Raw genomic sequence first — 115,343 nt, 5'->3', positions numbered from 1 at the left:
TTCCTCGTAAATGTTTGTGTGGTAACTTACATTTTACAAGGAATCTCTCATTTTTTATTAGATTTTAAATTAAAAACTAATCAATCAACAGACGTGTTATTAAGTTAAAATGAGTATCAAAAATAATGACTTAGGAGTGATGAAATTGTTTAGTTTTTTTCGTAAAAAAAAATGTATTGAAATGGATGTTGACAGGTTAAATAAAATGTTGGTAGCAGTTTTAGAAAAACTGCCAAGTGAATATTCAATTTATTTGAAACAAATAAAGGAAGGGATTTTGCAAGATATTTTTCCTGTAACTGGATATTCTGATCATTATATTGGTGTTTCATATCAAAGGGAAGTTATAAAAAAATATGAAAAAAAAGGTGAGAAAGATTATTCTATCACGGGTGTTAACATATTTAATGAAAAAATGAGCAAAGATGTCCAACTTGAGATTTTTTTTAGCTACGGAGTAATCGCAGGTGTTTCCTCCGATGATGAATTAATCCTATCTGATTTAGATCTAAATAAAATTAACATTGAATTTATTAAAGTGAAAGAAAAGCCTTTGGATGGAACCGTGAAAAGGGAATTGTTATCTTTCGGAATTCAAAGCGTTAATGAGAGTGAAGTATTTGAAGTTAAAGTAGGAGACCGTAGAATGTTACACTTAAGAGATTTATCTGATGGTGATTTCTTGGCTATTGAAGATGGTGATTTCTATTTAATCAGTATTTCCCTTAAAGGGGTATTAAAGATTTCATCTGCACATTACGAAACTATTAAGATGAATTTATTTGATCTTACTGAGGACGATATTTATTCATTTATCCAAGAGTAAGAAATTCACAACATGAATTTCTCGTCTAAAGCAAATTGTAAATACAGAAGCCGAAGTGAAAGAATATTACCCAATGCAAATCGTCTTAGAACGAAAATGAAATATTTTCGGATTCAAGGTGACGACCTTCAAAAAGACTTTGATAATTTGGAGGTGCTTTCAACGTTGATGAGTAATCTTGTTTATTCTATTTCGGCAGCAGGAGAGCAAGGGATCGAAACGGCGGAACATTCGGGTTCACGCACCAATTAGATGGAAAGAGATTAAAGAAATGGAAACGTTCATCTATATTGATTAACTAGTTTTGGGGTCACTTCATAATAAGGAAAGCGTCTTTCTTCATGAAAAACGCCAGATTGTGAGGTTGTAAATTTAGCATAAATAGTAGGGAAGTAAATAAGGTGTTTAGTCAAATGCCTCTTCTTAAGGTTGGGGGAGCAGGTTAAACATACAATCTGATGAAATAGACGGAAGAATTCCGCTTATTTGGTAAAAAGTATTGAAAAAATCCATAATAGACGGAGAAATTACCCTTATTGACTCGAAAAACCGTGAAAATAGGGGGTTTTGCTTTGTATAAGCGGAAAAACTCCCCTTATTTATCCCGAAATGTGCTTCAATCAGCAAATAACCGGATATTTTCCGCTTATTTTACTTTCCCTGGTTACTTAATTAATGATAGGATTTATATTTAAATTGTGGAATAACACCTAGATATTTAGGTGAAAGTTTAGGCGAGTATTTGAAATTTTGTACTTAAAGTAACGGATCAGTTTAGTGCAATTAGAATAGAGGTCTTAATAACCTTACTATCGAAAAGAATACATATAACATAAAAATCAACTATTAAGCTCCCTTACCGTATCTGAACTAAATCTATCTGAAAAACAAGTTGTAACTTCACAGCTCATAAATGGAGGTGGGATATATGGACAAAAGGAACACAAAAACGGAAACATATTTTAATACAAAGGATATTGCCAAACGTAATGCCTTATTAAAGCAATTAGTATTTGACTTGCCAGAGGACGGAAAGGACTTTTTTCTAAAAGCATACAAAAAAGAGCGATATTTGGATATGCGGCTTACTGCCATTAGAGGATATGCAGCCTTTGCAAGCGAAGAAGAAGTTGCTATTTTAATGAATAAGATGCTGGAAATCTTAAAAAAGCGTCCCGAAAGAACACCATATAATTATCAGGAATATGAAATCTTGCGGTCAGCTTTTTTGATGCCCTACCTGCTGGGAAAATACCCCTATGACTGTTTCAAAAAATTTAATGAACAGTTAGAGAAACAGTACGATGCCATGCCCGAAGTTTTCAAAGGAATTTTCACCAGCAACGATAAAGGTGAACATATTCAACTAATTCCCCCAGCAGTAGTACGGAAACAGATTGAAGATTTCCTGCGTGGGTGAACTACATACTAATAAGTAATGCGCCGGATCGACAATCTCTGAATCAAGGAGTTGTGAAGGATTCCACATAAACTAAAGGGGGAGGTAAGTGGAAGAAGAATTGAAAGTTGATAGGAGTGATACCGTTGAGTAAGAAAGCATTTCATATATATAACCTAATTTTTTTGTTTTTGTTATTTTCATTTAATGTATTAGCCTTATTTGGGGCCGGTATGAGTGGAGGAGGAGTAGATTCCTCTATGTGGTTTGCAACTGGGCTTTCGTATATCATCTGGGGTATCTTTTATTTCCTTCAATTTGTACGCCCTTACAAAGTTTGGCGAATTTCTTGGCTCTTCATTATGGTCATTTTTTTATTTTTTTGGGAAACAGGTCTTGGTGTAAAAATTGGTCTGATGATTGCATAATAAACAAGCGAGCTAAAGCAATTTGTGCTTAGCCCGCTTGAACGCCACTTTATGGAATATCATAGTACCAATGAATGTTAAATCGGTGGATGAAACAGCTTAAAAAACAAAATTTATATGCTCTGTACTTATAATTCAAATGGTGTATCACTTGAATACATTTCATGGAAGAATCCCTTGTACGGAATGTCGTCCTCCAAACACTTTATAAGGTACATTAACTCCTCGTCACACACTGGATTGTTACCATTATTCTTCATTACCTCAAACGCGTCTATAATATTTTCCATAATAGTCGCGTTAATAAATACTGGTAACTTATCTAGCATATGATCAGCAATTTCGGTTTCAGACCTGTACCCATCAAGAATGATAGTAAAGTATTCTTTCATAAACTCTCTACGTTTTTTAGGATCTGGATCAAATTGGATCCACCCAACCCCTTGTGTCCAGAGATCAGCAAGGTCATACATATAATAGCCAAAACAAGAATTATCAAAATCATACACTGTAATTTGGCCATTATCAAAGTCTATCGAATAATTCCCGTCATTGAAATCAAAATGAATCATACCAAAATTTGCTCTACTTCTATTGAAGTTTTTCAGTGTCTTTATAAGTTCTTTCAGTCTTGTTTTAAGTAAAGACAGAGTATCGGGTATCAACTCATCGATGTAGTTTTCATTATATTTGTCGAAAAAATTATATCTGCTATGAACAGGAGTATATTCTTTTGATAATTGATGCAGTTTACCAAGGACTTTGCCGCAATTATAGTAATATTCAGTTATTTCAACGCCTTCTCGGTATTGATAATTGTTTTCCACAAGCCTTTTTCCTTTAGCTTTATCAAATAAGCAGACAAAAAACGTATGGTTGTTACAGGAAATTTTCTCCAGAATATTTCCGTTTAATGAACTGATGACATTTGAAACACTGCCACCATGATTGAATAGGTATTTTATATATTCTAATTCACCGAGATAATCTTCTAGGTGCCTGTCGTTTAAGTAAGAAATCCTAAGTATTTTTGATTTTGATCCTTCTTTTTCACAAATATAGACTATATTTCGCCCTCCCTCGTGTGGGGAAATCAGTCCAATTCGATATTCTTCCAATCCATATAATTTTGTAATGGCTGAAAGCAAAAATTCATCACAGATTTTAATAACTTCATTCCAATTCATATTTTCCTCCTTGTTTCCAGGAGGGTTAAAGTATAGTCACCCTCCTATTTGCTGTAAGATTAACCAATACTGTGTTTTTCATAAAATCACCCTTTTATCAAAATTAGTATTATATAAGTTTACCTTATATGAATCAATTATGTCACACTACCTGCTGTACTTCCACACTAATTCATTGCCTCCTCAATAGGTTTTCGTCATGTTAAGATACAAAGATATTTATTCAAATTCAAAATAGGTAATTTTCTGTATAAGAGGACATGTATCTAATGGAATGAGGAAACGAAGCATAGTTTGTTTAATGAATGAGCAAATTTGTTCAAGTGAAATTGTGAAGAAATGTACTTAAACAACCGCGCGCTTTTCTTTAATAAGGAATGGGTATTTTTCCAATTATATGGAAAATTATTTAGTGATGTACTTGCATTTGTTTTCAGAAACAATGACTTTTAGATTTCCTGCAACGTATTTGAGTGAAAAAGGATAATTGGTTTTTGATAGATTTTTCTTTTTTGCAGGAAATTGTATGTGTATTTTAGAATGTAATAATGATGAAAATAATGTAAATAAGTACTCAGAGAATAGGGGGGGCGCATAAATGTATGAACCGAAGATGAAAGAAACTGACAATAGTGTAATTGAATTTATTGAAAGTGTCGAAAATGAGAAGAAGAAGGCAGATGCCTATCAGTTAGTAGAAATTTTTGAAGAGGTAACTGGTTACAAAGCAAAAATGTGGGGTCCTAGTATTATAGGCTTTGGCAGCTATCACTATAAGTATGCATCAGGACATGAAGGGGATGCGCCTTTGGTGGGTTTTTCACCAAGAAAGGCGAAAATTAGTCTTTATTTGGCCTATGAAAGTGAAGAAAGAGAAAAATTATTAAATAGCTTTGGGAAACACACGAAGAGTAAGGCTTGTATTTATGTAAATAAATTAGCTGATATCGATACCAATGTTTTAAAGGATTTAATTATACATACAGTAGAAACATATCAGAATCTTTATCCGAACGACTAAAGATATAGCCATCGTGAGAAATGATTGTAATTATCAGAATTTTTACATGACTCAATATCTTGTTGGTTATAATAATTTTTGGAGTACATATCCAAATAAAATTAGAGGAGCTGAAAAAAATGCAATTTATTCCTTATTTACAGTTGAACGGAAATGCAAGAGAAGCAATTGGATTTTACGAAAAGGTATTTCATGCAGAAAATTTAGGAGTTATTACATTTGGTGAAATGCCCACTGCCCCAGATTTTCCTTTCCCAGAGGATGCAAAAGATCTTGTTTCACACGCTACGATAAGGGTTGGAGAGTCAGTAATTATGTTTTCAGATACATTTCCAGGTCAACCGGCTCAAGAAGGAAACCTGGTGACCATTTGTGTCACGTTTGACAATGCAGACAAAGCTCGCCAAATTTTTGAAGCATTACAGGATGGCGGTCAAGTTGAAATGCCACTAGCAGATACGGGTTTTAGTCCTGCTTACGGGGTGATTAAAGATAAATTCGGTGTAACCTTTCAAATTTACACTGAAGGATATCAAGGGTAGTGCATACGATAATAGTAGAAAAACGGCTTTGTATGAATAACAAAGTCGTTTCCTTTTTCTTGCAAAATGGACTGAAAACTATTTATTGCAGCTAAAATTAGTGAAATAAAAATGCTATTTGAAGAGGAACGTGAAATACTAGTAAATTACTTACAAAGTAGAAGGTAAGCTAACACATATACATTGTTTCTTCCAGAATAGGGCGCTCTTCTGAAAAATAAGGAAAGCGTCTTTCTTCATATAAAGGTGTTTCTAAATCGGTGCCTTCGATTTTATTTGATATGATTGGAGTGTTAATAATGAAATTTATAGTTTATGATAATGCCCATGATTTTGAGAGAAAGATAGAGTCGTTTTTATTGGAAAAGGAAGATGTGTTCAGTCTTTTTTACGGTGTGCTGCAAGCTATTAAAGCGGGTAATTATGAGAGTCCATTTATGGCGACAATTGAGGAAGATGGAAATGTGTTAGCCTTTTTCCAAATGACACCCCCGCATCCATTAAATCTTATTTTTGTCGATGAAAACCGTTTAGAAGAAATAATAGATTTCTTCATAAGGAAGATGGTCGAACTTGAAATTGACTTTCGTTCGATCATCAGTTTGAAAGAGTGGGCATATAAAGTCGCAAAAAAGTGGGAAATTAAAACAGATAAGACTCATCAACTGCTTATGGATCAGGGATTGTATCGTTTAAACAAGGTTAATGAAACGCTTGAACACAGTCCTGGTTCTTGGCGTTATGCAGAAGAAAGTGATTCTCCACTTATCGAGAAATGGTTCAACTTATTCGAAAAGGATGCCGGACTGCCGATTTCGCCAATCGAACAAGTGAAAAAACGTGTGGCAATGTTTCTAAAGGAACAAGAGGTTTTTATTTGGGAAGATAAAGGAAAGATCGTATCTATGATGAAGAAGTCACGTCCTACAATGAACGGTGTAACCGTTAGTTTTGTTTTTACCCCAAAGGAAGAAAGTAAAAAAGGATATGCTCGGACGCTTGTTACGGCGGTATCAAGAGAACTGCTTAAAGAATTCAAGTTTTGCGTACTGTACACAGATATGATGAATCCGACATCAAATAAGATCTATCGGGAAATTGGCTATGAAAGGATTGCAGACTCTGTTCATCTTGGTTTTGATAAAGATAATTGAACATGTTGAATCTTTCTGCTGTTGGAAGTGGATTGTCTTAGGAGAGGAGATAAAAAAATGATTGAATTACGAAAGATAACTGGGGATAACATAGATGAAGTAATAGCACTTGAAGTGGAAAAAAACCAGGAAGACTTTATAGAAACTACTAACCTCAGAAGCTTTGCAGACGCTCATATGATGAACGCAGACGGTATACCAGCGACTCCCTTAGCCATTTATGCCGATGAGTCTGCGGTTGGATTTTTGATGTATATTTATGATACGTTGGATCATGAATCATTTGAAAATGAAATTTTTTACGGGAAGAAGAGCTATTTTATTTGGCATATTATGATTGATAAGCGTTACCAGGGGAAGGGATATGGCAAACTTGCTTTTGAAAAAATGTTGATGGATATTGAAACGATGCCAGAGGGGGAGGCAGAATATGTAGTCCTCTTTTATCGGACAAGCAATGTCATAGCTAAATCATTATATGCTTCATTTGGTTTCGTAGATACAGGAATCATTCAGGATCATTCGATGTTGGCGATTAAGAAGCTAGATGGGAAAATAACAGAATCTTTAGAATCTCAAGGAAAGAAATGTAAGCTATCAATGTCATGACCCATAATAAACACAAATATGGGGAAGAAAAAACGATTTTGTTAACTTTGTCTTAGCGAAAATATATTATTTATACCGCAATCTGGCGCTTTTCTGAAATAAGGAAAGCGTCTTTCTTCATGAAAAGGACCATTTTCTGGAATGAGAGAAGGGATTATTTGTTAGTAAATCGAAGTTAATTCAGAAGATGTTTTTTAAATTTATCATCGGGGCAATTTACCACTACGCAAGATCATAAAAATATTTGAGGAGGATATATGGGGAAATTAATTGCAAACGTAAGTAGCACATTGGATGGTATCTTTACTGGACCGAAAGGCGAAGAAGACAACATGGTAAGCTGGGCGATGCCTGGCATCATGGATTCCACAGATGACGGGCTTTTGTTGTTTCAGAAGGCTGACGCAATCTTGATGGGGCGGGTCACATATGAAGGTTTTGCAAGCTTTTGGCCGTTCCAAGAGGGAGATTGGGCTGATGCTATGAATAAGACTCAAAAGTTTGTAGCAACAAATAATAGTGAGTTTAAAGAAGTCCATTGGGGAGACTACGATGATACCATTACTCTGCTTAACTCTGATGTCATGTCGAAAATAAGGGAGATAAAAAGAGAAATCAAGGGTGATATTATTGTTTCCGCAAGCGCAGGTCTTATTCATAGTCTGATAAATGCTGTTTTACTTGATGAACTGCGAATCATCGTTCATCCGGTCATATTGGGCAGCGGTAAACGTTACTTCGACAACATCGACACACGTCATGATATGAGATTAATAGAAACCAAGCTTTATGAAACAAGCGGTTCAATGCTGATGCGATATGAGATCATTAAATAATGGCCATTGTTTTTTGAGAATATATCTAAACGGAGGCAGTTATTCCACAAGTATTATAAAGAAGCTTATAAAACAATCTTGCCCAAAACAGGAACACGTCTATTCCTGTTCTGGGCAAGGTCACTGATTAAGTGTTCGAAACTTTTTGCACAATGAAACGTATAAAAATGGCGAAGGAATGTAATTGACCTATGTAGCAGGTTTAGAAGGCAATTCACAACAAAGGGGGATAAAAAGTGGATTTATTATCTTGGATAGCTGTTGGGTTTATCATAATCGGATTTGTTGTTCTTTTTTTTATAACAAGAAATATGGAAAATGAGGTCCATCAAAGTTCAGCTACCCAATCCATCATTTGGCGGATAGTGGGAACCGCAGTTTGGGGGATCGTGAGTATCTTCCTTATTGTGTATTGGCTATTTCCCAGATTTTTGTGAAGAACTGTCTCTAAACAATCGGGCCATTTTGTTGAACGAGGGGGAATACTTTTGAAACAAGGCAGAATCATTATCATTACTGGTTCGCCAGGAACTGGAAAAAGCACAACGGCGTCTATTGTTTCTAAAGAATCTAGCTTATCAAAAGCTGTACATATGCACACGGATGATTTTTATCACTATATTCAAAAGGGGGCAATCCCTCCATTTTTACCAGAATCACAAGAACAAAACCTAATTGTAATTGAAGCTTTTTTAGAAGCTGCAAAACGTTTTGCACGTGGTGGTTACGATGTGATTATTGATGGAATTGTTGGTCCTTGGTTCTTACATCCGTGGTTAAATGCTGTACAGGAAAATTTCGAAATACATTACATTATCTTAAGAGCGACTAAAGAAGAAACGATGAAGCGAGCAATCAACCGCACGAAATTAGACGAAAATGCCAACATTGAATTGGTTGAAAAAATGTGGGAGCAATTTAACGATTTAGGTGCCTATGAATCCAATATGATCGACACAACAAATCAATCTACAGAAGAAAGTGTGTCAGCAATAAAAGCTATAATAGAAAAGAAGTCGTCTTTACTCACGGCATGATGCGATCCAACAGGTAAGCAATCGGGCGCGATTGTGGTGCACCGTTGATCCGGCAAAGAGCCAATTTGTTAAATAAGGAAATAGAGAATAGGAAAGATTGATACGCAATCTTTGAAAAAGATTTAGGGATAATGGGGGTGAAAAATGGTAAAGTTATTTGGATTGATTTTTATATGGGGGATTCCAGCACTGTTATTATGGAGCGTTGTTTTAAGTATCATTCGTATAGTAAAAGAGCCTGTATCAGGGCAGTTCTTAGGGCGGACACTGACATTTATTGGCGCCATTTATTCTTATACTGTGAGTTCGTTTGCTGCCTGGTTTGGTCTTATTTGTATAATTTTTGGACTTGCTGGTTTTACTGAAGATGCGATTTTTGGTCCAATCATGTTCATATTATTCGGCGCATTTATGGTGTATAATTTTTTCCCTCGTTATCATATGCCAGAATGAATCGAATAAGCATCTTTCATTATTAGCAATAATGGCATAAAGGCAGCAATCAAAATATTATCCTGATCTTTAACAAAAGGGCGAAATTCTTCAGCAAGAATTACGCTCTTTCTTTATATAGGGGACCAGAATGTGAAAAAAAAGATGAAGTACTTAAAGGGGGGAATCGGTTATTTTTAACCATGAAGCATGACGAAAAGCAGTAACACAGTGGATACGATTCCAGAAAAGGTCGCCATTATTAAGTAATGGCGTTTATTTATGTTGATGGAATAAAAATATGGCATACCTTCACCAAATTTTAACTCTACATTTGATTAGGTGCGTAATTTGATTTATTAATAATATGTTAATGACTTTCCTTTGGGAGACATGAAATGTTTATTTTGAATCATTCCAAAGAGATAACATAAATTAGTAGATTTTTTAAAAATTTTTATTGCAACGATTCTACTCCCTCATTCGACTTTATTATGAAAAGGAGGGGATACTTACATGGATGTTGGGAAATTGGTACAAGAAGCGAAAAAGGGGAATGATGAGGCATTTGAACTTCTAATAAGTTCTGTGCGTAATAAATTGTATCGTACAGCCTATTCATATGTTAGAAATGAGCAAGATGCCCTTGATATTTATCAAGAAACCATTTATAAGGCTTATACTTCACTAAAAACATTAAAAAAACCAGCTAGCTTTCAAAGTTGGATAATAAAAATACTGATCTTCAAGTCTATTGATTTTATCCGAAAAGAGTCCAGGCATTTTACTACAGATGATGAGAAACTATTTGCAGAAATAATTTCTAAAGAAAGTGCAGACGGCATAGCTCATTCGATGGATTTATCTGAAGCCTTTAAGTCCTTGGATCCTAAATACAAAACCATTATTTTACTGCGGTATTATCATGATCTATCCATAAGGGAAATTGCTAACATCATGAATTGCCCTGAAGGAACGGTGAAATCGCATTTGAGTCGAGCGCAAAAAGAACTGAGGCCAATTTTAAAGGAGGGCTATTTTTATGAATAAGGAAAAGTTTAATCATTCTATTGATAACATTGATATACCTCTTGAAAAGCTAGTTGCCAGGGAAAAGGAAGCGATGCTCCAAGCAAAGAAAAATAGAAAAATCAGAAGAACAACAAGGCATTCCCTGTTGATTGCATGTGGATTATGTATGGCCCTTCTTGGATCTGGATTTGTTTCTCCAGGAATGGCAGCAGCTTTATCGAATATCCCGCTTATTGGACCAATTTATGCGCAATTTAGTGACATTGCCTCTGATAAAATTCAACAAGATCAGCTTACGACAGAAATTGAAAAACAAGATAGTCAAAATGGCTTAACAATGATCGTAAAGGAAGCGGTTTACGATGGGGGCCGATTAATCGTAACAGTAGAATATACAGGTCAGAAAAAGCTTTCTCTTTCAGAAGAAATGGCTGGCATAAATTACATTACAATTAACGGACAGCCGGTCAAGCCTGCCATTGCCTCCACAGGCCAGGATGAAATCGACTCAAAGACGATCATTGAACATCATCAATTTACTTTATCTAATCCTAATGAATACGGTGATAAAATTGAGGTTGCGGTTCATGGGGAAAATTTATTTGGACATAAAGGAAAATGGAATGTAGCTTTTCCTCTTGAAAAAGTAAATGGGGCTATTCATGAGTTCTATCCAAAGGCTAAAACGAAAACAACCGAAAAAGAATATGCAATAACTGCTGACAAAGTAACATTTTCACCTCTATCAACTCGAATAGACTTAACTATTGATTATCCTGCTGCAATGGATGAAAACGATACATGGCCATGGTTTGACTTCGCAGTAGTCGATGATAAAGACCGTGTATTTGATCGTTTAAAACTGCAAGCGGGTATGGCTGGGGACTACGGACACCATATGGTATTAGTGCTGCCTCCAATGGATGAGCTGCCACATTCATTAATCCTCAAGCCTGCTGAAATAAACAAGGAAGGCTATAGGGAAGAAATTAAGGAATTAGAACTGGTTGTTCCATTAAATAATAAATAGCAATTATTAAATTGATTCAGGGTTTGTTTAATAAGATTTCTTTTTAAATGGTAGACAGTTTATTTGTTGGATGAATGGGCGTAATTCTGCAGCAAGAATTACGCTCTTTCTTATGTATAGTGCCAAATTGTTGAAAACTAACGAACGAGTCAGTTGATGAGAAAATGATATACTTAAAGAAAACTTGTTTGTATAAGGAGACTCATAATTTTGGATGCAAAATGTATTATATTCTCTGAATTTGGCAGCCCTAAAGATGTGTTAAGAGTTGAGTCTAAAAGGATTGAACCGCCAAAAGATAATGAAGTCCTTGTTCGAATGTTAGCTCGTCCTATTAATCCATCTGACCTAATCCCGATTAGAGGGGCGTATTCTCACCGAATTTCTTTACCAACTATTCCGGGATATGAAGGCGTTGGCATTGTAGAAGATGTCGGTCCTTACGTTTCTCAGCATTTGATTGGTAAACGTGTTTTACCTTTGCGTGGGGAAGGCACATGGCAAGAGTATGTTAAAACTTCATCAGAATTGGCAGTTCCTATACCTGACTCAATTGATGATTTTACGGCAGCACAGATGTATATCAATCCCATTACAGCATGGGTGGTTTGTACAGAAATATTAAAACTAGGACAGAATGATACTCTATTGGTTAATGCGTGCGGATCTGCGATTGGGCATATTTTCGCTCAATTATCGAAGGTTTTAGGATTTCGGTTGATTGCAGTGACAAGAAGTAATACATATACAGAAGATTTGCTTCATCTCGGTGCTTCCTATGTGATAGATACTTCTGCATTTCCGCTCCGCGAAACAGTTATGGAATTAACGAATGGCAAAGGTGCAGATGCTGCTATTGATTCTGTTGGAGGTTCATCAGGAAATGACTTGGCTTTTTGTGTTCACCCTAATGGGAACTTTTTAACCATTGGTCTTTTATCAGGCGTACAAGTAAACTGGGCTGATATTGTAAATAAAGCCAAGGTGAATGCGAACATGTTTCATTTAAGGAATTGGAATAAAGATGTGACAGCAGATAAGTGGCAAGAAACTTTTCAAGGTTTGATAAAACTAATCCAAGATGAAAAACTGAGTCTGATGAGGAAAGATTCTCACTACGACTTATTAAACATAAAAAAGGCAGTTGATGCTGTTGAATCTTCAAAGACTGCCAAAGGAAAAGTGTTTCTAACAAGCTATTGAGCTGCTATTTCAAGTAGAGAGTACATCATTCGATGGGGCGCATTTCTGTATAAAGAAATGCGCTCTGTCTTTGTGTAAAGGGCTAGATTGTTGAGGAATGTCTTCTTCCTGTACTGAGAAGCCATTTATTCAGAAATGCTAATCTTTAATAATCAATCCCATTAGCGATGCAAACTGAATTGCCTGATAGGAAGATACCTTGCAGCCATTTAAGCTTTCGATGGAAACAGTAAGTGTTTCAAAAGCAGACGAGCTAATATCGATTCCTTTTAATGATGTTTGCTCAAAATTTGCTCCATCAAGATTGCATTTTTGGAATTCAACCTTTTTAAGTTTGCAGTCATAAAAATCTGTACTATTTAATGAAGCTTCTTTAAATATAACTTTTTCTAGCTTAGAGTTTCCGAATCCCGCCAAGTTTAATACCGAATCCTCAAACATAACATTTCCTATGCTAGATTCTGCAAAATTAACGCCGACTAATTTGCAATTTTTAAATTCGACTCTATGAACGGATGATTTGCTTAAATTTACATTTGATAAATCGCAATTTTCAAAGCAAACGTCTGTAATATCAATATTACTAAAGTCTGTATTTGTGAACTTACAATTCTTTATCACTGCATTGTAGAGCCGGACTCTATCTACTGCTTCATTTTCAAAGGCGGAATCAATGATCTGGCACATTTCGAGAATGGGGTCTTCTTCATAAAAAATATCATGGAAGTTTCTTGAAGATAACTCTGGCGAAATTTTTGGAAAGTCAATTTTCATAGGAGATCCTTCTTTCTATTTATTAGTTAGCTAACCAGCAATTAAAGAAAAACATATACATAGTTGGTTACCTGCTGATATATAAGCAGTGCTTTATACTTTTTAGCAAGTGACTGTATGAGCTTATTGTAATCATTGAGAATAAGCTGTTATGTCCTATCATCCTCTGTTTCTTCACTTTCTTCAACTATTTTGTTCTTTCCTTTTGGTTTTAAATATTTTTCCTAGCAACCTCCGCAGCAGCTCTTATTTTTAAGTCATTTAATAGAGGACGAATATGAATATTAATGCTAATAATGGTGCAGTATTGAGATATTAACTATAGGTGCAGGCAGAAACAATGTTATACGAAACTTACAAACATTTCCTATTCTTGAGAATTAGCATTGCTGGCTGATCTTTCTATTTTCTTGCATTCTATGCAAATGTATAAGCTTTTTCGACACACTGAGTATTTCTCCTTAATCTAGAATCGAGATTGACATGCTCATTAAAATGGATTGATCTACTAGGAAGGATTTTATTTAGTAAACCAAACGAAAGTTTCGTTGTTTCAGATAGAATTATCCCAACAATTAATATCAATGTTTGGAAATATAGAAGGATACAAATTACTGGTGAAATCAATACAGATTGAGATAATTAATGCTTAATGGAATAACTAAGCCCCTCTCGAACGAGAAGGGCTCTTTAATTTTGCCTGGTTTTTCGGTCCTGATTGTTGAGGATGTTAAATTTACCATTAATAGTGGGGAACTTTATCATAAATAGGTGCGGTTTTTTTATTGAATTTCCAGTATTAAGCTTGCTTTGAACATGTAGAAATGAAGGTTAAGTGTCTGTCCCAAAAGGGTAAATTCTTTCAAAATGTAAAAACAAAAATCATGATATATCTATGTTTTTAAGAAAAGGAGCAACTCTTAGTCAAAAATTCGACTTGTGAGAATGCTCTTTTTTGTTTTAAAACAATTTTAATTATCCCCTTGGTAATTCGTTATGGACTGTTACGGATATTTACGGTTTGACATTTTCAGAAAATGATTTATAATCAAATTATAAATTGTTATAATTTGTTACGGTTTGTAACGGATTGGGAGGAATAAAATGAACATCTTTCAAATGAAAACCCAGCCAAATGGAATTGAGCGAATTACTGAATTTATTTCACAGGGCTTTGCTTGTATTGGTTACCCAGGAATTGGAAATCTTGAGGGAGTTGAAAAAGACGAAATAAGAAAAAGGCTCCATGAAAAATACAAATGGACAGGAAGTAAATTGGGGAATCATTTGGGAATAGTAAATGCCTTTACCAACACAATGAATGATAAAGATATCGTTCTAATCACTGAAGGAGAATGGGTGCATATTGGAGAGATAGGACCATATTATTACGATGATAAATTTGAAGATGAGGGTATGTGCCATAGACGGGATGTAACATGGCTTAAAAAAGTACAAAGGCATCAATTGAATGAGTTCGTCAAGGAACTGCTTCGTAATAGGAGCATTGTTACTAAGTTTAAACATCCATTTGATATTGCTGAATTAGATAAAGTCCTAAGCACTGAAACAGACTTAAGTGATAAACAACAAACTTTTGCATTTGATGAGACATTAGTTAGTGAAGAACAGGCAAAGAAAGCACTACAAGTCTTATTATCTGCACTTGAATCTGAAAATGAGGAAGTAAGGGTAGATGCAGCCAAGAGCATTTTAAAGGTTTCAAAATTATTAGGATGAGGAGAGAGTGAGTTATGATAGTTTCTATTGATACGGGGAAGGAAAAGAAAACTATTCCCTTTAGCAAGGATTACAAAAACTGGAGGAAAAACCTTATAGACACTGATTATAATCAAATTAAAGATGAATTGAATCGAATGATTGATTGCGACGAAATTCATACAGCTGGGTGGATGCCTGGGTCTAATTGGAGGGGAACAGTTTTTGAACCTATTTATCATGCTTGTGGAAGAAATCAAACTCAGGCTGCACTATTCTTCGGACTAATAGTATATAAAGTTTTTATGGAAAGACCTGATGCTTGGGCTTGTGGAAGATTTCAACTAAACGGTAAGGACATAAAAAGTTTAACTTATTTTAGAGTGAATCCGTAAACTAAAAAATTGTAGGTGATAGATGAATGAATACAAAGTATTTATGTCCACGATGTGGCACTAAATTACGAGAGAAAGATTGGGAAATGGTACATGAAATGAGAGATGGCAGTATTATTATGGATGCACATCAAGTTTATGAGTGTCAGGATCATGAATGTGGATACATGAAGCGGTGGGAATCGGTACCAGAGATTATTGCTCAACAAGGAGATGAACGTTTATTGCTTTTGTATCCTAATGAACGGGGACGGATTCTTGATGTGGAAACAAATTTGATTTATCCAGAATTTCATTACCAATCCATTCTTGCAAGAGGCTATTGGGACGACTATATTGGTAATCATGATGTAGAATTACTCCTTGAAAATGTTCGAGATAGCGAGGCGGCTTATATGGAGACACCAAATATATTCGAATTTGCAACGAGTGAATTATCACAGGATGCTTTCTTATGCTGGCTAATGTCATGGAGTCAGGAAACACACCGCTCATTTGACAAGAGTTTGCATGACGCTTCAGTTGACTTTGTGTCGATGATGTTCAATGTTCATGGCATTCCAGTGCCGACAATTGAAAAAATGGAGATTACTAGGCAATTTCAAGGGTTGGATATTCTTGCAATTATCAATGATACATATGCCGTTTTAATTGAGGACAAAACCTTTACTAAAAACCACTCTAATCAGCTAGAACGGTATCGCGAAGCTGTAGAAATGGCTCATCCTGATAAGATTCAACTTCCGATTTATTATAAAATAGCAGACCAAAGCCATTATCGTTCTGTAGTCGAAGCGAAGTATTTTCCGTTTACACGTGATAGAATGCTAAAGATTTTACAGAGGGGTAGGAAAAATGGTGTCAACCATCCGATTTTTCTCGACTATCTTGCTTATTTGGAGAAACTAGAAAGTAAAATCAATAGTTATAAAATAAAACCTATCATAGACTGGGATGGTTTTGCTTGGCAGGGCTTTTACAAGGAGCTTCAAATGCATTTTGATGGCAACTGGGGTTACGTTTCTAATCCTAGGGGAGGATTTTGGGGTTTTTGGTGGAAGCCACAAAGCAAAAAAAATTATTACCTACAGCTTGAGCAGCAAGTACTGTGTGTAAAAATCGAAGCAGAAGATATCCAAGATTTAAGGAAGTTCCGAAATGAAGAGATGAAATCGGTTCTATCGGAATCGGAAAAACACGGACTTCTGTTACAAAAACCATCAAGATTAGGTACTGGGAAAACGATGACCGTAGCCCAGAAAACAAACTATATCCGTACTCAGGAAAATGGTTTGATAGATATGGATAAAACAATAGAAGAACTTAAAAAGTTTGAGTTGTGTTATTAATACAATGGGTGTAAATAGAAGGGACTGTTCAGTACTAAAATCTTAACTAGTTTCATTTCTACAAAAAACCTCATATGGATACACTGCGGTGAACCTTATCGTAGGTAAATGAGGTTTTTTAGTCAAATGACTATCCTTAAGGTTGGGGGATCAGGTTAAGCATACAATCTGATGAAATAGACGGAAAAATTCCGCTTATTTCGTAAAAAGTATTGAAAAAATCCATAATAGACGGAGAAATTACCCTTATTTACTCGAAAAACCGTGAAAATGGGGGATTTTGCTTTGAATAAGCGGAAAAACTCCCCTTATTTATCCCAAAACGTGCTTCATTTAGGAAACAACCGGATATTTTCCGCTTATTTTACTTTCCCTGTTTAGTTAATTAATGATAGGTTTTATATTTAATTGGAAGTGTACAGTTTTTAATATTTGTATTGTAAACAAAAAAGGGTGCATTCTTTATATTCAAGAAAATCCCATTTAGTTGCGTCTCGGTGAACCGTATTACAAATTAAATATAGTAATCCAACTATGGCAATACTTGATTTCAACAAACGGTGCTTTTCTGAAATAAGAGGTTTGGTAATACAAAAAAGACATTCCTGAAAAACAGAATGTCTTTTACTAATTCTTTACATTTAACGTTTAACATTTAGTTTCTCTTTTTCAAAAACATCCTTTACTACATCTTCAATCGTTACATTTTCGAGAACCTTCTCCAATGCACTTTGAGCACTGAAAAAGAGTGGTTCAATTGTATTTTGAATATTCCTTCCGACGGTACAATCAGGATTTGGATTTTCATGAATGCTAAACAGTTCGTTGTCCTTGACAACATTAACGGCTTTATAAACGTCAAGCAATGTAATATCCGATAAATCCTTTGCTAGTTCTGCTCCTGCAATACCTGGCTGTACTTTTATTAATCCTGCTTTTTTTAGCATCCCCATAATTTTTCTGATCACGGCTGGGTTCGTGTTAACACTTCCAGCTAAATATTCAGATGAACTTACTCCATCTTTATTTATTTCGATTAGAGTTAATATATGAATTCCAACGGAAAATCTGCTGCTGATGGACATCTTCAATCACCTTCCTACCTTACTTTTTTACGAGAAAATAAATTAATTTGTTCATCATGTAATTCATTCGATTGCAAGTATATTATAACTTAAAAGATTATTCATAATGAAAAATGTTTTTTTATTTTGTTGACATTCATCCAACATGTAACTACAATGATTACATGTAATTGAATTAATTACAACTGAATTTATCCATGCAGGAGGGCTATAAAATGAAAATTGGAATTATTGGTGCAAGCGGGAAAGTAGGTAGTCTTATTTTGAAGGAAGCGGTTAGTCGGGGACATCAAGTTACAGCTATCGTAAGGGATAAGTCAAAAATCAAAGAAACGAATGTTGCGGTGATCGAAAAAAATATATTAGATCTTACACAAGAGGACGTTAAGCAGTTTGAGGTAGTCGTAAATGCTTTCGGTGCTCCACTTGGTGAAGAGCAAGCACATGTCGATGCTGGACATGCTTTAATTGAGGCTTTAAAAGGAACTAATACAAGAGGAATCATTGTCGGTGGTGCTGGAAGCCTTTATGTAGATGAAAATAAAACTGTTCAGTTAATTGATACACCTGAATTTCCAGATTTCGTTAAACCAACTGCAAAAGGTCAAGGGCGGAATTTACAAGAATTACAGGCAACAGCTGATATTACTTGGACATTTATCAGTCCTTCTGCCGTATTTGATGTGAAAGGAAAAAGAACTGGAGCTTATAAGTCAGGAAAAGATCATCTTCTTGTAAATTCAAAAGGTGAAAGCTATATCAGTTATGCGGATTACGCCATTGCAGTTTTAGATGAAATTGAAAATCCACAGCACTTAAACGAACGTTTTACAGTTGTTGGCGAAGCAGAGTAAGTAGTGACACGACCTATCTTGAAGGAGATTTTTTGCTATGAATCAAAAAGAACTTTCTCTAATCTATGTGTGGGATGCATTCTGTGGCGGGTGTTACGGGTTCTCAGCTACCCTACATTGCTTCTGCAGAAAGGTGACGAATTTATCGTGCTTGGTGGAGGCATTATGACTTCTGAAAAGATTGAGGGCCGTCTTTCAAAAATAACATAATTGAATTTAACTTAAACCGACCGTATTCTATTAGAAAGGTCGGTTTTTTAATATAAGAATTATGCAATGCTAATTAGCCTTAACAAAGAAGTATTTCTATACTATTACCATTCCAAGTTGAATGTAAAGTATGTAGGAAGTGTCAACAGCAAGCCCTCTAACTCCTTTTTGGCGTTAATCAAATCTGTTTTGCTTGGATTTCCCACCGTGCAAGAAGTGTATCTACCCCAATCTGAGCAGCCTTTATTCGCTTCTCAAGCAACCTCGTCTGTGACGCACCGGTTTTTATTTTATCGGAATGCCCTATATCTCGATTAAGATATTCAGCAATCGGGCCATATTCTTGAACACTATTCAATAAGGAAATTGATAAAAATTGAGATTGTAAAGGTTTCTACTTATACTAGATGTAAGCAGTTTAGTTAAAATAGATTTAAAACGCACAATCATGTTTGGTTTGCTTTAACGTATGAAATAGGAAATTTTATCAAAGGTTGATGCAAAAAATAAAAAGGATGAGGAGGATTGAATATGATAAGCGATACAGATTTGAAGCACTTGCGACGCTGTGTTGAATTAGCAAAAATTGCTTTGGAGAAAGGTGACGAGCCATTCGGTTCAGTACTTGTTTCAGCCGATGGAAAGGTGCTTTTTGAAGATCATAACCACGTGGCAGGCGGGGACCATACTCAACATCCGGAATTTGCTATAGCGCGATGGGCAGCTAATAACATGGGACCTGAAGAAAGAAGCAAGTCGACAGTATATACCTCTGGGGAACATTGCCCTATGTGCGCTGCGGCTCACGGCTGGGTTGGTTTAGGCCGGATCGTTTATGCAAGTTCATCTGAACAGTTGGGACAATGGTTAGGTGAATTAGGCGCTGCTCCATCACGTGTTCGGAATCTGCCAATTCAAGATGTAATTATTGATAGCACCGTAGAGGGCCCTGTTCCTGAACTAGAGGAGGAAGTACATCAACTCCATCGTCAGTTTTACGCAAAGAGACCATAAGAATAACACGAGCTCGAGAGGTAGTTCTGTCATAAGGTTATACATATAAAAATAAAAATAAAAATAATAAAAGCCTACAGTTAGTAGGTTACATTAATGTAGCCAAAGAAGAGCTGGTACCACGTTAGGTTAAGCCTATTGTCTCTTTAGAGATGATAGGCTTTTTATAATTAAATATGTTTTGGAGGGGAACTTGAATGTTAATTAGAGAGATAAAAATGGCTGATGCTTATACCTTTGCTGAACTTATGAAGCAAGTTGAAAACGAAGCAGAATATATGCTTATGGAGCCTGGAGAAAGAAAGGGGACTCCTGAACAAACAAAGAAATGGGTAGAGCAAATAGGGAAAAAGAAAAACTCAGCCATATTTGTTGCTGAGAACGAAGACAGCCTATTAGTCGGTTATTTAGCTGTCATTGGCGGCGATACAATCAGAACAAAACACACAGCTTATGTCATTATTGGGATATTGGAAGAATACACTGGACGTGGAATAGGAACAAAGCTATTTCAAAGCTTAGATCGATGGGCTAGAACGAATAATATTTTACGTATAGAACTTACAGTAGTTATTGAAAATGTTGCAGGTATTGCACTATATAAGAAAATGGGTTTTGAAGTAGAAGGAGTAAAGAGAAATTCTATTATAGTAAAGGGGAAAATTTTAGATCAATATTATATGTCCAAGCTATATTAAATCGTTATTGAACTAAAGGGTGCGATTCTTCAATAACGAAGATCGCTTTTTTCTTCAAGTAACAACGCAGTTTAGTAAAAACACCGACTAAATGATTAGCCGGTGTTTCTTTTTCTATTTATTCAAGCCACCCTTGGGGGTTATCAGCAAGAGTCTGAATTTTATCCATAAAAAGAGCTGCATGGTACCCATCACAGACAGAATGATGAACCTGTAAGGATAAAGGCAAGTTAATGTCACTGTTTTGATAAATGAATCCACCTGCAGTCACTATTGGTAAAAAGTAGTTTGGGTTATTATTCAAGTTTAAGTTAAAACCAGTAAAGGGAGTCCATGGAATCATAGAAATGTTAACGACATTTTCAGGGATCGGTGTTTTAGGAAACATTTTTCCTGTACCATTGTATCGTTCAGCATCGGAAACGTAGTTGTCATAAAACTTTTTAAAATCTTCATCTGTATTAGTAGAAATAGCTGAAAACAACTCTGATGTCTTATCAAAGATCGTATACAAAGGAATTAGCTTATCCCAGTATCCAAACTCTCCATCTGAATTAAAGTTCATTCTAAAATTTTTATGTGAATTTACTACATGCGTAACTAAAAAGATGAATACAGGATAGAATTTATATCCTTTTTCTTTTGTCACTTTATATAGTTCAGTAATATCAATGTTTCTAGTGATGCTAAAGCTCGTTTGTTGGTTTAAGAAATGATTGAAAATTTCTTTTCGTTCCCAATTATTTATATCAATTTTATTAAATTCCATCTTTCATTCGCCTCCTAAAATTAAAAAACTAGATAATTTTAGAAGGCTAATTTGTCAGCTTTTTTCATCAGCAACATTCCTTTACTTAGAATAAATCAAGTATAACAAGAATTTCGAGAAAAATTAAATACTCATGTAATGATAGTATGGTGGTTTATAAAGATATGTACATAAACTATCGAAGCATTTAGTAAAATATTGTTTCAATGATTCTGCTGCTATTAGAAACCCCCAGTAATTGTGCTTCTAGATTTGATCGATCCACTCGTCTTTATCATCCAGTGACCGCAGCCGGCTTCATATTGCTCTCCAAACTTTATAAACACAATCTTTGTACATGTAATCGAATGAGCAGGAAATACTATGAAAAAAAGGAATGAAGGTTGTATCATGCAAAAGATTAAGCCTATAAAATTACATACAGATAAAACCAGCACGACTGAAAAACTAACATCGACAGAATTAGGGAAACTTTGGGCTACCTATATGGGAAACAGTATGGGGAAATGCATATTGAGTTATTATCTGCATCATGTTGAAGATGAGTATATTAAAGCTTTATTGGAAAATGCATTATTGCTAAGTGAGGAATTTTTGAAAATAATTACCGATATTTTCACGAAAGAGAACTTCCCTGTTCCTCATGGTTTTACGGAAGCTGATGTAAATATTCAAGCACCTCGTTTATTTCAGGATGAATTTTATGTGCATTATTTAAAATATACGGCAAAGGCAGGAATGAGCATTTACAACGTTGCTTTTCCACTAGTATATAGGAAAGATGTAGAAGAATTTTTCAGATACTGTATGGATTCAACTATGGATTTAATGGGTCAAATTAAAGAAATATTAATGTATAAAGGGCTGATCATTAAGCCTCCATTAATACCAATTCCGGAAAAAGTAACATATGTCCATAAGGATTTTTTAAATGGATTCTTTGGGGATGTACGACCAATGCATGCGTTAGAAATTACTCATTTTTACGATATTATTGAAAATAATACAACGAGCAGGGCATTAATCACAGCATTTGCTCAAGTAGTAAGGGACGAAGAGATTCGAAAGTTATTTGAAAGAGGAGAAGAGATTACCCAAAAAAATATTGAAAAAGATATGAAAATGTTAGAAAAAGAAAATTTGCCAGCCCCATCTCTTCTTAATGACTTAGTAACAACATCTACTTTCTCTCCGTTTTCAGATAAGTTAATGCTTTTTCATAAGATGGATATGTTTACAATTAAGTTAAGATCTTTTGGAAATGCGGCAGCTGTCAATGGAAGACATGATATAGCCCTAAAGCATAGTAATGCATTATTGAAAAATGCCAATTTTGTTCAAGATGCAGCAAAAATTATGATTGAGAAAGGCTGGTTTGAACAGCCGCCAAGTGCCGTATATAGTGATTATTAAATGAATAAGTAAAGCTAACGTAAAAAGCCGAAATCCTGAATTTAAGGAATCGGCTTTTTTGTCTCTGCCTTCTTGAACTGTTTTGTTTTAACTCTGGTACCAATATAAAGCGAAGTCATTCATTGTTGAAGCGTACCCAAGTTGTCTTAACATAGTCGCTATGTTCCCCCGATGATACGTACCATGATTGGCAACATGAAATAACATTTCTGAGTAAGCCGTTTCTCTAGCACCAGTCCAAGGATTATTCAAATGAATCCTTTGTTCTAAATCGTTTTGATTATCAATCCAATCTATATACTGTGAAGCTAATTCCTCATAAGATTTAATAAACTCATCTGTGGAATATAAATTAGACTTTTCTTGGAGAGCGATAGAAATTGCTAAGGCTTCTTGCATTTCCATTCCTTTAAGTACCTCTAACCACATAACATCTACCACATACATGTGACTAAACGTTAGAGCGATCGTTGGATATGAACTGCTAACCTCTTCATATAGGACATTACTTGGTAGTTCTTTTATTCTTTTAAGTAACACCTTATTAGCCCAAACATGGTAATTATACATATTTTTTGCATGGTTCATTTAACATCTACTCCTTAAATTCTGTTTTTGTAACAGTTGATATTTGTATTATAAAAAAAGATATATGACAGCAGTTTGTCATACATCTTTATAAATTTTCATTATTTTTTTTGCTTCATCTAATAAAATGGTTTGCAGTTCCACTGGCTTTAAAACTTTAACCCCGCTGCCAAAGCTTAAAAGAATAGATTTTAGCCATCCAGCATACAGCGGCTGGTAAACAGAAATTGTCAGTGTCATACTTCCATCACTGTTAAAGACCTTAGATGAATTTTGGAATTGGTCCAATACTTCTGCTAAGGAATTAGGATTCACCTGGATAACTACATCCTCAAATCCCTCTAGATCAAAATCTGAATAAGAAGAATCACCTTTCATTTCGTGAGTTTGCAGAAATTTTTCTTGTGTCAGAATGATATTCAGCATACGTGATACTCTAAATTCTCTATAATTCTGACGTTCTCTGCAATAACCATATATATACCAGCTGCGAAACTTATAATGAAGGTGAACAGGTTCTAATTCACGTGATGTAAATTCATTTTTTTTACTTACATAATCAAAGCGGATGACCCTTTTTTCCTGTATAGCTTTTCGCAGATCAATTAATGATGCCGGTTCTGTTTTATGGCTTTCTAAGTTAACTAATAAAGAACTATTGCTGCAGCTTGTATCCAGCGTTTTTAATCTTTCTATTGTTTGTTCAACTTCCTTATCTTCAAAAATACGCGATAAACTGCTTAATACAGTGATTAGATTTAATATGTCATAGGAACCTATTAAGCTTTTATCAAATTTGTATCCTTTTATGATACCGAAACCTCCGTTAGTCCCTTGATAAGAAACGACTGGAATTCCGGCAGCACAAATAGTGTCGATGTCTCTATAAATGGTCCGTGATGATACTTGGAATTCATCAGCTAAACTAGAAGCTGACAAAATTTCATTATTTAGGAGCTTGAATATGATGGATATCAAACGTTCTAATTTCAATTCTCATTTCCCTCCCTCAATCATTAATTAAGCTGCCTTTGTCATTCCACTGACCGTACCTTTTATTTTCTTTGGCATTTCTAATTAATTTATCCAGCTTTGTTTTAACCCTAATGAAATTCTTGCCTGCCAATTTTTTATGTATCCTTCCTATAATGAATATGTGTACATAGTGTAACTGCTAATTCATTTATTTGAAATAAAAAATCATTAAAGGTTTAAAGTAACGAGATACATATTATACATGACAATAGGATGAATCTTTTCTGAAATTCTATTAGAATTTAGTTTGGTGACAGATACTTTAATTATGGTGGAAGAAGGTATTAATTAAGAATCGAGCGAAATAAATATATAAAAATTGTAAATTATGGGGGGAATAAAGTGAAAACATATTTGGAACAAGTTGCTAAAAATATATATGCCTTTTTAGTGTGGGATCAATCTTGGAACTCTTATAATAACTGCTATCTATTGATTGAGCATAATAATATTATTCTTATTGATTCAGGGAAGGAAGAACATTCTCACTTCCTGTTTTCTGCACTAGAAAGGATAGGAATTTCCAAAAGTAATATAACTCATTTTATTGCCACACACGGCCACAAAGACCATATTGGTGCAATTCAGTATTTAAGTGATATTGAAGGCTATATTCATAATCAGGATTTAGAGTTAATTCCAGAAAACAGTAGAAACAAATTAAATAGGAAACTTCCAGATAACGGTCCAATTTTTAATGATTTAGAATGTGTTCTCATTGGACACCATACTAAAGGTTCTGTTTTACTATATCATCGTGGAAGCAAAGTGTTATTTTGCGGAGACCATATCTGTTTTTTTGGAGAACAATTGAGCGGGAATGTTGTTGATACAGGTGTTAAGGAAAGGGAAAAATATAAGCAGTTTGTTTTAGAATGGTCTCAAAACGTGGAAATGAGAGAACAGCACAATTTTAATTTATTTATCGAAGGGTTAAAAAAAATTGCCAAATACGATGTTGAGTATTTATGTACGGGACACGGCGTAGTTTTAAAAGGTAAAGTAAATGAATTTATTTCTGAGTTGCTTGAGTTTGAATAGTTAAACGAAACTCTTACTCACTTAACGGATGTTTTAATTAAATTAAGATTAACTTATTTATAGTTACTCCATTATAAAGTGCTTTTCTAAAATAAATGATCTATCTTTTTTATAAAAAATGTCGAGTACCTTCCATTGAATGATCCTGTTTTAATCAAACTTTATTTTAAAGCAGCACTTATAATATTAATAAAAGCAGAATAGTAATCTGATGAAGGGGGAATGATCATGAATGAACTAGTAAATGACAATCTGTATGAAACGAGAAATAATCTAGTAAAGGAAATTACTTTATTAAGTGATACTGAATTTAATAGGAAGCCTGATATGGATATGTGGAGTATCGCACAAGTTTGCCATCACTTAGTTTTAGTAGAAGAGGCATCTATAAAGGCTATTGCATGGGGATTAAAAGGCAATGATCGTACTAGCACAGAACGGAAAAATATTCACTTAACATTATTGGATAGAACGAAAAAGATTAAAGCTCCAAAAATCGTTGATCCAGATGCAGCACCATTCGAAGTTCCGCAACTAATTGATTTGTTAAATGATTCGAGGGAAAAATTGCTGGCGTTTCTAAGTACTATTGAAGATAAGGCCATATTGAAAGAAAAATCAGTGAAGCATCCTGCCTTAGGTGAATTACCTCTTGATCAATGGATCGAACAGATATATTTGCATGAACAGCGGCACATAGAACAAATAAAAGAGATAAAATTACTTTTAGATGTGAAGCACTAAATTCTAAAGCATAAAATGGATTCAAACTTTTTGATGAAAATTTCATACTTAGTTAAAAAATCCTGTGTTCATTCAGGATTTTTTCTTATTCCAGAAAAGGGCCAGATGGTTGAGGATGTAAATTTAGCATTAATAGTGGGGAACGTATCATAAATAAATAAGTTTTTAGTCAAATGCTTGTCTGTAAGGTTGGGGAATCAGGTTAAGCATACAATCTCATGAAATAGACGGAAGAATTCCGCTTATTTGGTAAAAAGTATTGAAAAAATCCATAATAGACGGAGAAATTACCCTTATTGACTCGAAAATCGTGAAAATGGAGGCTATTGCTTTATATAAGCGGAAAAACTCCCCTTATTTATCGAAAAACGTGCTTCATTCAGTAAATAACCGGATATTCTCCGCTTATTTTACTTTCCCTGGTTAATTAACGATAGGTTTTGTATTGTTAACTAACAGGACCATTTAATGAAGGAAGAAAATAAGAAATGTATACTTATAGGAATGATAGTATGGAATTTTGTGAAAGTTTAGTGGAAGAAGGAGTCTATCATTCTTTAGAGAATGAATTAAGAAAATATAGGTTTTGGGGGATACTTAGTGAGAAATAATGCTGCCTTTTTAAAAAGTGTAAATACTTTAGTACACATGCATAAAAGTGGACTTCTAGGCGGAGAAATAATGCCTGAAGATGTTTTGATTGGTGTTGTTACCGAAGAAGAAATGATGAATGTTTTAACTTTGGCAATGGCGTTAAATTATCAGAGAAATTCATACACGTTATGGGAATCTGTTGTAAAAGCATATCAAGATTCAAATACCAAATGGATTTTTGACCCGACACTTGCAGCTAATAGTAATATAGAGCAACTTCGAGAAGCATTACTTCTTCATCGTGTAGGATTGCAACCAAACCGTCATCCAGAAATTTGGCAACGTGTAGCCAAAGGCATTGTGGATTCTTCGGAAAAAGGAGATGTGCAAGGATTGGTTGAGTTTGTCCAATCTGACATAGCTCCTCTAAAGGCAATGATGCAAGGAACAAGAAAATCAGAGTTTCCTTATCTCTCAGGACCGAAAATTTTTAATTATTGGCTATATGTTTTGGAAAGTTATACAAACGTTTCTTGGAGATCTCGTGAATTGATTACGATTGCACCAGATACACACATTTTAAAAGCTACAGTTAAATTAGGTTTATGTACGGAGGAAGTTTTAAATGGCGGAGCAGATGATAGACAAGCGGTTGCTGCTGCTTGGGAATCAGCACTAGCTGGAAGTGGATTAGCGCCAATTGATGTACATACTCCATTATGGTTATGGAGCCGGGCTGGGTTTCCGCCACTTCTTGCATCATAACCTTTTCGGTCAATTAATGATTGCGATTCTTTAATATTGAGGAATCGCTGTTTCTTTTTCACTAAAGGGGCAGTTTAGTTGAAGATCGATGTTTAATATATGATCACACTTAGGCAATTGTATAGAACATGGGAATTAATCTTTAGAATAGTATGTTATATATAAATAGTCTGGTAGAATACAAATAATAACAAATGGAAGGAGGAGTTGTATTATGAACATGACGAAGAAGCGTTACGGGGTGCATTTATTTTAAGGGACGAACGTATAATTTCCCCTAAAAACTACGTGGTCCCTAAAATCAGGAGGAAAAAAGTGATTATTAGAGACTATAAGGTTAAGGATGAGCTGGGATGGGTGAGATGCCGAACACTTGCATTTTTACAGACTGCATATTTTGATCATGTATTAAATAAGAAAGAACATTATGAAAATCCAACAATTGAGCTTGTCGCGGAATTAGATGGTCAAATCGTTGGACTAATTGATGTTGAATACGAAAAAGAGGAACGAACGGTTTGTTCTAGGGGAGAAGGATTAGGTGGAATGATTTGGCATATTGCAGTACATCCTGATTTTTCTCGACAAGGAATCGGACAACAATTACTATATGCAGCTGAAAATAAAGCAAAGAAAATAGGATTAAATCGTCTGGAGGCTTGGACACGGGATGATCTTTGGGTTCAAAACTGGTATAAAAAAATGAATTTCAATATCGTTGATTCCTACTATCATATTTATTTTGAAGGAGATGAAATGAATCAACGAATTCAAAATAACATGCCAAACCTATACTTAGTAAATGCTTTCACCCACTACGTTGGGGAAGACATTGAACAATATAAAACAAATAATAAACGTATTCACCAGTGCGTTTGTTTTGAAAAATATTTATAGCCATAACGTAGGAATTTTTACTCCACAAAAGGGCGCAATTCTGCAGCAAGAATTCGCTCTTTCCTCATGAAAAGGGGCAGATTGTTGAAAGGGATAGGGGTGGGGCATAGCTAAAATAAACCAAAAACCAATTGTAAACACAAATTGATTTTTGGTTTTCTTTGGCCATGACTTTATAGATTTTAAGGATTAATCGAATATTACATTTTTTCCTTGTTCACTTAACTTTTTTAAAGATGTAAGCATATGATTTATTTCTTCATCGGAATGTCTTTCCCATGAACTTAATTCGGCAATTATTTTCAAAGGAGATTTAGACCTATAAGAACGTGTTGGGTTTCCAGGAAATCTTTTGTCCGTTAAGTTCGGATCATTTTCAAAATCACCTAATGGTTCTACAATATAAATTCTTTCCTTTGATTTGGATCTTGCTAATTCAGCACCCCATTTAGCAGCATCTAATGTCGCAGTAAAATATATATAGTTAGATTTTTTATCCTGGTAATTTGATAAATGTTGTGGTACTAATAAATCTCCAATTTTCAGTTCTGCTTTAGTTCCATGAAAAAAAGGACCATTATCTAAGACATCTTTTTTGGCGTTCATACGAATACACCTCAATATTTTTAGATTTGTATTTAAGAGTATAGTATCGAAATGACAAAAAGAACAGTCTATAAATAACTTGAAAATAATGGTATAATGAAAGTAGAGAGAATGGTATCGAACGGCCATTACTTATTTTTTACATTTTTCTTTGCAATCTACGCTTCTGATGGCTAACGATTTTACGGAATGTCATTCAGTGTTTTATCAAACAGAATAACATAATTGTTAAGGCACGTAATGAGCAGTAACGTAAAGCTTTAGCTAAAAATATAAATGTATTCCATTATCGGGCGTAATTCTACAGAAGAATTACGTTCTTTCTTTATGTAGAGGGTCAGATTGCAGAAGAAGAAAGGAAATTGATCGCTCATCTTGAATTTGTATGTTTATGCCAAAAAAGATAATTTATTTAAAACAATTTATTTTGCAAAGGGGGAACATAATGATTGATCAAAAATTTTTTCCTGAACTAGAAACTAGAAGATTAAAATTAAGAAATGTAAATAGTGAGGATATAGATTTTATTTTTAAACTTTTTAGCGATGAAAAAGTGTGTGAATTTCTTTACGATGAAGAAATATTTAAGAAAAAAGAAGAAGCAATTGAATTTATTGAGTGGAATTCAAAGCCAGAAAAAAGAGGACATAATAGATGGGTTTTAGTAAAGAAAGATAGCAATGAACAGATTGGTACTTGTGGCTATGACTTGTGGGATCGAACCAATAATATAGCTGAGATAGGTTATGATTTATTGTATGAATTTTGGGGACAGGGATATATGAAAGAAGCATTGATATCAGCAATAGAAAGTGGTTTTAGTAATATGAGGCTGAATAGGATCAATGCATATGTCGCTTTAAATAACAAAAATTCTATAAAATTATTAGAAGATCTTGGATTTAAAAATGAAGGCATTTATAGGGACAAGCATTTGTTAAGAGGGAAATATTATGATCACTATTCTTTTTCTCTATTAAAGAGAGAGTGGAAATAAAAAACTGTGGCTGTTTCCTAGGAGAGTGAAATTGTGAAAGACAAAGAGCTAATAGATATCTTTGAACGTTCAGAAATAAATTTACTTGTAGAGCTTCGAATGGGAAATGGTTTCCATGAAAAGGAGTACGAAAAGTTAGTTAAGACACTCACCGTCTGTGCCGATGAATGGGAGAGCCGTACAAGTTTACCGGGAGAAGTCGTCCATACTTTAGTTGGACTATACGATGAACTGTACAACTTTTCATTCATATATGGGGATGAAGAATCGGTCCGTATTAAGAAAGCAGCCGAAAATACGAAAAAGCTGATTCGAAGATGTACGAAAGAAAAGGGGGAAATAGAACCCGAAAAAGCCAGAGTGATTGCCGGGTTGATTGAGAAAATCAATGAAAACGGAAACTTTTTTAAAAAACTTCAAAGTGGCAAAGGAATGGATGAACAGCAATTTGAAAGAATCTATCATGAATTATCCGATATAATCGATGAGATTTATTCGTGGGGAGAAATTCCAAAAGTTATGGTAAATATTTTTATGGATCTTCGTGAATTAGATTTATTTGTTGGTCAATATCGAGAAGAGTTCAAACAACATGAAGAGGCAAATAAAATTTATGATGCGTACGAACGGATATTTAGTTTAATTTTTGGTTGAACCAGAAATATAACAGTTTGCTACACGAATAGCTGCATATAAGTTTCCTCAAATGTTAAGGGGATGTGTGTGAATGAAAGAATTTTATTACTCTAAAAAGAAGAAAATTCGAGGCTGGAAACGGCACAAGAGGAAAATTATAAGATGGAGACAAAATGTTTTTAACTTAGATATGGAAAACATGCGAGAGTATCAAAGAGATTATGCAAAGTTATGGATTCATCCCTTTTATTCTCTAGTACGCACAAACCCACCCAATTGGTATAATCGTTTATTATTAAGCGATATAATTGATATATATTTAAATTGGCATGAAAAAATGGATAATGAAACGGAGGATTTTTATCTAAAAATTTGGTTGTTTGAACCTGACTTTATAAGCTCCCAAATTGTTGTTTCGTACGGAGACTGTTTGAATACTTACAATGATACCTTTGACAAACATCCTATGATAAAAAGATTTCCATTTCATAAATTTGAATCATTAAAAGATCAATTAGCCTTATTTGATTGGGAAGCCCACATTCATGCTGAAAAGTATTCGGAAGAAGAACTGATAGAAGATTTAGAATCAGGGCTAAGGACTGAAGCTGAGGTAAATGAGATAAGAAATAAATCTTATGAAACCGAAAGAATCAAACTCAGCTATGCAAATGACGTTCATTATAAGGTTAATGTTGGTGATGTTTGGGTAGGAACACTAAAAAAGGGGAATCTCTCTAAATAGAGGGATTCCCTTTTGTTGTCTAAAAATCAACAGTGTCCTTATATAAACATGAAAAGCGAGGGTTACTCCCATAATTATGAAACTAAATATTGTCGCGATGGATATCATAGATTAGCTGCATGATTTCGAGTTGCCATTAATGCACACTTGGAACAAAGTATCTACTGTAATAAAGTTGATTTTGAAATATACTATTATTAGTAGGTTAACAATGTTAATCTATGTGAATATACGAGATTTTTAGCACAGCATATGAAACTATCATAGGAGAGCCCTAAAATGAAAAAGAAAATAAACTATTTAATCATACTTTTAACGACCATTTTAATAGTTGGTTGTACCAACGTAGAAGATGCATCCATTACAGATGAAAAAACAGATCCACAAGAAGTAACCGCAGTTAATACAAATAAAAATAGCGAAAAAGAAGAAACTAGCACTACGGTCGTTGATGAACCAGTAGGAGAGGAAACACCAGCTCAGTCAAATAGTGAACAGTTCTCAGGATATAAACTTATTGAAGTTGATGGCGGTGATTTGTCAGGATATCGTGAACCTAACGCCGTCGTTGACATTGGTTATGGGGACCGTGAATATTGGGCATTTACGAATGAATACGGGCAACTTGTCCGTGTCATTGCTGATGAAATCATTCTACAAGATGACCGTAACGAACCTGTAACATCGTCTGGCAGATACTACTCTGATGAAGCAAAAGTTCCTGGTGTGGAAAGAACAGATTTAGATGAAGGACATATCATTGCAGATTCTCTCGGAGGGGTATCCAATGCTTACAATATTACTCCACAAGAAAGTACGCTTAACCGACATGGGGATCAGGCTTATATGGAAGATGCGATCCGCAAAGCAGGTGGAGCCACTAATTTTGAGGCGATTATCACATATCCAAATACGGAAACGCAAATTCCTTCACATTATCAGTATACCTATACTCTAAGAGGCAACAAGGTTGTTGATTCATTCGACAATGTGAACCCTGATGAAGTCAACGCAACACTCGGTTTAACAGAGAACAAGCCTTCTAACTCAACTAGTTCAAGCAAAAGCGGTGATATTTCTAGTGTTGATACGAATGGGAATGGACAGGTGACAATTAAAGAAGCAAAAGATGCAGGTTTCAGTATGCCTATAACGAGTGACCATTGGTTATACCCTTATATGCGTGATAATGACAATGATGGGATGGTGGGGGAGTAAGCCCCTAAAACTATAAATGAATGGTCATATTATCAAAATTTAAATGGTGAAAATATAATTATTTTTCACTAACCATTTCAACTATCGAGCGTGATTCTGAAGCAAGAATTACGCTTTTTTTTATCTTAAGGACCAGATTGTGGAATCTTGTACTTAAAGTAACGTGGCAGGTTAGCTGAATTCCATTCCCTCACTTGGTTGGAATATGGAATTCGTCATTGAGTAGCTTGTGGCAGAAATTTAACCAATGGGGCAATCCTTGAATAAGCAAGGGATTGCTCTTTGCTTATTGAAGTAATGGGTAGGTAGTTTGCTCATTAAAATGATTTATTTTAGTCTTATTTGAGCAATAGAAACAGCTTGGTTTGTAGATGCGGATTGGTGGTTGTGGATTATATTAATTGAAAGTGCGAAAACTATCTGTAAAAAATTTTATGGGAGTGAGCATCTTGAAGAATATGATTGTTCTCTTTACTATTTTATTAATATTTGCCCCAGATAACTTGGTTAATGCTAAACCCCCAGAGCCAAAGGAAATTAAACCTTATGCAGAAGACTGGTATGTTACACCCGAAGATATTATTCGAGATATTATATTTCCAGCTATTGATAAAAGGGTAATAAAAGAGTATGGAGGAAAAGAAGCGTCTGGTTTTGGCTGGCAGCAGCGGAGGATTGTTAATATTGTTTATAACAACAATCATTCTTATGATATTTCCTTAAGAATTCAAGTTCCTAATAGTAACGATAATCCATTTCAATATAAAGATGACTTGGTTAAAGTAAGAGTATCTCCATCTTGTGATAGTCCTAAAATTGGATGTAGTCACGGCTTTAAGGTAGAAGTATTAGATTACCAACATAAGTAATTTTTTACTCTGTTTCTTATGAGCTGCTTGGGGAACAAATAACTGTGTTTACCCCTAAGTTGGATGTTATACATTTACCGAATGGAGCAATTACAATCGATTTTTCTTTTGCAGCAGATCCTAAGAAAGCGAAGTATATGGCAGCTGTTACGGATTAACGGAAAAATCCATCCCGTTTCAGCTTCTCTATCCCAATGGGATATTATAGAGATTTTAATAAGCCCTTATCCTAGTGATAAGTCATGTTGGTCCGATTTTGCATATACCTCTACAGCACAATTGGCAATTCGAAGAGAGTTAGGAAAAGAAACGGATGACTAAATTCAGCGAGGTTATTCAAGAAAAGGGCCATATAATTGAATAATAAATTAAAGGGGAATAGGAAATTTATGTTAAATTAAGGGTAACGTCAGGAAAATGCGGATTGACAACGCTAAGGAAGTTTCAATATGAAAAAACCTAATTTTTCAGCATTAAATGAGAAATTAGGTTTTTTCATTAATAGAAATAGACTTATAAGTATTTATCACTAATCACTTTCATATGGTGTAACTCGTGCCCGGCGATGCCATATGCAATGGTACTTAACGAAACTGGCCTGTTCATTACAGTTCCATTACGAACCCACGCTGCATCATCAATGGTTGAAATAAGGCTTAACGTGTTGGAGCGTACCGTGTCTAAACCAGCTATTAACTGCTCCCAGGATAATTTGTTGAAGTTTGCCGCAGAAACGTATTGATCCTGATCCATTGCTGGGAGTGGTGCACTTTCATTTCGTGCAATGGCAAGCATTCGATACGACATCACACGTTCCGAGTCGGTCATATGCCCAATCACTTCTTTTAGTGTCCATTTTCCTGGTGCGTACGCCTTTCTTGCTGACTCCTCTGATACGCTGCTTAAAAGGGTAATGGTCTTAGTTCGTTGCTTACTAAGTATTTCTACAATATCTCCATCTGGCACAAGACTAACATACCTATTATGCTCTGGATTTTCAATAAATAATGGTCGTGGACGCACAAGAATCCTCCTCATCGGAATAGTTCATTATGGTTCTAGGCTAATATTCGACTTTCAAGAAGACATTTCCTTTATTTGATATTTAATTTCCTTCCCGCATTTGGAAAACGTTATTCAACAAATGGGCGCTTTTCTGAAATAAGAAAGCGTCTTTCTCCATGAAAAGGACCATTTAATGGAATAAAGCTTATTGAGTTAACGGGACAAGTTGATTAATAAGAAAAGGAAATGAAACTGGTTTATAGAATTAATTAGGTAATTCATTTTCTTGGAGGGATGACTAAATGGCTGAATTGATTTATCATGTCGCAACTACGGCCGATGGATATATTGCAGATCCAAATTACATTGCAGATGATTCGATTTTTCTTTATGAAGGTGACCACGGACCTGACTTTTTATCCGATATTAGAGAATATGGAATTGCTTTAATGGGAGGAAAATCATACGAGCTCGGATTACAGGATGGAATGAAACCAGGTGAACCATGGCCACTCGCAAAGTTTGCAAATCCCGATCTTAAGCATTATGTTTTCTCGAGTAAATTGAATATTGAGTCAAATGAGGAAGTGGAGTTTGTAAAAGAAAACGCAATTGAGTTTGTCAATACTTTAAAACAGGCAGTAAATCAAAAAATTTGGCTGTGTGGTGGTGGTCAACTGGCTGGTTCACTCCTGGACCACGAATTGATCGACACTCTTATACTAAAGGTCAATCCTGTCATGATTGGAGAAGGTATTTCACTTTTTGGTTCGAGTAAAAAGCAGATTCAATTAGAACTAATGGACCTAAAAAAATATAACAATGGGGTTATTTTGCCAAAATACAGGATTATATACAAGTAAAGTAAACTATTATATTGAGAGAGGAATAATTCAGTCTTCCTTTTTAACGGTGAGATATGGATGTGCTCTAAAAATCGACGAATGCTATTTTTACCCCTTTAAAACAAACTAGCTAATACAAGTCATGTAGGTATTCAAGAATAGGGCGCTTTTCTGAAATAAGGAAAGCGTCTTTCTTCATGAAAAGGGCCATTTAATGGAATAAGACTTTGGATAAAAATGGATATTTATGTAAGAGTGTGAAGGGATGTACTTAAACTAACGAAGCAGAATAGTTGAATAAGCACTTTGATAAATATTTGTGGTAAGGTGAATAAGAACTATGGTGAGATTAAAAATTGGAGATGTATTTGAGATAGAAACTACAAAAGGGTTAGCATATTTTCAATATGTTCATAAGGATGATACCATTGGTTCGCTAATAAAAATTATCAATGGGTGATGACTAGTGATTTTAAAGCATTTTCTATTATATTCCGACGATAATGATGAAAGAATTGCAGAAGTAGATAAACTTTATTATCTTTTTATAAATAAACAACCCAACTCTATTTTTAGAACTAACCGATGTGATTTGTGGAGAATCATTGCACAATTTGCAAAACCGCGATAGCATGCACTGGCAATAGAAATGGAATTGGGTATGTTCTACAGATCCTTGGCGATGTTGTTAAGATTCCAAGGGGTGAGTGTTTCATAAAAGGTGATAACCGTTGTGTGTTTTGGATTAGACAAGATGAGACATCTATGTGAACTAGCACATTTATAAAAACTCTTTTTTAAGGATAGAAAAATAGTATTGGTCAACCCACTTATTTTGCCAAAAAAGTTCTTCTTTAAAAATAGCTTCTCTTCTCATACCAATATGCTCCATCAAAACGGCAGAGCTTATATTATTTGAATTACACATACCAACTACTTTATGTGCTTCTAATTTTTTAAAAGCAAATTGCAATAGTAGCTTAGCAGCTTCACTTCCGTAACCTTTTCCCCTGTATTCTGGAAGTATTGCAAAACCAATCTCCCAGCTCTTTCTATATTCACTATTGATCCATATTTGAGCTAAACCAATCGGAACTTTATTCTTATCCGAAGCTACAGTTACAATAAAATCGTAACTTGTTGGTTTTTCTTTTTCTTCAATCTTTTGTATGTACTCTTCACGTACAACATTTTTATCTGATTCTACATATTCTTCAAAGTACCATAAATTTCTATCGCATTCTATCCTGCAAACAAAATCTAAATCTTTGATTGATACCATTGATAGTAATAAATTCGCTCCAGCAAGCTCCATAATAATCCCCTCCATAAAACCGTAATGTACTGTTTTTATTTTACTGATTCATATGGTTCAATCCAAAGAATTGAACCATGAATCTTTTATAAATAGTATAAGTTTATTATAAACGGTACATCTTCTTAAAAACGATACAAATTCATTTTATACTCAATTCTCATCATTTGCCCATCGCAAGGCAATGGATGTACTCGGATTATTGTGAGTATTAACCAAAGAAATGTTAATTAATTAGGGCTCTTTTCTGAAATAAGGGTAGCGTCTTTCTTCATGAAAAGGTCCATTTAGTCGAGTAATAAGAACGAGTTAGTTAAATCAAAAAAATATATTTTTGCGAAGATTCTTTCTCCCTGTTAATATAAATATATTGGAGATATTGAAAGGGGATAAAGATTCGAGATGTGGAAGAGCTTGTAATGATTAGAATTTGAATAGGTTATTTTCACTCTCTTTAAGAGGGTTTATTTGACTATTTATAATCATTCAAGGACCGCATTTCCAGCTCAAAAAAACTCCTTAGGGGATAGATGCTTTTTACATGTCTTTTTTCTTAGAAGGGAATAATTATATCTTCTATTGACCTTATTTATGCGTCCTTTATTTGTAGGGACTAATTTGAAAAACAATCATTCACTATACAATTTAAAATAGCTAAATAGATGGGGTATTAATAAACGGACCTATCATGAAAATAAGCGCTGTTCTTTTATTACAGAAAAGCGCCGATTGTTGACCAATCTATCAATGCTTTGATGATATACATATATTTTTTAAAGAGAACAATATCCAGCCAAATATTCAATTCGAGAATATGAACGAAAATTCTATTTTTTCTATGGTTGAGAATAATTTAGGTATTAGTATTTTACCGGAAATGGTTATCCCAAAAGGATTGGATAAGATAAAGGTCATACCACTTGAATTAGAACAAACTAGAACCATTGGATTAGCCATTAGAACACCTATTTCACCTGCAGTTAAAAAATTCGCCGAGATTACAGAGAATTGGGTAAAAAATGCGGGGCTTTAATTGATTAAAATAAATAATTTTATAACTTTTGTTACACTAAAAGTAGCAAAACTTTTCTTGTGCGCCAAGCATAATATCAGTCTATAGGGAGAAAATCTAGAACTGTGAAGGTAGAAGTAGAAGTAGAAGTAGAAGTCAAGGCAGTATGTAGATCATATTTTTTTATTCCATTAAAGGACGCTTTTCTGAAATAAGAAAGCGTCTTTCTTCATGAAAAGGGCCAGATTGTTGAATAACGCGGTTGATGAGTTATACTAAAAATCGGAAATAGATTGTAAAGAATTATACTTAAACTAGCATAAGTTAAATTTTAATGATAAATACTGTAAAATTCACTTATTCCTATTTAAGGAAAAAGTAAACTTAAAAGATAGATAATAAATTCCATATAAAGGTGGATTCATATGCCTAAAATTGACAATATACTAGCAATTCTATGGATGCTTAGTTCAGGTGAAAAAATTACTGCAAAACAAATTTCAGAAAAGTTAGAGATGAATATAAGGACTGTGTATCGTTATATTGATACACTTTCAACAAGTGGTGTACCTATAATTTCAGACACAGGACATAACGGTGGATACACTTTATTGAACAATTTTATTGAAGTTCCTCTTTTTTTTGATTTTGAGGAGCAAACCTCACTATTTCACGCTGCTGTTTTTGCAGAAGAAGCCGGATATTATGGAGGTGAAGCACTAAATAGGGCTATTTCAAAGCTAAGAAAATATTCAAATCAAGAGCAGGAAACAAAGATAAGCCAACATTTAACCAGTCTTGAAGTAATAAGTCGATTAAGTTCCCTCTCTATGGAACCTTTCTTGAAGGAGCTGGAGCAGGCCGTAGCTAATGGATACTCAACAAAAATTCTATACCATAAAAGTGGCGAAGAGCAATCAAAGTATAGATTGGTTGATCCGTACAGAATTATTTATTGGAATAATAAGTGGTATGTGATTGGATTTTGTCATCTTAGGAATGATATTCGTAGTTTTAGAGTAGATCGAATTGAAAGTCTAATGCTAACCGAAATTAAGTTTAACCGGCCAGAAAATTTTTCAGCACGTGACTTTTTTATGAAAAACATCCTTCCAACTATAGAAGATAAGGAAGGGATTATTCCTTTGGTTATTAATGGAAACGCAAGGACGTTGGATGATATTTGCCAACATTGGTTTTTAGGACATTATTTACAAGAACGGACATCAAATCAAGCAGTATTTCTTCTTGAAAAAAATATGATACATACATATGTACCGTATTTACTTTTACCGTACGGTAAATCTATTCAAGTTATTGAGCCAATAAGTCTTAAGAAAAGACTTATTGAAGTTCTGTCGGAATTAATAAAATTTTATCAAGTATGATAACTTCCCTGACGTTAGCTGTCAGGGAAGTTATATTATAATAGGCTATATCAATTGTAATTGGAGTGTTCATGGATGCAAAGAAAAAAAGTTTATCTTTATGTATTTAATACAATGTCAGACTGGGAATATGGATATTTAATTGCTGAACTAAACTCAGGAAGATTTTTCAAAAAAGATTTAGCACCTTTAAAAGTAGTTACAGTCGGAGTTAATAAAGAAATTATTACTACGATGGGAGGTCTGAGCATAAAACCAGATATTTCCCTTGATGAATGTACCCTTGAGAGTAAAGATCTTTTAGTTTTACCTGGAGGGAATACTTGGAGAGAAGATATTCATCAACCTATCCTGAAAAAAACTGGCGAAGCTTTAAAGCTTGGGACTATTGTTGCTGCAATTTGTGGTGCAACTGAGGGACTAGCGAATATTGGATACCTAGATTCTAGACAGCATACAAGCAATAACTTAGAGTACATTAAAATGGTCTGTCCTAATTATAAAGGCGAAGAATTTCATGAGATGGGACCTGTGGTATCTGGTGAGAATTTGGTCACTGCATCAGGAGTAGCTCCTCTGGAATTTGCGATGGAAGTACTGAAAAAATTAGATGTATTTGCACCAGATACATTACATTCATGGTATAACCTAAATAAGACTCATAAACCTGAATACTTCTTCCAGTTAATGAACTCAATAAATAGATGAGCGAAAAAAATTAACTTAGCAATTTTAAATTAGTTAACATAATTACCATGCATTAGACGATGTCAAAGCATGGTTTTGTTATATAAATCCCCGTTTACTATGCGTTAGCCAGACATTTTTGATTGATTGCTTAAAGGATTCGAACGCATAACCAATGTAAACCAGACGGCAAACCCAAGATAAACTAATGTCAAAATAACGAATATGAAATGAAACTGCTCCGCCAACTGCCGGATTACGGCAAATAAGACAACGATGAAATGTATCAGATTTCCTAATACGACAGGTTTGTTATAGATGCCGCCGATCCGGGCAGAACGTGTAAACCAGTTCAACATTGCGAACCCTAAATATAGTCCTCCGATGATTTGAAGAAGAATCAGAGTAGTGGGTGAAGGGTCAATCCCTAATATTACTGAAATTTCTTCGGGAATAAAGGTTCCTGCCAACCCCAACAAACCCATCATCACGGCACTGCTACTCAAAAGCCATTTTGTTTTCATTTGGTTTCCCCTTTCATCTAATATTGGAATTTTCTAAACAGCATCCAGAGAATTCTAAACAAGGCATGTGTTAGCTTCAAATCGCAATAACCCACGAGTACTGCCCTAAGTAATTTAACAGGCTATCGTTAAATGGCATACTAGAAACATAAAATTGCCTTCCTTTAGGAGATCGATGAAAGTTTTAGACATTTTGGGCGAGGGGGGTGTGAAATCTAATGTTCATTTATACGAATTCTTTTATCCACCCACCGTATACAATATTCGTTAAATTAACCTTTATATAACCTCTGGATAGGTAATTTATTATATTCGACGAAACTCCACTTCTTACCTTTAAGCAAGAGCTAGCTTCAACAAATTTTAGCGATCCCTAATCAAGAGCGTTCCAGCAGCTAGAATGACTTTCTTTACTCATGTTTTAGGCCATGCTGGCTTATTACTCGTTGGAGTACCACTTTTCATTCTTGCAAAGTTCTTTGAATGGATTTTCTAATTAGTCCAGCTATTTAACAATCGGGCGCGTTTATTTAGGAACGCGTTTTTACATGTATTAGGCCAAATGAATAGCGTGTTGTGAAAGTTGTTTTAATTCAGAAAACATCGTGTTATTATAACTGTAACTATTAATTGGAGGTGCTGTTTATCATGTCCGCAGCAATGTTTAAGATGGGGCATAACACATTAAAGGGGATTATCGCCTAACTAGCCCCCTAAACTGCGAATCCCCTTTAAGTTAGTGGGGCATTCAAATGAAAGAAACAAAATTGTCTTTTGTACACAAATTAATTTCTGAACAATTTCCTAATTGGGCAGGTCTTCCTATTAATCGATTTAATTCAAGTGGAACGGATAACAGAATTTATAGACTCGGTAAAAATATGGCTGTTAGACTTCCTTCTAACGAAGGTGGATCTTTACAGATTAAAAAGGAGTATCAATGGCTGCCGTTCATTGAAAAGCACCTACCGGTTTCTGTACCTACACCGATAGCGTTAGGTAACCCGATTGAAGAATATCCTTGGCATTGGTCTGTTTATAAATGGATTGATGGCGAAGACGCGATTACGGGAAGAATGGATGATCCATATCAGGTGGCTTTTGACTTAGGTCAATGTGTGAATGTATTACAGAGAATAGATCCATCAGGTGGACCGACTCCAGGAGACCATAATTTCTGGCGTGGAGTTCCTCTTGCAATGAGGGATGAGTATGTTCGAGAGGCTATTGCAAATTTACAAAATGATATTGATACCAACTTAGCAACATTAGCGTGGGAGGCTGCACTAAATGCACCAATTTGGGGAAAGAATCCAGTATGGATCCATGGAGATCTCTTAGCGGGAAATCTGCTTATTAATCAAGGCAGGTTATGTGCAATCATCGATTTTGGCGGACTTGGTATTGGAGACCCTGCATGTGACTGGTTATTTGCTTGGAGTCTGCTTTCAGTAAAAACCCGTGAAAAATTACGAAAAGAACTATTGGTTGATGAGGCAACCTGGGAACGCGGGCGAGGTTGGGCTCTCTCAGTAGGACTTATTGCTCTTCCGTATTACAAAATCAGTAATCCTGTGTTCGCTGGTATTGCCAGACGCTTAATTGAAGAAGTTCTTGAGGATTACAAAATAGGAGTATAAAAAGAATTAGATTCAACTAAAGGGGGCTTTAGTTCAATAACGATCTTCAACAAACGGGCGCTTTTCTGAAATAGAAAGCGTCTTTCTTCATGAAAAGGGCCAAAATACGGAATAAAATATTAAAGATTAATATTGATAATTAGGAATACATTTAAAATATCTCCAATAGTGATATTCTGAATATGGTGAAAATTTTAAAAAAACCACTTGACATTGGAGTCAACTCAAATGTTATTCTGGATTCATGGAAAAACTTTATTCTATACAAGAGGTTTCGCAGATACTTGGGATGTCTAAGGATAAACTTCGATATTATGACCGGATTGGGATCGTCTCGCCGTCTCGGAAAGACAATCGGTACCGGATGTATTCGAGAGACGACCTCATAGACTTGATGAATATTCAGATTATGCAGTATGCGGACTTTTCTCTTAATGAAATCAAAGGGAAATTTGGTTTCCGTAAGATGGAAAATATCGATTCCTCTTACTGCGAAGAGGTTGCAGCGTTCCTCGATGCTAAAAACGCAGAAACGCGCAAGAAGATCAATCATCTGGAAAAGGTCAGTCGGTTGCTCAACATAGCATCTGAAACGTTAAGAGATTTTAATAGCGAAAGCGATCAACGGTTGGCAGAATTCGTCCGCGAGCTTTACAAGGATATCCACGAGAATGAACCAGGAATTTCTATGGAGGGTTGTGATCAACATCAAGGTTAGGAATTTTTATTATCTGATTGTAGGTGTTCTTGCGATTCTGTTTGCCGTAACTCATGCATGGAACGGACAATACGTTGTACTGGTAACGAACGATATTATGGCGATGTCCATGGATAACCGAACGGTATTGACGTATGTTTGGCACATTATAACGGCAGAAAACCTGGTCTTCGGCATCGCATTCATTTTCATGTCATTCCAAAGTGAGCAATCGAAGGTCCGTTTTACCGCTTGGATGATCGTGACGATCTTGGTTGTCCGACTGATGGTCATTCTTGGTGTAACCGCAATACTTGACGTTTCGGCTCTTACTGATACGCTTTTAGATTCGATTGCCATTGTAATCTATGTTGCCTTGATTATACTGGGCACAACTAAGAAGAATAAACAGTCCGCTGGTTAGCGCTACAATAACAGAGATGACCGAATGTGGCTTTAAAATAAAGTCACGTTAATAAAGATGCGATACTTTACCCCTTTGGATATACATTGTCTAAAGGGTCTTTTTATGGTAAAAATAACATAATTTTATTCCGTAATCGGGCGCAATTCTGCAGCAAGAATTACGCTCCTTCTTTATGTTAAGGGCTATATCGCTGAACAAAACTTAAAGCTAGTTAAAATACATTGGGAGTAAATAGATGGCTTAGTGATAACGAAGTGGAGGATGTTTCGTTAAATAATAATGTTTTAATGGCAGCAAAAGAAAAAGGTGTTTATTTTTACGATGTCCATGCAGGGTGGAAAAAGGGGAGTTCGAGTTATGCTTGTGTAAAATTGAGGTTAGATAAGGCTTATTGAAGTAACGGGTGCGATACTCCAATAAAGCGGTATCGCATTTTCATATTATATTAAAGGGGGGAGTTTAGTTGAACAAGAAGGACTTTTTATTTACTTCAAGAATATTTAATATTTAAGATTTCATAAGGAGGGGGAATATATGCATTTAACTGACCCTACAACTTTTGAAAATTGGATAAAGCCACATTCGACAGAATGGTACCAACAACTGAGTAACCTTCAGGGGAAGTATATATATTCTTGGAATTCTACACTTACAGAGCCTAACGGAGAATCAATTTTTGATAAAGAAGTAATTCAAATCATAGCCAACAAGAAAGTATTAGATGTTGGATGTGGTCACGGTGAGTTTACAAATAAATGTGGTTTGGCTGCAAAAGAAATAATAGGGTTTGATGTAACGCATAAATTTATAGAAACAGGGGTAAATGGAAAAAAAACGAATGTTTCTTTTCTTGTAGGAAATACAAAAAATGGATTACCTTTCAAAAGAGACGAATTTGATTGTGCATTCATAAGAAAGGGTCCTACATCTGCCTATCCCTATCTTAAAAAAGTTTTAAAAAGTAGTGGCAAAATAATCGGTCTTCATCCTGGTGATGAGTCGGGCAAAGAATTACCACTTTTATTCCCAAATCTCTTCGAATTTTCATTAGGAACTCCAATTTTAGATGTTATAAATCAAAGACTTAATATAAGTAACTTTTCTTATGCTAAGATTGATGTAATAAATAGCACAGAGTATATTAAGTCCCCATTAGATATTTTAAAGTTACGAAGTTTTGGTCAACATCCCTCCATTTATATAACATTGAAAGAAAATGACTTACCCGAAATATCTAAGATTTTCGAAAGGAATGCTACTGAGGATGGCTTACCTATAACATTTTCCCGTTATATAGTTCGAGCAGCTGTTTAACTTACTTTTGTTCAACTTATTGTGCTAAAGGGTAGTATTATTTCGATAGCCATCTCCAAAATAGACGCAATCAGCAGTAAGAATTTCGCCCTTTTATTATTCACTCTTATCCTTTTCGAGTAATTCTATAATCCTGTCAAGTTTCTTTTCCAAAGTCGTAATTTTTTGGCTCTCTTGTTTTTTACTTTTAAAAAACCTTATTAGATAAACCATTAGAACAATAATAAAAAATACCCATATTAAAGTAAAAGCCTGAAAAAGTACATCACCCAAATTGATGTTCAAAATTTATCCCTCCCCCTAAAAAGTTTATCAGAATTGTACTATATTTCTCAATAATCATATTCGATGGATAATCAAGCTGATTATTCAAAAGGATTGTACTTAAACTAAAGATTAGAATAGCTCTACAAATAAATTGGTGATATTTTAATTTACTAAGTAGGTTAGTAATAAATCTCAAATGGAGGTAATTTTTTACTCTATGTATAATTAAGCTGAAAATAATCAATAAATAATGGAGGTATATAAATGTGATTGAAGTATCAGCTGACCATTTTACTCTTTTAAAGAAAGAGCTTAAAGATGCACCTACTTTTGCATATAGCGTATTAGATTTGATGATTGAAGGTACTGTATATGCTGATTCAGATAAGTATCATTCATTGCTCATTCAAACAGCATCAGGATTGTATTTTGTAACAGGACATTCTTCAAACAAACTTTTTCTAAAAGGTATTGTTAGTATTTTTGAGAAATCAGTTATTCTGGGGAAAAGATTCACTATATTTTCTAATGAAGAAACCTGGAATCAGTCGATAGAAAAATATTTAGAAGGTAAAGTCAGAAGAATAGAACGTTATTCTTTTTCTTTTGACTTATTAACATATAAAAATAGGAAAAGAAATAACCTTCAGGATTATAATATCTTAAAAAAAGACAATGATCTAATCGAACATTCTTTAGAATTTGATAAGAAATACTTTGATGAATATTGGGATACTGCAGAGAATTTTCTTCAAAATGGGATTGGCTTTTGTGTGTTAGAGAGAGAAAAGATAATTAGTGAAGGTGTATCCATTTTTAAATCTGAAAACTATGCAGAAATCGATATAATAACTGACTTGAATTACAGAGGAAAAGGGTTAGCTAGTATGGTTGCTGAACAATTTATTGATTATTGTATTTCCCAAAACATTCAACCTCGTTGGGATTGTGATGTTGATAATGGTGCTTCTATAAACTTAGGCAGTCAATTAGGTTTTATCGATCCCCAAAAATATGCTGTCTATATTATTAAGGAGTAGTTTGTAACCTTTTTCAAAAACTGGTACGGTTATGGAGTAAAGGATATTGCATTTTTGTTAAATGAACTTGCTTCAATGAATGACAGGTTCATTTAACAAGACATGTAGTTGTTCTTCCGTAAAGTTTTAAACTAATTCAAAGGGGGCCTGCTTTATGAGTCAAAGAGTTTCTTACTATGAAATTGCAGCGGATGGTATGAAAATTATGATGGATATGGAAAAATACACGAAAACGACAGCAATCGAAAGAAAACTTCGTGAACTTATTAAAATTCGTGTTTCTCAAATTAACGGCTGTGCATATTGTTTGAATATGCATACAGCGGACGCGAGAAAAATGGGTGAAACAGAACAAAGACTTTACTGTGTTAGTGCTTGGCAAGAGTGTGACTTTTATACAGAATCAGAAAAAGCAGCTTTAGAGTTAGCCGAGCATGTAACATTAATCCCTGCAAAACGTGTTCCAGATGAGATTTATCAACGGGTGCGTGAACATTTCGATGAAAAACAGTATGTTGACCTTGTCCTAATCATTAATCAAATTAACAGCTGGAATAGAATTTCTATTGCGATGGGCAATAGAGCCACTGAAAAGTAATTCCTTTAAATTGCATTTTCAACATTACGCAAAACCAGCTTATAGAAAACTTAAATTACGATCGGGCGCAATTCTGCAGCAGGAATTGCGCTCTTTTTTATTTTTTCAAGAAAGACTTACTTGATTAAAATTTTATTGTATGTATAATGAATTAAAGATATAAAGACTCTTTAATATCATTTATAAAGGAGGATAGAAAATGAAATATTCAAAAGCCACAAATTATGCCCTGCACACAATGGTATATTTATCATTAACTCCGAAGAATCAAACCGTTGGAGTAGAACAACTGGCAAAAGTTCAAAATTTATCACCGACGTATCTATCGAAAATCCTGACAAAATTGGTTAAAGCAGGGCTTATCGAATCAACTCCGGGTGTCAAAGGCGGGTATAGTATTTTGAAACGTCCAAAGGATATCTCTTTTCTAGATGTGATCTATGCTATCGAAGGAAAAACGACGTTATTTAGCTGTTCACTGGAACATAGTGAGACGAAAAATGGAGATTGTTTAATTGAAAATGTAATGATAGAAGCTGAAAAAAGGATGACAGATGAATTAGCAAACAAAAATATTCATGATATTGCTAATCAAATGGAATCCAGGATGAATGAAGAAAGCAATCACTGCAACAGCGCTAATTAATTTTTTATCTTAATTATAGATATTAAGAGTCTTTTATATACCTGATTAAAGGAGGAAAAAAGATGGTGTTAGACTGTGCAATCATTGGTGGAGGTCCAGCTGGCTTGAATGCTTCTCTCGTTTTAGGGAGAGCAAAAATGAATGCTGTCCTGTTAGACGAAGATAAACCTAGAAATGCAGTGACTAATGAATCTCATGGATTTATTACGAGGGATGGTATTACACCTTCGGAATTTAAAAAAATAGCGAAGGAGGATGTAAAGAAATATTCTTCAAATTTATCCGTTTATAATGAACAAGTTACTGATATAAATAGGGAGAACAACCTATTTACTATCCGTACAAAAGCAGGAAAGCTTTTTCATTCTAGAAAAGTTATTCTTTCAACGGGCCTTAGGGATTTGTTGCCTAGTGTTAAAGGAATTCAGGATTTTTATGGGAAGAGTTTGTTTAGTTGTCCATTTTGTGATGGATGGGAGTTAAGAGATAAACCATTAGTAGTTATTGCAGAGAATGAAAATGCATTTCATTTGGTCAAAATGGTCTCTAATTGGAGCAATGATCTTCTTGTTTGTACAAATGGAAAAGAAAGCCTTACCGGTGAACAGAAGGAACTATTAGCATTGAAAAAAATAAAAGTCATTGATGATGAAATCGAAAAGTTACAAGGCGAGAATGGATTATTAAAGAGTGTGAAGTTCGTGAATGGGCTTGAAATGGAAAGAGCAGGTGGCTTTATCACTACTGACTTGAAACAATCATCTTCGTTCGCTCATTCCTTAGGCTGTAAATTAAATGAAATGGGTGGGATTGAGACGGATGATTTAGGACGTACAAGTGTAAAGGGAGTCTATGCTAGTGGAGATAGCTCTATAAAAGGACCTGCTCAATTAATAGTAGCTGCTGCTGACGGAAGTAAGGCTGCTATGGGTGTGGTACATGATCTTATAAATGAGGATTTTTAATTAAAAAGGTTTAGCATATCTGAATGGGTAAATGCTAGAAATTTTTTAGGTTAAATATAGATATAAAGTGTCTTTTATATCACGGGGAGTTGGGTGAAGAGTTTTGTAACATGAACGCCTTTTTATAGTATTGGCATCACCTGTGATTTCAAAGTTCTGCAGAATAAGCATATTCCCCTAGTTAAAATAGATGAGAGTGGAAAAATAGTGATTATGAAATAATGCCATTTTATATCAGAAACTTAAATATGGAGGTAGAGAAAAGATGGAGTTCTGGGAATCCAATTTTATAGAAAAACAAACAATGTGGGGATTTGAACCTACTGACTCTGCAATCTTGACAAAGGACTTTTTCCTTGAAAGGAATGTTAAGGATATACTAATACCGGGCATTGGCTATGGCAGGAATGCGAAGGTTTTTATCGAAAGTGGAATGAAAGTGACAGGCATTGAGATTTCAAAAACGGCAATTGAATTAGCCAGGGAAAATGGAGTGAATAATAGAATCTTTCATGGTTCAGTAACTGAAATGCCCTTTGATCATAATCTTTACGATGGTATATTCTCTCATGCTCTTATTCATTTATTGAATAAGCAGGAGAGAGAGAAGTTTATTAAAGATTGCTATAATCAGTTGAAGCCAAATGGATATATGATTTTTACAACTGTTTCACAAAAAGCCCCCATGTTTGGTAAGGGCAAACAATTGGATAAAGACTATTTTGAAATCATGAAAGGAATAAAAATGTTTTTTTATGGTTCTGACACGGTAAAAAGAGAATTTGGCGAATATGGTCTAGTAGAGTTTTCAGAAATTGACGAGCCAGATAAGGAAATGAAAAATAAACCTCCAATAAATTTTATCATGATAAAATGTAAGAAGAGATAAAAATGAGAAAAAACAATTGTAAAAGAAATATTCATGATTCCGAGAGTGGGAATACTTATGATGGCATTTTAAAAAAGACTAAGGTGAAAGTTTTATCAATTTTTTATTTTATTTTGGCCGGTGCTGTTAAATCCATAAAATTAAATAAAACCCAAATAATTGGGTTTTATTTGTGACAAATCAGTCTGGTGATTTAAGTGATTGCATTCACATACTTCACCTTAGAAAATTTGCCTTCCGACAGAATATAAAAAGGATTAACTAATTGTTAAGTTTTTTCTCTTGCTGTCTTAATAATAAAAAAGAACCCGCAATGATGGTAATGTATGAAGCTATTTGTTCTATTGAAGCCTGTTCTACAGTCATAGTGACAATGCCCAAACCGCATAGAAGCGCAGCAATTTTTCGATTAAACATCAGCAAGCCTCCTCCATAATATCAACTAATTGTATTATATTTCCATTACATCAAACAATTTGCACTAAAAAACATGATGAGCCATATTTCATAATTATTTCATAATCTCTTGAATGTAGACAGTTAATTAATCGACCACCAGCGAAGGAAGTTGAATGATTGTATTTTGTGATGAAGTTGGTTAAGGAGAGAGTATGAATGGACAATAGAAGTCTGTTTTTTGTTTCCTTTTGGGTTTATGGCAGGATCGTTCAATAGGGATCATTTACACTTAAAAAAGGAGGATTGAATGATTTGAAGTTTTTATTTGCAATCCCACTTATTCTTATTGGTGCTTTGTTGATAGGGTTAACGAGTCATGCTATTGGCAATATAGGCAATGCCATTATAGATATTATAGGATGGGGGGTTATGGTAGCTGCCATTCTAATTGTCAGAAGAAAAAAGGTAGAAGAAAATAATCAACTATAACAAAAGGTCTAAATAGTCGATAAAACTAAACAGGCAGTTAGAGATAGTTTCTTTTATTATAGAACCATAAAGCACCTAATATTCAAGGAGGGAAAACATGGATTACATTTCACCGAAAGAGGCGGTATTAAAGGTGAAACGGTGGCCTAAAGATCCCATAGCGGCGGGGCGGCGTCATACCATTGGTCTTAAAGTGGATGGCAATGTGATGGCTGTGGGTGATAATAAATATGGTCAATGTGATGTAAGCGGCTGGCGCGATATGGTGGCGGTGGTAGCGGGTAATGTTCATATGGCGCCGAACACAGGGAATGCTCATTCAATCGGTCTTAGATCTGATCGTACGGTAGCGGCTGTTGGTTGGAATAAGCATGGCCAATGCGATGTAGAGGACTGGCGTGATATTGTAGCGGTGGCTTCGGGTTGGTGCAGTACCATTGGTCTTAAAGCGGATGGGACGGTGGCAGCAGTGGGCCGAAATAATGAAGGTGAATGCAATGTAAGCAGCTGGTTCGATATGGTGACAGTGGCAGCGGGTGACTGGCATACCATTGGTCTTAAAGTGGATGGCACGGTGATGGCTGTGGGGAATAATCGGTATCGCCAATGCAATGTAAGCTGCTGGCGCGATATGGTGGCAGTTGCGGCAGGTTATCTTCATACTGTGGGTCTTCAATCGGACGGAACGGTGACGGGTGTGGGTTCAAATAGACATAACCAATGTGATCTAAGCGGCTGGCGCGGAATTGTGGCGATCGCTGCAGGCAGTAATCATACCATTGGTCTTAAAGCGGATGGAACGGTGGTGGCTGTTGGCTGGAATAAGTATGGTCAATGTAATGTAAGGGATTGGCATAATATTGTGGCGATCGCGGCTGGTTGTTCCCATACAGTCGGTCTTAAAGCAGATGGCACAGTGGTTGCTGTGGGTGATAATGAATACGGTCAATGTGATGTAAGCAGCTGGCGCGGCATTCAACTGCCCAGCAATTAAATGTAATAATTCGGAGTAAATTGTCGGTCTGATTAATTGAACAAGTTTTTATGTACGAAGTAGTTGAAATTAGGCAGACCGACATTTACATATTTGGCTGTGAGCAGATGCCCATGAATATTTTTTGTGAAAAAGAAACCCTAGGCTTGACCTAGAGTTCCAAAAAGTTTTCAGTGTTTGTCCACTAATTAACTTTTTACCTGAGATTTGCAATAAACATCAACAAAGTGAGCAGGGTTTAATTTTTCACCCGTTACACGGCTTATTTTTTCATTCCAGTCATAAAGGGCAGCTGGTTTGAAGAATTGATTGATGAGCATTTCACCTGTTTCTTTTGTGAAAAATTCAGGAGAAATCTTCGTTTCAATATGACGAAGAAGCTGAGCTGCCATTAATTCTCCAAGCAGGTAATTTTGGTAGTAAATAGGTGCGAGTGTAAAATGAATTTTTGCAGCCCAATCCGGATTATCGGTTGAATCAGGAGGAGTGACTAGCTGAATCTCATTCACTGTTTTCCACCATAAAGCGTTTAAATCTTGATCGGGATTTTCGTACAGTTCTTTTTCAAAAAATACAAAGGTAATAATCCATCTTGCTGCAATAAGCATTTGTAACTGTTGGTACTTTTCTAATTCAGGAGCAAGCTCATTTATGGTTGCTTCATCCAGTTGTAAGAAGCGCTTTAACCAACGCGGATCTTTGCCCATTTTTCCAAATAACATCGCGATCGCTTCGGTTGTTAAGATATGACTAATTGTACGTAGTCCGAATGGAAGGCTAGCGTCTACATATTTGAAATAAGCCGCATGGCCAAACTCATGCAGGTTCGTTTCCATCCAATACGCATCTTCCGTTAAGTTACAAAGGACACGAACATCACCTTCGCGGTCAATATCCGTGCAAAAGGCTGTTGGGTTTTTCTTTTCTCTAGGGAACAAATCGCTTTTTGCATATAGGTCATCAATTTCGATTCCCATAGAATTGAACGTATCTGTTGTGATTTGGACAATGTCCTTCCCTTTGTAAAAAGGATCCAGATTGGTTGAATCAGATGGCGGAGCCTCTTGGAAAAAGGGATCGACATAATGCCATGGGCGTATATCTTCTGGATTAATCCCAAATCTAGCTGCTAAACGTTCATCGAGTTCTTGCTTCATCGAGCGATAGGCTTCATCTGATTGAGCAATAAGTTCGTTGAAAATAGCGAATACCTCGTCACGGTCAAGTTCTTGAAGAGCAAAGCCCATTTGATGATGGTTATCATAACCAAGAAGCTGTGCAGCTTCATTGCGCTTCTTTACAAGCTCCAGCAGGCCTTTTTCTACGACTTTGCCAACTTCCTTACTTGCAAACCATACTTTTTTGCGCAATTCTTGGTCATCACTATTAACCAATATCTCTCGAATATCATTGGCAGAATACTTCTTTCCATCCACAACAGGCGTGTATGTGTTAAATAATAAATTGAGTTCTGAAGAGCGTTTTGATAAATCAGCAATCACTTCTTCAGGGAGTTGATTCCCTTCCATTGCGCTTAGCAGAAGTTGAAGCTGACGTTTTTCGATTTCCGTTAAGTTTTCCGTTGCTAGAAATTGTTTTGTTTTCTCGTATGAGTCTTTTGAAGAGAATAATAGACTGTACCTGGTTTCAGCTTCACTTAATTTAGCAGCCCACTCAGGGTCTCCAGTTGTTTGGGCCATCCAGCTTGCTTGAGCCCCAACTTTAGATAATACTTGCATTTGGTCATTGATCTCTTTTAGAAATGTTTGCAGTGTTTCCATATTATCGCTACCTTTCTATAACTATTTATCACAATAGTAACATTATTAAGAATTCGTTAAAGGTATTCTTAACCCTTTAAAAGCTTATAAAATATTTAAACAGTATCCTAATTTTATCTAATGAGGTGTGAAATCTTGTCGCATGTAAGAATTCGATGTACCGCTTTAATTATCGAGAATAATTCTGTCCTTTTAGTTGAATACGATGATAATGGGATTCATTATAATTTACCCGGCGGAGGGCTGGAGCCAGGTGAAACGATAATTGAGGGTGTTGCAAGAGAAGTGTTAGAAGAAACGACAGCTCAAGTGGATGTTGGACCATTAGCGTTAATTTACGAGTTTGCCCCTCATCAACAATCTGGTAATTATAATATCAATGAGCAACACGCATTACATCTCATTTTTGAATGTAAAATAAAGAATAATTCAATGCCGCAATTACCCGAATTTCCTGATCTAAACCAATCGGCAGTCAAGTGGATTCCTCTCGAGGAACTAGACTCCATTTTACTGATCCCAAATATTAACGAGCAAATCAAAAGCTATGTGGAGAACAAAAGAAGCATCGACTTAATTGAGGATTATAGATTAGACAAACTCCGTATAGAATTGAATTAATTCATCTCGATACGAACCATGCTTAAGCTAGTTGTGTTCATTGCTGCGTCCGCAGCTTTGTATGCAAGCGGGCAATTCGTGCTTGCAGTTATTTTTCTGACAGTTTCCCTTCTTGTTGTGGCAGCAGTAATCATCTTGCAGCTTCACAAGATCAGTACATAAAGTGGATTATTTTAAAATTGAACGTATGTCATCGGTGCAATCTTCAGCAAGAATGACGCTCTTTCTTTGTAAAAGAAGGAGACGTTCTTATTAGTATGGAATTTATAGGTACAACTGCTAACTGGCTATGTGGGAAAAAGGGAGAGAGCTGCAATGGAAATTGAAAAGGATCTAACTCTTGAAGGAGAGACGGTTTCACTTATTCCTCTTGAATTAAAGGATGTGGAATTATTATTTGAAGCGTTACAGAGCCCTGAAGTATGGAAATACACGTGGAGAGAAATTAACACAGTGGATGATTTGGAACAAGTATTAATAATGGCTGTTAATAATAAAAAGGAGGGTAAACAAATCCCATTTATTATTAAGGATAAAAAAACTGGCCGAGTAATAGGAACAACTCGCATTGGTGATATTGATAAAGGAAATAGGAATGTGGAAATAGGCTGGACCTGGCTTTCACCGAAGGTTTGGAAAACAAAGGTAAACACTGAATGTAAATTGTTATTACTTACGTATTGCTTTGAACAATTAAAAGTCCTTCGTGTCCAATTTTCAGTTAGCGGACAAAACGTGCGATCACAAAAAGCAGTTGAACGAATAGGGGCAACAAAAGAAGGAGTATTTCGTAAACATAGGGTAAAGGCAGACGGTACCATTCACGATAATATATTTTACAGTATTATTGATAGTGAATGGGAGTCAGTTAAACAAAGATTGAACTATTTATTAGCGAAAAAATATTAATTGGATGAATGTATTTTTAAAAATTTTATATGGAAGAAGTAGAACGATCAACTTGTGAAGGAAAAGGCGCAATTCCAAAATAAGGATGGCAATCTATATTCTTTAGCTTTATTCAAATGCTCTTTTATAACTGAATGTTGATTTTTCCTGCATTTAAAAAATAAACGGAAAATTTCCGTTTAAATTGGGAAATATCGATTTTTCCTTAAAAATAAGGGGAATTTTTCCGGTTATAGGATCCAAATCTTTGGATTTTGTCTAATTTAGAGCAGTTAACCGGAATTTCTCCGCTTATTTCTGCTGTTTAAGCTTCTTTTTTGTAAATTAGACGGAAATTATCCGCTTATTCATACACGAAAATCAAGATTGCATAATAGCAGAGCTTACTATTCAAAAAATAATAAACGAAGGGGAGAGCAGAATGAAGTTTTGCATGAAGTTTGGTGATACTAATTTTATTGGGGTGGCGAATGCGGCTAAATACAACTCATTCGTAGATGAAGATTGGGAGTTTGATAGTCTTTTGCAGCATTTTGGAGACGAAATGAAACAAGGGCACATTTTGGTTTTTCAAATGACGGAAGAAGGAATTGAACATTCTTGGAAAGTGGATGTTAAAGTAGGGACAGAAGAAATAGAGCATTCATGCTTTAGGAAAGCAGCAGGGTATATAGAAGTAACGGAAAATCAGCTATATTTAGTGGATTATGACTGCCTTACAATGGCTGCTCAGTTTGAAGATCAGAACGTGCCTGATCAAAATTGTTCCAATTATAAGTTTGATATTGAAAATGGCTTTTACAAGGTTGAGGTAGTTCAATATTATAATGTAGATACAGATGAATATGTTGGAGCGAGCGATACGGACCTTTTGTTAAATTTCATAAAGGTTCCCGCCATTGAACCGATAGCTGAAAGTGTATTTTGGTGTACATATTAAATGGATTAATGGAGAGCTATCCATGAACAGGGGATTCAAATGAACATAATGAAATTAAATGTCCGACAATCTATTTTTGTCCTTTTATTTGTTTTCGTATTAGTCCTTAGTTTTGGTTATTTCACTGTATTATTACTAAACACAACATTATTTATCCCAATAATTGCAGCGGGTTCTGCTTTAGCTGGCAGCTTGATTGCTAAGAAAATGATTAAGGACTGAACATAGCAGGATCTTTCTTCAACAAGTATTTATATTTCATATCTTTCGCCATCGGACACTTTCCTTGACTAAAAAAGTGTCCTTTTTCTTGTATGGAAGGTGTTTCCATGATCTATAAAATTAATTTATTATTTCTTCTTTACATACCTAGCAAGGGTATGGTAATATGAAATCAAGATAGGAGGTTGAACCGATGGAAAACACAGTGAAAGAAGTAGCTTGTCATCCTGAGGATGTTGCGTCTTGTCGGAAAAGTCATCATCCAGAGCGTGTGAAAAAGGATTTAACCAATCGATTAAATCGAATCGAAGGCCAAATTAGAGGAATCAAAGGAATGGTTGACAAGGACGTTTATTGTGATGATATTATCACACAACTTTCTGCTACACAGTCTGCATTAAATAGCGTGGCCAAAATTCTTTTGGAAGGTCATTTAAAGGGTTGTGTTGTCGATCGCCTTTCAGATGGGGATGAAGAAGTTTTAGATGAATTAGTTGTAACGATTCATAAGCTAATGAAAAAATAAAAAACTTTATAACTTGATAGGGAATAAAAAATTTTTATAATTTTTATACCCCTATAGTGTATATTGCGCCAACTATCAATTTTAATTAAAGGAGAGAAAAAAGATGAAGAATATAACATTAAACGTACAAGGGATGTCATGTGGACATTGTGTAAATTCAATCGAAGGAAGCGTAGGTCAATTAGAAGGTGTTAGCGAAGTAAAGGTTAAATTAAATGATGCTCAAGTTGAAGTAGCATTTAATGAAATGCAAGTATCCCTTGATAAAATTAAAGAAACGATTGAAGATCAAGGATATGAGGTAGAATAAGAGTGCTTCTATAGCACTCTCTAATTTTCAAAGAAATATACCCCTTATAGGTATAAGAGAGGTGGAATATATAATGAGTACAGAAAGTAAAGCTGTTAAAGAAACGAATATTCAAATTACCGGAATGACTTGTGCCGCATGTGCGACGCGCATTGAAAAAGGATTGAATAAAATGGAGGGCGTCGAGCAAGCAAGCGTTAACCTAGCGCTTGAAAAGTCATCGATAAAATATGACCCTTCCAAACTAAGTGAGGAAGATTTTGAAAAGAAAATCGAAGCACTTGGCTACGGTGTTGTAAAACAAAAAGCAGAATTTGATATTACCGGAATGACTTGTGCTGCATGTGCAACACGTATTGAAAAAGGGTTGAACAAAATGGAAGGTGTTGCGGCTGCGAACGTCAATTTGGCGCTTGAAAAAGCAACAATCGAATTTAACCCTTCAGAAATAACGATTTCAGACATTATTGCAAAGGTAGAGAAGCTGGGTTACGGTGCACATCAAAAGCAAGATGAAAAGGAACAAACAGATCACCGTGAAAAGCATATTAAAGATCAACAGCGTAAATTCATTATTTCTGCGATATTATCGCTGCCATTATTATGGACGATGGTCGGACACTTTTCCTTTACATCGTTTCTATATGTACCAGATTTCTTAATGAACCCGTGGATACAGCTGATTTTGGCAACACCAGTACAATTTATAATCGGGAAACAGTTTTATGTGGGTGCATATAAAGCACTTCGCAATGGGAGTGCCAATATGGATGTGCTCGTTGTCATGGGTACTTCCGCAGCTTATTTTTATAGTGTATATCAGGCAATTGTTACAGCGGGTTCACATCATGGTCCACAACTTTATTTTGAAACAAGCGCTGTATTAATCACACTTATTCTTTTAGGTAAATTATTCGAAGCCAAAGCAAAAGGCCGTTCATCAGAAGCAATAAAGAAATTAATGGGCCTTCAAGCGAAAACTGCCATCGTTGTCCGTGATGGAGTTGAAAAAGAAATCCCATTAGAAGAGGTAGTCATTGGTGACACGATTTTAGTGAAGCCAGGTGAGAAAATCCCAGTGGATGGGGAAGTAGCAGAAGGAACGACAGCTGTTGATGAATCGATGTTAACAGGTGAAAGCCTGCCAGTGGATAAAAAAGCTGGTGACATTTTATATGGATCAACAATTAACAAAAATGGATTCATTAAAATGAAAGCAACAAGAGTTGGGCGTGATACAGCATTAGCTCAAATTATTAAAGTAGTAGAAGATGCACAAGGCTCGAAAGCGCCAATCCAACGGATGGCAGACCAAATTTCAGGAATTTTCGTACCGATTGTAGTGGGGATTGCTATTGTAACCTTTTTGGTATGGATCATCTTTGTTCAACCAGGTGAGTTTACACCGGCACTTGAAGTGTTAATTGCGGTACTTGTTATTGCTTGTCCGTGTGCCCTTGGTTTAGCAACACCGACTTCCATTATGGCAGGTTCGGGCCGCGCAGCAGAATTTGGGATTTTGTTCAAAGGCGGAGAGCATTTAGAGCAAACGCAAAGCATTGACACAGTAGTAGTTGATAAAACAGGTACGGTTACACATGGGAAACCTGTCTTAACAGATGTTTTAGTAGCAGATGGTCAAGAGGAAGAGAAGTTTTTATCATTGATTGGTGCGGCAGAAAAGCAATCTGAGCACCCATTAGCAGAAGCAATCGTTCAAGGGATTCAAGAAAAAGGGATCGAACTTGGTCATGTCCAATTCTTCGAAGCAATTCCAGGCTATGGCGTGCAAGCGACAGTTTCAGGTCAAGGGATTGTCATTGGTACACGGAAACTCATGCAGCAATATGGGATTAACATTACAACTGTACTTCCAGTAATGGAGGAGCTAGAAAAGAACGGGAAAACAGCCATGCTAGCCGGAATTAATGGGCAATATGCCGGGCTAGTTGCTGTAGCAGATACGATTAAAGATACATCTCGGGAGGCTGTGCGCCGATTACAAGATATGGGCATCAAGGTAATAATGATGACAGGTGATAATGAACGTACAGCCCAAGCAATTGGCAAAGAGGTAGGCGTTGATGCAGTCATTGCAGAAGTGCTGCCTGAAGGCAAAGCAGAAGAAGTGAAAAAGCTTCAAGATCAGGGCAAGAAGGTGGCAATGGTTGGTGACGGGATTAATGACGCACCAGCACTGGCTACGGCTGATATTGGGATGGCGATTGGCACAGGTACAGATGTTGCAATGGAAGCTGCGGATATTACCTTGATTCGAGGTGACTTAAATAGTATTGCGGATGCCATTTTAATGAGCCGGAAAACGATGCGTAATATTAAGCAAAACTTATTCTGGGCATTTGCCTATAATACAATTGGGATTCCGATTGCTGCAATCGGGTTTCTAGCACCATGGGTAGCTGGCGCAGCAATGGCCTTTAGTTCGGTGTCTGTTGTCTTGAACGCTTTGCGTTTACAAAGAGTAAAATTAGATAAATAAAATGGTTGATGGTACCTGTCACTTTATGGAGCGGCAGGTATATTTTATACTTAACTGGCATTAAATGGAGGAAAAGTGAGATGGAGGACAGTGGGAAAAAAGTCAAGATTGCCATAAATGGAGGCATAGGATTTGGAGCAAAACTTAACGCAAAACAACTTATCACTCTATCAAAATATATGAATGAAGACGAGGAACTGGAGTTAACTACATTCCAGCAGCTCTATATAGAAATTCCGGAATCAAACATAGAAGAGATTATAGAGGAATTTCAGAGCGTTGGATTGGCTTGCTATCCAGTTGGAAACTTTGTAAAGAGCTTAAGAACCTGTAATTTTTGCAAAGGGGAAGAAGAGGAAGGAATGCCGGTTGCGAAAGAACTAAATCGCCGCATCGCAGGAAAACCCGTCCCATTTACGCTAAAGGTTGCTTACACAGGCTGTCCCATTGGCTGTGGTGAACCGATGTTAAGCGACATAGGTGTGATGAAGATTAGAGATCATTACCATTTATATGCTGGAGGAAAAGCAAAAGGGAAAGACGCCGAGGTTGGTTCATTGCTAAAGGAGAATTTAACGCCAGAAGAATTGTATGAAACAGTAGAAAAAATCATCGAGGTCTATTCAGAAGAGGGAAAAAAGCGGGAAACCTTTTATAAATTTTTCAAACGGGTAGGCAGCGATTATTTAATAAGTTAACTGCCTGTTAATTATACTGTGTTTGAAAATAGACGGAGATATTCCGCTTAAATTGGGAAATACCGATATTTCCTTAAAAATAAAGGGAATTTTTCCGCTTATTTCTGCCTTTTAAGCTACTTTTTATATAATAAGCGGAAAAACTCCGCTTATTGCAGCCAAATCATTGGATTTTGTCTTTATTAGGGCAATTAACCGGAAAATTTCCGCTTATTTCTGCTTTTTAAGCTACTTTTTATAGAATAAGCGGAAAAACTCCGCTTATTGCAGTCAAATCATTGGATTTTGTCTTTTATAGGGCAGTTAACCGGAAAATTTCCGCTTATTTTTGCCTTTTAAGCTACTTTTTATAGAATAAGCGGAAAAACTCCGCTTATTGCAGTCAAATCATTTTATTTTGTCTTTTTTAAGGCAGTTAACCGGAAAATTTCCGCTTATTTCTGCCTTTTAAGCTACTTTTTATAGAATAAGCGGAAAAACTCCGCTTATTGCAGTCAAATCATTTTATTTTGTCTTTTATAGGGCAGTTAACCGGAAAATTTCCGCTTATATCTGCCTTTTAAGCTACTTTTTATAGAATAAGCGGAAAAACTCCGCTTATTGCAGTCAAATCATTTTATTTTGTCTTTATTAGGGCAGTTAACCGGAAAATTTCCGCTTATATCTGCCTTTTAAGCTACTTTTTATAGAATAAGCGGAAAAACTCCGCTTATTGCAGTCAAATCATTGGATTTTGTTTTTTTTAGGGCAGTTAACGGGAAAATTTCCGCTTATTCTGCCGCTTAAGCTTCCTTTCTATAAAATAGCCGGAAAATCTCCGCCTATGCAATCTCATGCATACACGAAGGGAGTTTGTTTTTAAACAAACTCCCATTTATATATTGTGTTAGTTTTGTTTTAGGAAATCTTCAGTTGAAATTACATTGGCATACATGCCGTTAAGTGCGCTGACAAACGCATAATGAACTTGTTCTGCTGGCACGACTTTATTTTCATAAGATAAGTCCCTTGTCGCACAAGCATCTTCAATTAATGTAGTTTCAAAGCCTAGATCGACTGCAGCCCTAACAGTGGCATCAATACACATATGTGTCATCATCCCTACAACGATAACCTTGGTTACACCTTTTTCTCTTAATTTGCTTTCTAAATCAGTCTTTAAAAAGCTGTTAGGGAAATTTTTTACGATCAAGTTTTCATGTTCTAATGGCAGAACCGTTTCATGTAGTTCAGCCCCCTTTGTATTTGGAAGGAAGAAGCCTAACTCCGGGCTATTTGCGATATGCTGAACATGAAAAATATTTTCTTTGTTATTTTGTCTAAACCAATCAAGAACTCTAGCGGCATTAGCAGCTGCTTGATCAGGGTTGCTTAACTCCATCTTTCCGTTTGGAAAATAGTCGTTTTGAATATCGACAATGATTAAAGCTGAACTCATTTTATCCACCTCATTCATAATATTTTGCTACAATATAATGATAAAGAAGATAGTTATTTCTATCGATACTTTGATGAAACCCTTTTGGATTAAAACATTTCATGGTGAAAGGAATTTATGATGGAACTTGATAACATTGATTTTCAGATCCTTCGGTTACTATCCGAAAATTCACGTATTCAATGGAAAGATCTCGGTCAGCAAATTCATATGACAGGGCAGGCAGTAGGGAACCGTATTAAAAAACTAGAGGATAGCGGGGTAATTAAAGCCTACACCTTATTAGTTGATGAAATGAAGGTAGGACTGACTTTTACTGCGTTTGTGATTATTTATATGAAAACAGCAAACCATGATTCGTTTATCCGTTTTGTTCAGGATCGAAATGAAGTACTTGAAGTTCACCGGGTATCGGGAGAAGGCTGCTACCATATAAAAATAAAAGTGAAATCACAAGATCAGTTAAATCTTTTTCTTAATGAACTTCTCGAATATGGAAATTATAGTCTGCATTTATCCATAAAGGAAATTAAACAAGAGAATCCGTTAACAGCCACATGACAGAGATTAAAGTAAGAAATCTCACCAATGCAATTCCGTTGACTACATACCCTTATAGGTATAATATGAAGGTATGTTAATGTTTAATAGAAGAGGTTTCGCCTCTTTTTATTTTAAATATAATTATACCCTAATGGGTAATTATTAAGGAGGTTTTATCATGTCCGATAAGGAAAGGCAAATCAAAGAGTGTTCCACGACTGGTTCTTGAGGAATCAGCCGGACAAAGGTTTCTGGAGATGGAAAAAAGGTTAAACAGCCGCTTCCCATATGACCAGGAACAATTGTATGGCTCCTGGCAGGAGTTATTTACCTAATTTTTAAAGCTATTAATTGAGTTTAAATTTACTAAAGAAGAGGAGCATTTATAATGAACCAAATTACAGTTTATACAACAAATACTTGTCCATATTGTGTGATGATGAAGAATTTCTTAAAGGATCAAGGACTTCCATTCAAGGAAGTGAACGTACAAATGGATCAGAATGCCGCTGAACGTTTAGTTGCTGCGACTGGTCAGCTGGGTGTACCGCAAACGGAAATTAACGGTCAATGGGTATTAGGATTTGATCCGGAAAAGGTTATGAAATTAGTAAAGTAGAAACGTAAGAACAGAAATGATCAAGGATAAAGATACAGGAGTCATCTGTCAAAGCGGCAGGAGTGCCTGGAATGAAAAAACAACGGATTGCACGAAGGGGGAAGACGAGAATAGAGGTTATCCAAATTGGTTCTTTGACGATTATGATGAAATGGGTTATTTTAGGCATGGCCATAGTGATCGGATTTGTTTTTCTGAAACTATGGCTGCTGCGTTCACAAAAGAAGGAATCGGGAAAACAATTATTTGAGCTCGCTGTAAACAGTGTTTTTTGGGGCTTTCTGATTTGGAAAGGCAGTTTGCTTCTTCTGGAGCCGAAACTAATTATTGAAAGTCCCATGTCGTTACTGTATTTTACCGGAGGGACGAAAGGATTCATTTTAGGAATACTTGGTGCGCTCATGTATTTCGTGTTGAAGGCGAGAAAACTAAAAATAACAAACCTTATAATTCTGCAGTCAATCGCTGTTTTTGCTTTTTCTATTTTAAGTAGTTCTTTTTTATTGAATCTCTTTTTAAATGAGGATAAACCGAAAGTAAATACAGCAGGCACAGAAATTGGACTTCAGGAAGGAAATAAAGCACCGGATTTTCAATTAAAGACATTAAACGGTACGGATGTAAAACTGTCTGAGTTGCAAGGGAAAAAGGTTATTTTAAATTTCTGGGCAACTTGGTGTCCGCCCTGTAAAGCAGAAATCCCGCATATGCAGGATTTTTATGAATCAAATGACAAAACAAAAGTGGAGATACTTGCCGTCAATTTAACGACATCGGAGAAAAATACGGGAAACATAAAGGAATTTGTAAGTGAGAGAAAGGTAACTTTCCCTGTTTTACTCGACCAAGAGGGGGGTGTTGGCGATCAATATCGAGCCATGACCATTCCAACAAGTTATCTGATTGATTCCAATGGGATTGTACGGAAGAAAATAGTGGGGCCAATGGATAAAGAGATGATGGAACAGTTAATAGAAAGTGTAGATTGAAAAAGATAGTAAGCAAAAGCTTTGACAGAATAAACATCATTCTTTAACTTATACCTATAGGGGCATTTGGGAATTCTAGAAATGCAAGTGCTGAAAACGACAATGGAGGGACATAAATGGTCAAAGTCACACATGCTGCAATGGCAGCCATTACCAGTGAAGTTCAAGATGTCATCGATGAAGGAAAAATACCGCTGATCCGCTTTTCCATGGGCATTGGCTGAGGGGGTCCACAGCTTCGTCTGACTCTGGAAGAGTCGGCTTTAGAAAATGATGAGATCACTGAGCAGGATGGGATCGGCTTTTTAGTAAATGAAAGAGATCAGGTTTATTTTGAGAATGTAAAGATTGACTATGTAAAGTCATTATTCGGTGGTGGACAGTTTACAGTGCTTCGCATGTAAATGAAGGACAATTTTCGTACAGGTTTTCAAATAGAAGAGAAGACAGCAAAAAAGGTATAATTCCTCGAATACGGAGGTGTTATACCTTTTTTGCATATAGATATAGAATTCTCCAAACAATTAGTTTCCCTCGTTTATTTCTCTTGATTATGCTCTCCCCATTGGCACATCTCCTGGATAATTGGCCAAAGAGTTTGTCCCTTTTCTGCAAGACTGTATTCAACCTTCGGAGGAATTTGTGGATATTCCTGGCGATGAATTAAGCCGTCGTTTTGCATTTCCTTTAATGTCGTACTAAGTGTTTTATAGGTGATCTTCCCCAGCATACGCTGAAGTTCATTATATCGGACGACACCATTTTTTGATAAATAGTAAATAATGAGCAGTTTCCATTTTCCGTTAATAATCGAAAGGGTGTAGTTGAAAAAAGGCTCTTGACCGTCAGGCATATTTTCTTTCGGTGTTTTCATATTTACACTATCCTCCAAGATAGTATGCGTCAAAAAAGTGCATACTTGTTTATGATTTTATACCAACTATATAATACGTACAGGAACAAGTAAAGCCATGTTAGTATTCATTGTTGATTTTCGTGTATGTATGAGAATCCATAAGCGGAGAATTTCCGCCTATTATATAAAAAGGAAGCAGGATAAGCAGAATAAGCGGAAATTTTCCGGTTATCCGCTCTAAAATAGACAAAAATCAAAGATTTGACTGCAATAAGCGGAAAAACTCCTCTTATTTTAAAGGAAATATCGGTATTTCCCGAAATAAACGGAATTTCTCCGCTTATTTTTCAACCATAGTAAAATCAACAGGCAGTTATAACAGAAACAAACAAAAACTATCTTCACCACTCTGATTCTATTTGAGTGCGGCTTATATAAACAGATTGAGAGGAGGAAATACAGAGGATGTTTGATCAGCTCTATCAAGATTATATAGAAACATTGATTCAAAAAATTGAAGAAGCGGATGCCATTATAGTTGGCGGTGCTGCTGGCATGTCTGCCGCTTCCGGCTATAACTGGTATCGGACGGACGAAATCTTTCTGAAGCACTTTGGAAAGTTTGCAGAAAAGTATCCGATCGAAAATATTTTTTATGGCTTTTACTACCCTTTTTCAACGAGAGAAGAACGCTGGGCTTATATTGCTACTTTAATCAAGTTTGTCTATGATTCCAAAGTCGGTCAGACCTATCTTGATTTACTTCAGCTGCTTCAAAATAAAGATTATTTTATTGTTACAACAAATCAAGATGCACAATTTTCCAAAGCGTTCCCTGAAGAGAAAGTTTCTTCGATTCAAGGAGATTGGCGTTATTTTCAATGCAGCGGTCCTTGCCATGATCAGGTGTATCTAAATAAAGAACAAATAGAGGAAATGTACGCAAACATAGAGGGAACGAGCATTCCTGCAGACTTGATACCAAAATGTCCTATATGCGGGCAGGACATGGAACCATGGGTTCGATCACGTGTGTTCCTCGAAGGAAGTTCTTTTAGAGATGAATTAAGTAAACTCCAGGCATATATCATGAAAAACAAATTTAAAAAGCTTCTATTCCTTGAATTAGGTGTAGGCACAATGACACCCATGTTTATTAAAGAGCCATTCCAAGAGATGACTTATAGTTTGCCGGGAGCTTACTACATTCGTATTAATCCTCAAGATGCGGTGGTTCCTAGAAAGATAGAGGAAAAGGGAATTGCTATTAATAAAGATATTGCTCGTGTGTTTCAAGATGCTTTGAGAGAGAAGAAAATTGTTCGGACGTAATAGAAATAAATACATCATTAGGAGGACAAATGAAAAATGTTATCACAACCATATCAAGACAATATAGATACAATTCTGCAAAAAATCGAAGAAGCCGATGCGATTGTAGTTGGCGGTGCAGCTGGTATGTCTGCGGCTGCCGGCTATAACTGGTATCGGGATGATGAAAATTTTCGAAAGTATTTCAACAAATTCGCTGAAAAATATGGCATTGACAGCATCTTTGGCGGCTTTTATTACCGCTTCCAGACGGAAGAAGAGCGTTGGGCCTATCTTGCCACTTTGATTCATTTTGTAGCGGAAGTCCCTATTGGACAGCCTTACAAGGATTTAGATCAAATTTTGCAAGGGAAAAACTATTATATTCTTACGACAAATCAAGACACCCAATTTTTACAAGTGTTCCCAGAGGAAAAGGTCAGCGCCATTCAGGGGAACTGGACCTATTTGCAGTGCAGCGGTCCCTGTCACGACGGGATTTATGCTTATGCGGAACAGGCAAAGGAACTGTGTGCCCATATCGAAGGAACGAGAATTCCTTCCAGCAAGGTTCCAAAGTGCCCAGAGTGTGGCGGTCCGATGGAACTGTGGGTCCGTTCCTTTGTATTTTTGGAAGGCACCAAATATAGAGACGAGCACAAAAAATATCGTGAATTTCTATTGGAAAATCAACAGAAGAAAGTGCTTTTTTTAGAGCTGGGCGTCGGTCTAATGACTCCGATGTTTATTAAACAGCCCTTCTGGAATATGACTCACAGCTGGCCGGACGCGTTCTACATTACGATCAACCCAAATCCGGAGCATAACTTGCTGCCGGAAGAACTGAAGGATAAGGGTCTCGCCGTTCATGAAGATATCGCGCAAGTACTGTGTGACGTTCTGACCAAACAGCAAAAAGTAAGAAGACAAGATGCGATTTGACAGGAATCGGTGATCTAATTTGAATTCAGAATTTGATAAGGATGGGGATTCATATGGAAGAGAAATTTAATAAGATTTTAACCAAAATAGAAGAGGCTGATGGAATAGTAATTGGCGCTAGTAATGGTCTTTCTATTTCAGAAGGGATTCATCTCTTTGCAGATAACGCAGCATTCCAAGAGAATTTTGGTGATTTCCGTGTAAAGTATGGCTTTCGCAGCATTATACAGGGATGCTTTTATCCGTTTCCTTACGAAGAGGAAAAGTGGGCATTCTTCAGCCGGATGTATGACTACTTTTTATACAAGGGCGAAGCAAGTTCGGTTATGAAGAATCTTTATGAACTAGTAAAAGATAAAAACTATTTTGTGGTTACCTCTAATATTGATGACCATTTTAGACAGGCTGGATTTCCTAATGACCGTCTCTTCGAAATAGAAGGAAGTTGCCGGAATCTGCAATGCGTGAATGGCTGCCATAATCATATTTATCCTGGAGACGAGATTTTGAGCAAAATGGCCAAACACCAAGAAAATGGAAAAGTCCCTCTGGATTTATTTCCCAGTTGTCCTGAATGTGGCGGTCCAATGCAAGTTCATATAGAAGTCGATCGGAATTTTTTAAGAGGGGAGTCTTGGGAAGCCAGCTATCAGGCTTATCGGGATTTTATTGAGAAAGCCCATGGCAAAAAAATCGTTCTGCTGGAATTAGGTGTTGGTGCAAGAAACCAATTGATTAAAGCGCCATTTATGAATTTAGCTAATCATGAGGAACATGCAGCCTATATTACTTTTAATAAAGGCCCCGAGCTTTTTATACCAGATGCAATTGCTGAAAAATCTATTGGCATCGACGGCAATATTGCGGAAGTGCTGCAGCAATTGGTGCAGATGAAATAAGGGAATACAACACCTATTCCCATGACCGGGATGCTGCTTTTTTTGAGTTTGTTATTAAGTTATTAAATAGATACTAAAGATAGGATGAATAAAAATGAAGAAAGCACCAAAAGACACACGGGTAGTTGTGGGGATGTCAGGCGGGGTTGATTCTTCCGTTGCGGCCCTGCTTCTAAAAGAGCAAGACTATGATGTGATCGGGATATTCATGAAGAATTGGGACGATACGGACGAATTTGGTGTCTGTAAGGCTACAGAGGACTATGAGGATGTGATCCGTGTCTGCAATCAACTGGATATTCCCTATTATTCCGTGAATTTTGAAAAGCAGTATTGGGACAAGGTTTTCACATACTTCCTGGAAGAATATCAGACGGGAAGAACACCAAATCCTGATGTCATCTGCAATAAAGAAATCAAATTCAAAGCATTCTTGGATTATGCGATGAGCCTTGGAGCTGATTATGTAGCAACTGGACATTATGCAAGAGTAGTCAGAGAAGATGGGAAAGTTCAGCTGTTAAGAGGGAAAGATGAAAAGAAGGATCAGACATATTTCCTTAATCAATTAACAGAGGAGCAGTTAAGTAAGGTGCTATTCCCGTTAGGTGATATGAAAAAAACAAGAGTAAGAGAGTTAGCTGCCGACACTAATTTAGCAACCGCATCTAAAAAAGACAGCACAGGCATTTGCTTTATTGGTGAGCGAAATTTCAAAGAGTTCTTAAGTGGCTATTTGCCTGCCCAAATGGGAAATATGGAAACATTTGACGGAAAAGTTGTTGGACAGCATGATGGAGTCATGTATTATACAATTGGCCAAAGGCATGGATTAGGGATTGGAGGAAACGGCGATCCTTGGTTTGTAATTGGAAAGGATACGGAAAGGAATGTCCTGTATGTGGGACAAGGCTTCCATCATGAAATGCTTTATTCAGACAGCATCATTGCAGAGAATGTAAGCTGGATTTCAAGGGAAGACTCAGCAGATTCATTTGACTGCACAGCAAAATTCCGTTATCGCCAATCCGATTATAAAGTAACCGTCAAACGGCTGGATGCTGCTAAAGTGAAGGTTATTTTCCACGAACCAATCCGCGCCATAACCCCGGGACAAGCTGTTGTTTTTTATCAAGGAGAAAAGTGCCTTGGCGGAGGAACGATTAATCAAGTATTTCGTGATGACAAACAATTAACGTTCGTTGGATAAAGAAGATGCGGTGGCTAAAAGTTAAATGTGACGTGAAAAACGACCGTACTAAAGTTGCGATGGTTAAGGGGGAGTAGGAATGCAGGCGGATATTTCTATTATTCTTGCCTTTGGTGCAGGGGTATTATCTTTTGTTTCACCTTGTGTATTTCCATTATATCCAGCATTTTTGTCATATATTACGGGATTAAGTGTATCTGATATTCAAAGCGGCAAATTGAGAGGGCAGCGAAAAGCGATTTTTCATACAGTATTCTTTTTAGCAGGGTTTTCAATCATTTATTTAGTGCTCGGTTTAGGAACGGCTGGAAGTGCAACTTTTATAGAGACATGGTATTTTCAATATGGTGATTGGATTCGGCAAATTGGAGCGATTTTAATCGTATTCTTCGGTTTAGTAACGATTGGTATCATTCAGCCAAAGTTTTTGATGAAGGACCATAAACTAAGCATTCAGAATAAGCCATCTGGCTATATCGGTACATTATTCATTGGATTAGCTTTTGCACTTGGCTGGACACCTTGTATGGGCCCAATATTATCAGCTGCGTTAGTACTTGTTGGGGCCAATCCGTCGCAAGGTCTTTGGTATATGTTCGCTTATATTTTGGGCTTCAGTATCCCATTTTTCCTTATGGCATTTTTTATTGCAAAATTTACATGGGTAAAAAAATACAGTGCTGCTTTCATGAAAATTGGCGGCGGGATTATGATTGTAATGGGAGTTGTTTTGTTTTTTGATAAATTTTCACTTATCAACACATTCTTTGCGCCAATTTTTGGAGATTTCCAAGGGTTTTAGTCTTTAGGGTACAGATATTATCGAATATCAATGATTTGAAAAAATATATTAACCAGGGCTTTTGTTAAACAAAAATATAAAATATTGAGTGTAGAAACTAAGGCATCATTCACCTAATGGACAAGTTTATTTTAAGACCAGGTTGTAAAGAGATGTTGAAATACGGCTAAAGAGTAAGTCTAACACTCATGGTTTGAACCTGAATAATCTCTTCAAATGGAATTTGAAGAGATTATTTAGTGTTTACTTTTATTGGCGGGGGATCTTGACACTTGCGAATTAGAAAAATATTGAATTTAGCATTTGCTAAAGCCGCAAAAACTTGCACCTACAATGATGAGTAAAATAAACAATACTACAATTAAGATAAAATCGTTCCCATAACTAGGGCATTCATAACTATAAGCAGGAGCTGAATATCCACAACTATAAGCAGGAGCTGTATAGGTAGGCATCATTGGAGCAACATTTGGTGCAACATTTGGAGCAACATTTGCACTGAGAGTCGGTGGTGCGTTAAGGTTTGGATACATGTTCTTATCACACTTCCCTTCGAGTAAGGATTTTCTCTATATAATACTCTGGAAGGTGGGTTTGGAGCCCGTCTATAAAAAAATGGGTAAATGTCTTGGGTTGTGAAATGACAAGTAATTACATTAAGTAATAAAGATAGTGAACATAGGAAATGGAACTTTTGTTATGGTGCACGATTGGACGATGTATTTTGTTTGCTCTGCCATTTCTGTACCCGCTTGCCGCTCTGAATAAATATTTAAAAGAAGGCCTTGTCACCAAGTTGGTTATATAGGCTGATTGATAACTGCCCGGTCCCCTTTGTTCATTAAGAATTAGAATCATATCTTCTGATGTTCTTATATTAAATCCATGTCCAAACAATCTTCCATCATTAAGGAGAACAGCATTAACACCCCTGAACTGTGGTGTTTTACGATTAAATTGGGGATTATTAACGTAGATGACATCTCCAGGTAAAAAATAATTGGAATTGAAGGTGATGATACCTAGGTCTGTATCCGTATGCCAGCTGTAAAGATATAGATTTTGGAATAGTGAATTAAATAAATAACTGCCAATACTATTCAATATGGCATGGTAATAGATGATTGGAATAGCAGTTGCACATTCAAATGCATAGAGTGAACTGTTTCGATAAATATCCAGAATAGCATCAGCTGGCTGCACATCGGATCTCAAAAGAAACCCGCCTGCCCTTGTCAATTGCCAGTATCTTGGATTGCAGCGGGCATATTCAAAGATCGTAAACGTTGCTTGACTATTGTTCATTTCGTTCGCGCTTAGGATGATATTCTTGCGCACTTTAAGTTCAAACAACATTTCATCCACGGAATTATAGGAATAAAGGACGGGAGCATCCTCCATCTGTTGAATAATTGTTTTCTCAATCATTCCTAGCTGCCATTTATCATTCTGTTGAAACGGGAACCCTGATATTTGGATCATACAATCCCCCTTTCCTGTATCGTATTTCATCTGCATTCATATCTATATTATTCTCATTTTTATTAATCATGTTAATTATTAATGAGGGTTAATGGAAAGTCCTTAATAGGCAACAACTGTATTTTTACGGGTAACCTTTTATAGAGAGTAAAGGTATCGATCTAACATTGGCTGCTGAGGAAAAAAGGGAGGATTTACAAGTGCAAATCTAATCCACCATATGATTGAATGGAAGTTTGGATCTTTATCTATAACTGGCAGCCTCCTCACTCTCGGTCTCCATTCAAAAATGTGGCCAAGATCCTCTTTCTAAGAAATATTTTGCTTTCCCATCTAACGAGCAGTGAACCGCAGCATAAAAATTATTGAATTATTCAGCAATCAGGCGCTTTCCCATAGGATCGATTAGAGTCCAAACTTTCAAACTTTGCGCTGAGAGTTGGGTCTTGAAAATAGTATGAATACCTTTTAAAATTAGACTTTCTATGTTTTTAGAAGGATGATTTGGATGATATTTTATTCAGTTTCAATTTCATAATGAATCCATGTTGATTTTCGTGTATGTATGAGAATCCATAAGCGGAGAATTTCCGCCTATTATATAAAAACGTAGCTGCAAAAGCAGAAATAAGCGGAAAATTTCCGGTTAACTGCTCTAAAAAAGGCAAAATTCATAGATTTGGAGACGATAAGCGGAAAAACTCCCCTTATTTTTAAGGAAATATCGGTATTTCCCCAAATAAGCGGAATTTCTCCGCTTATTTTTCAAACATAGTAAAATCAACAGGCAGTTATGACAGAAACAAACAAAAACTAGCTGACACCCTTCTGATTCTATTAAGGATTTGAGAGCGGGTCAGCTAAATCCATTGGTATCGACGGAGATATTGCGGAAGTCTGCAGCAATTAGTTCAGAGGAAATAATGGGTTGAGCGAATGCATACCTATTGTGGGCAGGTCTACCGGAGTGGATATGCATCCCTTGGTATCGTCCGATTGAGTACTCATTACTTGAGAAAATGATTGAGTTTACTATTTGGGACAAGGAAATTTGTTCCACTTTTTGGCGTAAATAGAAAAAACGGATAATATACATACTAGTAACGCAGATTCGTAAAAAGAGCAAATAATTTAAACCATATTTCTCTATGATTATCTGCAGCTTAATGGGCTATTCTATTGTTAGGAAAACTTTTAATTACATTTTTAGTTATCGATAGGAGAGGAAGTGAATGGAATCACTATGGTTAGAGTATGCTTGGGCATTGTTAATTCTAATCGGATTGGAAGGATTATTGTCAGCAGACAATGCACTTGTACTGGCAGTTATAGCTAAGCATTTACCTGAGGACCAGAAAAGAAAAGCTATAAATTATGGAATTATTATGGCCTTTGCTTTCCGTTTTGCTGCTTTGTTTGCCATTTCTTTTATTGCCAACGTTTGGCAAATACAGGCAATAGGAGCAGCTTATCTTCTTTACCTAGGATTAAAGCATGTTATTCAGGCTCGTTTCGGGAAAAGGAATGAAAATATACATAAGGACGATGAAAAGGAATCTGCGGGTAAAGGCTTCTGGCCCACAGTGGGGAAAATTGCATTAGCAGATCTAGCTTTTGCAATTGATTCGATTTTAGCTGCAGTTGCTCTCGCCCTTGGTCTTCCAGATTCTCCACTAGAGGATTTTGGCGGGATGGATGGCGGGCAGTTCATTGTTGTTGTTCTCGGAGGGATAGCTGGCCTCATCCTGATTAAGTATGCTGCAACCTGGTTTGTACAGCTTCTTGGAAAACGTCCGGCATTGGAAACAACCGCTTACGCAATTGTTGCTTGGGTCGGTGTAAAGCTTGCTGTAATCACCCTTGCCCATGAGGATATTGGTATCTTAGATCACCACTTTCCGCACAGTACCGCTTGGACCTTAATCTTCTATGGAGTATTAGTTGGTATTGCTTTAATTGGCTGGTTTGCACCGCGTAAAAGAGAGTAAACTTTATGATTGCAACATCAATAAACGGGGGCGTTAGAGGAAGATAAATGATGTGATTAAACCATGTTTTACTTCATACCAAACGGTGCGTTTCTCTAAGAAATGCGTCTGTTTTTTATTCATATTCCATTTTCCGGAATAAATACAAGGTCATTCCTTTCTAAAACTCACTATTAACCTGTTCGTCATTCGAAAAAATGTTAATATTTAGTAAAATGTTTTTTAGAAAGGAGACGAATTCCCTTTGTCTAAACAGGTAATAGGAAAAATACTTGCGATTTTAGGTGCGTTTGCAATGATTATTAATGTTTCTTTTTTTAAACAAATGGAATGGTACGATATAGTCTGATGGATTTCATTTGCTGTATTTGGGATAGGGGTACTTTTCATTCCTATATTCTCCATATCAAACAGTAATGATTAAAACTCAAGCGTACAGAAATGGAAAACATCATTTTTTTTCCATTTTTGTACGCTTTTGCTTTATAAACAGGGGCTGGCTGCCGGATATTTTAGGGTGGAATAGACTTCAATCAGCTGCCTCAATATTGGGAAGAGCAGGGAATTTGTTATAGGGGAACATTATTTTTTAAATTAACCTGTCCTTCTTGCCCCCCTTTCTATATATAGAAGATGAGTAATGATAGAAAGGCGGGAAAAGTATGTGCGGCTGGGTGAAGTTGAATCGAGATGTCGTCGAGGTCGATTTATGGAAAGAGATTGTTCCGTTTCGGCTCTATCTCTTGCTGCTGACACGAGCAACTAGAGAGGATGGAAGGATGGTAAGCGGAGTTCCGTTAAAACGAGGGCAATATATAAGGGCTTATTCCAAATTAGCGGAGGATCTTGGCTACCGCGAAGGCAGAGGAGAGAAGCAGTATTCCAAGAGCACCATCAAGCGGTCGGTAGATAAGCTCGTGAAAAAACGGTTAATCACTGTTGAAGATACGAATGTGGGAACGTTATTTACATTATTAAACAGTGAAGAAATTCATGCAAAAGGATTCGTCGATTTTTTTTGCCCTTCTTTTCGCGGAACGACGGCAGAACCATCTGAAAACGAGGACGATACGAACGTAGAACAAAATCAAGAAGGAGAGAAGAAAGAGGAGGAGATAGAGAAAAAGAATGATCAGCCGAGCGTGAATGGGCATGAGGAAAAAATGGACCAATCTGCGAGAATGAATGCCATTACGGAGCGTTTTCTTCAGCTCCGCAATCGTGGAGCTGCCTTGTCAGCAAAAGACATGAATGTGATTGAAAAAGTCGCGCTGCTAGAAATCCCGCTGGAAAAGCTGCTCAATTGGATGGAAAGCATTCATGCGGCCTATCAGCAAAAATCCCCACAGCAGCGCATTAACAGCATGGCCTATTATGAGGCAGCGATTTTAACACGACTTGGGAAATCCGAATGGAAAAAGAAGAATGTACAAAAAGAATCCCTTATGGACCGCCTTGCCCGGCTCGAAATGCAAGGAATCCTCAGTTAGAGAGGACCTAGGTCAATGAATAAGAAAGAAGTGATTCAAGTGTTAGCGACCATCGAATCGGTGTACCCGCAATTTAAAATCAGTGATGAAATGGTGCTCATGTGGCTAAGCGTGTCGAAAAGAATGGATTTTAAGCTTGTCATGCAAAAATTGGCAGCTTATATTGCGAAGCATCCCTTTCCGCCGGTGCTGGCCGAGATTGCGGTGTTTCAGGAGAAAGAAAATCATTTTCTTCAGCAAACCAAACAATGGGAGCAGGAAGGGAGGGAGCGGATTGAACGAGATCAGCTATTTGCCAGAAGGAAACCAACTCCTGACTGGCTATCCACATCCAGCCGAAAGTGACGAGATCGCAGCGGAAAATATGATTCTAGGAGGTGTTTTTCTAGAACCTGAATGTATATTTGAATTGATTCTAGAACCTTATCATTTTTCACAAAGGAAGAATCAGCTTATTTTTCAAATGATGACAGAGCTTCGCCAGGAATCACAGGGGATTGATGTGGTCACAGTTGTCAATAAACTAGGCAGTCTGATTGAATCGATCGGCGGTGTAAGCTATTTGACCAGTCTTGCCGTAAGCTGCCCGACAACCATTCACATGGAAGAATACCAGCAGATCGTGCTCGAACATTATAAGCTTCGAGAGTTAAAACGGGCTGCAGCCAGATTTTTAAATGATGGAAGATTGTCAGATGCAGAAAGTTTCTATCAGACTTTTATCAGGCTTCAGGAAATTGGCATGACTCAGGTAGAAACGAAGCAGGATTTGATGATGGATATTTTTAATGAAATGTATGAGGACCGAGGCGACTTGAATGGGATTGATACAGGCTTTGACTCCCTCAATCGGATGACAAGCGGCTGGAGCAAGGGAGATCTGATTGTTTTGGCAGCCCGTCCATCTATGGGAAAAACAGCTTTTGCCCTGTCGCTGGCAATGAATTGCTGTGAAAAAGGCGGTGTGGTCGATATCTTTTCCCTGGAGATGCCGAAAAAACAGCTCGCCAAACGAATATTAAGCAGCCTATCAAGAATTGACGGAGCCAAATGGAAAAATCCGTACAGACTATTTACGGAAGAAGATCAAGCAAAAGCAAATCATGCACTAAGTGTCTTTCATCAATGGAATCTTCAAATTCACGACCCATCGCAGAAAACCGTCTCTGGTCTTAGAGCCCAAATCCAGAAAACGCGGCGGGAATTTCCTGATGAAGATTATCTGGTTGTGATCGATTACCTTCAGCTTATTCCCATATCCGGGAAATATGATCGCCATGACCTCGCAATTGCCAGCATCACAAAGGAGTTAAAACAGATTGCCCGGCAATATGAGGTTCCGATTATTCTCCTTTCCCAGCTTTCAAGAGGAGTAGAACAAAGAATGGACAAGCGCCCGAAAATGTCTGACCTCCGTGACTCTGGAAGCATTGAACAAGATGCTGACCTCATCATGCTTCTATACAGAGACGAGTATTACAACAAAGACACCAGCGAAAATAAGTTCATAGAAATTGATATTGCGAAGCATCGGAATGGACCGGTTGGAATGGTTAAGCTAGTGTTTGAGAAGGAATATGGGAGGTTTGTGTAAGCGAGGGAATGGTCCGCCTGCTTTGTTTGGGGGAGGAGAGAAGTGGAAGAGGATCAAGCTGAAGGGTGTTAGAAGAGTATAACCTTTAAAATAAAAAACAGAAGATAACAATCCGTGATTTTTCGAGATTGCTCTATTCTTCATACAGAAAAAGGGACGGACACTTCTCTCCGCCCCTCAGCAAATTTCCCGAATCAAATCAACAGAGTTATTCTTTGGCGAGTTAACAAGCGGAGAGACCTCATACGTTTCCATTAAATCATGATGAAATGGATGGAGCAGCGGCTTAAGCAGCTTTTCATCTGTAACTGCTGGGTCCAGCCAGAGCTTTTCATCACTTGGATGTAAAATAACCGGCATTCGGTCATGTATATCCTTTACAAGTTCATTTGGGGCTGTTGTAATGACCGTACACGAGTAGACTGATTCACCTTGAGGGGAAATCCAGCGATCCCAAAGACCAGCCATAGCGAACAAGCTGCCCGATTTTAGTTTGATTCGCATGGGCGTCTTCGATTGATCTTCATGACGCTTCCACTCATAAAAGGAATCAGCAATGATCAAGCAGCGTTTCTTTTTAAATGCCTGTCGAAAACTAGGTTTTTCAGTTAATGTTTCCGATCTTGCATTAATCATTTTATTTCCAATCTTCATCTCCTTCGACCAGGGCGGAATGAGTCCCCAACGGAGAAAACCGAGACGATTCTTTCTTCCGTCATTAATGACGGCTATAACAGATTGCGACGGGGCTATATTATAGTTTGGATGGTATCGTTCTTCTTGGATGGCTGCTTCAATTTCAAAGCGCTCAATGATTTCAGTAAAGGAAGCTGTTAAAGTAAATCGCCCGCACATGATTGGCACCTCCATTTGTATTTTGATGAAAAGATATAATAAGACTTTATGATTAATCAGATCTTTCATGGCTCTGGCATTCTTTCACCTTCACCTCATTTTTCAGCAGGGCATTCAACAATTGCCATGATTCCATCACTTTACCTTTGCTACTCCTAATGCAAAATGGCTCCAAAGGATATTCTCAACTAATTCAGCTTGAGATTCTTCGCAATCAACAATTAAGATGATTTCAGCATGCTTGCCTTTTAAAACTCTTTTCTTCTTCTTTACCACCAATTCTATAAAAAGTCGAATAGAAAAGCCAAGAACGAACCCAGCAAATGCGCCTATTAGCCCCCAATAAATGGGACCCCACGCTAATTTAAAACCGATACTTGCCCCAATCACTGAAAAGGCTGTAGCTAACGCCATCCCTATATCAATCAGGCTTGTACCGTCTGAGCGATGCAAAGTATCAAAAACTTTACGGTCTTCTGCCCGATTATCGAGCGGGACAGCAAATATGTCCTCTTTTTGTATTCCTCTCTTTTCTAAAGTTGAAATGGCCATTTCCAAGAATCCGGTGGTTTCAAATGTTGAAAAAAGCTGCATATATGTCACATCACTTTTTGTCCTTTTAGTATTTTGAAATTCTTCGATTGATAATTCAAGGTTAAATGGTTTCTTAAATCTTTTTCAAAAAGTTTATTATTTTCCACCGTATTCATATAAGAGTCAAAAAGAGCAAACCCATAATGTGAAGGAATAAATAGAAGCCATTCTGGATGCAGCACAGCGGTAGCTTCTTTTAAATCACCTAAAATTAAGAGGACAATCGCTTCTTGAATATGAGAAAAATAATAAAAAACTACTAACCACACGATGACAAATAGAGCTGTTAAGATCCGATGAATATATAGCTGACCTAGACCGGGAATAAACAATGACCACATCAATGAAACAACTGGATTCCGTTTATCCAGGTAGTTAATCTCTAATGCCCCGATAGAATACGTATTAAAGCGGTGATCCTCTCTGTCAGCTAAAAGGTAAATTCGATTAATATCCACTGTTGTCCGATAGCTGTCCCAAATGGCAAAAAGGTAAACGGGAATATACATAAGAAGCCATCTTGTATCTAATACCTCTTTTGCCATATCAATATTCCCTTGAAAGGAATAGATCATGGCAGAATTAATATGCGCATTCACATTAACGATAACTTCCCAAATAAATAATGCGTACCCTCTAAGGTATTTAGATAAAAGCATATGCCCGAACCCAGGGAACGCTGCGGACCACCAGGCAATAATATAAGGATTTCTTAAATGCAATTGTGTTGTTCCTAAAACACTAACATGGGCTTTATACCGTCTGGCAGTGTTATCGTTTGTATAGTTGTACATATAATCCACCTTCGGAACGATTTATAATATATTTCCAAATGTGGGTTATTTTTATTCTTTCCTTATAGAGAGCTAGGTGCCAAGAACCATTTGCTAAAGTTATCGGCGTCTTCCATATCCTTTGGAATGGAATGTTCTAAATAGTATTTCCTTTTAATAGACTATATTAATTTGGCGGAAAAGAAAGTGGTGAAAATAGAGTATGAAAGAAACGAGCCATTTAGAAATTAAAGGAATGCATTGTGCCGCTTGTGCAGCGAGAATAGAAAAGGCAGTCTCTAAAATAGATGGGGTAGAAGAAGTGCATGTAAATTTAACAACTGAAAAGGGACGTGTCACATTTAGCAATAATAAAATACATATTAATGATATTATCAATAAAATTAATAAAATTGGATTTGATGCGGAAATAGATAGAAAGAATAACCATCAGTCAGAAATGGAGAAGCGTAGAGAGATTACAGTTCTCAAATGGCAGTTTTTTATTTCAGCATTGCTAACTTTTCCTTTGGCATGGGCGATGTTTTCCCATTTTAGCTGGGCATCTTTTATTACTGTTCCGGAAGTTTTCATCCATCCCTTATTCCAATTTGCTCTTACCATTCCCATTCAATTTATAATAGGGTACCCATTCTATGAAAGGGCTTGGAAATCGCTGAAAAGCGGAAGTGCGAATATGGATGTTTTAGTCGTTTTAAGTACTTCGGCAGCCTTTTTTTACAGCCATTATTTGACCTTCACTCATTTACATCCATTAGAACGTCCACATTCCATTGTATTGTTCTATGAAACAAGTGCCTTTATTATCACATTTATATTGTTGGGGAAATTACTAGAAGCAAGAACGAAAATGAGAACGACAGAGGCAATCAAGAAACTGTACCAATTGCAAACAAAAACAGCCACATTGTATTTGAACGGAAAGGAATCCCAAACGCCTGTTGATAGATTATCTCCGGGCAATGTGATTATTGTTAAATCAGGCGAAAAGGTGCCAATCGATGGACAAGTTATTGAAGGAAGCTCAATGATTGATGAGTCATTGTTAACGGGAGAAAGTGCACCAATTGAAAAAGGCATTGGTCATTATGTTTATGCAGGGACAATGAATCAGAACGGAACCTTAAAAATAAAGGTCACTAAAAGGGACTCTGAGACTGCTTTGTCACAAATCATTCGCATTGTGGAAGAAGCACAATCATCAAAAGCGCCGATTCAGCACATTGCAGATAAGGTGACAGGAATTTTCGTTCCAATTATTATTGTCATTTCAATGCTGACATTTGTTTTGTGGTATGTCATGATCCAGCCGGGACAGTTAAGTGAAGCGCTGGAAAAAGTGATCGCTGTATTAATTATCGCATGCCCATGTGCGCTTGGATTAGCTACTCCTACTTCTGTAATGGTAGGGAGTGGACGAGCAGCACAGACAGGCATTCTTTTTAAAGAGGGAAAATATCTTGAAGTTTTAGGAAAAAGCAATGTCGTTGTTTTAGATAAAACCGGAACGATTACAAAAGGAGAGCCCCAAGTAACGGACATTTATGTTGAATCCCATAGTGAAAGTGAATTTTTTGAAATGATCGGTGCGGTTGAAGGGGCGTCAGGACACCCTGTTGCAAAAGCGATTGTGAAAGAAGCAAAGAAAAGGGTATTTCATTTTCCAAGTGCAAGTGAAGTACTAACCATTCCGGGATATGGAATCAAGGCATTTGTAAAAGGGAAAGAAGTATTAATTTCAAATCCGAGTTTCTTTATGAAGAATCAACTTTACGTTCCATCAAGAGCAGCTAGAGAGATTAAGAGATTAGAGCAAGAAGGTAAAACAGTTATGCTAGTTTCGATTAATGCTCGATTTGCCGGAATGATTGCCGTTTCTGATGAGCTAAAACAATCATCAAAAGCAGCGATTACCCGTTTGAAGCAGATGGGAATGGATGTCATCATGCTAACTGGTGATAATGAGAAGATCGCCCTGTCGATTGCCAAAAAGACTGGAATTGAAAAGGTTCAAGCACAAATCACACCACAGAAAAAAGCAGAAATCATCCAATCTCTTCAGAAGGAAGGAAAACATGTTGTTATGGTTGGTGACGGGATTAATGATGCACCAGCCTTAACAGTAGCAGATGTCGGAATTGCGATGGGCACCGGTTCCGATATTGCGATTGAATCTGGTGATATTACGGTAATAAAAGGCGATTTGAGTAAGGTTGTGGATGCAATTAAGATAAGTAAAGCAACGATGACCAATATTAGACAAAACTTTGTATGGGCGTTTCTATATAATATGGTCAGTATTCCATTTGCGATGTTCGGACTCTTAGCCCCTTGGCTGGCGGGTGCTGCAATGGCTTTTAGTTCCGTCTCAGTCGTCCTGAACGCTCTTAGATTACAAAAGACTAGAATCTGAAATCATACTGTAAGAAAAGGGACGGTTCAAGAAATAGAACCGTCCCTTTGCATCAGTTAGCACGTAATTGTTCCAACTCTTCTCCAGTATTTTTATCTATTAATTTAATTACCTCCCCGTCTAGAGGAGCATCATTTTCAAAATACCAGAGATATAGTTCCTCTAATCGGAATTTTACTATATCATTTGGAGGAAGCATGGCTAAATTCAGCATAGTAGCTTGATTTTCGCCAATTTGGATCGTTCGTTCATCCCCATGCTTGATTAAACCATAGATAAGGTTCTCTCCATGAACTTGATAATCGCTCAAGCTTTCATAATTTCTTTCACTATCCAATGGGCCCCAAGTTAACCTGTCTGCTTTCCATCCAAAGAGTCCCTCTTGAGCATAAGCAGCACCTAATTGATTCGAATTTTTAATAAAAAAGTAAAGAGATCGATCATTTATGTTATACCCAGGTATTAACAATAAATCAGGGTCAATTGCTAATAGAGCTTCCTGTGGTTCTGAATAAGCATCCGCTTTCATTGTTATCAGCCAGATAGGAGCTAGAAGAAACACCAGTAAAATTCCTGATAGTAGTAACCACTTTTTCATTTAAGCACCACCATAACAAATGTAATAATGACATGATCCTGCTTTACATAAAGACTCTGTTTTTTCATTTTATGTAAGAGATCCATAAGCGGAAAATTTCCGGCTAATTTATAAAAAGGGGCTCAAGAAGCAGATATAAGCGGAAAAATTCCGGTTAATTCCTCTATTTCAGACAAAATTCTGTGATTTGGATACGATAACCGGAAAAATTCCCCTTATTTTCAAGGAAATATCGATATTTCCCAATTTAAACGGAATTTTTCCGGTTATTTTTCAAACATAGCAAAATCCACATTCAGTTTTAACAAAGCCTACATAAAAAAAGAAATGGCTCGATACGTAATGAATGTTTATCGTTAATACAACAGGGTTAACATTGGCAAACCATTAAATGGTTCCCATCAGGGTCTTTGAAATTAAACCATTGATTATGCTCAATTTCAGTTGTTAATTCGACATTCTTACTCTTCATATGTTCATATGCTTGTTCTATATTGGCAGTGTTCAAATGAAAAGGGGGAGTCTTGAAAATATGGTCCTCTGAATAAATCTTGCTGTCTAATACAATTCCCGTTCCGTTCATAGGGATTATATACAAATGACCAAATAATATCTCCCCATCTGCTGGTAACCCTAATATGTCACAATACCAGTTACGAGCTTTCTCAATGTTTCTTACAGGAATGAATACAGTACCAATTTGATTTAAAATAGGGTTCATTGATTACCTCCAAATTTTAGCTTTAGGGGTTTAATTCGTGATGAAATAAAAATCTCCTTCTTGTGAACTTTTGCTTGTTCATACAAGCAAATAATCAAACTTATTATTTGGAATAACACTGAAAATCTATGATTATCAATTTTTAGATAGGGAAGTGAAAATTTTTACAAATAAATACAACAGAACATATATTCGTGTTACGATGTTATTATAACGTTAACTAGGAGAATAATATGAAAAATATGAACATTGAAGAACGAATGAAACATTATAAAGTGCCAGGTTTAAGTATGGTGCTGATTGAAAATGGTCAAATTAGCGGAACAGAAAATTATGGTTTACTCGAGGTTAGCAGCAATAGAAAAGTAAATGAAAATTCTATTTTTAGTGCGTGTTCGATTAGTAAATTTTTAACTGGAATGCTGGCGTTAAAGCTGATAGAGGAAGGACTTCTTGATTTAGATGAAAATGTAAATGATAGACTTGTAACGTGGAAAGTATCTGAGAATGAATTTACGCAAAATAAAAAAGTTACTTTAAGGAACTTGCTTAGTCATCAAGCTGGAATCAAGGACCCTAAAGGTAGCTTTTTTGAACTAGTTTCAGACATAGGTATTCCTTCAATGTTTGAATTGCTAGAGGGAAAAACCCCCTATTGTAAGGTTCCTATTGAAGTACAGTACGAGCCAGGGAGTGAATTCCACTACTCGGATGCAGGCTATTGTCTTATTCAACAACTTATTGAAGATGTGATGAAAAAGCCATTTTATCAAGTGGTAAGTGAGTTTATATTTAAACCATTAGGAATGGAAAATAGCTATTTGAATACAACAATGGTAGAGATAAGTAAAAAGGAAATTTCTTGTGGTCATAACAAAAATGGTGAATGGGTCGATGGGAAATATCCGATCTACCCTTATCCAGCAGCTTCAGGATTATGGACGACTTCATTAGATTTAGCCGCATTAATCCTAGAGCTAATGAATGCCCTAAAAGGAGCAAGTAAAATTGGGATTTCAAATAGGATCGCTAAAGAAATGATTACTCCACAAGGAGGAAAAAGCTGGACTGGATTAGGTGTATTTTTAGAAGGCTTTCAAAAAGAATTAGAAATTACATCTCTAGGCTGGGGAGTAGGTTTTCAATGTATGTTGGTAGCGTATCCATATGCTGAAAAAGGTGCAGTAATTATGACAAATGCAGAATTAGGTGTTCATCAATTGCAAGGGATTATTGGAGAAATATATAAGTCTTTTATATCTTAAAAAGCAATAAATGATGAATTAGATTCTCCTTCATTTTTTGGTAAATGGACGGTTAAAAAAGTAATGGATTGGATGGTCCAAAAAATAAAATTTTATATATGATTGAGAAGTGGATAACTAGAATAATACTTGCTTATTTATAAAATAAGGTCCAGAAATTACCCAAGGAGTGGACAGAGATGACATGGACTGTTTTTGTTATTATAATTCTTGGAATTACGTTGAAGATGTTAACAAGTCCTCCAAGTGCAGTTGTAAATTGGCTTTTAAGTAAATTTGCCCTTCATCCGAAACTAGATGCTAAAGATGTTTCAATAATATTTAATGGAACGTACATAGAAGGAGAAGAAAAAATTAGATTTACTGATTATTTCAATCAAGCTCTTTTCTTAGATAGGAACCATATTTTCCCGGGGGATGAAAAGCTATTTTTATACCCAGATACTACTATTATTCCATTTATCATTCATGTAAAGGATCGTAAAAGAAACATGAAATTCTATGTTTATTGTGAGGATGATCAAATTTTTGTAGTTAAACAGTGGAAAAAGAAAGTTGCTTCTTAAAATCTTAGCTCTACTAATTTACAAAATCTTACTAATTCAAATGGGATAAGTATATAAAAAAACCTAAGCACTTAATGTAAAAAAGGGCGGTTCTATTACTTCCATGAAGCACTAGAACCGTCCCTTTTGTATCAACTAACTCGTTCGCCTAACACCGTTTGTTTTGTCATTTTATTTTTTCGCAACAGTCCATTTTTATTTGCCAATGTAGGTAGACACGTACCGAGAATAATCGTGACAATCCCTGCAATTTGCAATGGTGTAACCGTTTCGCTTAATAAGATCACGGATGCCATTACCGCGATAGGCAATTCAAAGGCACTCAATATGGATGACATCCCTAATCCTACTTTAGGAACGGCAATTGTAAATAAGAAAACAGGGATGATCATGCCAAATAACCCTAATGCTAATCCATACATCCAAAGTCCTTCGTTAAATAGCGTACCGTTCCAGATAATTTCCGGAGATTGAAAAGCGGCTGTAATCATAAAAGCAGAGAATGAAACCCACACTAAACGGTTAGAGGCGGACATACTTGCCGTTGCTTTTCCGTTCACAAATAAAAAGAAGGAATAACTAAGAGCGGCTGCTAACCCCCATAGCCATCCCTGAAATGGGATTTGAGATAAATCAACATCGATCAGCCCAGCTGCTGGGATCGTTCCTGCGACCAATACGAGTAAGGAGATGGCTTCAATTCTGCTTGGCAATTGCCGTTTGGAGATACAAGAAATCAGCATGCCAATCCATGTGAATTGAAACAGCAGGACAACTGCTAAAGAAGCAGGCAAAAAGTTCAACGAATGCCCATATAAAATATTGGTTAACCCCGTTAAAATCCCTGCACAAATCAGTATTTTAACCCCATTAAAGCTAAATTTTGCTCTGTTTGTAAGTAAGAAAATAATTACGGCAATACAAAAACCGACAAAAAATTGACTCGTAACGGCCTCAGACACTGAAAAACCACTGCCCATTGCTAATTTAATAATGGTAGAAACAATTCCAAAACTGCTAGCTGCAATAATGACTAGCAGGGGATAGAGATACATCTTCATCTAAACTACATCCTTCCTAAAATTCCTGATGACTTAATTTTGACTATGATTTTAGGAGTGTTAAAAAAATCATAAACTCTAATATAAAATATGTATCGCCTATTTTGCAACCTTTTTTTGAAATAAATTGTCGGTCTGATTCATTGAACAAGCCTTTATGTACGGAGTAATAACCAGCGCAGTGAAATTAAGCAGACCGACATTTACATGCTTGGGTGTGAGATGACGCTCATGAATGTTTTCTGTGAAAATGGAAGAAAAAATGCTTATACAAATCTAGTTTTCAAAATGGATAACTTCCTAGAATATATTCCACGATTAAGCAGGTGCTAGCTGGAATGATAGATAGAAGCAATTTTGCTATGATAAATAAAATAATGTATGAGTGGAGGGCACAAATGGATTACTTTAAAAGTGAAGCGTTTGAGAAACATAGAAATAAAATCATAAACATATTAGAAAAAATACCATATGCTATAAGTCCAGCTGGCTGGAGCTATAAGGGAAGCTTTAATGTTGGCGGACTTGAATATTTTGGGTTTGATGAATCATCTGATTTATGCTTGGTCGTATCCTCGAATGGCAGAGGAATTATCGATCTATCAAAAGCAGAAAAGATTGCCCGTGATTATTCAGAAGACTTTCACTTAGATGAAACGTTGTTAATTTGTGAAGGATTTGACGTTTTAAAAGATAAAACGATTAAATTAGCAGGCAAATATGGAGGCAGTCTTCTGCCAATCGGCAGTAAATCCGGGGATCGCTTACGCAGAGTATCTCCTCTTTTCCCATGTGAAGACATCATCTACCAGCCAGCATTTGAGGACTGTTTTGTTGATGGGCACAATGAAAATTGCGTTCGCATTTATCGAGGCTTTTTGTATGGCTATGGATTTTCATATAGCGGCAATTATTTTGTCATTGCAGATGATAGCGGTATTTTAGTTTGGGAAAGAGATTAAGTGAGGAGAGTTCATATAGACATTTTGAACGAGATGTTATGATTGTATTCTTTTTGTTTTTTATTCATTAAAATCACCTATGATATCATAATATAAAAATATTTAAAGAAGGGTGCGTAGAAATGTTTTTAAGCTAACTGGCAGCATTGTTGTAGTAACTGGGTTTATTTGGTAAAGTGGGTCATAAGGGAGGGGGAAAGGTGAAAAAGTTAATTTCTGTATTAGTGATAGCTGTTATTGGTGCTTTAATATTTATTATTCATCCTAATAAGGAAGATGTAACTGCTAGCAATGACAAAGAGGCACGAGCCAACCGTATTGCATCTGTCTTAGAATCTGCTTGGGATAAATTTGGTTTATTTAGCTTTCAAATAGGTGATACTGACCCTACGATTTGGATTGGAATGGATGAAACGAAAAGTGAACAAGAATTACGGGACTATTTAAATGAAAATATTGATAAATATGATTTGATATATTACAACGTTGAAGTTTTTAAAAAAAGTCAACAAGAGTTAGAGATAGAGCATGCTATGTCTCTGATTGAAAACACTGTTTTTAATTACATAAAAGAAAAAAATTATACGGATGTTCAAGTGCATTATCCTTCTATTGAACCAAAACCAGTGCTTAAAATATCTATTTCTAAGGACAGTGAACGATCTAGTGAAGATTTAAAAACTGAGTTAGAAAGTTTAGTAGCTTCTAAGACAAACGAACTCCAAATAAAAGGTATTTCGTATGAAATTCAAGTATTTAAATCATAAAGAAATGAGTAGCTTCAGTGAAGAAAAATAATTAATTCTTAGATTAAGATCAAGTATTACTTATTCCATTATAGGTGGCTTTTCTGAAATAAAGATTACCTTTAATTTTGTTTAAGGACCAAATTAAAGAATAGGTTTATTATTTTCAGTTCAGAAAAAAGTTAAATGAGCTAAGAGGTGAAAAAATGACCTTAACCCTTTTTTTACTTGTTCATATGATAATAGGATTGGCATTGATATATTTTTATGGCAAATTACCTAAAGGGATTGCATCATTTTCTTATGCCTTTTTAGGAATGAGTTTTATATATGTTAGCACAGTTCTCTTAAACTTATTTTTATAACTGTTCAATAATCGTACGCGATACTTCAATATTGAAATTGCTTTTTGGGGAGTCAAAAGGGCAGTTTTACAGGATTCCAGGTGGCACTAATTTGTGGAATGTTTAAATGGGACATTTCATCAATTTAACGATTTTATTACTATTGATTACTTTCATTGCTGCTTATTCAAACCATGCAAATTTTGATAGGTAGATAAGGTTAGTTAAAATTTGGGGGTTAAACGTTGGTTAATAATCATGAATTTGTAGGGACCATTAAGGAAATCCGCCGGTTTCCTGTAAAATCAATTTTAGGAGAAACTTTATCATCCGTTTCAATTGATAAGAGAGGTCTCTTAGGAGACCGTCTATGGGCAATAAAAAATACAAGTGGAAAATTTGGCAGTGGGAAAACTACCCGTCGCTTTCAGCAAATGGACGGTCTATTTAACTATAAAGCAAGATATGAGGGGAATACCCTCGTTCTAACGATGCCTGATGGAACAGATTATCGGAGCGACGATGCTGCGGTCAATGAGGCATTGTCTAAGCTGCTCGGAGATCAAGTAACTTTGGCAAAGGAAGAATCTATCTCTCATTTTGATGAGGGTCCAATTAGTATAATTACCACCTCTTCGTTACAGATATTGAGTAAGGAAGTAGGAGAGCCAGTAGACACACGGCGTTTTCGAGCCAATTTTCTGATTGATACGGAACTAACTGGAGCTCTTGAAAAAAATTGGGTGGACAGACGAATCCGAGTCGGACCTGAAGTGATCCTTAGAGTTGTTGCACCGCTCGAAAGATGCGTGATGGTAAACAATGCTCAAGAAGAACTAAAACAGGATAATAGCGTGCTTAAAAACTTGGTGAATAACCACAATGCATCATTTGGAATTTGGGCGAAGGTTGAAGCTAGCGGTAAGGTAAGTGATGGGGATAAAGTATATTTAGAATAAGTCTATGAATGAAAATCTTGAGCTGGGTGCTAAAAATATGAAACTTATTCAACAAACAGGCAGCGTTAATCTGAGAAGGGTTAATGCTGCCTTTTCAAGATATCCATGCTGGTTTTTCTAACTAACGCTATTTAGCAGCCGACTTACATACGAACAGCAGTTTAACTTTTTCTTTCAAAAGTATCATCTAATTTAAATTTAATGGTTCAAGCTCCACTATTCAAAGGACATCTTTGTTAAATTCTATGTCTAATTTCTTTAAGATTTCATTTGCTTCTTGAAGTTTGGTAATATTTTTGTTTACCTCAGCTTCATGGATTAGTTGCTCAGTTTGGATTAGTTTCTCTTTAATGGATTTGTCAGCATTTCTTTTTTCAGCTAGTTGTACGGCACCCTTTGAATATTCTTTTAGTGTCTCAAGCCCATGTATTTCTGAAAAATCAGACGAATCTTCTAACAACATACTTAAAAACATTGATGTGTTATGGATTCCATCAGAGATAGTTCCATTATCTTGTAGATCTTCGTCAGCTGCAGTAAAAACAATTGGATCTTTAGACAGTTGACTATTTCCCCAAAACCAAATGGCACCAACAACAACAAAAGTAAAACCTAGGTATAGAATTTTTTTCATATTAATGATACCTCCATGCTTTTTATGGTAACAAATTTCCAAAATAAAACAAGTTTAAGCTGGGTGAGAATAATGGATCATTTTACTTTCCTAACAGTAACCCTAAACATACGATTCAACAATTGGGCCATTTTACGGAACGAATGAGTAACTTATTTTCCATATATCCGTCTAACCATTCAAGGAGGTTACGTGTGAATAAATACACTTCAGAATAAGAGTATCCTTATTGAAAGGAGCGATTAAATTGAGAAGCCTATATGCGATTTGGAAAAGGATACTGGTACTAGGCATAGTTTTCATGCTTACGGCTTGTATGGGAGAAACAAAGCCTTCCGATACAACGAAAAAGGAAACCTCAGAAGCTGAATCGGTATCGCCTTCTTCATCAGGGCAGAAGCCAACCGCTCTAGAAACTCGACCAGCAGTTGAAAGCTTCGAATTGCTAACATCTAAGGGCAATCAGTCACTGGAGGCGACTCTGCATCAGGGGGAAGGGTTTTCTTTGTATGTCTTTGAGAAATTTACATTTGACCCAACTGCGGGCCGCCTATCATTAAGTGGCAACCCGGGGTATTACGTTGATATTGAAGCACTGACATCCGATTATGATTTGGCTCAACTTGAAGCAGCGGGTAAGGAAGAGTTACATCAAATCGGTGATGTGTCCAATTTTAGCGGCGAGTTGATCGAACATCCTCTTGGTTTCGCGGATCTCTATCTTCAAGCATCCGGAAAGGAAGGCATCAGCGATTATATCGTGTGGACATCGGAATCGGGCGATGCTTTTTTGTTCCGTCTTCATAATCCGAAAGGGACAGAATCATCCGATTTCGCTGGTCCTATTCACATTTCCCTATCTACCGTACAAAGTGAGTAAAACACTATCATTCCTTCACCATTCGAAGAAGCACATTGAACCGCCCCAGCGGGTATGCTAACAAGCTATATGAAACTAAAGGTAAAAAGAATCAAAGCCTGTGAAGTGTTACTCCCCGTAAAAATTTCACAGGTTTTATTAGTTTAAAGAGGGTTTGTCCTAGTTTCCGATTCCAACCTTTGTACAATTGTGCGTAAAATTCAATGTAGTGGTTAAATAATTCGCTTTAATGTCTTACCCCTTGGTACATATGGGATTAGACGTTTTTTGATTATACCCTTTTTAAAGTTAGGAAGGATTCACTCCTATTTTCGTTGAATTTATTGTACAGCAGAGCAATTGAATAAATGACAGTAACTTTTGTTTAATATTTTCATAGCCATGCTTTACGAGAGATTATATCTATTTTTCGAGAAAAGGGGATACCCATGATTATTAAAATGACAAAATCAAATATGAATGATTTTAATCAATCGAATGAAGGTTTCATGGTTACTGGGAGAATCATGCCTACATATGAAAACAATGTTTGGGAATATACAGAGGAGGTCTTTTCGGAGCCATATTTCAAGAAATATGAAGATGAAGAAATGGATGAGAGCTATATTGAAGAAGAAGGGAAGGCCGTTTATTTCTTTTATAATGAAAATGCCTGTATTGGTCAGATTAGAATACGTTCTAGCTGGAATGGATATGCCTTTATAGAAGATATTGCTGTTGCTAAAGACTATCGAAAAAAGGGAGTGGGGACAGCATTATTAAATAAAGCGATTGAATGGGCAAAGGAGAATAACCTTTGTGGCCTTATGCTTGAAACACAAGATATTAATGTTTCCGCTTGCCGTTTTTATGCCAAAAATAACTTTGTTATCGGCGCAGTTGATACGATGCTGTATTCAAACTTTCCGACTGCTAATGAAGTTGCAATATTTTGGTATTATAAATTTTAATAGATAAAAATAACTTAAACACTTATCCATTTAATTGATTCTTCAGCGGCTTAAGTTTCCTTTAATAGTAACAAAACACATTCGTGAGCATCTGCTAACAGCCATGTATTTTTTACATAAAAAAATCATTGCTTCTTTTAACGGCAAGAAAAAATGCTCAGATTTTTTCTGAGCGTTTTTTGGCGTAATATTACTAACTAAATTGAACAGTAGCTGCAAAGAAATGGATAATTATTTTGTATAGGCATTAATGTAGCAATAAAATAATAAGCTGTCATCGCAAATATCCCTTTCATAAATAACAATATTTTTAAGAAAGTATCCGTTTGTTAAATAGGGATTGGCTTATTTTCTATCTTTTTTTCGCTTTAGTATTATTTCTTCAACATATTGATAAAATTTCTCCTCAGCTTCTGTTCGAAATTTGACGGTAAAAAGTAAATGATCATCAGGATGTTCCTCTTCCTCTGGATAATCTTCATAAAAAATGTCCCACATTCCTTGGTCATTTTTAAACCCAATGGCTTCTATACATTCACCCATTTCTTCGACATAATAACAAATATGCCAATGACGGCCTTTTAAATGTTCCTTTATTTCGGCTTCATACGGTTCAAACGATGTTTCTACTTCGATTAATTCCATCCCTTTAGATAGATGATTGCTTTGAATAGGGATAGGTTCGGGAAGGTCTTCATTATCATATAAGAATCCTGCCAAAGAATAAGCTAAATCCTTTTGTGCATTCTTTATGGCTATACGTTTGGATGTTCCTTGTGATAAAGGAAAGTCCCACCCGTGTTCAGGAAAAAGAGTAGGGAAATAAACACAAAACATTCCTTCCTCTTCCTGTTGTATAAATGCTGGATATACAAATTTATTGGAATTTATCATAGATATTCATCCTAACTAATAAATCTTTTAAAAACCTTATTATAGGGGCGGCAAATCTTCTAATTTTGTTTGTTGTTACCTTTCTGAGGCCTAACTTAGATATTATAATAAAACATATATCTGCGTACAGATAATATGAAGCATCATTAAGAATATGTAGCAATGGTAAAGGAGTGTAAAATGTACACAATTGGTCAAGTAGCTAAATTTCTAGGTGTTTCTAGAGATACCTTAAAGTTTTATGAAGAAAAGGAATTAGTAAAGCCTAAGCAAGATATTGAGAATGGGTATAGAAAATATAATCGTTTTGATATATATGATATAGCTGCAGTAAATTTCTATAGAGAGATGGATATTGAAATAAAAAAAATCCAGGAAATAAGAAAAAGCAAGAGTGTAGAGGGAATAAAATCATTTTTAGAAGAGAAAGAACTAGAGGTTTTAGAAGAAATAGAATATAAAAAGCTACTTTTAAAAAAGCTTCAGATCGTAAAAGAAGGCTGCGATAAAATTAAACAATTCTTAGGAGAATACACAATAAAAGAAATGGAGCCTTTAGAAATAAAAGGAGAAATAGGGCACTTCCATGCGTTCGATGAATATGAAGCTCTTAAAGAGAACACGGACAGCTTGAAAAAAGCTGTTAATCTAACCTCTTTAAGAAGAGTCATAAGATTTAATGATCAAGGTGTTCTAGAAGATAAGTTTATTATTGTAAGAAACGCAGAAGACTATCATAGCGAAATTGAACGTGAAATTGTCTCTCATCAAAAATGTATGTATACCGTTATTGAAAATGGAAGATGGTCAACTGGCGGTAAAAATATTGATGATCACGTGGAGGCTAGTTTAAGAAAAGCAGCAATAGAAAATGGATATGAGCTTTTGGGGGTAGTTTATATAAATCTATTACTTACTACTTATGAAGATGGACTCGAACGTGTATTTTTAGAAATGTATGCACCTATAAAGTGAAATGTTAATCAGTCAGTGGGAGTCTTACTGTTTGTTAATGCGGGATAAAATAATGCAGACATCTATTGACCTGTGAGTAACCCCTAGGTATAAGCTGAAGTTATTCGTAAATATGAGTGTAATGATATTCACGAAATACTTAGTTTGAATCGGGGGGATTTTACTTGAATAGGGAAAAAAAACTAAATAAACCAGTAGCAAGCTTTATTTTGCTAACCAATTTCATTTTTTTGCCGCTTTTTCTTCTTGTCGGAGCCATAAAAATGTTAGGATTGCCTGCATGGGTCTTTGATATCATGCTCTGTCTATCTGCTTGGTCCTCAACCTTTGCTTTTGCAGTGTTATTTAAGAAAATTTATCCGGGGCAGAGTTTTATACAATTTGTAAAAGATAAATTCAAGAATAAACTTAAATTTTCTGTGCTTCTTACGGTAAGTATGATTCAAGTCTTCATCTTTTTGCTGATTTTATTTTTCGTATCTAATCATAGTGAAGTGGACTCTATTTTTACTAAAACTTCATGGGGTATGCTCATCTATTTCTTTTTCAAAACGCTTCTGTCAGGTCCGCTAGGAGAAGAACTAGGGTGGAGAGGATTCGCTCAAATGGAGCTTCAAAAAAAATATTCGCCATTACAAGCTGCGATAATCTTAGGGTTTTGGTGGGGGATGTGGCATTTACCCATATGGTTTACTACAGGGTATACGGGCATTGATTTAATCAAATATATTCTATTCTTTATGATTTCAATCCTATCCACTACAATCATCATGGCCGCATTTTATAACTTAAATCAGAATTTAATCATCTCCATTGTCATCCACCATTCCTTTAATTTTTTTATTGGCATAATTAACGAAAACTTAGTCGATTTAATCATGTATAATGCATTTTTATATTTAGCAGCAGCTGTTCTGCTCATTATTATAAACCCAAAGAAAGTATTGTATGGAAAGGGAGATACAAAGATTAATAATGGAAAGCATTTTATGAGTTAGTGATCGTTTGTTTGTAAGTGTTTTGATCAATCTTTTTCATTTTATAAAAGAGAATTTAAATGCTCTTCCAGCCGGAAGGGCTCTTTAATTTTTATCTAACACAGCAGTTTTGTGGAACTATCGTACTTAGCGTTATTCAACAAACGGACCAGATTGTTGAGGATGTAAATTTAGCATAAATAGTGGGGAAGTAAATGAGGTGTTTAGTCAAATGCCTCTCCCTAAGGTTGGGGGAGCAGGTTAAACATACAATCTGATGAAATAGACGGAAGAATTCCGCTTATTTAGTAAAAAGTATTGAAAAAATCCATAATAGACGGAGAAATTACCCTTATTGAGTAGAAAAACCTGTAAATGGGGGGTTTTGCTTTGTATAAGCGGAAAAACTCCCCTTATTTATCCCGAAACGTGCTTTATTCAGTAAATAACCGGATATTTTCCGCTTATTTTACTTTCCCTGGTTATTTAATTAATGATAGGATTTATCAGTGAACTAAATGAAAGTTAGCTTTCAGCTTCTATTAAGGTGCTTAGGGCTGTGGAAAGGAATAATTGGCGTTAGAGAAAGAAGGTAATTATTGTCTACAAGTTGAATTTAAATAAAAAGCAATGGCGAAGGAGAATATAGATGCTAAAAAGTAATATTGAGGTTTCTATAAGGATAGGAAATACAAGCGACGCAGAAACCCTGTTAGAACTTGAAAGGGAGGTTCTTTCAGAAAGCGAATTTATGGTCTCGGTAATTGAAGAGTTTGATGAATCCACAGAGCAGCTAAAAAGCTGGATTCAGAAAATATTAGAAAATCAAAGAGACACCCTATTTGTTGCTGAAATCAAGGGAAAAGTTGTTGGTTTAATCGTCTTTCGTTCAAAGAATACCAAAAGACTTTCTCATACTGGTTCTTTTACCGCAATGGTCAAGAAAGAGTATCGTAACCAAGGCATTGGCAAGCTCCTAATTAAAGAATTGTTAGACTGGGCTGAACAAAATCCTTTGATTGAGAAAGTAAGTTTAGGAGTTTTGTCCACAAATCAACGGGCAATAGAGTTGTACAAATCTATGGGATTTGTTGAGGAAGGACGTAAAATTAAAGAAGTAAAGTTTAATGAGGACTTATATGTAGATGACATCCTTATGTATAAACTGGTTTAATATTATTTCCTGTGATTAAAGAAGGATGGCTGTTTTTTATCGTCTTATTGAACAAACGAGGTTCACCATTCCTGAAATAAACCAAGTTTGTGAAAAGATGGTTAATGGAAAAAATTAAGTGATTTTAAGTTTGAGAACTTCTTATAGTTATTCCATTAAAGGGCGCTTTCTAAAATAAGGAAAGCGTCTTTTCTTCATGAAAAGGGTCATTTTGCGGAATATCCTATCTAAAGGAAATTGGATATTTATGTTAAGATAAATTGGATGTAAATGCAAAAGAAAGAGGAGTGAATATGAAAACCTATCCATTAACTTTAATAGATTATGAAATAATTGAAGAAGCTAAATCTAAGATTACTCAACTATATGAGGATGATAGACACCATGTTGGTGCTGCGTTAAGAACAAAATCTGGAAATATAGTTTCCGCAGTACATATTGAGGCTTATGTTGGGCGTGTCACAGTATGTGCAGAGGCAATCGCAATTGGTAAAGCGATATCAGACGGTGAAAAAGATTTTGATGCAATAGTTGCTGTAAGGCACCCATATTCTGACGAACAGGAAAGAGAATTAAAGATTGTCAGCCCATGTGGTATGTGCCGAGAGTTAATCTCGGACTATGCTCCGGATTGCTTTATTATTTTAAATGTTGATGGTGAAAATGTGAAAATAAAAATTGGTGATTTAATCCCATTAAAATATTCTAGAGAGGTTTAGACAATTGCTTCTGTTTCAATACAAGCATTTGTTTAGAGGGAATTACTATAGTCACTATTCTTTTTGTTTATAAAAGAGAATTGGAAGTGACAAACTGTGGTTGTTTAGCAATCGAGTGCTAATAGTGGAAAGAATTCAAGCTAATTATTGGCGATTATCAATTTCGAATGCATAGTACAAGCCGATTTCCAAATGAAAATCAGCTTGTGCTTTTTTTTAGGTGGAAACTAACGGGGCAGAATAGTTTAAAAACATTGGGGGATATTACTCTTAAAAAGGGAGTAACCTTAATGAAAAAGCTATTCTTCATTAGTTTGTATAAGTTATTTTTTTGTAGTCTTTTTGTGTTATCAGGAAATCCTGTTTATTCACAAACTACTCCATTAGATAATGCTGAATATCTTTATCCCGCAAATAAGGACAAAGTTTTTGATGAAACCGAAGATGAATTTTATCAAGCATTAAGAAACCTAAATTATCCTGTGCATCAAGAGTCTTACAGAAAACACTATGAGTTTTTTAAGAAGCATAAGAATAAATATGGAAGTATGGATGACATTCTTTTTAAAGACATTCCCGATGCATCAGTAAATTTCAGAAAAAAGGTACAGTTTCATGAGGTGAAAAAACTTAATTATCTAATTTGGGATGGAGATGGTCTTCTTACTGCCTTTCCAGATATAGAAATGAATCAGGCAGTCAGTCCAGATAGACAGGTATATTTTTTCTATTCTTTTAAAGATACAGAAAAAGAGTTCAGGGGAAGATGTGCGGTATATGATGTTGAAACAAAACAATTAGTTGCTGGCGGAGCTGTCTTCATGAATAAGTACCCTAATGAAGTGAAAAATGAGTAAAAAAACTTGTGAAGGATTGTACTTAAACTAAAGGGGGCGTTAGTTTAACTAGACTTAAGTAGGTTTTAGGATCGAGGAGATTTTAATAAGTTATTCCATTAAAGGGCGCTTTTCCTGAGTAAAGGGAGTGTCCTTTTTTTTTGTTTCAAGGTTTTTCATGGAAGGTTAAATATTAATTGTCTGCGATTATTGAATAACTTGCGTATAGAAATGACTCTCCTTGAACAATGATGGAGAATGCGCTGTTTGAGTTTATGTATTCGACCGGCTGCCGTATTGGGGAAGTTGTAAAATTAAATCGTGATGATATTAATTTCTCTACGAATTCAGTCATTGTACATGGGAAAGGTGATAAGGAAAGGGAAGTGTACTTTAATACTCGTTGTTTTATTTGGATAAAAAGGTATTTAGAAGTAAATATTTTTGAAATCAAGACATGCATATAACAAGGCATGTCTTTTTTGGTTATCCGGCCAGATTGTTGAAATAATAGACAGGATATTTCAATGAAAGCAGTAAAAAGAGGTTGTCCTGAAAAATGTGGAAAATCAAATTTCAGGTGCAGCCTCTTTCATAATTTCAATTGTTAAGACCTGACCCATTAACTTAAATTAACTGCAAAAAGTCGAAGGAATCTGATCCCTTACGAATGTAGTTCAACTGAATTACCTGGGGCGTTAGCTTTATTAAGAAAATGGGTTCATAAAAGACGCTAAAGTTTTGGCGGCTATATGTTTATTAAGGTTATAGAATCTAAGTGAATAAGGAAGTATTTGCAGTACTATTCTTAAGTGAATCTGAAAGTATGCGTGCGATCTGTTCGCTATCCTCTTCTCTATAGACATATTCATGATAATGTGGCTGATGGATATCTCTCCATCCCATTTCCATAGCCTTTTTGTAATAATGTTTCGCTTTTTCCATTTCGCCGGTCAAATAAAACATACAGGCTGCATTCCAATATAATGCCATATCTCCATTCCAGTCCCAGCCTTCATCAAGTGCTTGTGCATAACTCCAAGCCGCGCGGGCATAATCTTTCTCAACGTCATACTTACGATCACCACGCATATAATGGTTTCCGTTTACAAGGAGGTTGTTTAAAGGATGATTCCATCCAAACAGAACAGGGAAATCCGCAAGTGGTTTGAAACCAACAGATAGAGCTGTTCGCTGAGAAGCTATGTTGTTTGACCAGCACTGCCAACCAACGTTTCTGATACCCCTCTGTTTTGCGAGCGTGAGTGTACCCAATGCTGTTTTTCGTGCCCATCCGTTACCTTGATATCTTTCATCAGTTTCAATACCGATTTCACACTCATCATCAACTACCCAATCTGTTAGGCACCAGCTAATGATGGTCGGACCCTGATCCGTATCTTGCATAGCAACACAACCGAAGCCTTTATCCTCGTATGCTTCTATTGAAGGCCAGTTCTCTAGAATTTCACTTATTACTTCACTAAGTCCTATTACATCTTGACGTTGCAATAAATTGCCATTTATCGGGACAATACTATTATCAGCAGGAACGTCTATACTGCTCAAATTGTGATTAAAGATCATTCGCCCACTTCTCATAGGCAATAAATCCTTCATAACGATCTGGAGAATACCATCCCATTTTCCATCTGTGGGATAAAACAGTACATAGTCTAACTCTCCATTCGAGGCAAGCTCAGGCAACAGCTCCTCTTTGACTAAATTATTGGCTTCTTCGAAAAATCCGTTGTTCTCTGTACTACCTCCAAGAAAAATGCCTTGAGGGCTTGTTAACAGCGCTGATGAACAGTCATTAGAGAGAAAAACCCTGCCTGGTACAGTACCATTAATAACACCTTTAATTGATAAATGATGCTTCAACTCTTCAAAAAGACCTGCTGCTTTATAAAAGTTTTCGCTGGTGAGTTCAATTCCTTGAATCATGTTTTTTGAGTACATCATATCCGTTTGCCTCCCATGAGCTTATGAGAGGTTTTATTCAACTAAAAATATAAACCTCTCACTTGCTTCTCGATTTGTTTGTTCTTAACCAACACCATCACTCCTTTAAACGTATTAGAGGATTAAGTTCTGAGATGCTTTGAGTTTTATGTCCTCACCTAATTATGGAATAATTATACAATTTGTTCAAGATGAATTTTATATTAGATGCAAGATACGTAAGCATAAGTATGGTACTTCAAGTAGTTGAATGAAGCATTAGAAGTCAGCTTAGACCATGCGAAAGTTTCTAATTATTGGTTCACCTTGTTTTTTTGGAAGAATAGGACATGGAATATAGGAACATCAGGCTTTGATAAATACGGTACACAAGTGGATATAATAGAATAGAAGTCTTTTTTCTATCAGCTGGTGGTGGATAAATAATGAGATGTACCCCACAATTTCCCCCACTTTTTGGGTTTGATATGTCTCGATTGGCAAGGAATTTAAATCCAAACCCCAGTGATATTTATATAATTGCAATCTTCAACAAAAGGGGGGAAATTCTTGAAGAGGAATTGTGTCTTTTTCAGTAATCGGGCCATTTAATGGAGGGAGAATTTTGAAAAATTGAACGATTATGAAATAAATAATATGGTATTTGTGTGAGATTGTAACTAAACTATCGTGGGCAAGAGTTTGAGGATGAGATTGCTGGGGCGATCTTTTTTTGTTTGTGATCTAGCGTATAAGTTGAAAGAGAAATATAAAATACTTATATATTAAAATTGAATTATGCAATTTATAAAAGAACTTTTTCACCTTTAATTTACAAGGGCGATTGTAGAAATCGCTTTTTTTGTGATTACAGAATCCGGATATTTTTTAATAAAATTTTTAATGCAAGTCAAATTTGACTATTTCGATTTTTGACTCGTCTAACAATTAGAGATACAGGGGGGATATTTATGGGTCAAATAGAGGAATCCGAGTTTCAAGCAATAATAAATGAATACAACGATTACTTACTTCAGCTTAGCTATCTTTATGTGAAAGAGTGGAATTCTGCAGAAGATATTGTTCAAGATGTATTTATTAATTATTGGTTAAAATCAAATGAATTCAAAGGGAAATCGAATAGAGAAACAATTGAACTTCCAGTAAAAATGTTTAGTAGTTTTTTAAATTATGTATTGGAGAATAAATATGTAGAACAAGAAGACGTTCTTTCTACATTGAGGTATATAGATGTTAAGAATGAAACTACATTAAATAAATCATTTATCGTTACATTTGATTGTGGTAGAACAGCCTGTGCAAGTGCTTTTATGATTGTAAATGAGAAAATGCAGATAATGACTCCGTTAGGAGAAGGAACGATAACTAGCGAATTAATGTATTCTCCTGATAATGAGAATGTGATGTTTTTACTTTCAAATGCCGATAAAACAAAACAAAGAATTGTTGTAATTAATCTTAAGTCAAACTCACAATCCAGAATTCCAACTGCAAATCATGAGTATTTTAGTTATTATAATTGGTCTATAACAAATATAGTCTGGTTAACTAATAAAAAAATAAGTTTGACTGTCGCAAATATTGAACCTAATAGTAATGAAGCGATAAAACAATGGCTTCAAAAATCTGACAAACCTACAAATACAATTGAAATTACATTACCATATAAGTGAAGTGAAAGCTTCAATTCTTTAACAAAACGGGGGCAATTCTTGAATACCTATACTGTATGGACTTTCTAGAACTATCTACCGTTATAGGGCGCTTTCCTTGAATAAGGAGAGGCTCTTTTTGTGTTTAAGGGCCAGATTGTTGAGTAACACTAAACAAAAAGGCATAAATTATTTAAGTCAAAATCCAATTATTGTTGCTTTATAATAAAGTTTGGTCAAATCAATACTAATAACCTTGATAAACGAACAAAAAGAAAGAGCGTGTTTTAAAAAAAGTTTAATCAAAATACGCTATTAAATATATTCAATTGAATTACTCTTTGTAAAAAAGTTTGATCATTCCTTTGATCCTTCTTCCATTAAAGCGCCCGATGGCTGAATACCTTAATTCAAATTAATTTAGAAAAAGAGATTGCTTTATTCTTTAACTTTCTATTCGATCAAAACGTTTTAAGGTATGTAAAGTGTCAAGTGTTAGTACCCCGATCCATTCTACTTTTGCTTGTTCCCATACTTCCAAATAATCATTCCATTTCCAATTTGGACTCATTTTTCCGTCTGTTTCTAACTGCTCAATAAAGTAATCTAGATTTTTATTAATTTCTTCAGATGGGATTTTAAAGGTTTCCGAAAACGGAGCATGAACAAATTTCAGTGGAAAAGGTACGTATTCCTTCCACTTTGTTCGATCGAATTGAACAAGAGTTTGGACAGCTCGTTGAAGATGCTGATTCACATCTTTTGTTCGAAGTTCAGGTAATAACTTAAACATACGAAGGTAACAGTATATTTCATGCTCAGACTCGAAATTTTTTAATTGGAGTAAATAATTTAACGCTTGATCTAGTAATTTATCCACGTTTAATTTTTTCACTTTGGATTTATAGTGAGATAAGTAACCAATGATTTCGGCGCTTGGATTTCCCCAATGATGGTCGATCAAGGACATGCCATCTTCCTGGACTGTCCACCAAAAGGCGTGTGGATAGTGATTCACTTCTTTTGGTACGGCATACCAGCCGCCTCGTTTTTTATCAAATGTATTTTCTAAATAGTGTATTGCCTTTGTAATCATTTCATCGGCTTGCTTATTCTGGTCAAAATGAAGCAAGTGCTGCATAGCAACAGTAGTAGCTAATGGCGATGAATTAGGTAATCGAAAGTCTGCTTCTAACCCATGTCCAAAACCTCCATCTTCATTTTGATACTCTGCCAGAGCTTCTAACACAGATGTTTCTGAACCATCTAAAAAAGAATACTGTAATAAAGCTTGTTCTAACTGACGACCATTTTCTTGAATCCAGTTAATTGAGGCTTGTAAAGCATGTTTAGATAATCTTTTCAACACTATCACACCTTTCAATAAACTCTACTCCTTAGTCCTCAAGCCAACCAGATAATTTTCATTCTCACAAGCTATTTATTTCTTTTTTACAATGATGATTTCCTTTTTTTAACTGCCCGTTCAAATTTTTTCATCCCCCAATTCTTATTAACTATACTTTCTTTACGAAAGCTAAAAATCCTCTATTTAATAATATTGTTGTTTAACTAACCTGCCCGGTTAATTCAATAAGATAAACTGAAGTGTAGATAATTCCGCCTCAACTTTTTTATAAACAGTATGACTTTCTTTAAAACGGTACATCTTTTTTATAAACAGTACAACTTTATTTCAAAGCTACAATTATGTTTGTGAAGGAATGTACTTACACTAACGGGTGAGGTTAGTTGAAGAAGAAAAAGCAAAAATTTGATTATTTGCATAATATTGGGATGTTTATTATATGATAATCTTATTATTAATAGGCTTAATTCTCCAACTGAAAGAGGAACACCTTACTTATTTATAAATATGAAAACAGAATAAGTTAATCACTGTCTATTTAAATTAAGTAAAACCTTTTTAGGGCTAAAAAGAGTATTCAATTAAATTATTTATTGTAATTAATAAAGATACACAGCAAATGGTAGAAATTAATTCTCAGCCACTTTTTAACTTATCAATAGAGAAACTCGATATAGATAGATTAAAATTGTAACGTAATGTACTTCAACTATTGGGTGCTTTAGTTCAATAACGATATTCCACAATCGGGCGCGATTGTTGAATAACCCTGAAATTTTTAACGACTTTATTATTTCATTATTTAGTAACGTATCTTACATCAGAAATTTAATAAATATAAATTTAACCCCGTATTAAATTTTGAACGGGGTTATGCTTGTTTGGCTTTTAAATTATATAACATTATTATCTTTTTATAGCTAAATGACAAAAGGTTGATTAATTCACAATAAAGTTGTTGACCATTCTATTCCACAATCTGGCCATTAATGGAGTACAGGGAAGGAATATTTTGTGGGGAAGGCAAAGTTATTTTATCGAATAGCAACTGAGGTAACGAATTTTTGTAACTATAAGAGCATTAACGAAATACGGTTCGTGAATATTCCAATAGCTGAGGGTTTACGAAGTGTTGTTCGTTAACAAATACGAGATAACCCAATTTCACATTTTCCTGTACTGTGACAAGGTGTTTTTTGATAGGAAGGATTTTGAAATTTTTTAATAGAATAATGATGGAGAGGATCAGAGAATAAATATTTACATATAAGGAGATAAAACTATGGAAAAAACAAATTACTAAGAATGGATAATGTCGGCATCGTTGTAGAATCTCTTGATGACGCAATCTCGTTCTTTGAGGAGATTGGCTTGAAACTCGAAGGGCGCACCACTGTCGAAGGTGAATGGGCTGGTCGCGTAACCGGATTGGGTTCTCAAAGCGTAGAGATTGCTATGATGGTTACCCCAGACGGCCATAGCCGACTTGAACTTTCGCGATTTCTCACCCCACCTACTATATCAGATCACCGGAATGCTCCAGTAAATGCCCTCGGTTATCTACGTGTCATGTTCACCGTTGAGAACATTGACGAACTTGTATCCAGACTCACTAAGTATGGTGCTCAGCTCGTTGGCGAAGTGGTTCAGTACGAGGACTCGTATCGGCTCTGCTACATTCGTGGAATCGAAGGACTTCTAATCGGTTTAGCGGAACAACTCGGTAACAACTAAGTAAGTGACGTTTTATAAAAAGCCTTTACTGAAAATATATTACTGAAGGTAAAATTGTAACAGAATAGCAGTGTGAAAGGATCTCGAAGAAGTCGGGCGTCAAATAACACGGCATTCAAGCTGCGGGACTTTCCTGACGGGCACCGACAAGGCGTTTGAGTTCGGCTTGAATTTGATTTTGCTAGGGATTGAGCAAGTGATAAATGTTCTGGAGAAATAATATATAATAATGCTCATTCAGTTACGGGAACGGGGGCTTCTATTTTAATTCCCATTTTACCAAAGGCGATTAATCAAACATAACTGAACCTCGGATATTATAATTTATGGTAACAAACTTAGGGCTATTTTTAATTATTAAACAAATGATCAAAGTTAGCCTAAGCTTTTACGGACTGGAAATATATTATTGACTAATCTAAGAGGTAAGTGTAATATGTCAATGTTAATAATAATTCCTCGTTAGGTGAGGCTCCTATACAAACATAGGCTACTGCCCGGAAACATCGAAAGATGCCAATGGGTAGAACAGGAACTGCCGAATTAAGGCTTTTCTTAAGGTAGCTAAGGATTTTTCCTTTACGTTGTATAGTGCCAAAGCTCTACTGTGGGGGAGAAGTTTAAGTGCTTTTTTATGTACGCTTATCTAACCCTCTAGGAATCTATCTAGAGGTTTTTTTATTTTTGAAAGGGGGGAACAATTACATTGGATAGTAGTAGTGAGAGGTGTCGATTATATATAACTTGTATCAATATTCTGTACAGAGATACTGCAAATCTTACGGTATTCCCAACATGTTCCCCCTGCTTTAGTTTGTAATTATCAACTTATGCAGGACAGGAGAATTTAAGAAATTCCTATTTTACATGTTAGCGTAACGTGGATATTTTCGATTTAGCAGCGATCCCTGTTATCAGGTAAATCGAAAGGATGAGAAACCCATGTTGAAAATCTATAAAACGGATGCTGCTGGAAAAACAAATGAGATTGAACAATTTGGAAAGGGTTACTGGATAAATCTTTCCACTCCTTCAAATGATGAACTTAAAAAGGTATCACAACTTTGTAATATCCCAATTGAGTTTTTAGAAGATCCGTTAGATTTAGAAGAAAGTGCTCGAATTCAATATGATGAAGAGACAAATTGTACATTAATTATTAGTGATTTTCCAACTATTGATGTGAATAACCATCAATTTGATTCATATATTACCATTCCTATTGGAATTATCTTAGGAACGGATTTTATTGTTACGGTTTGTAACCAAACCACAAACTTCTTAGAAAATTTAATTAAGAAAAATGTTAATACCTCAATGAAGATTCGTTTGGCATTAGAAATATTATTGTCAATTTCAACGCAGTATATAGAAAAATTAAAACTGCTTAACAAACAACGTCTTAAAATAGAGAGTAATTTGCGTGATTCATTAACAAGCAAACAACTTTATGACCTAATGGAAATCGAAAAAAGTTTGGTTTATTTTCTCACATCATTAAAAGCTAATGCAGGTGTTATAACTAAACTATTTCGTACCAATTCCGTCAAGTTATATGAAGAGGACAAAGATCTTCTAGAGGATGTAAAAATTGAAAATAATCAAGGAATCGAGACCACAGAATTATATACAAGAATTTTGAACAGTATAACGGGGTCGTATTCTTCGCTTATATCTAATGAATTGAATAAAACTATGAAAACTCTTACCTTGTTTACTGTTTTTTTAACTCTTCCAACACTTGTATTTAGTTTCTTTGGTATGAATGTTGCCTTGCCAATTGATGATAAAGATTCATTCTCTTGGATTCTTACATTGATCATCGCATTAATTCTAGTTATTTGGATCGGATTGGCACTATGGAGAAAGAGGATATTCTAATTATTATGTATAAATAAAATAAGGCAGCCGATTTATAAACAAATCGGACTGCTTTTTTATATGATCTAGTAAGATGATGATAAATGTACTTAAAGTAATAGGTAGCTTATTTTGTGAATGAAAAGACTACTCTTATTACTATATAGAGAGGCGAGGAGAATAAATGAAGTATTTTACTAAAGAATGGTATGAACTGTGTCAAAAGACAAGCTTCCATCTGCCTTTAGAGGAAGAAAAGCAAGCTGAAACATTTTCAGAAGAATATTTTCAACAGCTTTACAATACCGAATTGATTCGTTGGCTTAATTTTCAAGAAGAAGTTGCTTCTATAATGGAAACCGCTGAAAAAGGAAATAGAGAGGATCATAGCGAAAATACACCTTTTAATAGAGAGCATGAAATAGAACAATTTCATGAGTCTTTCCTATTTAATCAAGCATGTTTAAAAAAGGACTTACCAGAAACGATCGTAAAAGAGATTGCCGATATAAGGGTGTTTGCTTTAAATAAAGCAACTCGTTCGGTTATAAACGCGGTAACTAAATTTTGTGAGAACAATGAAAAGGCTGTAGCTGCCACAAGTGAGGAGTATAGAAGGTATTTTAAAGAAGCCTCCCTTGCGTTTGATAGCGTAATTGTTGAGAACTTTGGCTTTCATGATTGTACGATTATCAAATCAGTTCAGGATGGGAAGTCCGTAACATTGCTTCTTGATCCTTCAGGTGGTTTTACAAATATAAATGAAGTCACCTTTGAAAATTGTACGATTATCAAACAAGATGATTTATTGGAAGATTCATGGTGGCTGTATGAGGAAGTCTATAAAGTGTATGACAAATACGAGTTTCACGTCTTGCTTCAAAATAGCAAGATGGGATTAATTGACTTTATTATTTCAGCGGATCAAGTTTCCTTTAAAAGTAACAATAAACATTCATGAGCATCTGCTCACAGCCATGTATGTAAATGTCGGTCTGCCTAATTTCACTGCGACGCCGTACATCATGGCTTGTTTAATTAATCAGACCGCTCATTTAAACAGAAAAAAGTCATTGCTCCTATTAGCGAGTTCGGTTGATGGGGAGAAAAATGCTAAGGACAATGTCAAACTAATTAACATCGTTTTAACGACGTAATATTTACAGACCTATTTGTACGAAAGTATTTCACAATTTAATAGAAAGGCAGACCCAAAACACTATCTGAAGAAATTTTTAATGGCATCAAGGCGTATTTTAAGGCTGCAATCTTCGCAGCAAAAAATCCTGCTCCTTCCTTCCTTAAATTGTTTATATTTCAGTGAACCTTCGTATACTTTGAATTTTCTTTTACAGCTATAGCAAAGTATCTCATAGTAAATCATTGGTATCCCCCTATGCGGCACATTACTTTTTAGTTGATTTATCGAAGATTGTAACTAGTTCTCTAGCATATTCTTGAACATCTAAATGAGGCTTTCTCATTAATTCCAAGGTAAACCCGTCAATGGCATGTCTTATTGTTAACGCCATCACCCTTGCTGCTGGTCTGGTAAATTCCCGGAAAACTCCTTCTTGCATCCCTAGGGTAAGAATATTTTCAATGGGAAGTAAAATAGCTTCATCATGCTCTTCTGCAAACTGAAATTTCCCATCAGCCGTTCTCTTATTAGAAACCGTTTCTATAACAGCGATCACATGCTGCCGATTTTCATCTACAAATGCAAGGTTGGATTCAATATACACCCGAAGCATTTCTTTAGGAGATGTTTGCGCTTCTATTCTTGGAGCAAGATAAGAATGCCAAGCTAGATAGTATTCGATAGCTATTAGCTCCAATAATTCCTCTTTATTTGCAAAGTGATAAGAAATGACCCCCTTACTGATATTTGCACGTTTTGCAATTTGTCCTAATGATGCTTGAGCGTAACCTACTTCTGCGATCGTTTCAATCGCACATTTCACAATTTGAGATCTGCGGGCTTTTTCAATGAACGACATTTCTTTTTGGTTAGTTGGTTTATTTTTTTTACTCATGTTTTAATTTTAGTACAGTCGTACGAATATTTCAAACGATAAAATATTTAGGTGGAGATTACCTAAAATTTTTATCATGCAAATACCTGTTTAATAGAATAAAAGAGGACTTTTCATGAAAAAAGTGAACGTATTATTAAAGGAGGGAATGAAATGAAGGATTCTGCTAGAGAGATTTATAATAAGTTAGCCAATACCTATCGATACGATGTGGATGAAGGGAGTCCCTATAATGCCTATTATGAACGCCCAGCTATGATGGCAGCTTTGCCGTCTAAATTAAAGGGGAAAAAGATACTTGATGCGGGATGTGCAGCTGGATGGTATTCCTCTCAATTATTGCATCAAGGGGCAGTTGTCACGGGGATAGACGTAAGTCCCGAAATGGTGAAAGCAGCGAAGCATCGATTAGGGGGAGCAGCAGGCTTTCTTTGTCAGGACCTTCAAGAAACCTTGCCATTTAAGGATGATTCCTTTGATGTCATTATGAGCTCACTGACGCTTCATTATCTAAAGGATTGGACTCACACCTTCAAGAATTCCATCGCATTCTAAAAGCAGGCGGGACCTTTGTATTTTCTGTTCATCATCCATTTATGGACTATACGCTGTTCCATTGTGAAGATTACTTTGAAACCCAAGTCTTATCAGAAACCTGGAACAAACCGAATATGACCATCGATGTCAGTTTTTACAGGAGACCCTTGCAAAGCATCGTCAATGAAACCACCGAATATTTCAATCTCAAGCAGCTGATTGAACCCCAACCGCAAGAAAAGATGAAAGCAGTGAAGGAATCAGCATATGACTATCTCATGACCAATCCTCATTTCCTTATCGTAAAAGCAGCGTCAAAAAAGTCTGTGGAAAACTAAGTTTTTTGTATGATATTTCTTTAATTTTATCGATGTAATCGTTGATAGCTCAAACGTTATCAGTGCTAAAGAATAGCAGTCGCCTTTTGTGCTGCAGGCGCAGGAAACTAAAGATTGAACTCACTTAAAATCGGAGGTGTGTTTGGTGCAGCAATATGTCTATCACATGGTGCCAAGCGAGATGAAGGGGGACAAATTGATCCCCTTGAATTCTTTGAAGAATACATATGCTCAGCTGTATGAGAAATACACAGAAAAATATTTTGATCATCCGGAGAGACCTAGACTGCTCAGAAAACAGGTGCCAAAACTAAATTGTTTATGGAATGATGTGTTACACTTTCTGCCCTTACATCCTCATTTTGTATACAAAGCGCTCACATCTTTAGAAATTAAAACGAAAGATAAACAATTCTTTTATAAAATTCCAATTGAAAAATTAAAAAACAATAAAAATGTGATCTACCTATACTCTCAAGAGAGATACAGAGGACCAGCCGACCCTATTGACGAGAACGAAATTGAATTACTAGCTATTGAAGACTATAAAGAACTTACAGGATTGCCCTCAGCTACAGTTGAATATTACAAAAGTGAAAGCAGAAAAGGGAATAGATTTGGACTGTTTCCTTACATTCCACATGTATTAAGTATTGGAGATGTCGAAATTAATGATGTTGAAATCATTACTTGGGATGAATTTGTATAGGATTGTGAAGAATGCAAGTTAAATGCGCTTTGAGATTAATTAAACCGCATATTTCATTTTTAGCTGCCTTTAAGTAAAGGAGGTCGGTTATGAAAAAATTCCTCGTTTTTTTACTTTCACTTGGCATTTTGTTGATTGGCGGATATGTACTAATTAGCAGTGATGTTCTAAAAATTGATGAAGATAGGGATATCATCAAATATGGCGGACGTATCTACTCTAATGCGACAGAGCTTGAATGGTTCGAAGAAAAAAAGAGAAATCTTCAAAAGGGACAAAAAATGGGGGAGATAAAAAGACAGAGAAACACTTCCATGTTATGGGGAAACTTTACAGCAAATAAATTAGCAAAAGGAACAGCCTTGTATGGTACACATACTGGAAGAGGAGGAATACTAATAGTAGAAAGGGATAATGGAGAATTATTATATTATCTTGAGCAAATTAAAGAATAAACTAAATAAGGAGAGGCTGTCCTATAAGTCTATTTTCAGACTATTGGACAGCCCCTTATTTGATTATATTTCAAACTGAACTTAGGTCTCATTGGCTCCCGAAATTGTGTAAGCTTAGTTCTAATAGTACCCAATAGGTTTCATTGGCTCCCGTAAATGGTGTAAGTTTAGTTCTAACAATACTCAATAGGTTTCATTGGCTCCCGTAAATGGATTAGTTTAGTTCTAACAGTACCCAATAGGTCTCATTGGCAACCGTAAATGTATAAGTTTAGTTCTAACAGTACCCAATAGGGCCCATTGGCTCCCGAAATTGTATAAGCTTAGTTCTAACAGTACCCAATAGGTCTCATTGGCTCCCGTAAATGTATAAGTTTAGTTCTAGCAGAACCCAATAGGTCTCATTGGCTCCCGAAATTGTGCAAGTTTAGTTCTAACAGTACCCAATAGGGCCCATTGGCTCCCGAAATTGTGCAAGCTTAGTTCTAACAGTACCCAATAGAGCCCATTGGCTACTGTAAATGCGTAAGTATAGATTAAACTGTACTAAATAACACCCATGGCTCCGGTAATTTTAGTTAAGTGACAACGAATCGAAATAAATCGATGGACCTAACTTATTCAGGCATTCTTTCTTTTAGACCAGCCTCTTTCGTTTTGAGAATATAAGAAATTCCAATGCCTTTTTATTAAATAAGCTAAACCGTTTTAATTTCCTCCTCAACAGCTAGAACTTCTCTCGCTGCTTCTAAGAAAGATAATATGATTGGTGAAAGCCACTTTTCTTTATGCCATGCCATATGAGTATATACGTGCAAGTCCGAAAGCTGCCATGGAAGGGCAACAAGATCCCCCCGTTCAACCTCGGCTTCCACTGTGACCTCAGGAAGGAAGGCAATACCGATTCCTGAAATGGCACATTGTTTAATGGCTTCGGCATTTTGAAACTCTAAATAAGTCAGGCTATCAATGCCCTTTTTCTCAAATGACCGGTCAAACATGGTTCGATAGGGACAGCCTGTTTCATTAACCAGGAATACTTCTCCGTGAAAATCATCCTGCTTCAGTACAGGCAGTTTCGCAAGTGGATGGTCAGGAGCTGCAAACAAGCGGAACGTTTCTTCCAGCAACGGTTCTACAGCAAGTCTCGTTGAAAGAATGGTTTCGTCCAGCATAAAGACGACATCCGCAGTTCCATCAAAGAGCGTTTGCTTGAGTTCCTGATTTGGAACAGAGCGGAAGATCAGACGAACGCCTGGATGGAGGGAGCGAAATCGCTTAAAGACAACTGGAAGGCGATACGCGCAAAGAACCTCGTTGGCACTGATCGTCAGAGTGCCGCTAAGATTTTCGTTGTCATGAACGGTACTGCGAGCTTCGTCCAATTTGTCTAGGATGATTTGGATATGAGTTAAAAAGCGCTTACCCGCAGCTGTAAGGACGAGCTGCTTGCCTAAACGGTCAAAGAGACGAACACCAAGCTCATCCTCCAATGCTTTTATTTGCATCGTGACATTGGAGGGGACATAGTTCAGCACTTCCGCAGCCCGGGTGAAATTTAAAGTTGAAGCAACCGTGCGGAATGTAATCAGTTGGCGCAGTTCCACCAGCAATTCCCCCTTGTACTTTCAATAATATTGAATACTAACTTGAATTTTGTTCACTTTTATTGAGAGTAACACGGCTTTATACTAACAACAAGAAATACATTCTTAATGTCTGTGTTTTATTTTGAGGGGAGAGATACGAACAATGGATTATGAAATTTTTGACTTAGGAGACGTAACATTGCAGTCAGGAGTGACGTTGCCGAATGCTTTTCTTGCTTATAAAACTTATGGGAAATTGAATGAAAAGAAAGATAATGTCATTGTCTATCCAACTGCTTTTGGCGACCAGCATGTTCAAAATGAATGGCTGATTGGAAACGGCATGGCACTTGATCCGAGTAAATATTTTATTATCGTTCCAAATCTGCTTGGAAACGGATTATCTTCGTCTCCTAGTAATACACCTGCTCCATTCGACAAGGCTAATTTTCCACAGGTAACCATTTATGACAACGTTACATTCCAATATCGGCTGGTGACCGAAAAATTCGGCATTCAAAAAATTGCACTCGTAGTTGGATGGTCAATGGGAGGCGTTCAATCTTTCCAATGGGGAGCAAGTTATCCCGACATGGTGGAACGAATTGCCCCTTTCTGCGGAGGTGCAAAGACTTGGCCGCAAACGTATGTAGTCCTCGACGGAATGAAAGCTGCCCTCATGGCTGCAATTGGCTTCGATTCAAGTAAACTAAATGAATTGACATCTGCAGACATGCGCGCTGTTGGACGTGTGTATGCGGGATGGGGTGTATCGCAGGCCTTTTACAGAGAGGAACTTTATCGTGAAATGGGATTTGAATCATTGGCAGAATTTGGGGTTGGCGTCTGGGAAGATAGCTTTATGAAGATGGATCCGCACAATGTCCTCGCTATGTTATGGACAGGCCAACATGCAGATATTAGTGCAAATCCTGCCTATAACGGAGATTTCGATGAGGCGCTCAAAAGCATTAAATCGCTTGCCTGCGTCATGCCAGGGAGCACGGATCTCTTCTGCACGGCGGACGATAACGAATACGAGGCGAAGCTTATACCTAATGCTGAATTTAATCCGATCAAGTCGATTTGGGGCCATTTTGCCGGTCGCGGAATCAACAGTCCCGATAATCAGTTTATTGATGACAGCTTAAAAAGCTTGTTGGCAGTTCGTACAAATAGGTAGTTGCATGGTTGCCCGTGATTCTATCTTAAGACTATTGTGAGGATATGAATGATTGGTCTGCGAGTGTGGAACAAGGCAGTAGCTTCTTGCAATGGTTGCAGGACAATATCGAATGGAGAATTTATTATTAAATAACGGGCTGCAGAATGGTAATTCTATTCTCACTTAATGACAGCTATTCTTCCATAGGAGAATAGCTTTTTTTCTGAAAAAAATATTTAGGTGTTGAATCAGTTTTTTGCTTAAACAAGCGTAGGTTTCCTTAATTGAAGTAACTGAAAATTAAAACTTTATGATAAGTTAAACGTATAATAAAGAGAGGGGGGATTATATGTGGTGGTTCATCATAATAGCGGGAATTTTGTTGTTTTCTTTATGGATTGAGTACAGAAGGAAGAAAAGAAGAAATGATAAGAATGCCAAGAGCATTGATCCTAGTATAAACAAAGGGAAAGTGGGGAGTGATTGGAATAGTGGAGACGGTCCCGCTGGATTCTAATGCTGCATTCCTATTTATTTGGTAAACGCACTTATTAGCAAAATAATTAGCAAGGAGGGATGACATCATGGCGAAGTATGAAAACACATTAATTGGTGAATTTGAGGAAGTGGTTACGCATTTGGAAAACGATATTGTCATTAGTGGGATTAGCATGAATTTAGTGGATGAAAGCAATTATACGATTGGATCTACTAAAATAGCTGTGAGAGTGTATGATAAATATTTTATGCGAAATGGCAATAGAGCTAGCTTGAGCCTTACTGTCGTTGGGGATAAGAGTACTATTTTTATTTCAGCCATTGGCGCTGGCGGCGGAAGTCTATTTAAATTTACTCTTGGGGCTGAAGATGATATGGTGGAAATCGTGGAAAAAAGTGTAGAACAAATGAAATAATGAAAACACTTCGTACACGTATTAAATATAGGTACAAATGGTTAACACGACTCAACATAGAAAAATGGATTGCCCTATACCTAGACAACCCATTATTGCTGTTAATGATTCAATTCAACCGTTTCATTCCCATCATTCGATTCAGCACTTTGCCCTGTCATGCGTTTATAGAGAAAGGCAATTTTCTTCGTAAAATTACCGGTATCCCAATATTCGGCTGCTTCCGCTTTTACCTTGATTAAGACAACGTTCGGGTCATCATAAGAGGTTTGCATGATTGCCTCATATGCTTTGCTCCACAATTCCTTTTTCTTGGCTAAATCTTCAACGATTTCCGCTCTTCCACGGACGGAAACATAGGATTTACCAGCATAAGCCACATTCACATCTTGATCATGCAGAATTTCTTCATATTTACTAGTCTCTTTTTTCGTGAAAAACCATAAGTCCCCATCAAACTCCACTTCTTGTGTTTTCATCGGACGAGAAACAAGCCCTTCTTCCGTTACCGTCGTCAGCATGGCCGTATCTACTTCTTTGATTAACTCTCTTAATGTTTCCATTTCTTCTTGTTTTATCATGTTTTCGTCACCTCATTCATGTGTATAGAGGTATAGTACCCTTTATACTAGCTTTTATGCTTATTCAATTAGACTCTAACTAATTGAAACAAAAGACATGAAACAAATAGAGGATTTAAACGATTGAATGGCGAACATATTAGGGCCAGTGGATTCCTGCGGCCAGCCCACTTAGGGGCGAAGAGTAAAAAGCAATTAAATCATCTAATTTAATCTGCCTCTGTGCCATTCAGAGTGCTACCGTAGAAGAGGAGGAAACGCTCATGATAGCAAAAAGTGAAAAGGAAAATCTATTACTGAATAGCAACAATAATTTTAAAGCTCTGCTTGAAATCATTGAATCCATTCCTATCAGAAAAAGGGATATCTCTATTGAAACACAAGAAAGAGATAAGAATTTTCGCGATGTCTTGATGCATCTGTATGAATGGCATGCCATGCTTGAGAGGTGGTATAGGGAAGGGATGGATGGAGATACCCCTATTATTCCTGCACCTGGTTATAAATGGCGAACTATTAATCTATTGAACCAGCAAATTTGGGCAAACTATCAGGATGTAACCTTCAATCAAGCGATAAAAAAATTGAAGCTAAGCCATGAAAGAGTGATGGCACTCATTCAATCACATACCAATGAAGAAATCATGACAAAAAAATACTATAAATGGACAAAAACTAGTCATTTATACAGTTACTTTGCAGCAAACACTTCCGATCATTACATGTGGGCAATCAAAAAATGTGAAGCGATCGTAAAGTCTATAAAAGCGAGAGAAGAAGAGAAGATTGTGAATTAAATAATGGAATTTTCATGAGATCTACCAGTTGTGGTTTTAAGCAGAAAGGAAATGATCATTTGCTGAAAGTTCTTCGTTATGTGTTTACCGTAATAACTTTTTTATTTGCTTCCTATGGAGTTTTTACGGAAGATTACAAGTTTGCGGATATTATGCTTCTATTTTTGGGTCTCACCATGCTCGTTATGGGGATAGAGGAGCTTCAAAAAGGACAAAAAGGAGTAGGCTGGCTTCTACTTGCTGTTTTTTTATTTTCAATATTTGTATCAATAAAAGGACTTCTATTAAGCTGAAGGGTGCGGTTATAGAATCATGTAATCGCATTTTTTATTAAAGGCATGGTTGATTTGTGTGTAGGCCCGAGTATTAATAAGCGTAGAAATTCCGGCTAATGTGAAAAGAGGCGGCTTAAGAAGCTGAATAAGCGTAGAAATTCCGGTTAAAGTGCAAAAAGGCAGCTTAAGAAGAGGAAATAAGCGTAGAAATTCCGGTTAATGGATTAAGCCCATATAATTGTGTAAAAAGAAAAGGAGTCAAAATAATTCCTCTTGTCTACAATGTTAACAGCGACGAAAACAATGAGGAGGAACTTATTTTGACTCAAATTCAGTTTAACCTAAATATTGAAGATTTAAAAGACGCCGTTATGAATTCTGATTTAGGCGCCGTTATGAAAGCCTCTGTAGTTCTAGTGTTAAATACAGTGATGGAAAAAGAACGTGATGATTATTTACAAGCTGGAGCTTACGAACGTACTCCTGACCGGCAGGACTCTCGGAATGGTTATTATGAACGTGGTCTACTTTTGAATATTGGTAAAATAACCTTAAAGGTACCTCGTACACGTAATGGGGAATTTTCACCATCCGTTTTTGAAAGATATTCCCGGTGTGACCAAGCTTTTGTCCTTTCCATGCTTGAGATGGTTGTGAATGGGGTATCTACTCGGAAGGTCAAAAATATTATTCAACAATTATGTGGAGTGAGCGTTTCAAAGTCTTTTGTTTCTTCACTAACAGAAAAGTTAGATCCCATTGTTAACACGTGGACAAATAGGCCCCTAAATACAATGTATTATCCCTACATGTTTGCAGATGCCATGTATATTAAAGTAAGGGAACATAACCGTGTTGTATCTAAGGCAGTTTATATTGCAACCGCCATTAATGAACAAAATGGTCGAGAAATCCTGGGTTTAAAAGTAGATCACGCTGAGAGCTATGAGGCTTGGCAAAGATTTTTTCAGTACTTACAATCTCGTGGTCTTCAATCACCTAAACTAATCATATCTGACGCACATAAGGGCTTAAAAAAGGCTATTACCGAAGAATTTGTGGGGACTACTTGGCAACGCTGCTCCGTGCATTTTAAACGTAATATCTTTAATCATTTGCCAAAAAAAGACATGGATGACGTAAAAATTGGCTTAAAGAGAATATTTGACGCTGTAACAATTGAGGATGCTAGAGAATTTAAAGAGGAATTTGTGAAGCATTTTGCAGAAAATCCAAAACTAGATAAGGCAATATCGACGTTAGAAGATGGCTTCGAAGATGCCATTCAATACTTAAACGAACCTTCGAAATATCACCTTTATATTCACTGTACAAATTCATTGGAACGATTAAATCAAGAGGTTAGGAGAAGGGAACAAGTTATAAGGATTTTTCCCAATACACAGTCAGCGTTTAGATTAATAGGGGCACTTTTAATGGATATTGCAGAACAACAAGCAAACAAAAAAATAAAGGTAGGGAATACTCCATACCAAAGAAATTAGATGATAAGTTGTTTTAGGTATGTTGGACGGCCTAATTTCGAATTGACATTGAGCCTCCGCGGGCATGATGTAAAGCCAGGAAGCCAGGAGTTTAACAACCCCTGGCTTGCCCTCCAGGCTATCATGCCCGCCCCTCAATGTAAATTCGAAATAGTGTAGTCCACTTATTATAGTTTTGATTATGTCGAAGTTTATTGTTGACACTTTTTACACAAAATTCAGGACTTGACTGGTTAATGTAAAAAGAGGCGGCTTAAGAAGAGGAAATAAGCGTAGAAATTCCGGGTAATGTAAAAAGAGGTGCTTAAGAAGCGGTATAAGCGGAAAAATTCCGGTTAATATGCAAAGAAGAGCTTAAAAAGCAGAAATAAGCGGAAAATTTC

The 115,343-nt window shown here is 36.0% G+C and carries 122 protein-coding genes, 4 pseudogenes and 1 riboswitch; of the genes and pseudogenes, 94 read left to right on the top strand and 32 right to left on the bottom strand.

The genetic code is table 11. The features are described from left to right. The first annotated feature begins 145 nt into the window (after positions 1 to 145). From C1726_RS05590 to C1726_RS05580, 3 genes are all read left to right on the top strand, one after another. Complete coding sequence (locus C1726_RS05590; RefSeq protein WP_102272260.1) at positions 146 to 826, top strand: hypothetical protein; 681 nt, start codon at positions 146 to 148, stop codon at positions 824 to 826. A gap of 928 nt (positions 827 to 1,754) precedes the next feature. After that, the gene (locus tag C1726_RS05585) at positions 1,755 to 2,246 is read left to right on the top strand and encodes a hypothetical protein (RefSeq protein ID WP_102272259.1); all 492 of its coding nucleotides are present in this window, start codon (positions 1,755 to 1,757) and stop codon (positions 2,244 to 2,246) included. A gap of 125 nt (positions 2,247 to 2,371) precedes the next feature. Further along, the gene (locus C1726_RS05580; protein ID WP_102272258.1) at positions 2,372 to 2,653 is read left to right on the top strand and encodes a hypothetical protein; all 282 of its coding nucleotides are present in this window, start codon (positions 2,372 to 2,374) and stop codon (positions 2,651 to 2,653) included. A 128-nt stretch (positions 2,654 to 2,781) separates the two neighbouring features. On the opposite strand, the gene C1726_RS05575 is transcribed toward C1726_RS05580, so the two are convergent. Continuing rightward, a complete protein-coding gene (locus tag C1726_RS05575) occupies positions 2,782 to 3,840 on the bottom strand; it encodes a phosphotransferase enzyme family protein (RefSeq protein WP_180968108.1) in 1,059 nt (352 codons plus the stop codon). Between the two features lie 598 nt (positions 3,841 to 4,438). Here C1726_RS05575 and C1726_RS05570 point away from each other — a divergent pair. The 10 genes from C1726_RS05570 (at position 4,439) to C1726_RS05520 (ending at position 12,736) form a co-directional block, all read left to right on the top strand. Further along, positions 4,439 to 4,861 carry a DUF1801 domain-containing protein gene (locus tag C1726_RS05570; protein WP_102272257.1) on the top strand — a complete coding sequence of 141 codons (423 nt, stop codon included), beginning with the start codon at positions 4,439 to 4,441 and terminating at the stop codon, positions 4,859 to 4,861. 119 nt (positions 4,862 to 4,980) lie between these two features. Beyond that, the gene (locus C1726_RS05565; protein ID WP_102272256.1) at positions 4,981 to 5,403 is read left to right on the top strand and encodes a VOC family protein; all 423 of its coding nucleotides are present in this window, start codon (positions 4,981 to 4,983) and stop codon (positions 5,401 to 5,403) included. A gap of 299 nt (positions 5,404 to 5,702) precedes the next feature. Next, entirely contained in the window at positions 5,703 to 6,557 is an 855-nt protein-coding gene (locus C1726_RS05560; protein ID WP_102272255.1) for a GNAT family N-acetyltransferase, read from the top strand. A gap of 57 nt (positions 6,558 to 6,614) precedes the next feature. Further along, positions 6,615 to 7,166 (top strand): GNAT family N-acetyltransferase, encoded by a 552-nt coding sequence (locus C1726_RS05555; protein ID WP_102272254.1) that lies wholly within the window; start codon positions 6,615 to 6,617, stop codon positions 7,164 to 7,166. 257 nt (positions 7,167 to 7,423) lie between these two features. Next, positions 7,424 to 8,002: a dihydrofolate reductase family protein gene (locus C1726_RS05550; RefSeq protein ID WP_102272253.1), complete on the top strand. Its 579-nt coding sequence runs from the start codon at positions 7,424 to 7,426 to the stop codon at positions 8,000 to 8,002. A 488-nt stretch (positions 8,003 to 8,490) separates the two neighbouring features. Continuing rightward, positions 8,491 to 9,039: an AAA family ATPase gene (locus C1726_RS05540; protein ID WP_102272251.1), complete on the top strand. Its 549-nt coding sequence runs from the start codon at positions 8,491 to 8,493 to the stop codon at positions 9,037 to 9,039. A gap of 144 nt (positions 9,040 to 9,183) precedes the next feature. Next, positions 9,184 to 9,492: a hypothetical protein gene (locus C1726_RS05535; protein WP_102272250.1), complete on the top strand. Its 309-nt coding sequence runs from the start codon at positions 9,184 to 9,186 to the stop codon at positions 9,490 to 9,492. A 495-nt stretch (positions 9,493 to 9,987) separates the two neighbouring features. Then, a complete protein-coding gene (locus C1726_RS05530; RefSeq protein ID WP_102272249.1) occupies positions 9,988 to 10,521 on the top strand; it encodes a sigma-70 family RNA polymerase sigma factor in 534 nt (177 codons plus the stop codon). Next, positions 10,514 to 11,533: a DUF4179 domain-containing protein gene (locus C1726_RS05525; RefSeq protein ID WP_102272248.1), complete on the top strand. Its 1,020-nt coding sequence runs from the start codon at positions 10,514 to 10,516 to the stop codon at positions 11,531 to 11,533. The genes C1726_RS05530 and C1726_RS05525 overlap by 8 nt, the downstream gene beginning before the upstream one ends. Positions 11,534 to 11,740: 207 nt before the next feature. Then, complete coding sequence (locus C1726_RS05520) at positions 11,741 to 12,736, top strand: zinc-dependent alcohol dehydrogenase family protein (RefSeq protein ID WP_102272247.1); 996 nt, start codon at positions 11,741 to 11,743, stop codon at positions 12,734 to 12,736. A gap of 138 nt (positions 12,737 to 12,874) precedes the next feature. On the opposite strand, the gene C1726_RS05515 is transcribed toward C1726_RS05520, so the two are convergent. Continuing rightward, complete coding sequence (locus C1726_RS05515; RefSeq protein WP_102272246.1) at positions 12,875 to 13,510, bottom strand: pentapeptide repeat-containing protein; 636 nt, start codon at positions 13,508 to 13,510, stop codon at positions 12,875 to 12,877. A 1,104-nt stretch (positions 13,511 to 14,614) separates the two neighbouring features. Between C1726_RS05515 and C1726_RS05510 the strand changes: the two genes are divergently transcribed. Genes C1726_RS05510 through C1726_RS05500 form a run of 3 tightly spaced genes read left to right on the top strand, consistent with a single transcriptional unit; the run spans position 14,615 to position 16,973 of the window. Further along, complete coding sequence (locus C1726_RS05510) at positions 14,615 to 15,250, top strand: hypothetical protein (RefSeq protein ID WP_102272245.1); 636 nt, start codon at positions 14,615 to 14,617, stop codon at positions 15,248 to 15,250. Positions 15,251 to 15,264: 14 nt separating this feature from the next. Beyond that, positions 15,265 to 15,624: a hypothetical protein gene (locus tag C1726_RS05505; RefSeq protein ID WP_102272244.1), complete on the top strand. Its 360-nt coding sequence runs from the start codon at positions 15,265 to 15,267 to the stop codon at positions 15,622 to 15,624. Positions 15,625 to 15,650: 26 nt separating this feature from the next. Further along, the gene (locus C1726_RS05500; protein WP_102272243.1) at positions 15,651 to 16,973 is read left to right on the top strand and encodes a PD-(D/E)XK nuclease family protein; all 1,323 of its coding nucleotides are present in this window, start codon (positions 15,651 to 15,653) and stop codon (positions 16,971 to 16,973) included. Positions 16,974 to 17,614: 641 nt separating this feature from the next. Here C1726_RS05500 and C1726_RS05495 read toward each other — a convergent pair. Next, positions 17,615 to 18,058: an Rrf2 family transcriptional regulator gene (locus tag C1726_RS05495; RefSeq protein WP_102272242.1), complete on the bottom strand. Its 444-nt coding sequence runs from the start codon at positions 18,056 to 18,058 to the stop codon at positions 17,615 to 17,617. 215 nt (positions 18,059 to 18,273) lie between these two features. Between C1726_RS05495 and C1726_RS05490 the strand changes: the two genes are divergently transcribed. The 3 genes from C1726_RS05490 (at position 18,274) to C1726_RS05470 (ending at position 20,834) form a co-directional block, all read left to right on the top strand. Further along, positions 18,274 to 18,912, top strand: coding sequence for an NAD(P)-dependent oxidoreductase (locus C1726_RS05490; protein ID WP_102272241.1), 639 nt, complete (start codon positions 18,274 to 18,276; stop codon positions 18,910 to 18,912). A gap of 741 nt (positions 18,913 to 19,653) precedes the next feature. Further along, complete coding sequence (locus C1726_RS05475) at positions 19,654 to 20,136, top strand: nucleoside deaminase (RefSeq protein ID WP_102272240.1); 483 nt, start codon at positions 19,654 to 19,656, stop codon at positions 20,134 to 20,136. Between the two features lie 197 nt (positions 20,137 to 20,333). After that, positions 20,334 to 20,834 carry a GNAT family N-acetyltransferase gene (locus C1726_RS05470; protein WP_102272239.1) on the top strand — a complete coding sequence of 167 codons (501 nt, stop codon included), beginning with the start codon at positions 20,334 to 20,336 and terminating at the stop codon, positions 20,832 to 20,834. A gap of 118 nt (positions 20,835 to 20,952) precedes the next feature. On the opposite strand, the gene catA is transcribed toward C1726_RS05470, so the two are convergent. Beyond that, positions 20,953 to 21,603, bottom strand: a complete 651-nt coding sequence (gene catA, locus C1726_RS05465; RefSeq protein ID WP_102272238.1) for a type A chloramphenicol O-acetyltransferase — start codon at positions 21,601 to 21,603, stop codon at positions 20,953 to 20,955. A 390-nt stretch (positions 21,604 to 21,993) separates the two neighbouring features. On the opposite strand from catA, the gene C1726_RS05460 reads away from it, so the two are divergent. Then, entirely contained in the window at positions 21,994 to 23,016 is a 1,023-nt protein-coding gene (locus C1726_RS05460) for a DUF3231 family protein (RefSeq protein ID WP_102272380.1), read from the top strand. An 87-nt stretch (positions 23,017 to 23,103) separates the two neighbouring features. On the opposite strand, the gene C1726_RS05455 is transcribed toward C1726_RS05460, so the two are convergent. Both C1726_RS05455 and C1726_RS05450 read right to left on the bottom strand, forming a co-directional pair. After that, positions 23,104 to 23,604, bottom strand: coding sequence for a DinB family protein (locus C1726_RS05455; RefSeq protein ID WP_102272237.1), 501 nt, complete (start codon positions 23,602 to 23,604; stop codon positions 23,104 to 23,106). Between the two features lie 78 nt (positions 23,605 to 23,682). Next, entirely contained in the window at positions 23,683 to 24,597 is a 915-nt protein-coding gene (locus tag C1726_RS05450) for a helix-turn-helix transcriptional regulator (RefSeq protein WP_102272236.1), read from the bottom strand. Between the two features lie 384 nt (positions 24,598 to 24,981). Here C1726_RS05450 and C1726_RS05445 point away from each other — a divergent pair, with 384 nt between their 5' ends. The 4 genes from C1726_RS05445 to C1726_RS05430 all read left to right on the top strand — a co-directional run bounded on the left by C1726_RS05445 (position 24,982) and on the right by C1726_RS05430 (position 28,680). Continuing rightward, positions 24,982 to 25,680: an MBL fold metallo-hydrolase gene (locus C1726_RS05445; protein WP_102272235.1), complete on the top strand. Its 699-nt coding sequence runs from the start codon at positions 24,982 to 24,984 to the stop codon at positions 25,678 to 25,680. 228 nt (positions 25,681 to 25,908) lie between these two features. Continuing rightward, positions 25,909 to 26,424, top strand: coding sequence for a DinB family protein (locus tag C1726_RS05440; protein ID WP_102272234.1), 516 nt, complete (start codon positions 25,909 to 25,911; stop codon positions 26,422 to 26,424). Between the two features lie 600 nt (positions 26,425 to 27,024). Then, complete coding sequence (locus C1726_RS05435; RefSeq protein ID WP_235822703.1) at positions 27,025 to 27,783, top strand: hypothetical protein; 759 nt, start codon at positions 27,025 to 27,027, stop codon at positions 27,781 to 27,783. 315 nt (positions 27,784 to 28,098) lie between these two features. After that, positions 28,099 to 28,680 (top strand): GNAT family N-acetyltransferase, encoded by a 582-nt coding sequence (locus tag C1726_RS05430; protein ID WP_102272233.1) that lies wholly within the window; start codon positions 28,099 to 28,101, stop codon positions 28,678 to 28,680. A gap of 189 nt (positions 28,681 to 28,869) precedes the next feature. Here C1726_RS05430 and arr read toward each other — a convergent pair whose 3' ends face one another. Continuing rightward, on the bottom strand, positions 28,870 to 29,286 hold the full coding sequence (gene arr, locus C1726_RS05425) for an NAD(+)--rifampin ADP-ribosyltransferase (protein WP_102272232.1): 417 nt from the start codon (positions 29,284 to 29,286) through the stop codon (positions 28,870 to 28,872). A 445-nt stretch (positions 29,287 to 29,731) separates the two neighbouring features. Here arr and C1726_RS05420 point away from each other — a divergent pair, with 445 nt between their 5' ends. From C1726_RS05420 to C1726_RS05400, 5 genes are all read left to right on the top strand, one after another. Continuing rightward, positions 29,732 to 30,283, top strand: coding sequence for a GNAT family N-acetyltransferase (locus tag C1726_RS05420; RefSeq protein ID WP_102272231.1), 552 nt, complete (start codon positions 29,732 to 29,734; stop codon positions 30,281 to 30,283). Between the two features lie 33 nt (positions 30,284 to 30,316). After that, on the top strand, positions 30,317 to 30,937 hold the full coding sequence (locus tag C1726_RS05415; protein ID WP_102272230.1) for a hypothetical protein: 621 nt from the start codon (positions 30,317 to 30,319) through the stop codon (positions 30,935 to 30,937). Between the two features lie 73 nt (positions 30,938 to 31,010). Continuing rightward, entirely contained in the window at positions 31,011 to 31,664 is a 654-nt protein-coding gene (locus tag C1726_RS05410) for a hypothetical protein (RefSeq protein WP_102272229.1), read from the top strand. 279 nt (positions 31,665 to 31,943) lie between these two features. Then, complete coding sequence (locus C1726_RS05405) at positions 31,944 to 32,882, top strand: DNA/RNA non-specific endonuclease (protein ID WP_102272228.1); 939 nt, start codon at positions 31,944 to 31,946, stop codon at positions 32,880 to 32,882. A 458-nt stretch (positions 32,883 to 33,340) separates the two neighbouring features. Beyond that, complete coding sequence (locus C1726_RS05400) at positions 33,341 to 33,751, top strand: hypothetical protein (RefSeq protein ID WP_102272378.1); 411 nt, start codon at positions 33,341 to 33,343, stop codon at positions 33,749 to 33,751. 513 nt (positions 33,752 to 34,264) lie between these two features. Here C1726_RS05400 and C1726_RS05395 read toward each other — a convergent pair. After that, complete coding sequence (locus C1726_RS05395) at positions 34,265 to 34,774, bottom strand: DinB family protein (protein ID WP_102272227.1); 510 nt, start codon at positions 34,772 to 34,774, stop codon at positions 34,265 to 34,267. A 284-nt stretch (positions 34,775 to 35,058) separates the two neighbouring features. On the opposite strand from C1726_RS05395, the gene C1726_RS05390 reads away from it, so the two are divergent. Beyond that, positions 35,059 to 35,619 carry a dihydrofolate reductase family protein gene (locus C1726_RS05390; protein WP_102272226.1) on the top strand — a complete coding sequence of 187 codons (561 nt, stop codon included), beginning with the start codon at positions 35,059 to 35,061 and terminating at the stop codon, positions 35,617 to 35,619. A gap of 763 nt (positions 35,620 to 36,382) precedes the next feature. Here C1726_RS05390 and C1726_RS05385 read toward each other — a convergent pair. Continuing rightward, positions 36,383 to 36,916, bottom strand: coding sequence for a GNAT family N-acetyltransferase (locus tag C1726_RS05385; RefSeq protein WP_102272225.1), 534 nt, complete (start codon positions 36,914 to 36,916; stop codon positions 36,383 to 36,385). 739 nt (positions 36,917 to 37,655) lie between these two features. Between C1726_RS05385 and C1726_RS05380 the strand changes: the two genes are divergently transcribed. From C1726_RS05380 to C1726_RS05370, 3 genes are all read left to right on the top strand, one after another. Beyond that, a complete protein-coding gene (locus C1726_RS05380; RefSeq protein WP_102272224.1) occupies positions 37,656 to 37,949 on the top strand; it encodes a LysR family transcriptional regulator substrate-binding protein in 294 nt (97 codons plus the stop codon). A gap of 404 nt (positions 37,950 to 38,353) precedes the next feature. Then, positions 38,354 to 39,316 (top strand): helix-turn-helix transcriptional regulator, encoded by a 963-nt coding sequence (locus C1726_RS05375; RefSeq protein ID WP_102272223.1) that lies wholly within the window; start codon positions 38,354 to 38,356, stop codon positions 39,314 to 39,316. Positions 39,317 to 39,391: 75 nt separating this feature from the next. Next, positions 39,392 to 40,024, top strand: a complete 633-nt coding sequence (locus tag C1726_RS05370) for a type 1 glutamine amidotransferase family protein (RefSeq protein ID WP_102272222.1) — start codon at positions 39,392 to 39,394, stop codon at positions 40,022 to 40,024. Between the two features lie 104 nt (positions 40,025 to 40,128). Here C1726_RS05370 and C1726_RS05365 read toward each other — a convergent pair whose 3' ends face one another. After that, positions 40,129 to 40,527 (bottom strand): multidrug DMT transporter permease, encoded by a 399-nt coding sequence (locus tag C1726_RS05365; protein WP_102272221.1) that lies wholly within the window; start codon positions 40,525 to 40,527, stop codon positions 40,129 to 40,131. A 752-nt stretch (positions 40,528 to 41,279) separates the two neighbouring features. On the opposite strand from C1726_RS05365, the gene C1726_RS05360 reads away from it, so the two are divergent. The 4 genes from C1726_RS05360 to C1726_RS05345 all read left to right on the top strand — a co-directional run bounded on the left by C1726_RS05360 (position 41,280) and on the right by C1726_RS05345 (position 44,605). Next, on the top strand, positions 41,280 to 42,167 hold the full coding sequence (locus C1726_RS05360) for an aminoglycoside phosphotransferase family protein (protein ID WP_102272220.1): 888 nt from the start codon (positions 41,280 to 41,282) through the stop codon (positions 42,165 to 42,167). Positions 42,168 to 42,411: 244 nt separating this feature from the next. Continuing rightward, the gene (locus C1726_RS05355; protein WP_102272219.1) at positions 42,412 to 42,885 is read left to right on the top strand and encodes a MerR family transcriptional regulator; all 474 of its coding nucleotides are present in this window, start codon (positions 42,412 to 42,414) and stop codon (positions 42,883 to 42,885) included. After that, complete coding sequence (locus C1726_RS05350; protein WP_180968125.1) at positions 42,866 to 43,288, top strand: hypothetical protein; 423 nt, start codon at positions 42,866 to 42,868, stop codon at positions 43,286 to 43,288. Before C1726_RS05355 ends, C1726_RS05350 begins: the two co-directional genes overlap by 20 nt. Positions 43,289 to 43,825: 537 nt before the next feature. Continuing rightward, positions 43,826 to 44,605 (top strand): class I SAM-dependent methyltransferase, encoded by a 780-nt coding sequence (locus C1726_RS05345; protein WP_102272217.1) that lies wholly within the window; start codon positions 43,826 to 43,828, stop codon positions 44,603 to 44,605. Between the two features lie 96 nt (positions 44,606 to 44,701). Here C1726_RS05345 and C1726_RS26925 read toward each other — a convergent pair whose 3' ends face one another. Beyond that, positions 44,702 to 44,878 carry a DUF4083 family protein gene (locus tag C1726_RS26925; protein ID WP_407642011.1) on the bottom strand — a complete coding sequence of 59 codons (177 nt, stop codon included), beginning with the start codon at positions 44,876 to 44,878 and terminating at the stop codon, positions 44,702 to 44,704. Positions 44,879 to 45,138: 260 nt separating this feature from the next. Here C1726_RS26925 and C1726_RS05335 point away from each other — a divergent pair, with 260 nt between their 5' ends. The 5 genes from C1726_RS05335 (at position 45,139) to C1726_RS05315 (ending at position 49,010) form a co-directional block, all read left to right on the top strand. After that, positions 45,139 to 45,912 (top strand): GNAT family N-acetyltransferase, encoded by a 774-nt coding sequence (locus C1726_RS05335; RefSeq protein ID WP_102272215.1) that lies wholly within the window; start codon positions 45,139 to 45,141, stop codon positions 45,910 to 45,912. Between the two features lie 154 nt (positions 45,913 to 46,066). Then, positions 46,067 to 46,510 (top strand): carboxymuconolactone decarboxylase family protein, encoded by a 444-nt coding sequence (locus tag C1726_RS05330; RefSeq protein WP_102272214.1) that lies wholly within the window; start codon positions 46,067 to 46,069, stop codon positions 46,508 to 46,510. Positions 46,511 to 46,709: 199 nt separating this feature from the next. Further along, complete coding sequence (locus C1726_RS05325; RefSeq protein WP_102272213.1) at positions 46,710 to 47,156, top strand: RrF2 family transcriptional regulator; 447 nt, start codon at positions 46,710 to 46,712, stop codon at positions 47,154 to 47,156. 62 nt (positions 47,157 to 47,218) lie between these two features. Further along, the gene (locus C1726_RS05320) at positions 47,219 to 48,121 is read left to right on the top strand and encodes an NAD(P)/FAD-dependent oxidoreductase (protein ID WP_102272212.1); all 903 of its coding nucleotides are present in this window, start codon (positions 47,219 to 47,221) and stop codon (positions 48,119 to 48,121) included. A gap of 265 nt (positions 48,122 to 48,386) precedes the next feature. Continuing rightward, positions 48,387 to 49,010, top strand: a complete 624-nt coding sequence (locus tag C1726_RS05315) for a class I SAM-dependent methyltransferase (RefSeq protein ID WP_102272211.1) — start codon at positions 48,387 to 48,389, stop codon at positions 49,008 to 49,010. 261 nt (positions 49,011 to 49,271) lie between these two features. On the opposite strand, the gene C1726_RS26105 is transcribed toward C1726_RS05315, so the two are convergent. Beyond that, complete coding sequence (locus C1726_RS26105) at positions 49,272 to 49,427, bottom strand: hypothetical protein (protein ID WP_180968106.1); 156 nt, start codon at positions 49,425 to 49,427, stop codon at positions 49,272 to 49,274. A 294-nt stretch (positions 49,428 to 49,721) separates the two neighbouring features. Here C1726_RS26105 and C1726_RS26100 point away from each other — a divergent pair, with 294 nt between their 5' ends. Both C1726_RS26100 and C1726_RS05310 read left to right on the top strand, forming a co-directional pair. Continuing rightward, a complete protein-coding gene (locus C1726_RS26100) occupies positions 49,722 to 49,898 on the top strand; it encodes a hypothetical protein (protein ID WP_180968105.1) in 177 nt (58 codons plus the stop codon). A gap of 97 nt (positions 49,899 to 49,995) precedes the next feature. Further along, complete coding sequence (locus tag C1726_RS05310; protein WP_102272210.1) at positions 49,996 to 50,892, top strand: RCC1 domain-containing protein; 897 nt, start codon at positions 49,996 to 49,998, stop codon at positions 50,890 to 50,892. Between the two features lie 188 nt (positions 50,893 to 51,080). Here the strand turns inward: C1726_RS05310 and C1726_RS05305 are convergent, their stop codons facing one another. Then, on the bottom strand, positions 51,081 to 52,673 hold the full coding sequence (locus tag C1726_RS05305; RefSeq protein ID WP_102272209.1) for a M2 family metallopeptidase: 1,593 nt from the start codon (positions 52,671 to 52,673) through the stop codon (positions 51,081 to 51,083). 135 nt (positions 52,674 to 52,808) lie between these two features. Between C1726_RS05305 and C1726_RS05300 the strand changes: the two genes are divergently transcribed. Further along, positions 52,809 to 53,294, top strand: a complete 486-nt coding sequence (locus C1726_RS05300; RefSeq protein ID WP_180968104.1) for an NUDIX domain-containing protein — start codon at positions 52,809 to 52,811, stop codon at positions 53,292 to 53,294. On the opposite strand, the gene C1726_RS26095 is transcribed toward C1726_RS05300, so the two are convergent. Continuing rightward, positions 53,291 to 53,428, bottom strand: coding sequence for a hypothetical protein (locus C1726_RS26095; protein ID WP_180968103.1), 138 nt, complete (start codon positions 53,426 to 53,428; stop codon positions 53,291 to 53,293). The genes C1726_RS05300 and C1726_RS26095 overlap by 4 nt on opposite strands. Before the next feature lie 181 nt (positions 53,429 to 53,609). On the opposite strand from C1726_RS26095, the gene C1726_RS05295 reads away from it, so the two are divergent. The 7 genes from C1726_RS05295 to C1726_RS05265 all read left to right on the top strand — a co-directional run bounded on the left by C1726_RS05295 (position 53,610) and on the right by C1726_RS05265 (position 59,399). Continuing rightward, positions 53,610 to 54,203 carry a GNAT family N-acetyltransferase gene (locus C1726_RS05295; protein ID WP_102272208.1) on the top strand — a complete coding sequence of 198 codons (594 nt, stop codon included), beginning with the start codon at positions 53,610 to 53,612 and terminating at the stop codon, positions 54,201 to 54,203. A gap of 433 nt (positions 54,204 to 54,636) precedes the next feature. Next, positions 54,637 to 55,143 carry a hypothetical protein gene (locus C1726_RS05290; protein WP_102272376.1) on the top strand — a complete coding sequence of 169 codons (507 nt, stop codon included), beginning with the start codon at positions 54,637 to 54,639 and terminating at the stop codon, positions 55,141 to 55,143. A 39-nt stretch (positions 55,144 to 55,182) separates the two neighbouring features. Further along, complete coding sequence (locus C1726_RS05285) at positions 55,183 to 55,365, top strand: hypothetical protein (RefSeq protein ID WP_102272207.1); 183 nt, start codon at positions 55,183 to 55,185, stop codon at positions 55,363 to 55,365. 193 nt (positions 55,366 to 55,558) lie between these two features. Then, positions 55,559 to 55,891, top strand: a complete 333-nt coding sequence (locus tag C1726_RS05280) for a metal-sensitive transcriptional regulator (RefSeq protein ID WP_102272206.1) — start codon at positions 55,559 to 55,561, stop codon at positions 55,889 to 55,891. 103 nt (positions 55,892 to 55,994) lie between these two features. Next, entirely contained in the window at positions 55,995 to 56,201 is a 207-nt protein-coding gene (copZ, locus tag C1726_RS05275; protein ID WP_102272205.1) for a copper chaperone CopZ, read from the top strand. 73 nt (positions 56,202 to 56,274) lie between these two features. Then, entirely contained in the window at positions 56,275 to 58,701 is a 2,427-nt protein-coding gene (locus C1726_RS05270) for a heavy metal translocating P-type ATPase (protein WP_102272204.1), read from the top strand. A gap of 80 nt (positions 58,702 to 58,781) precedes the next feature. Continuing rightward, entirely contained in the window at positions 58,782 to 59,399 is a 618-nt protein-coding gene (locus C1726_RS05265; RefSeq protein WP_102272203.1) for an NAD(P)/FAD-dependent oxidoreductase, read from the top strand. Between the two features lie 886 nt (positions 59,400 to 60,285). Here the strand turns inward: C1726_RS05265 and C1726_RS05260 are convergent. Then, a complete protein-coding gene (locus tag C1726_RS05260; RefSeq protein ID WP_102272202.1) occupies positions 60,286 to 60,837 on the bottom strand; it encodes a cysteine hydrolase family protein in 552 nt (183 codons plus the stop codon). A gap of 120 nt (positions 60,838 to 60,957) precedes the next feature. Here C1726_RS05260 and C1726_RS05255 point away from each other — a divergent pair, with 120 nt between their 5' ends. From C1726_RS05255 to C1726_RS05245, 3 genes are all read left to right on the top strand, one after another. After that, complete coding sequence (locus tag C1726_RS05255; protein WP_102272375.1) at positions 60,958 to 61,398, top strand: Lrp/AsnC family transcriptional regulator; 441 nt, start codon at positions 60,958 to 60,960, stop codon at positions 61,396 to 61,398. A gap of 370 nt (positions 61,399 to 61,768) precedes the next feature. Beyond that, positions 61,769 to 61,999 carry a glutaredoxin family protein gene (locus tag C1726_RS05250; protein WP_102272201.1) on the top strand — a complete coding sequence of 77 codons (231 nt, stop codon included), beginning with the start codon at positions 61,769 to 61,771 and terminating at the stop codon, positions 61,997 to 61,999. A gap of 71 nt (positions 62,000 to 62,070) precedes the next feature. Beyond that, on the top strand, positions 62,071 to 62,988 hold the full coding sequence (locus C1726_RS05245) for a redoxin domain-containing protein (RefSeq protein ID WP_235822699.1): 918 nt from the start codon (positions 62,071 to 62,073) through the stop codon (positions 62,986 to 62,988). 538 nt (positions 62,989 to 63,526) lie between these two features. On the opposite strand, the gene C1726_RS05240 is transcribed toward C1726_RS05245, so the two are convergent. Then, on the bottom strand, positions 63,527 to 63,862 hold the full coding sequence (locus tag C1726_RS05240) for a winged helix-turn-helix transcriptional regulator (protein ID WP_102272200.1): 336 nt from the start codon (positions 63,860 to 63,862) through the stop codon (positions 63,527 to 63,529). 447 nt (positions 63,863 to 64,309) lie between these two features. On the opposite strand from C1726_RS05240, the gene C1726_RS05235 reads away from it, so the two are divergent. From C1726_RS05235 to C1726_RS05215, 5 genes are all read left to right on the top strand, one after another. Further along, on the top strand, positions 64,310 to 65,176 hold the full coding sequence (locus C1726_RS05235) for an SIR2 family NAD-dependent protein deacylase (RefSeq protein ID WP_102272199.1): 867 nt from the start codon (positions 64,310 to 64,312) through the stop codon (positions 65,174 to 65,176). 36 nt (positions 65,177 to 65,212) lie between these two features. Beyond that, positions 65,213 to 66,097 carry an SIR2 family NAD-dependent protein deacylase gene (locus C1726_RS05230; protein ID WP_102272198.1) on the top strand — a complete coding sequence of 295 codons (885 nt, stop codon included), beginning with the start codon at positions 65,213 to 65,215 and terminating at the stop codon, positions 66,095 to 66,097. Between the two features lie 53 nt (positions 66,098 to 66,150). Next, the gene (locus C1726_RS05225; protein ID WP_102272197.1) at positions 66,151 to 66,996 is read left to right on the top strand and encodes a Sir2 family NAD-dependent protein deacetylase; all 846 of its coding nucleotides are present in this window, start codon (positions 66,151 to 66,153) and stop codon (positions 66,994 to 66,996) included. A gap of 94 nt (positions 66,997 to 67,090) precedes the next feature. Beyond that, the gene (mnmA, locus tag C1726_RS05220) at positions 67,091 to 68,206 is read left to right on the top strand and encodes a tRNA 2-thiouridine(34) synthase MnmA (RefSeq protein WP_102272196.1); all 1,116 of its coding nucleotides are present in this window, start codon (positions 67,091 to 67,093) and stop codon (positions 68,204 to 68,206) included. A gap of 79 nt (positions 68,207 to 68,285) precedes the next feature. Then, the gene (locus C1726_RS05215; RefSeq protein WP_102272195.1) at positions 68,286 to 69,008 is read left to right on the top strand and encodes a cytochrome c biogenesis CcdA family protein; all 723 of its coding nucleotides are present in this window, start codon (positions 68,286 to 68,288) and stop codon (positions 69,006 to 69,008) included. A gap of 296 nt (positions 69,009 to 69,304) precedes the next feature. On the opposite strand, the gene C1726_RS26920 is transcribed toward C1726_RS05215, so the two are convergent. Continuing rightward, a complete protein-coding gene (locus C1726_RS26920) occupies positions 69,305 to 69,463 on the bottom strand; it encodes a YjcZ family sporulation protein (protein WP_142385064.1) in 159 nt (52 codons plus the stop codon). Positions 69,464 to 69,659: 196 nt separating this feature from the next. Continuing rightward, positions 69,660 to 70,490: a protein-glutamine gamma-glutamyltransferase gene (locus C1726_RS05205; protein WP_102272193.1), complete on the bottom strand. Its 831-nt coding sequence runs from the start codon at positions 70,488 to 70,490 to the stop codon at positions 69,660 to 69,662. Positions 70,491 to 71,461: 971 nt separating this feature from the next. On the opposite strand from C1726_RS05205, the pseudogene C1726_RS26530 reads away from it, so the two are divergent. The 5 genes and pseudogenes from C1726_RS26530 to dnaB form a co-directional block, all read left to right on the top strand. Next, positions 71,462 to 71,566: pseudogene (locus C1726_RS26530) on the top strand (iron chaperone); the annotation flags it as partial. 156 nt (positions 71,567 to 71,722) lie between these two features. Continuing rightward, positions 71,723 to 72,478, top strand: coding sequence for a TerC family protein (locus tag C1726_RS05200; RefSeq protein WP_102272192.1), 756 nt, complete (start codon positions 71,723 to 71,725; stop codon positions 72,476 to 72,478). A 662-nt stretch (positions 72,479 to 73,140) separates the two neighbouring features. Continuing rightward, on the top strand, positions 73,141 to 73,968 hold the full coding sequence (locus tag C1726_RS05195) for a hypothetical protein (protein WP_102272191.1): 828 nt from the start codon (positions 73,141 to 73,143) through the stop codon (positions 73,966 to 73,968). 15 nt (positions 73,969 to 73,983) lie between these two features. Beyond that, the gene (locus C1726_RS05190; protein WP_102272190.1) at positions 73,984 to 74,313 is read left to right on the top strand and encodes a replicative helicase loader/inhibitor; all 330 of its coding nucleotides are present in this window, start codon (positions 73,984 to 73,986) and stop codon (positions 74,311 to 74,313) included. Continuing rightward, the gene (gene dnaB, locus C1726_RS05185) at positions 74,243 to 75,562 is read left to right on the top strand and encodes a replicative DNA helicase (protein WP_235822698.1); all 1,320 of its coding nucleotides are present in this window, start codon (positions 74,243 to 74,245) and stop codon (positions 75,560 to 75,562) included. Before C1726_RS05190 ends, dnaB begins: the two co-directional genes overlap by 71 nt. Positions 75,563 to 75,739: 177 nt before the next feature. Here dnaB and C1726_RS05180 read toward each other — a convergent pair whose 3' ends face one another. From C1726_RS05180 to C1726_RS05170, 3 genes are all read right to left on the bottom strand, one after another. After that, positions 75,740 to 76,417 carry an SOS response-associated peptidase gene (locus C1726_RS05180; protein WP_102272189.1) on the bottom strand — a complete coding sequence of 226 codons (678 nt, stop codon included), beginning with the start codon at positions 76,415 to 76,417 and terminating at the stop codon, positions 75,740 to 75,742. Between the two features lie 135 nt (positions 76,418 to 76,552). Continuing rightward, positions 76,553 to 77,011, bottom strand: a complete 459-nt coding sequence (locus C1726_RS05175) for a hypothetical protein (protein WP_102272188.1) — start codon at positions 77,009 to 77,011, stop codon at positions 76,553 to 76,555. A 5-nt stretch (positions 77,012 to 77,016) separates the two neighbouring features. Next, on the bottom strand, positions 77,017 to 77,805 hold the full coding sequence (locus tag C1726_RS05170) for a hypothetical protein (protein ID WP_102272187.1): 789 nt from the start codon (positions 77,803 to 77,805) through the stop codon (positions 77,017 to 77,019). Between the two features lie 202 nt (positions 77,806 to 78,007). Between C1726_RS05170 and C1726_RS05165 the strand changes: the two genes are divergently transcribed. Next, on the top strand, positions 78,008 to 80,218 hold the full coding sequence (locus tag C1726_RS05165; protein WP_102272186.1) for a heavy metal translocating P-type ATPase: 2,211 nt from the start codon (positions 78,008 to 78,010) through the stop codon (positions 80,216 to 80,218). Positions 80,219 to 80,270: 52 nt separating this feature from the next. Here the strand turns inward: C1726_RS05165 and C1726_RS05160 are convergent, their stop codons facing one another. Next, complete coding sequence (locus C1726_RS05160; protein ID WP_102272185.1) at positions 80,271 to 80,816, bottom strand: aspartyl-tRNA synthetase; 546 nt, start codon at positions 80,814 to 80,816, stop codon at positions 80,271 to 80,273. Between the two features lie 370 nt (positions 80,817 to 81,186). Beyond that, entirely contained in the window at positions 81,187 to 81,537 is a 351-nt protein-coding gene (locus tag C1726_RS05155) for a VOC family protein (RefSeq protein ID WP_102272184.1), read from the bottom strand. Between the two features lie 233 nt (positions 81,538 to 81,770). On the opposite strand from C1726_RS05155, the gene C1726_RS05150 reads away from it, so the two are divergent. Beyond that, entirely contained in the window at positions 81,771 to 82,802 is a 1,032-nt protein-coding gene (locus C1726_RS05150) for a serine hydrolase domain-containing protein (protein WP_102272183.1), read from the top strand. Positions 82,803 to 82,981: 179 nt separating this feature from the next. Then, entirely contained in the window at positions 82,982 to 83,368 is a 387-nt protein-coding gene (locus tag C1726_RS05145) for a YfmQ family protein (protein WP_102272182.1), read from the top strand. Between the two features lie 131 nt (positions 83,369 to 83,499). Here the strand turns inward: C1726_RS05145 and C1726_RS05140 are convergent, their stop codons facing one another. After that, entirely contained in the window at positions 83,500 to 84,423 is a 924-nt protein-coding gene (locus C1726_RS05140) for an EamA family transporter (protein WP_102272372.1), read from the bottom strand. A gap of 404 nt (positions 84,424 to 84,827) precedes the next feature. Here C1726_RS05140 and C1726_RS05135 point away from each other — a divergent pair, with 404 nt between their 5' ends. The 3 genes from C1726_RS05135 to C1726_RS05125 all read left to right on the top strand — a co-directional run bounded on the left by C1726_RS05135 (position 84,828) and on the right by C1726_RS05125 (position 87,440). After that, the gene (locus tag C1726_RS05135; protein ID WP_102272181.1) at positions 84,828 to 85,391 is read left to right on the top strand and encodes a hypothetical protein; all 564 of its coding nucleotides are present in this window, start codon (positions 84,828 to 84,830) and stop codon (positions 85,389 to 85,391) included. A 200-nt stretch (positions 85,392 to 85,591) separates the two neighbouring features. After that, positions 85,592 to 86,158 carry a hypothetical protein gene (locus C1726_RS05130; RefSeq protein ID WP_102272180.1) on the top strand — a complete coding sequence of 189 codons (567 nt, stop codon included), beginning with the start codon at positions 85,592 to 85,594 and terminating at the stop codon, positions 86,156 to 86,158. Positions 86,159 to 86,726: 568 nt separating this feature from the next. Continuing rightward, a complete protein-coding gene (locus C1726_RS05125) occupies positions 86,727 to 87,440 on the top strand; it encodes an MOSC domain-containing protein (RefSeq protein WP_102272179.1) in 714 nt (237 codons plus the stop codon). Between the two features lie 220 nt (positions 87,441 to 87,660). On the opposite strand, the gene C1726_RS05120 is transcribed toward C1726_RS05125, so the two are convergent. Further along, positions 87,661 to 88,074 carry a hypothetical protein gene (locus C1726_RS05120; protein WP_102272178.1) on the bottom strand — a complete coding sequence of 138 codons (414 nt, stop codon included), beginning with the start codon at positions 88,072 to 88,074 and terminating at the stop codon, positions 87,661 to 87,663. A 229-nt stretch (positions 88,075 to 88,303) separates the two neighbouring features. Here C1726_RS05120 and C1726_RS05115 point away from each other — a divergent pair, with 229 nt between their 5' ends. After that, entirely contained in the window at positions 88,304 to 88,954 is a 651-nt protein-coding gene (locus C1726_RS05115; protein ID WP_235822697.1) for a hypothetical protein, read from the top strand. A 428-nt stretch (positions 88,955 to 89,382) separates the two neighbouring features. After that, the gene (gene satA, locus C1726_RS05110; RefSeq protein WP_102272177.1) at positions 89,383 to 89,904 is read left to right on the top strand and encodes a streptothricin N-acetyltransferase SatA; all 522 of its coding nucleotides are present in this window, start codon (positions 89,383 to 89,385) and stop codon (positions 89,902 to 89,904) included. A gap of 345 nt (positions 89,905 to 90,249) precedes the next feature. On the opposite strand, the gene C1726_RS05105 is transcribed toward satA, so the two are convergent. Beyond that, complete coding sequence (locus C1726_RS05105; RefSeq protein ID WP_102272176.1) at positions 90,250 to 90,798, bottom strand: type II toxin-antitoxin system HicB family antitoxin; 549 nt, start codon at positions 90,796 to 90,798, stop codon at positions 90,250 to 90,252. Positions 90,799 to 90,978: 180 nt separating this feature from the next. Here C1726_RS05105 and C1726_RS05100 point away from each other — a divergent pair, with 180 nt between their 5' ends. From C1726_RS05100 to C1726_RS05075, 6 genes and pseudogenes are all read left to right on the top strand, one after another. Beyond that, a complete protein-coding gene (locus tag C1726_RS05100) occupies positions 90,979 to 91,773 on the top strand; it encodes a MerR family transcriptional regulator (RefSeq protein ID WP_102272175.1) in 795 nt (264 codons plus the stop codon). A 164-nt stretch (positions 91,774 to 91,937) separates the two neighbouring features. Then, complete coding sequence (locus tag C1726_RS05095; RefSeq protein WP_102272174.1) at positions 91,938 to 92,771, top strand: CPBP family intramembrane glutamic endopeptidase; 834 nt, start codon at positions 91,938 to 91,940, stop codon at positions 92,769 to 92,771. 628 nt (positions 92,772 to 93,399) lie between these two features. Further along, positions 93,400 to 93,924, top strand: coding sequence for a GNAT family N-acetyltransferase (locus C1726_RS05090; protein ID WP_102272173.1), 525 nt, complete (start codon positions 93,400 to 93,402; stop codon positions 93,922 to 93,924). Between the two features lie 293 nt (positions 93,925 to 94,217). Continuing rightward, on the top strand, positions 94,218 to 94,643 hold the full coding sequence (locus tag C1726_RS05085) for a cytidine deaminase (protein WP_102272172.1): 426 nt from the start codon (positions 94,218 to 94,220) through the stop codon (positions 94,641 to 94,643). A gap of 290 nt (positions 94,644 to 94,933) precedes the next feature. Further along, positions 94,934 to 95,500, top strand: a complete 567-nt coding sequence (locus C1726_RS05080; RefSeq protein ID WP_102272171.1) for a hypothetical protein — start codon at positions 94,934 to 94,936, stop codon at positions 95,498 to 95,500. A gap of 224 nt (positions 95,501 to 95,724) precedes the next feature. After that, positions 95,725 to 95,913 (top strand): annotated as a pseudogene (locus C1726_RS05075) (tyrosine-type recombinase/integrase); the annotation flags it as partial. 340 nt (positions 95,914 to 96,253) lie between these two features. Here C1726_RS05075 and C1726_RS05070 read toward each other — a convergent pair. After that, on the bottom strand, positions 96,254 to 97,444 hold the full coding sequence (locus C1726_RS05070) for a GNAT family N-acetyltransferase (protein ID WP_322090958.1): 1,191 nt from the start codon (positions 97,442 to 97,444) through the stop codon (positions 96,254 to 96,256). 950 nt (positions 97,445 to 98,394) lie between these two features. Between C1726_RS05070 and C1726_RS05065 the strand changes: the two genes are divergently transcribed. After that, the gene (locus C1726_RS05065) at positions 98,395 to 99,117 is read left to right on the top strand and encodes an RNA polymerase sigma factor (RefSeq protein WP_102272170.1); all 723 of its coding nucleotides are present in this window, start codon (positions 98,395 to 98,397) and stop codon (positions 99,115 to 99,117) included. A 424-nt stretch (positions 99,118 to 99,541) separates the two neighbouring features. Here C1726_RS05065 and C1726_RS05060 read toward each other — a convergent pair whose 3' ends face one another. Continuing rightward, complete coding sequence (locus C1726_RS05060) at positions 99,542 to 100,462, bottom strand: hypothetical protein (RefSeq protein ID WP_142385058.1); 921 nt, start codon at positions 100,460 to 100,462, stop codon at positions 99,542 to 99,544. A 1,308-nt stretch (positions 100,463 to 101,770) separates the two neighbouring features. Here C1726_RS05060 and C1726_RS05055 point away from each other — a divergent pair. The 5 genes and pseudogenes from C1726_RS05055 (at position 101,771) to C1726_RS25875 (ending at position 105,216) form a co-directional block, all read left to right on the top strand. Then, positions 101,771 to 102,199 carry a VOC family protein gene (locus tag C1726_RS05055; RefSeq protein ID WP_102272168.1) on the top strand — a complete coding sequence of 143 codons (429 nt, stop codon included), beginning with the start codon at positions 101,771 to 101,773 and terminating at the stop codon, positions 102,197 to 102,199. A 133-nt stretch (positions 102,200 to 102,332) separates the two neighbouring features. Continuing rightward, positions 102,333 to 102,419: pseudogene (locus C1726_RS26525) on the top strand (TetR/AcrR family transcriptional regulator); the annotation flags it as partial. Positions 102,420 to 102,650: 231 nt separating this feature from the next. Then, a riboswitch (M-box (ykoK) riboswitch) is annotated at positions 102,651 to 102,819 on the top strand. Between the two features lie 322 nt (positions 102,820 to 103,141). Beyond that, the gene (locus tag C1726_RS05045) at positions 103,142 to 104,080 is read left to right on the top strand and encodes a magnesium transporter CorA family protein (protein ID WP_102272167.1); all 939 of its coding nucleotides are present in this window, start codon (positions 103,142 to 103,144) and stop codon (positions 104,078 to 104,080) included. Positions 104,081 to 104,243: 163 nt separating this feature from the next. Continuing rightward, positions 104,244 to 105,020: a DUF4085 family protein gene (locus C1726_RS05040; RefSeq protein WP_102272166.1), complete on the top strand. Its 777-nt coding sequence runs from the start codon at positions 104,244 to 104,246 to the stop codon at positions 105,018 to 105,020. Further along, entirely contained in the window at positions 104,962 to 105,216 is a 255-nt protein-coding gene (locus C1726_RS25875) for a hypothetical protein (protein WP_142385057.1), read from the top strand. The genes C1726_RS05040 and C1726_RS25875 overlap by 59 nt, the downstream gene beginning before the upstream one ends. Before the next feature lie 62 nt (positions 105,217 to 105,278). Here the strand turns inward: C1726_RS25875 and C1726_RS26520 are convergent, their stop codons facing one another. Together C1726_RS26520 and C1726_RS05030 are read right to left on the bottom strand one after the other, a co-directional pair. Next, a complete protein-coding gene (locus tag C1726_RS26520) occupies positions 105,279 to 105,443 on the bottom strand; it encodes a DUF2197 domain-containing protein (protein WP_102272165.1) in 165 nt (54 codons plus the stop codon). A gap of 22 nt (positions 105,444 to 105,465) precedes the next feature. Continuing rightward, positions 105,466 to 106,095: a TetR/AcrR family transcriptional regulator gene (locus tag C1726_RS05030; protein ID WP_102272164.1), complete on the bottom strand. Its 630-nt coding sequence runs from the start codon at positions 106,093 to 106,095 to the stop codon at positions 105,466 to 105,468. 153 nt (positions 106,096 to 106,248) lie between these two features. Here C1726_RS05030 and C1726_RS05025 point away from each other — a divergent pair. From C1726_RS05025 to C1726_RS05015, 3 genes and pseudogenes are all read left to right on the top strand, one after another. Continuing rightward, positions 106,249 to 106,970 (top strand): annotated as a pseudogene (locus tag C1726_RS05025) (class I SAM-dependent methyltransferase). A gap of 166 nt (positions 106,971 to 107,136) precedes the next feature. Further along, a complete protein-coding gene (locus C1726_RS05020; protein ID WP_180968124.1) occupies positions 107,137 to 107,679 on the top strand; it encodes a group-specific protein in 543 nt (180 codons plus the stop codon). An 89-nt stretch (positions 107,680 to 107,768) separates the two neighbouring features. Further along, positions 107,769 to 108,134, top strand: coding sequence for a hypothetical protein (locus C1726_RS05015; RefSeq protein ID WP_102272162.1), 366 nt, complete (start codon positions 107,769 to 107,771; stop codon positions 108,132 to 108,134). 698 nt (positions 108,135 to 108,832) lie between these two features. On the opposite strand, the gene C1726_RS05010 is transcribed toward C1726_RS05015, so the two are convergent. Further along, entirely contained in the window at positions 108,833 to 109,741 is a 909-nt protein-coding gene (locus C1726_RS05010; RefSeq protein WP_102272161.1) for a LysR family transcriptional regulator, read from the bottom strand. A gap of 145 nt (positions 109,742 to 109,886) precedes the next feature. On the opposite strand from C1726_RS05010, the gene C1726_RS05005 reads away from it, so the two are divergent. The 3 genes from C1726_RS05005 to C1726_RS05000 all read left to right on the top strand — a co-directional run bounded on the left by C1726_RS05005 (position 109,887) and on the right by C1726_RS05000 (position 111,802). After that, positions 109,887 to 110,906 (top strand): alpha/beta fold hydrolase, encoded by a 1,020-nt coding sequence (locus tag C1726_RS05005; protein WP_102272160.1) that lies wholly within the window; start codon positions 109,887 to 109,889, stop codon positions 110,904 to 110,906. Positions 110,907 to 111,237: 331 nt separating this feature from the next. Next, a complete protein-coding gene (locus C1726_RS26090) occupies positions 111,238 to 111,405 on the top strand; it encodes a hypothetical protein (RefSeq protein ID WP_180968102.1) in 168 nt (55 codons plus the stop codon). A gap of 67 nt (positions 111,406 to 111,472) precedes the next feature. Next, entirely contained in the window at positions 111,473 to 111,802 is a 330-nt protein-coding gene (locus C1726_RS05000; RefSeq protein WP_102272159.1) for a DUF6054 family protein, read from the top strand. Positions 111,803 to 111,903: 101 nt separating this feature from the next. On the opposite strand, the gene C1726_RS04995 is transcribed toward C1726_RS05000, so the two are convergent. Next, on the bottom strand, positions 111,904 to 112,383 hold the full coding sequence (locus C1726_RS04995; protein WP_102272158.1) for a pyridoxamine 5'-phosphate oxidase family protein: 480 nt from the start codon (positions 112,381 to 112,383) through the stop codon (positions 111,904 to 111,906). A 263-nt stretch (positions 112,384 to 112,646) separates the two neighbouring features. On the opposite strand from C1726_RS04995, the gene C1726_RS04990 reads away from it, so the two are divergent. The 3 genes from C1726_RS04990 (at position 112,647) to C1726_RS04980 (ending at position 114,960) form a co-directional block, all read left to right on the top strand. After that, positions 112,647 to 113,180 (top strand): ClbS/DfsB family four-helix bundle protein, encoded by a 534-nt coding sequence (locus tag C1726_RS04990; protein ID WP_102272157.1) that lies wholly within the window; start codon positions 112,647 to 112,649, stop codon positions 113,178 to 113,180. A 14-nt stretch (positions 113,181 to 113,194) separates the two neighbouring features. Next, entirely contained in the window at positions 113,195 to 113,473 is a 279-nt protein-coding gene (locus C1726_RS04985; protein WP_102272156.1) for a YczI family protein, read from the top strand. Positions 113,474 to 113,775: 302 nt separating this feature from the next. Beyond that, on the top strand, positions 113,776 to 114,960 hold the full coding sequence (locus tag C1726_RS04980) for an IS256 family transposase (RefSeq protein ID WP_102272155.1): 1,185 nt from the start codon (positions 113,776 to 113,778) through the stop codon (positions 114,958 to 114,960). Positions 114,961 to 115,343 lie beyond the last annotated feature (383 nt).

Source organism: Cytobacillus massiliigabonensis (genome assembly GCF_900199725.1).
Taxonomy (GTDB): Bacteria; Bacillota; Bacilli; order Bacillales; family Cytobacillaceae; genus Cytobacillus; species Cytobacillus massiliigabonensis.
Note: the sequence above shows the minus strand (reverse complement) of the source record. Positions and strands in the feature narration are given on the sequence as shown.

Bases quoted from the DNA above. Each gene is read 5' to 3' on its own strand.
- C1726_RS05320 (WP_102272212.1), top strand. From the start codon at position 47,219: ATGGTGTTAGACTGTGCAATCATTGGTGGAGGTCCAGCTGGCTTGAAT.
- C1726_RS05330 (WP_102272214.1), top strand. From the start codon at position 46,067: ATGAGTCAAAGAGTTTCTTACTATGAAATTGCAGCGGATGGTATGAAA.
- C1726_RS05085 (WP_102272172.1), top strand. From the start codon at position 94,218: ATGAAAACCTATCCATTAACTTTAATAGATTATGAAATAATTGAAGAA.
- C1726_RS05105 (WP_102272176.1), bottom strand. From the start codon at position 90,798: ATGATAAATTCCAATAAATTTGTATATCCAGCATTTATACAACAGGAA.
- C1726_RS05090 (WP_102272173.1), top strand. From the start codon at position 93,400: ATGCTAAAAAGTAATATTGAGGTTTCTATAAGGATAGGAAATACAAGC.
- C1726_RS05390 (WP_102272226.1), top strand. From the start codon at position 35,059: ATGGCTGAATTGATTTATCATGTCGCAACTACGGCCGATGGATATATT.
- C1726_RS05355 (WP_102272219.1), top strand. From the start codon at position 42,412: ATGGAAAAACTTTATTCTATACAAGAGGTTTCGCAGATACTTGGGATG.
- C1726_RS05215 (WP_102272195.1), top strand. From the start codon at position 68,286: ATGCAGGCGGATATTTCTATTATTCTTGCCTTTGGTGCAGGGGTATTA.
- C1726_RS05245 (WP_235822699.1), top strand. From the start codon at position 62,071: ATGAAAAAACAACGGATTGCACGAAGGGGGAAGACGAGAATAGAGGTT.
- C1726_RS26920 (WP_142385064.1), bottom strand. From the start codon at position 69,463: ATGCCTACCTATACAGCTCCTGCTTATAGTTGTGGATATTCAGCTCCT.
- C1726_RS05475 (WP_102272240.1), top strand. From the start codon at position 19,654: ATGATAAGCGATACAGATTTGAAGCACTTGCGACGCTGTGTTGAATTA.
- C1726_RS05230 (WP_102272198.1), top strand. From the start codon at position 65,213: ATGTTATCACAACCATATCAAGACAATATAGATACAATTCTGCAAAAA.
- C1726_RS05525 (WP_102272248.1), top strand. From the start codon at position 10,514: ATGAATAAGGAAAAGTTTAATCATTCTATTGATAACATTGATATACCT.
- C1726_RS05405 (WP_102272228.1), top strand. From the start codon at position 31,944: ATGAAAAAGAAAATAAACTATTTAATCATACTTTTAACGACCATTTTA.
- C1726_RS05400 (WP_102272378.1), top strand. From the start codon at position 33,341: ATGATTGTTCTCTTTACTATTTTATTAATATTTGCCCCAGATAACTTG.
- C1726_RS05145 (WP_102272182.1), top strand. From the start codon at position 82,982: ATGACATGGACTGTTTTTGTTATTATAATTCTTGGAATTACGTTGAAG.
- C1726_RS05305 (WP_102272209.1), bottom strand. From the start codon at position 52,673: ATGGAAACACTGCAAACATTTCTAAAAGAGATCAATGACCAAATGCAA.
- C1726_RS05260 (WP_102272202.1), bottom strand. From the start codon at position 60,837: ATGAGTTCAGCTTTAATCATTGTCGATATTCAAAACGACTATTTTCCA.
- C1726_RS05560 (WP_102272255.1), top strand. From the start codon at position 5,703: ATGAAATTTATAGTTTATGATAATGCCCATGATTTTGAGAGAAAGATA.
- C1726_RS05495 (WP_102272242.1), bottom strand. From the start codon at position 18,058: ATGTCCATCAGCAGCAGATTTTCCGTTGGAATTCATATATTAACTCTA.
- C1726_RS05080 (WP_102272171.1), top strand. From the start codon at position 94,934: ATGAAAAAGCTATTCTTCATTAGTTTGTATAAGTTATTTTTTTGTAGT.
- C1726_RS04990 (WP_102272157.1), top strand. From the start codon at position 112,647: ATGATAGCAAAAAGTGAAAAGGAAAATCTATTACTGAATAGCAACAAT.
- C1726_RS05345 (WP_102272217.1), top strand. From the start codon at position 43,826: ATGCATTTAACTGACCCTACAACTTTTGAAAATTGGATAAAGCCACAT.
- C1726_RS05150 (WP_102272183.1), top strand. From the start codon at position 81,771: ATGAAAAATATGAACATTGAAGAACGAATGAAACATTATAAAGTGCCA.
- C1726_RS05255 (WP_102272375.1), top strand. From the start codon at position 60,958: ATGGAACTTGATAACATTGATTTTCAGATCCTTCGGTTACTATCCGAA.
- C1726_RS05170 (WP_102272187.1), bottom strand. From the start codon at position 77,805: ATGTACAACTATACAAACGATAACACTGCCAGACGGTATAAAGCCCAT.
- C1726_RS05200 (WP_102272192.1), top strand. From the start codon at position 71,723: ATGGAATCACTATGGTTAGAGTATGCTTGGGCATTGTTAATTCTAATC.
- C1726_RS05285 (WP_102272207.1), top strand. From the start codon at position 55,183: ATGAACATAATGAAATTAAATGTCCGACAATCTATTTTTGTCCTTTTA.
- C1726_RS05065 (WP_102272170.1), top strand. From the start codon at position 98,395: ATGGGTCAAATAGAGGAATCCGAGTTTCAAGCAATAATAAATGAATAC.
- C1726_RS05440 (WP_102272234.1), top strand. From the start codon at position 25,909: ATGAATGAACTAGTAAATGACAATCTGTATGAAACGAGAAATAATCTA.
- C1726_RS05290 (WP_102272376.1), top strand. From the start codon at position 54,637: ATGAAGTTTGGTGATACTAATTTTATTGGGGTGGCGAATGCGGCTAAA.
- C1726_RS05280 (WP_102272206.1), top strand. From the start codon at position 55,559: ATGGAAAACACAGTGAAAGAAGTAGCTTGTCATCCTGAGGATGTTGCG.
- C1726_RS05005 (WP_102272160.1), top strand. From the start codon at position 109,887: ATGGATTATGAAATTTTTGACTTAGGAGACGTAACATTGCAGTCAGGA.
- C1726_RS05310 (WP_102272210.1), top strand. From the start codon at position 49,996: ATGGATTACATTTCACCGAAAGAGGCGGTATTAAAGGTGAAACGGTGG.
- C1726_RS05585 (WP_102272259.1), top strand. From the start codon at position 1,755: ATGGACAAAAGGAACACAAAAACGGAAACATATTTTAATACAAAGGAT.
- copZ (WP_102272205.1), top strand. From the start codon at position 55,995: ATGAAGAATATAACATTAAACGTACAAGGGATGTCATGTGGACATTGT.
- C1726_RS05155 (WP_102272184.1), bottom strand. From the start codon at position 81,537: ATGAACCCTATTTTAAATCAAATTGGTACTGTATTCATTCCTGTAAGA.
- C1726_RS05325 (WP_102272213.1), top strand. From the start codon at position 46,710: ATGAAATATTCAAAAGCCACAAATTATGCCCTGCACACAATGGTATAT.
- C1726_RS05070 (WP_322090958.1), bottom strand. From the start codon at position 97,444: ATGATGTACTCAAAAAACATGATTCAAGGAATTGAACTCACCAGCGAA.
- C1726_RS05195 (WP_102272191.1), top strand. From the start codon at position 73,141: ATGTGCGGCTGGGTGAAGTTGAATCGAGATGTCGTCGAGGTCGATTTA.
- C1726_RS05470 (WP_102272239.1), top strand. From the start codon at position 20,334: ATGTTAATTAGAGAGATAAAAATGGCTGATGCTTATACCTTTGCTGAA.
- C1726_RS26095 (WP_180968103.1), bottom strand. From the start codon at position 53,428: ATGATTACTGCTGCCACAACAAGAAGGGAAACTGTCAGAAAAATAACT.
- C1726_RS05515 (WP_102272246.1), bottom strand. From the start codon at position 13,510: ATGAAAATTGACTTTCCAAAAATTTCGCCAGAGTTATCTTCAAGAAAC.
- C1726_RS05160 (WP_102272185.1), bottom strand. From the start codon at position 80,816: ATGAAAAAGTGGTTACTACTATCAGGAATTTTACTGGTGTTTCTTCTA.
- C1726_RS05570 (WP_102272257.1), top strand. From the start codon at position 4,439: ATGTATGAACCGAAGATGAAAGAAACTGACAATAGTGTAATTGAATTT.
- C1726_RS05205 (WP_102272193.1), bottom strand. From the start codon at position 70,490: ATGATCCAAATATCAGGGTTCCCGTTTCAACAGAATGATAAATGGCAG.
- C1726_RS05140 (WP_102272372.1), bottom strand. From the start codon at position 84,423: ATGTATCTCTATCCCCTGCTAGTCATTATTGCAGCTAGCAGTTTTGGA.
- C1726_RS05015 (WP_102272162.1), top strand. From the start codon at position 107,769: ATGAAAAAATTCCTCGTTTTTTTACTTTCACTTGGCATTTTGTTGATT.
- C1726_RS05045 (WP_102272167.1), top strand. From the start codon at position 103,142: ATGTTGAAAATCTATAAAACGGATGCTGCTGGAAAAACAAATGAGATT.
- C1726_RS05315 (WP_102272211.1), top strand. From the start codon at position 48,387: ATGGAGTTCTGGGAATCCAATTTTATAGAAAAACAAACAATGTGGGGA.
- mnmA (WP_102272196.1), top strand. From the start codon at position 67,091: ATGAAGAAAGCACCAAAAGACACACGGGTAGTTGTGGGGATGTCAGGC.
- C1726_RS05500 (WP_102272243.1), top strand. From the start codon at position 15,651: ATGAATACAAAGTATTTATGTCCACGATGTGGCACTAAATTACGAGAG.
- catA (WP_102272238.1), bottom strand. From the start codon at position 21,603: ATGGAATTTAATAAAATTGATATAAATAATTGGGAACGAAAAGAAATT.
- C1726_RS05265 (WP_102272203.1), top strand. From the start codon at position 58,782: ATGGAGGACAGTGGGAAAAAAGTCAAGATTGCCATAAATGGAGGCATA.
- C1726_RS05100 (WP_102272175.1), top strand. From the start codon at position 90,979: ATGTACACAATTGGTCAAGTAGCTAAATTTCTAGGTGTTTCTAGAGAT.
- C1726_RS05295 (WP_102272208.1), top strand. From the start codon at position 53,610: ATGGAAATTGAAAAGGATCTAACTCTTGAAGGAGAGACGGTTTCACTT.
- C1726_RS05565 (WP_102272256.1), top strand. From the start codon at position 4,981: ATGCAATTTATTCCTTATTTACAGTTGAACGGAAATGCAAGAGAAGCA.
- C1726_RS05505 (WP_102272244.1), top strand. From the start codon at position 15,265: ATGATAGTTTCTATTGATACGGGGAAGGAAAAGAAAACTATTCCCTTT.
- C1726_RS05135 (WP_102272181.1), top strand. From the start codon at position 84,828: ATGGATTACTTTAAAAGTGAAGCGTTTGAGAAACATAGAAATAAAATC.
- C1726_RS04995 (WP_102272158.1), bottom strand. From the start codon at position 112,383: ATGATAAAACAAGAAGAAATGGAAACATTAAGAGAGTTAATCAAAGAA.
- C1726_RS05575 (WP_180968108.1), bottom strand. From the start codon at position 3,840: ATGAATTGGAATGAAGTTATTAAAATCTGTGATGAATTTTTGCTTTCA.
- arr (WP_102272232.1), bottom strand. From the start codon at position 29,286: ATGAACGCCAAAAAAGATGTCTTAGATAATGGTCCTTTTTTTCATGGA.
- C1726_RS05175 (WP_102272188.1), bottom strand. From the start codon at position 77,011: ATGCAGCTTTTTTCAACATTTGAAACCACCGGATTCTTGGAAATGGCC.
- C1726_RS05120 (WP_102272178.1), bottom strand. From the start codon at position 88,074: ATGAAAAAAATTCTATACCTAGGTTTTACTTTTGTTGTTGTTGGTGCC.
- C1726_RS05165 (WP_102272186.1), top strand. From the start codon at position 78,008: ATGAAAGAAACGAGCCATTTAGAAATTAAAGGAATGCATTGTGCCGCT.
- C1726_RS05250 (WP_102272201.1), top strand. From the start codon at position 61,769: ATGAACCAAATTACAGTTTATACAACAAATACTTGTCCATATTGTGTG.
- C1726_RS05460 (WP_102272380.1), top strand. From the start codon at position 21,994: ATGCAAAAGATTAAGCCTATAAAATTACATACAGATAAAACCAGCACG.
- C1726_RS05550 (WP_102272253.1), top strand. From the start codon at position 7,424: ATGGGGAAATTAATTGCAAACGTAAGTAGCACATTGGATGGTATCTTT.
- C1726_RS05040 (WP_102272166.1), top strand. From the start codon at position 104,244: ATGAAGTATTTTACTAAAGAATGGTATGAACTGTGTCAAAAGACAAGC.
- C1726_RS05420 (WP_102272231.1), top strand. From the start codon at position 29,732: ATGATTGATCAAAAATTTTTTCCTGAACTAGAAACTAGAAGATTAAAA.
- C1726_RS05225 (WP_102272197.1), top strand. From the start codon at position 66,151: ATGGAAGAGAAATTTAATAAGATTTTAACCAAAATAGAAGAGGCTGAT.
- C1726_RS05385 (WP_102272225.1), bottom strand. From the start codon at position 36,916: ATGGAGCTTGCTGGAGCGAATTTATTACTATCAATGGTATCAATCAAA.
- C1726_RS05535 (WP_102272250.1), top strand. From the start codon at position 9,184: ATGGTAAAGTTATTTGGATTGATTTTTATATGGGGGATTCCAGCACTG.
- C1726_RS26105 (WP_180968106.1), bottom strand. From the start codon at position 49,427: ATGTTTAATCGAAAAATTGCTGCGCTTCTATGCGGTTTGGGCATTGTC.
- C1726_RS05030 (WP_102272164.1), bottom strand. From the start codon at position 106,095: ATGAGTAAAAAAAATAAACCAACTAACCAAAAAGAAATGTCGTTCATT.
- C1726_RS05240 (WP_102272200.1), bottom strand. From the start codon at position 63,862: ATGAAAACACCGAAAGAAAATATGCCTGACGGTCAAGAGCCTTTTTTC.
- C1726_RS05490 (WP_102272241.1), top strand. From the start codon at position 18,274: ATGAAAATTGGAATTATTGGTGCAAGCGGGAAAGTAGGTAGTCTTATT.
- C1726_RS05270 (WP_102272204.1), top strand. From the start codon at position 56,275: ATGAGTACAGAAAGTAAAGCTGTTAAAGAAACGAATATTCAAATTACC.
- C1726_RS26090 (WP_180968102.1), top strand. From the start codon at position 111,238: ATGTGGTGGTTCATCATAATAGCGGGAATTTTGTTGTTTTCTTTATGG.
- C1726_RS05410 (WP_102272229.1), top strand. From the start codon at position 31,011: ATGAAAGAATTTTATTACTCTAAAAAGAAGAAAATTCGAGGCTGGAAA.
- C1726_RS05020 (WP_180968124.1), top strand. From the start codon at position 107,137: ATGGTGCCAAGCGAGATGAAGGGGGACAAATTGATCCCCTTGAATTCT.
- C1726_RS05530 (WP_102272249.1), top strand. From the start codon at position 9,988: ATGGATGTTGGGAAATTGGTACAAGAAGCGAAAAAGGGGAATGATGAG.
- C1726_RS05375 (WP_102272223.1), top strand. From the start codon at position 38,354: ATGCCTAAAATTGACAATATACTAGCAATTCTATGGATGCTTAGTTCA.
- C1726_RS05000 (WP_102272159.1), top strand. From the start codon at position 111,473: ATGGCGAAGTATGAAAACACATTAATTGGTGAATTTGAGGAAGTGGTT.
- C1726_RS26520 (WP_102272165.1), bottom strand. From the start codon at position 105,443: ATGATTTACTATGAGATACTTTGCTATAGCTGTAAAAGAAAATTCAAA.
- C1726_RS04985 (WP_102272156.1), top strand. From the start codon at position 113,195: ATGAGATCTACCAGTTGTGGTTTTAAGCAGAAAGGAAATGATCATTTG.
- C1726_RS05510 (WP_102272245.1), top strand. From the start codon at position 14,615: ATGAACATCTTTCAAATGAAAACCCAGCCAAATGGAATTGAGCGAATT.
- satA (WP_102272177.1), top strand. From the start codon at position 89,383: ATGATTATTAAAATGACAAAATCAAATATGAATGATTTTAATCAATCG.
- C1726_RS05235 (WP_102272199.1), top strand. From the start codon at position 64,310: ATGTTTGATCAGCTCTATCAAGATTATATAGAAACATTGATTCAAAAA.
- C1726_RS05555 (WP_102272254.1), top strand. From the start codon at position 6,615: ATGATTGAATTACGAAAGATAACTGGGGATAACATAGATGAAGTAATA.
- C1726_RS05360 (WP_102272220.1), top strand. From the start codon at position 41,280: ATGAAAGAAACAAAATTGTCTTTTGTACACAAATTAATTTCTGAACAA.
- C1726_RS05455 (WP_102272237.1), bottom strand. From the start codon at position 23,604: ATGAACCATGCAAAAAATATGTATAATTACCATGTTTGGGCTAATAAG.
- C1726_RS05365 (WP_102272221.1), bottom strand. From the start codon at position 40,527: ATGAAAACAAAATGGCTTTTGAGTAGCAGTGCCGTGATGATGGGTTTG.
- C1726_RS05190 (WP_102272190.1), top strand. From the start codon at position 73,984: ATGAATAAGAAAGAAGTGATTCAAGTGTTAGCGACCATCGAATCGGTG.
- C1726_RS05055 (WP_102272168.1), top strand. From the start codon at position 101,771: ATGGATAATGTCGGCATCGTTGTAGAATCTCTTGATGACGCAATCTCG.
- C1726_RS05370 (WP_102272222.1), top strand. From the start codon at position 39,392: ATGCAAAGAAAAAAAGTTTATCTTTATGTATTTAATACAATGTCAGAC.
- C1726_RS05180 (WP_102272189.1), bottom strand. From the start codon at position 76,417: ATGTGCGGGCGATTTACTTTAACAGCTTCCTTTACTGAAATCATTGAG.